The sequence below is a fragment of the Sphingomonas sp. genome (genome assembly GCF_019749955.1).
Taxonomy (GTDB): Bacteria; Pseudomonadota; Alphaproteobacteria; order Sphingomonadales; family Sphingomonadaceae; genus Sphingomonas.
Window position 1 is genome coordinate 1 of sequence record NZ_JAIEPC010000011.1, and the last position, 112,333, is coordinate 112,333.

Annotated in this window: 113 protein-coding genes, 3 tRNA genes and 2 other RNA genes (1 of these 118 cut by a window edge); 49 read left to right on the forward strand and 69 right to left on the reverse strand. The window is 64.7% G+C overall.

The annotated features are described in order from the left end of the window. Positions 1-46 precede the first annotated feature (46 nt). Positions 47-574 carry a 30S ribosomal protein S16 gene (gene rpsP / locus K2W81_RS03230; RefSeq protein ID WP_294101256.1) on the reverse strand — a complete coding sequence of 176 codons (528 nt, stop codon included), beginning with the start codon at positions 572-574 and terminating at the stop codon, positions 47-49. A 43-nt stretch (positions 575-617) separates the two neighbouring features. Then, positions 618-2,093: a signal recognition particle protein gene (gene ffh, locus K2W81_RS03235; protein ID WP_294101259.1), complete on the reverse strand. Its 1,476-nt coding sequence runs from the start codon at positions 2,091-2,093 to the stop codon at positions 618-620. Between the two features lie 229 nt (positions 2,094-2,322). Here ffh and K2W81_RS03240 point away from each other — a divergent pair, with 229 nt between their 5' ends. The 4 genes from K2W81_RS03240 to ispZ are packed head-to-tail and all read left to right on the forward strand — an operon-like array spanning position 2,323 to position 6,849. After that, positions 2,323-3,945, forward strand: coding sequence for an EAL domain-containing protein (locus K2W81_RS03240; protein ID WP_294101265.1), 1,623 nt, complete (start codon positions 2,323-2,325; stop codon positions 3,943-3,945). A gap of 41 nt (positions 3,946-3,986) precedes the next feature. Further along, positions 3,987-5,339 (forward strand): tRNA (N(6)-L-threonylcarbamoyladenosine(37)-C(2))-methylthiotransferase MtaB, encoded by a 1,353-nt coding sequence (gene mtaB / locus K2W81_RS03245; protein WP_294101267.1) that lies wholly within the window; start codon positions 3,987-3,989, stop codon positions 5,337-5,339. After that, positions 5,336-6,262: a signal recognition particle-docking protein FtsY gene (ftsY, locus tag K2W81_RS03250; RefSeq protein ID WP_294101270.1), complete on the forward strand. Its 927-nt coding sequence runs from the start codon at positions 5,336-5,338 to the stop codon at positions 6,260-6,262. Before mtaB ends, ftsY begins: the two co-directional genes overlap by 4 nt. Further along, positions 6,259-6,849 (forward strand): septation protein IspZ, encoded by a 591-nt coding sequence (gene ispZ, locus K2W81_RS03255; RefSeq protein ID WP_294101272.1) that lies wholly within the window; start codon positions 6,259-6,261, stop codon positions 6,847-6,849. The genes ftsY and ispZ overlap by 4 nt, the downstream gene beginning before the upstream one ends. A gap of 32 nt (positions 6,850-6,881) precedes the next feature. On the opposite strand, the gene K2W81_RS03260 is transcribed toward ispZ, so the two are convergent. Beyond that, positions 6,882-7,502 (reverse strand): superoxide dismutase, encoded by a 621-nt coding sequence (locus tag K2W81_RS03260; protein WP_294101274.1) that lies wholly within the window; start codon positions 7,500-7,502, stop codon positions 6,882-6,884. A gap of 86 nt (positions 7,503-7,588) precedes the next feature. Then, complete coding sequence (pspF, locus tag K2W81_RS03265; protein WP_294101277.1) at positions 7,589-8,608, reverse strand: phage shock protein operon transcriptional activator; 1,020 nt, start codon at positions 8,606-8,608, stop codon at positions 7,589-7,591. 169 nt (positions 8,609-8,777) lie between these two features. Between pspF and K2W81_RS03270 the strand changes: the two genes are divergently transcribed. From K2W81_RS03270 to K2W81_RS03310, 9 genes are all read left to right on the forward strand, one after another. Continuing rightward, on the forward strand, positions 8,778-8,924 hold the full coding sequence (locus tag K2W81_RS03270; RefSeq protein ID WP_294101280.1) for a hypothetical protein: 147 nt from the start codon (positions 8,778-8,780) through the stop codon (positions 8,922-8,924). Positions 8,925-9,007: 83 nt separating this feature from the next. Further along, positions 9,008-9,676 carry a phage shock protein PspA gene (gene pspA, locus K2W81_RS03275; protein WP_294101283.1) on the forward strand — a complete coding sequence of 223 codons (669 nt, stop codon included), beginning with the start codon at positions 9,008-9,010 and terminating at the stop codon, positions 9,674-9,676. Between the two features lies 1 nt (position 9,677). Beyond that, a complete protein-coding gene (gene pspB / locus K2W81_RS03280; RefSeq protein WP_294101285.1) occupies positions 9,678-9,950 on the forward strand; it encodes an envelope stress response membrane protein PspB in 273 nt (90 codons plus the stop codon). A 3-nt stretch (positions 9,951-9,953) separates the two neighbouring features. After that, positions 9,954-10,328 (forward strand): envelope stress response membrane protein PspC, encoded by a 375-nt coding sequence (gene pspC, locus K2W81_RS03285; protein WP_294101288.1) that lies wholly within the window; start codon positions 9,954-9,956, stop codon positions 10,326-10,328. Positions 10,329-10,352: 24 nt separating this feature from the next. Next, positions 10,353-10,661, forward strand: a complete 309-nt coding sequence (locus K2W81_RS03290) for a hypothetical protein (RefSeq protein ID WP_294101290.1) — start codon at positions 10,353-10,355, stop codon at positions 10,659-10,661. Positions 10,662-10,686: 25 nt separating this feature from the next. Beyond that, a complete protein-coding gene (locus K2W81_RS03295) occupies positions 10,687-10,953 on the forward strand; it encodes a hypothetical protein (protein WP_294101293.1) in 267 nt (88 codons plus the stop codon). A gap of 40 nt (positions 10,954-10,993) precedes the next feature. Then, the gene (locus K2W81_RS03300) at positions 10,994-11,239 is read left to right on the forward strand and encodes a hypothetical protein (RefSeq protein ID WP_294101296.1); all 246 of its coding nucleotides are present in this window, start codon (positions 10,994-10,996) and stop codon (positions 11,237-11,239) included. Between the two features lie 5 nt (positions 11,240-11,244). Then, complete coding sequence (locus K2W81_RS03305; protein ID WP_294101298.1) at positions 11,245-11,487, forward strand: hypothetical protein; 243 nt, start codon at positions 11,245-11,247, stop codon at positions 11,485-11,487. A 25-nt stretch (positions 11,488-11,512) separates the two neighbouring features. Further along, positions 11,513-11,923 carry a SufE family protein gene (locus tag K2W81_RS03310; protein WP_294101301.1) on the forward strand — a complete coding sequence of 137 codons (411 nt, stop codon included), beginning with the start codon at positions 11,513-11,515 and terminating at the stop codon, positions 11,921-11,923. On the opposite strand, the gene K2W81_RS03315 is transcribed toward K2W81_RS03310, so the two are convergent. The 12 genes from K2W81_RS03315 to K2W81_RS03370 form a co-directional block, all read right to left on the reverse strand. Beyond that, the gene (locus tag K2W81_RS03315; RefSeq protein WP_294101304.1) at positions 11,908-12,222 is read right to left on the reverse strand and encodes a (2Fe-2S) ferredoxin domain-containing protein; all 315 of its coding nucleotides are present in this window, start codon (positions 12,220-12,222) and stop codon (positions 11,908-11,910) included. The two genes, K2W81_RS03310 and K2W81_RS03315, sit on opposite strands and share 16 nt — an antisense overlap. Continuing rightward, complete coding sequence (locus K2W81_RS03320) at positions 12,219-12,755, reverse strand: J domain-containing protein (RefSeq protein WP_294101307.1); 537 nt, start codon at positions 12,753-12,755, stop codon at positions 12,219-12,221. The genes K2W81_RS03315 and K2W81_RS03320 overlap by 4 nt, the downstream gene beginning before the upstream one ends. A 43-nt stretch (positions 12,756-12,798) precedes the next feature. Next, on the reverse strand, positions 12,799-14,772 hold the full coding sequence (locus K2W81_RS03325) for a hypothetical protein (RefSeq protein WP_294101311.1): 1,974 nt from the start codon (positions 14,770-14,772) through the stop codon (positions 12,799-12,801). Between the two features lie 64 nt (positions 14,773-14,836). Continuing rightward, an RNA gene (rnpB, locus tag K2W81_RS03330) (RNase P RNA component class A) lies at positions 14,837-15,217 on the reverse strand. A gap of 10 nt (positions 15,218-15,227) precedes the next feature. After that, the gene (locus K2W81_RS03335; protein ID WP_294101313.1) at positions 15,228-15,938 is read right to left on the reverse strand and encodes an N-acetylmuramoyl-L-alanine amidase; all 711 of its coding nucleotides are present in this window, start codon (positions 15,936-15,938) and stop codon (positions 15,228-15,230) included. Between the two features lie 153 nt (positions 15,939-16,091). After that, complete coding sequence (locus K2W81_RS03340) at positions 16,092-16,955, reverse strand: protein-glutamate O-methyltransferase CheR (protein WP_294101315.1); 864 nt, start codon at positions 16,953-16,955, stop codon at positions 16,092-16,094. After that, positions 16,952-18,022, reverse strand: coding sequence for a chemotaxis-specific protein-glutamate methyltransferase CheB (gene cheB / locus K2W81_RS03345; RefSeq protein ID WP_294101317.1), 1,071 nt, complete (start codon positions 18,020-18,022; stop codon positions 16,952-16,954). Before cheB ends, K2W81_RS03340 begins: the two co-directional genes overlap by 4 nt. A 23-nt stretch (positions 18,023-18,045) precedes the next feature. After that, the gene (locus K2W81_RS03350; RefSeq protein WP_294101323.1) at positions 18,046-18,411 is read right to left on the reverse strand and encodes a response regulator; all 366 of its coding nucleotides are present in this window, start codon (positions 18,409-18,411) and stop codon (positions 18,046-18,048) included. Positions 18,412-18,481: 70 nt separating this feature from the next. Beyond that, positions 18,482-18,910, reverse strand: coding sequence for a chemotaxis protein CheW (locus tag K2W81_RS03355; RefSeq protein WP_294101327.1), 429 nt, complete (start codon positions 18,908-18,910; stop codon positions 18,482-18,484). Then, entirely contained in the window at positions 18,910-21,261 is a 2,352-nt protein-coding gene (locus tag K2W81_RS03360) for a chemotaxis protein CheA (protein ID WP_294101328.1), read from the reverse strand. Before K2W81_RS03360 ends, K2W81_RS03355 begins: the two co-directional genes overlap by 1 nt. A gap of 59 nt (positions 21,262-21,320) precedes the next feature. Next, positions 21,321-21,965 (reverse strand): histidine phosphotransferase family protein, encoded by a 645-nt coding sequence (locus K2W81_RS03365; protein WP_294101329.1) that lies wholly within the window; start codon positions 21,963-21,965, stop codon positions 21,321-21,323. A gap of 23 nt (positions 21,966-21,988) precedes the next feature. Continuing rightward, entirely contained in the window at positions 21,989-22,399 is a 411-nt protein-coding gene (locus tag K2W81_RS03370) for a Mov34/MPN/PAD-1 family protein (protein WP_294101531.1), read from the reverse strand. Positions 22,400-22,456: 57 nt separating this feature from the next. Here K2W81_RS03370 and K2W81_RS03375 point away from each other — a divergent pair, with 57 nt between their 5' ends. The 3 genes from K2W81_RS03375 (at position 22,457) to mtgA (ending at position 25,115) form a co-directional block, all read left to right on the forward strand. Further along, entirely contained in the window at positions 22,457-23,407 is a 951-nt protein-coding gene (locus K2W81_RS03375) for an RluA family pseudouridine synthase (RefSeq protein ID WP_294101330.1), read from the forward strand. 69 nt (positions 23,408-23,476) lie between these two features. After that, the gene (gene rpoH, locus K2W81_RS03380; protein ID WP_294101332.1) at positions 23,477-24,379 is read left to right on the forward strand and encodes an RNA polymerase sigma factor RpoH; all 903 of its coding nucleotides are present in this window, start codon (positions 23,477-23,479) and stop codon (positions 24,377-24,379) included. Positions 24,380-24,440: 61 nt separating this feature from the next. Then, the gene (gene mtgA, locus K2W81_RS03385) at positions 24,441-25,115 is read left to right on the forward strand and encodes a monofunctional biosynthetic peptidoglycan transglycosylase (protein WP_294101533.1); all 675 of its coding nucleotides are present in this window, start codon (positions 24,441-24,443) and stop codon (positions 25,113-25,115) included. Between the two features lie 59 nt (positions 25,116-25,174). On the opposite strand, the gene K2W81_RS03390 is transcribed toward mtgA, so the two are convergent. From K2W81_RS03390 to K2W81_RS03415, 6 genes are all read right to left on the reverse strand, one after another. Beyond that, positions 25,175-25,498, reverse strand: coding sequence for a YbaB/EbfC family nucleoid-associated protein (locus K2W81_RS03390; protein WP_294101334.1), 324 nt, complete (start codon positions 25,496-25,498; stop codon positions 25,175-25,177). After that, on the reverse strand, positions 25,495-27,156 hold the full coding sequence (locus K2W81_RS03395) for a DNA polymerase III subunit gamma/tau (protein WP_294101337.1): 1,662 nt from the start codon (positions 27,154-27,156) through the stop codon (positions 25,495-25,497). The genes K2W81_RS03390 and K2W81_RS03395 overlap by 4 nt, the downstream gene beginning before the upstream one ends. A 156-nt stretch (positions 27,157-27,312) precedes the next feature. Further along, an RNA gene (gene ffs / locus K2W81_RS03400) (signal recognition particle sRNA small type) lies at positions 27,313-27,407 on the reverse strand. 73 nt (positions 27,408-27,480) lie between these two features. Continuing rightward, positions 27,481-27,813: a 2Fe-2S iron-sulfur cluster-binding protein gene (locus tag K2W81_RS03405; protein WP_294101339.1), complete on the reverse strand. Its 333-nt coding sequence runs from the start codon at positions 27,811-27,813 to the stop codon at positions 27,481-27,483. After that, positions 27,810-28,898: a cysteine desulfurase family protein gene (locus K2W81_RS03410; protein ID WP_294101340.1), complete on the reverse strand. Its 1,089-nt coding sequence runs from the start codon at positions 28,896-28,898 to the stop codon at positions 27,810-27,812. The genes K2W81_RS03405 and K2W81_RS03410 overlap by 4 nt, the downstream gene beginning before the upstream one ends. Then, entirely contained in the window at positions 28,895-29,977 is a 1,083-nt protein-coding gene (locus K2W81_RS03415) for an aminotransferase class V-fold PLP-dependent enzyme (protein ID WP_294101342.1), read from the reverse strand. Before K2W81_RS03415 ends, K2W81_RS03410 begins: the two co-directional genes overlap by 4 nt. Before the next feature lie 104 nt (positions 29,978-30,081). Between K2W81_RS03415 and K2W81_RS03420 the strand changes: the two genes are divergently transcribed. Beyond that, positions 30,082-30,738, forward strand: a complete 657-nt coding sequence (locus K2W81_RS03420) for an alpha/beta hydrolase (RefSeq protein ID WP_066652352.1) — start codon at positions 30,082-30,084, stop codon at positions 30,736-30,738. Between the two features lie 679 nt (positions 30,739-31,417). Here K2W81_RS03420 and K2W81_RS03425 read toward each other — a convergent pair. Then, positions 31,418-31,597: a hypothetical protein gene (locus K2W81_RS03425; RefSeq protein WP_294101346.1), complete on the reverse strand. Its 180-nt coding sequence runs from the start codon at positions 31,595-31,597 to the stop codon at positions 31,418-31,420. Next, positions 31,597-32,562: a threonine/serine dehydratase gene (locus tag K2W81_RS03430; protein ID WP_294101348.1), complete on the reverse strand. Its 966-nt coding sequence runs from the start codon at positions 32,560-32,562 to the stop codon at positions 31,597-31,599. The genes K2W81_RS03425 and K2W81_RS03430 overlap by 1 nt, the downstream gene beginning before the upstream one ends. Positions 32,563-32,757: 195 nt before the next feature. On the opposite strand from K2W81_RS03430, the gene K2W81_RS03435 reads away from it, so the two are divergent. From K2W81_RS03435 to K2W81_RS03445, 3 genes are all read left to right on the forward strand, one after another. Next, the gene (locus K2W81_RS03435) at positions 32,758-33,924 is read left to right on the forward strand and encodes a type III PLP-dependent enzyme (RefSeq protein ID WP_294101534.1); all 1,167 of its coding nucleotides are present in this window, start codon (positions 32,758-32,760) and stop codon (positions 33,922-33,924) included. A 146-nt stretch (positions 33,925-34,070) separates the two neighbouring features. Continuing rightward, a complete protein-coding gene (locus tag K2W81_RS03440; RefSeq protein WP_294101351.1) occupies positions 34,071-35,120 on the forward strand; it encodes a deoxyhypusine synthase in 1,050 nt (349 codons plus the stop codon). Beyond that, the gene (locus tag K2W81_RS03445; RefSeq protein ID WP_294101354.1) at positions 35,120-35,308 is read left to right on the forward strand and encodes a hypothetical protein; all 189 of its coding nucleotides are present in this window, start codon (positions 35,120-35,122) and stop codon (positions 35,306-35,308) included. Before K2W81_RS03440 ends, K2W81_RS03445 begins: the two co-directional genes overlap by 1 nt. 5 nt (positions 35,309-35,313) lie before the next feature. On the opposite strand, the gene K2W81_RS03450 is transcribed toward K2W81_RS03445, so the two are convergent. Continuing rightward, positions 35,314-36,555, reverse strand: coding sequence for an aspartyl/asparaginyl beta-hydroxylase domain-containing protein (locus K2W81_RS03450; RefSeq protein WP_294101356.1), 1,242 nt, complete (start codon positions 36,553-36,555; stop codon positions 35,314-35,316). Positions 36,556-36,736: 181 nt separating this feature from the next. On the opposite strand from K2W81_RS03450, the gene K2W81_RS03455 reads away from it, so the two are divergent. Continuing rightward, complete coding sequence (locus tag K2W81_RS03455; RefSeq protein ID WP_294101357.1) at positions 36,737-37,198, forward strand: MAPEG family protein; 462 nt, start codon at positions 36,737-36,739, stop codon at positions 37,196-37,198. Here K2W81_RS03455 and K2W81_RS03460 read toward each other — a convergent pair. The 12 genes from K2W81_RS03460 to K2W81_RS03515 all read right to left on the reverse strand — a co-directional run bounded on the left by K2W81_RS03460 (position 37,195) and on the right by K2W81_RS03515 (position 52,584). Continuing rightward, on the reverse strand, positions 37,195-39,087 hold the full coding sequence (locus K2W81_RS03460) for an XrtA/PEP-CTERM system amidotransferase (protein WP_294101359.1): 1,893 nt from the start codon (positions 39,085-39,087) through the stop codon (positions 37,195-37,197). The genes K2W81_RS03455 and K2W81_RS03460 overlap by 4 nt on opposite strands. After that, complete coding sequence (xrtA, locus tag K2W81_RS03465; protein ID WP_294101361.1) at positions 39,087-40,601, reverse strand: exosortase A; 1,515 nt, start codon at positions 40,599-40,601, stop codon at positions 39,087-39,089. The genes K2W81_RS03460 and xrtA overlap by 1 nt, the downstream gene beginning before the upstream one ends. Beyond that, on the reverse strand, positions 40,598-41,815 hold the full coding sequence (locus K2W81_RS03470) for a TIGR03087 family PEP-CTERM/XrtA system glycosyltransferase (RefSeq protein ID WP_294101362.1): 1,218 nt from the start codon (positions 41,813-41,815) through the stop codon (positions 40,598-40,600). The genes xrtA and K2W81_RS03470 overlap by 4 nt, the downstream gene beginning before the upstream one ends. A gap of 1 nt (position 41,816) precedes the next feature. Continuing rightward, positions 41,817-42,890: a FemAB family XrtA/PEP-CTERM system-associated protein gene (locus K2W81_RS03475; protein WP_294101363.1), complete on the reverse strand. Its 1,074-nt coding sequence runs from the start codon at positions 42,888-42,890 to the stop codon at positions 41,817-41,819. Further along, positions 42,887-43,723, reverse strand: coding sequence for an XrtA system polysaccharide deacetylase (locus K2W81_RS03480; RefSeq protein WP_294101365.1), 837 nt, complete (start codon positions 43,721-43,723; stop codon positions 42,887-42,889). The genes K2W81_RS03475 and K2W81_RS03480 overlap by 4 nt, the downstream gene beginning before the upstream one ends. A gap of 11 nt (positions 43,724-43,734) precedes the next feature. Continuing rightward, positions 43,735-45,009 (reverse strand): AAA family ATPase, encoded by a 1,275-nt coding sequence (locus K2W81_RS03485; RefSeq protein ID WP_294101366.1) that lies wholly within the window; start codon positions 45,007-45,009, stop codon positions 43,735-43,737. Between the two features lie 32 nt (positions 45,010-45,041). Then, complete coding sequence (locus tag K2W81_RS03490) at positions 45,042-46,637, reverse strand: hypothetical protein (RefSeq protein WP_294101368.1); 1,596 nt, start codon at positions 46,635-46,637, stop codon at positions 45,042-45,044. Beyond that, on the reverse strand, positions 46,634-47,578 hold the full coding sequence (locus K2W81_RS03495; RefSeq protein WP_294101371.1) for an AAA family ATPase: 945 nt from the start codon (positions 47,576-47,578) through the stop codon (positions 46,634-46,636). Before K2W81_RS03495 ends, K2W81_RS03490 begins: the two co-directional genes overlap by 4 nt. Further along, complete coding sequence (locus K2W81_RS03500; protein WP_294101373.1) at positions 47,575-49,086, reverse strand: XrtA system polysaccharide chain length determinant; 1,512 nt, start codon at positions 49,084-49,086, stop codon at positions 47,575-47,577. The genes K2W81_RS03495 and K2W81_RS03500 overlap by 4 nt, the downstream gene beginning before the upstream one ends. 15 nt (positions 49,087-49,101) lie before the next feature. Then, positions 49,102-49,695, reverse strand: coding sequence for an XrtA/PEP-CTERM system exopolysaccharide export protein (locus K2W81_RS03505; RefSeq protein WP_294101376.1), 594 nt, complete (start codon positions 49,693-49,695; stop codon positions 49,102-49,104). Positions 49,696-49,825: 130 nt separating this feature from the next. After that, complete coding sequence (locus K2W81_RS03510; protein ID WP_294101379.1) at positions 49,826-51,079, reverse strand: pyridoxal-dependent decarboxylase, exosortase A system-associated; 1,254 nt, start codon at positions 51,077-51,079, stop codon at positions 49,826-49,828. Then, positions 51,076-52,584: an acyl-CoA ligase (AMP-forming), exosortase A system-associated gene (locus K2W81_RS03515; RefSeq protein ID WP_294101381.1), complete on the reverse strand. Its 1,509-nt coding sequence runs from the start codon at positions 52,582-52,584 to the stop codon at positions 51,076-51,078. Before K2W81_RS03515 ends, K2W81_RS03510 begins: the two co-directional genes overlap by 4 nt. 138 nt (positions 52,585-52,722) lie before the next feature. Between K2W81_RS03515 and K2W81_RS03520 the strand changes: the two genes are divergently transcribed. From K2W81_RS03520 to K2W81_RS03530, 3 genes are read left to right on the forward strand one after another with little or no spacing between them, the layout of a single operon-like run. Continuing rightward, the gene (locus K2W81_RS03520) at positions 52,723-52,989 is read left to right on the forward strand and encodes an acyl carrier protein (protein ID WP_294101535.1); all 267 of its coding nucleotides are present in this window, start codon (positions 52,723-52,725) and stop codon (positions 52,987-52,989) included. 35 nt (positions 52,990-53,024) lie between these two features. Then, positions 53,025-53,681 carry a hypothetical protein gene (locus K2W81_RS03525; RefSeq protein ID WP_294101386.1) on the forward strand — a complete coding sequence of 219 codons (657 nt, stop codon included), beginning with the start codon at positions 53,025-53,027 and terminating at the stop codon, positions 53,679-53,681. After that, positions 53,669-54,442, forward strand: a complete 774-nt coding sequence (locus tag K2W81_RS03530) for a hydrolase 1, exosortase A system-associated (protein ID WP_294101389.1) — start codon at positions 53,669-53,671, stop codon at positions 54,440-54,442. Before K2W81_RS03525 ends, K2W81_RS03530 begins: the two co-directional genes overlap by 13 nt. Here K2W81_RS03530 and trxB read toward each other — a convergent pair whose 3' ends face one another. Further along, positions 54,443-55,390 carry a thioredoxin-disulfide reductase gene (trxB, locus tag K2W81_RS03535; RefSeq protein ID WP_294101392.1) on the reverse strand — a complete coding sequence of 316 codons (948 nt, stop codon included), beginning with the start codon at positions 55,388-55,390 and terminating at the stop codon, positions 54,443-54,445. It lies immediately after the preceding gene. Positions 55,391-55,750: 360 nt separating this feature from the next. Between trxB and K2W81_RS03540 the strand changes: the two genes are divergently transcribed. Further along, positions 55,751-55,966: a hypothetical protein gene (locus tag K2W81_RS03540; RefSeq protein ID WP_294101395.1), complete on the forward strand. Its 216-nt coding sequence runs from the start codon at positions 55,751-55,753 to the stop codon at positions 55,964-55,966. A 5-nt stretch (positions 55,967-55,971) separates the two neighbouring features. Here the strand turns inward: K2W81_RS03540 and K2W81_RS03545 are convergent. The 3 genes from K2W81_RS03545 to K2W81_RS03555 form a co-directional block, all read right to left on the reverse strand. Continuing rightward, a tRNA-Met gene (locus K2W81_RS03545) sits at positions 55,972-56,048 on the reverse strand. Positions 56,049-56,103: 55 nt separating this feature from the next. Then, positions 56,104-56,619 carry a 2'-5' RNA ligase family protein gene (locus K2W81_RS03550; RefSeq protein WP_294101397.1) on the reverse strand — a complete coding sequence of 172 codons (516 nt, stop codon included), beginning with the start codon at positions 56,617-56,619 and terminating at the stop codon, positions 56,104-56,106. Between the two features lie 8 nt (positions 56,620-56,627). Then, the gene (locus tag K2W81_RS03555; protein ID WP_294101536.1) at positions 56,628-58,508 is read right to left on the reverse strand and encodes a potassium transporter Kup; all 1,881 of its coding nucleotides are present in this window, start codon (positions 58,506-58,508) and stop codon (positions 56,628-56,630) included. Between the two features lie 197 nt (positions 58,509-58,705). Here K2W81_RS03555 and ald point away from each other — a divergent pair, with 197 nt between their 5' ends. Together ald and aac(3) are read left to right on the forward strand one after the other, a co-directional pair. Further along, on the forward strand, positions 58,706-59,800 hold the full coding sequence (gene ald, locus K2W81_RS03560; protein WP_294101399.1) for an alanine dehydrogenase: 1,095 nt from the start codon (positions 58,706-58,708) through the stop codon (positions 59,798-59,800). A gap of 16 nt (positions 59,801-59,816) precedes the next feature. Further along, positions 59,817-60,638 (forward strand): aminoglycoside 3-N-acetyltransferase, encoded by an 822-nt coding sequence (gene aac(3), locus K2W81_RS03565; RefSeq protein ID WP_294101401.1) that lies wholly within the window; start codon positions 59,817-59,819, stop codon positions 60,636-60,638. A gap of 94 nt (positions 60,639-60,732) precedes the next feature. Here the strand turns inward: aac(3) and K2W81_RS03570 are convergent, their stop codons facing one another. The 15 genes from K2W81_RS03570 to K2W81_RS03640 all read right to left on the reverse strand — a co-directional run bounded on the left by K2W81_RS03570 (position 60,733) and on the right by K2W81_RS03640 (position 73,848). Further along, entirely contained in the window at positions 60,733-61,509 is a 777-nt protein-coding gene (locus K2W81_RS03570) for an APH(3') family aminoglycoside O-phosphotransferase (RefSeq protein ID WP_294101403.1), read from the reverse strand. A gap of 13 nt (positions 61,510-61,522) precedes the next feature. After that, positions 61,523-62,572 (reverse strand): Glu/Leu/Phe/Val dehydrogenase dimerization domain-containing protein, encoded by a 1,050-nt coding sequence (locus tag K2W81_RS03575; protein ID WP_294101405.1) that lies wholly within the window; start codon positions 62,570-62,572, stop codon positions 61,523-61,525. A gap of 26 nt (positions 62,573-62,598) precedes the next feature. Continuing rightward, positions 62,599-62,675 (reverse strand) — tRNA-His (locus tag K2W81_RS03580). A 48-nt stretch (positions 62,676-62,723) separates the two neighbouring features. Next, positions 62,724-63,446 carry a type II secretion system protein N gene (gene gspN, locus K2W81_RS03585; protein ID WP_294101409.1) on the reverse strand — a complete coding sequence of 241 codons (723 nt, stop codon included), beginning with the start codon at positions 63,444-63,446 and terminating at the stop codon, positions 62,724-62,726. Further along, positions 63,446-63,925, reverse strand: a complete 480-nt coding sequence (gspM, locus tag K2W81_RS03590) for a type II secretion system protein GspM (RefSeq protein WP_294101411.1) — start codon at positions 63,923-63,925, stop codon at positions 63,446-63,448. The genes gspN and gspM overlap by 1 nt, the downstream gene beginning before the upstream one ends. Further along, entirely contained in the window at positions 63,922-65,001 is a 1,080-nt protein-coding gene (gene gspL / locus K2W81_RS03595; protein ID WP_294101415.1) for a type II secretion system protein GspL, read from the reverse strand. Before gspL ends, gspM begins: the two co-directional genes overlap by 4 nt. Beyond that, positions 65,001-65,990, reverse strand: coding sequence for a type II secretion system minor pseudopilin GspK (gspK, locus tag K2W81_RS03600; protein WP_294101417.1), 990 nt, complete (start codon positions 65,988-65,990; stop codon positions 65,001-65,003). The genes gspL and gspK overlap by 1 nt, the downstream gene beginning before the upstream one ends. Further along, positions 65,980-66,612, reverse strand: coding sequence for a type II secretion system minor pseudopilin GspJ (gene gspJ, locus K2W81_RS03605; protein WP_294101419.1), 633 nt, complete (start codon positions 66,610-66,612; stop codon positions 65,980-65,982). Before gspJ ends, gspK begins: the two co-directional genes overlap by 11 nt. Before the next feature lie 32 nt (positions 66,613-66,644). Next, positions 66,645-67,073 carry a type II secretion system minor pseudopilin GspI gene (gene gspI, locus K2W81_RS03610; protein WP_294101421.1) on the reverse strand — a complete coding sequence of 143 codons (429 nt, stop codon included), beginning with the start codon at positions 67,071-67,073 and terminating at the stop codon, positions 66,645-66,647. Continuing rightward, positions 67,066-67,608: a GspH/FimT family pseudopilin gene (locus K2W81_RS03615; protein ID WP_366932200.1), complete on the reverse strand. Its 543-nt coding sequence runs from the start codon at positions 67,606-67,608 to the stop codon at positions 67,066-67,068. Before K2W81_RS03615 ends, gspI begins: the two co-directional genes overlap by 8 nt. Next, a complete protein-coding gene (gspG, locus tag K2W81_RS03620; protein ID WP_294101426.1) occupies positions 67,523-67,975 on the reverse strand; it encodes a type II secretion system major pseudopilin GspG in 453 nt (150 codons plus the stop codon). Before gspG ends, K2W81_RS03615 begins: the two co-directional genes overlap by 86 nt. Positions 67,976-67,983: 8 nt before the next feature. Beyond that, positions 67,984-69,213 carry a type II secretion system inner membrane protein GspF gene (gene gspF / locus K2W81_RS03625; RefSeq protein ID WP_294101429.1) on the reverse strand — a complete coding sequence of 410 codons (1,230 nt, stop codon included), beginning with the start codon at positions 69,211-69,213 and terminating at the stop codon, positions 67,984-67,986. Between the two features lie 8 nt (positions 69,214-69,221). Next, the gene (locus tag K2W81_RS03630) at positions 69,222-70,706 is read right to left on the reverse strand and encodes an ATPase, T2SS/T4P/T4SS family (protein WP_366932202.1); all 1,485 of its coding nucleotides are present in this window, start codon (positions 70,704-70,706) and stop codon (positions 69,222-69,224) included. A 65-nt stretch (positions 70,707-70,771) separates the two neighbouring features. Then, positions 70,772-72,988, reverse strand: a complete 2,217-nt coding sequence (gspD, locus tag K2W81_RS03635) for a type II secretion system secretin GspD (protein ID WP_294101433.1) — start codon at positions 72,986-72,988, stop codon at positions 70,772-70,774. Then, a complete protein-coding gene (locus K2W81_RS03640; protein ID WP_294101436.1) occupies positions 72,985-73,848 on the reverse strand; it encodes a type II secretion system protein N in 864 nt (287 codons plus the stop codon). The genes gspD and K2W81_RS03640 overlap by 4 nt, the downstream gene beginning before the upstream one ends. 137 nt (positions 73,849-73,985) lie before the next feature. Here K2W81_RS03640 and K2W81_RS03645 point away from each other — a divergent pair, with 137 nt between their 5' ends. From K2W81_RS03645 to K2W81_RS03655, 3 genes are all read left to right on the forward strand, one after another. After that, positions 73,986-74,660 carry a 2OG-Fe(II) oxygenase gene (locus K2W81_RS03645; protein WP_294101438.1) on the forward strand — a complete coding sequence of 225 codons (675 nt, stop codon included), beginning with the start codon at positions 73,986-73,988 and terminating at the stop codon, positions 74,658-74,660. A gap of 269 nt (positions 74,661-74,929) precedes the next feature. After that, the gene (locus K2W81_RS03650; RefSeq protein ID WP_294101442.1) at positions 74,930-76,648 is read left to right on the forward strand and encodes a hypothetical protein; all 1,719 of its coding nucleotides are present in this window, start codon (positions 74,930-74,932) and stop codon (positions 76,646-76,648) included. Between the two features lie 82 nt (positions 76,649-76,730). Then, positions 76,731-79,466, forward strand: coding sequence for a TonB-dependent receptor (locus K2W81_RS03655; RefSeq protein WP_294101444.1), 2,736 nt, complete (start codon positions 76,731-76,733; stop codon positions 79,464-79,466). 60 nt (positions 79,467-79,526) lie between these two features. Here the strand turns inward: K2W81_RS03655 and K2W81_RS03660 are convergent, their stop codons facing one another. The 5 genes from K2W81_RS03660 to lon all read right to left on the reverse strand — a co-directional run bounded on the left by K2W81_RS03660 (position 79,527) and on the right by lon (position 84,597). After that, complete coding sequence (locus K2W81_RS03660; protein WP_294101537.1) at positions 79,527-80,771, reverse strand: amidohydrolase family protein; 1,245 nt, start codon at positions 80,769-80,771, stop codon at positions 79,527-79,529. A 142-nt stretch (positions 80,772-80,913) separates the two neighbouring features. Continuing rightward, a complete protein-coding gene (locus K2W81_RS03665) occupies positions 80,914-81,432 on the reverse strand; it encodes a hypothetical protein (protein ID WP_294101447.1) in 519 nt (172 codons plus the stop codon). Between the two features lie 140 nt (positions 81,433-81,572). Further along, positions 81,573-81,647: transfer RNA gene (locus tag K2W81_RS03670), tRNA-Val, on the reverse strand. Between the two features lie 103 nt (positions 81,648-81,750). Then, complete coding sequence (locus K2W81_RS03675) at positions 81,751-82,023, reverse strand: HU family DNA-binding protein (RefSeq protein ID WP_294101450.1); 273 nt, start codon at positions 82,021-82,023, stop codon at positions 81,751-81,753. Positions 82,024-82,170: 147 nt separating this feature from the next. Further along, the gene (lon, locus tag K2W81_RS03680) at positions 82,171-84,597 is read right to left on the reverse strand and encodes an endopeptidase La (protein ID WP_294101452.1); all 2,427 of its coding nucleotides are present in this window, start codon (positions 84,595-84,597) and stop codon (positions 82,171-82,173) included. A 130-nt stretch (positions 84,598-84,727) separates the two neighbouring features. Here lon and K2W81_RS03685 point away from each other — a divergent pair, with 130 nt between their 5' ends. The 8 genes from K2W81_RS03685 to K2W81_RS03720 all read left to right on the forward strand — a co-directional run bounded on the left by K2W81_RS03685 (position 84,728) and on the right by K2W81_RS03720 (position 92,468). Then, positions 84,728-86,395, forward strand: a complete 1,668-nt coding sequence (locus tag K2W81_RS03685; protein WP_294101455.1) for a M1 family metallopeptidase — start codon at positions 84,728-84,730, stop codon at positions 86,393-86,395. Between the two features lie 58 nt (positions 86,396-86,453). Next, a complete protein-coding gene (locus tag K2W81_RS03690; protein WP_294101457.1) occupies positions 86,454-87,050 on the forward strand; it encodes an isoprenylcysteine carboxylmethyltransferase family protein in 597 nt (198 codons plus the stop codon). A 38-nt stretch (positions 87,051-87,088) separates the two neighbouring features. Then, complete coding sequence (locus K2W81_RS03695; protein ID WP_294101460.1) at positions 87,089-87,727, forward strand: phosphoribosylanthranilate isomerase; 639 nt, start codon at positions 87,089-87,091, stop codon at positions 87,725-87,727. An 11-nt stretch (positions 87,728-87,738) separates the two neighbouring features. After that, complete coding sequence (gene trpB / locus K2W81_RS03700) at positions 87,739-88,968, forward strand: tryptophan synthase subunit beta (protein WP_294101463.1); 1,230 nt, start codon at positions 87,739-87,741, stop codon at positions 88,966-88,968. After that, positions 88,968-89,255 carry a hypothetical protein gene (locus tag K2W81_RS03705; RefSeq protein WP_294101466.1) on the forward strand — a complete coding sequence of 96 codons (288 nt, stop codon included), beginning with the start codon at positions 88,968-88,970 and terminating at the stop codon, positions 89,253-89,255. The genes trpB and K2W81_RS03705 overlap by 1 nt, the downstream gene beginning before the upstream one ends. A gap of 208 nt (positions 89,256-89,463) precedes the next feature. Next, positions 89,464-90,264: a tryptophan synthase subunit alpha gene (gene trpA / locus K2W81_RS03710; protein ID WP_294101469.1), complete on the forward strand. Its 801-nt coding sequence runs from the start codon at positions 89,464-89,466 to the stop codon at positions 90,262-90,264. Next, entirely contained in the window at positions 90,261-91,118 is an 858-nt protein-coding gene (accD, locus tag K2W81_RS03715) for an acetyl-CoA carboxylase, carboxyltransferase subunit beta (RefSeq protein WP_294101471.1), read from the forward strand. Before trpA ends, accD begins: the two co-directional genes overlap by 4 nt. A gap of 27 nt (positions 91,119-91,145) precedes the next feature. Continuing rightward, positions 91,146-92,468, forward strand: a complete 1,323-nt coding sequence (locus K2W81_RS03720) for a folylpolyglutamate synthase/dihydrofolate synthase family protein (protein WP_294101473.1) — start codon at positions 91,146-91,148, stop codon at positions 92,466-92,468. A gap of 133 nt (positions 92,469-92,601) precedes the next feature. Here K2W81_RS03720 and K2W81_RS03725 read toward each other — a convergent pair whose 3' ends face one another. Further along, entirely contained in the window at positions 92,602-93,354 is a 753-nt protein-coding gene (locus K2W81_RS03725) for a tetratricopeptide repeat protein (RefSeq protein ID WP_294101475.1), read from the reverse strand. Next, the gene (locus K2W81_RS03730; protein ID WP_294101478.1) at positions 93,351-94,667 is read right to left on the reverse strand and encodes an MFS transporter; all 1,317 of its coding nucleotides are present in this window, start codon (positions 94,665-94,667) and stop codon (positions 93,351-93,353) included. The genes K2W81_RS03725 and K2W81_RS03730 overlap by 4 nt, the downstream gene beginning before the upstream one ends. Before the next feature lie 62 nt (positions 94,668-94,729). On the opposite strand from K2W81_RS03730, the gene K2W81_RS03735 reads away from it, so the two are divergent. Continuing rightward, positions 94,730-95,872, forward strand: a complete 1,143-nt coding sequence (locus K2W81_RS03735) for an aromatic ring-hydroxylating dioxygenase subunit alpha (RefSeq protein ID WP_294101480.1) — start codon at positions 94,730-94,732, stop codon at positions 95,870-95,872. Here K2W81_RS03735 and K2W81_RS03740 read toward each other — a convergent pair. Continuing rightward, entirely contained in the window at positions 95,869-96,273 is a 405-nt protein-coding gene (locus tag K2W81_RS03740; RefSeq protein ID WP_366932201.1) for a response regulator, read from the reverse strand. The genes K2W81_RS03735 and K2W81_RS03740 overlap by 4 nt on opposite strands. Before the next feature lie 155 nt (positions 96,274-96,428). Between K2W81_RS03740 and K2W81_RS03745 the strand changes: the two genes are divergently transcribed. Together K2W81_RS03745 and rsmD are read left to right on the forward strand one after the other, a co-directional pair. Then, on the forward strand, positions 96,429-97,484 hold the full coding sequence (locus K2W81_RS03745; protein ID WP_294101484.1) for a pseudouridine synthase: 1,056 nt from the start codon (positions 96,429-96,431) through the stop codon (positions 97,482-97,484). Beyond that, entirely contained in the window at positions 97,484-98,023 is a 540-nt protein-coding gene (gene rsmD / locus K2W81_RS03750) for a 16S rRNA (guanine(966)-N(2))-methyltransferase RsmD (protein WP_294101489.1), read from the forward strand. Before K2W81_RS03745 ends, rsmD begins: the two co-directional genes overlap by 1 nt. 24 nt (positions 98,024-98,047) lie before the next feature. On the opposite strand, the gene K2W81_RS03755 is transcribed toward rsmD, so the two are convergent. The 3 genes from K2W81_RS03755 to K2W81_RS03765 all read right to left on the reverse strand — a co-directional run bounded on the left by K2W81_RS03755 (position 98,048) and on the right by K2W81_RS03765 (position 101,078). Further along, a complete protein-coding gene (locus K2W81_RS03755) occupies positions 98,048-98,860 on the reverse strand; it encodes a flagellin (RefSeq protein ID WP_294101491.1) in 813 nt (270 codons plus the stop codon). Between the two features lie 130 nt (positions 98,861-98,990). Further along, on the reverse strand, positions 98,991-100,640 hold the full coding sequence (locus tag K2W81_RS03760) for an inorganic phosphate transporter (RefSeq protein WP_294101494.1): 1,650 nt from the start codon (positions 100,638-100,640) through the stop codon (positions 98,991-98,993). Positions 100,641-100,691: 51 nt separating this feature from the next. Next, positions 100,692-101,078: a nuclear transport factor 2 family protein gene (locus K2W81_RS03765; RefSeq protein WP_294101497.1), complete on the reverse strand. Its 387-nt coding sequence runs from the start codon at positions 101,076-101,078 to the stop codon at positions 100,692-100,694. Positions 101,079-101,254: 176 nt separating this feature from the next. On the opposite strand from K2W81_RS03765, the gene K2W81_RS03770 reads away from it, so the two are divergent. Genes K2W81_RS03770 through K2W81_RS03785 form a run of 4 tightly spaced genes read left to right on the forward strand, consistent with a single transcriptional unit; the run spans position 101,255 to position 105,515 of the window. Then, entirely contained in the window at positions 101,255-102,499 is a 1,245-nt protein-coding gene (locus tag K2W81_RS03770; protein ID WP_294101500.1) for a glycosyltransferase, read from the forward strand. Between the two features lie 52 nt (positions 102,500-102,551). Beyond that, positions 102,552-104,825 carry an ATP-dependent helicase gene (locus K2W81_RS03775; protein ID WP_294101503.1) on the forward strand — a complete coding sequence of 758 codons (2,274 nt, stop codon included), beginning with the start codon at positions 102,552-102,554 and terminating at the stop codon, positions 104,823-104,825. Between the two features lie 49 nt (positions 104,826-104,874). Beyond that, positions 104,875-105,135: a type II toxin-antitoxin system Phd/YefM family antitoxin gene (locus tag K2W81_RS03780; protein WP_294101505.1), complete on the forward strand. Its 261-nt coding sequence runs from the start codon at positions 104,875-104,877 to the stop codon at positions 105,133-105,135. Continuing rightward, entirely contained in the window at positions 105,132-105,515 is a 384-nt protein-coding gene (locus K2W81_RS03785; protein ID WP_294101507.1) for a type II toxin-antitoxin system VapC family toxin, read from the forward strand. The genes K2W81_RS03780 and K2W81_RS03785 overlap by 4 nt, the downstream gene beginning before the upstream one ends. A gap of 10 nt (positions 105,516-105,525) precedes the next feature. On the opposite strand, the gene K2W81_RS03790 is transcribed toward K2W81_RS03785, so the two are convergent. Beyond that, the gene (locus K2W81_RS03790; protein WP_294101510.1) at positions 105,526-105,861 is read right to left on the reverse strand and encodes a hypothetical protein; all 336 of its coding nucleotides are present in this window, start codon (positions 105,859-105,861) and stop codon (positions 105,526-105,528) included. Positions 105,862-105,953: 92 nt separating this feature from the next. On the opposite strand from K2W81_RS03790, the gene K2W81_RS03795 reads away from it, so the two are divergent. From K2W81_RS03795 to hpnK, 4 genes are all read left to right on the forward strand, one after another. Beyond that, positions 105,954-106,337 carry a hypothetical protein gene (locus K2W81_RS03795; RefSeq protein WP_294101512.1) on the forward strand — a complete coding sequence of 128 codons (384 nt, stop codon included), beginning with the start codon at positions 105,954-105,956 and terminating at the stop codon, positions 106,335-106,337. Positions 106,338-106,443: 106 nt separating this feature from the next. Then, positions 106,444-108,693, forward strand: coding sequence for a TonB-dependent receptor (locus K2W81_RS03800; RefSeq protein WP_294101515.1), 2,250 nt, complete (start codon positions 106,444-106,446; stop codon positions 108,691-108,693). 31 nt (positions 108,694-108,724) lie between these two features. Next, positions 108,725-109,861, forward strand: a complete 1,137-nt coding sequence (gene hpnI, locus K2W81_RS03805) for a bacteriohopanetetrol glucosamine biosynthesis glycosyltransferase HpnI (RefSeq protein WP_294101518.1) — start codon at positions 108,725-108,727, stop codon at positions 109,859-109,861. Beyond that, a complete protein-coding gene (hpnK, locus tag K2W81_RS03810; protein ID WP_294101521.1) occupies positions 109,858-110,697 on the forward strand; it encodes a hopanoid biosynthesis-associated protein HpnK in 840 nt (279 codons plus the stop codon). The genes hpnI and hpnK overlap by 4 nt, the downstream gene beginning before the upstream one ends. Before the next feature lie 11 nt (positions 110,698-110,708). Here hpnK and K2W81_RS03815 read toward each other — a convergent pair whose 3' ends face one another. After that, positions 110,709-112,333, reverse strand: partial view of a DUF885 domain-containing protein gene (locus K2W81_RS03815; RefSeq protein WP_294101538.1) — the 3' portion only. Its footprint extends 34 nt past the window's final position; 1,625 of the gene's 1,659 nt are visible here — the last part of the coding sequence; its start codon lies off the right edge, out of view; it ends in the stop codon at positions 110,709-110,711.

The window sequence follows — 112,333 nt, forward strand, 5'->3', positions numbered from 1 at the left end:
GCGCGCCGACGACGACGGCGAGCGTAACGGGGGTTTGGCCACGCATTTACGCGTCGGCCGCAGGCGTCTCTTCGACCGCAGCTTCGGCTTCAGGAGCGACCGCTTCCGTCGCAGCGACTTCTTCAGCCGGGGCTTCAGCGACTTCCTCGGCGGCAGGCTCTTCGGCCACAACTTCTGGCTCCGGCTCAGGGGCGGCAGCCGCAGCGGCAGCAGCTTCGGCGGCGGCGTCCTCGGCTGCCTTCAGCTTCTCGGCGCGTTCCTCGGCGCGTTCGGTCGCCTTTTCACCGGGCTTGCCCTTGTTCGGGTTGTTGCGGGCGGGACGCTCCTTGACGCCCGTCGCGTCGAGGAAGCGCGCGACGCGATCGGTCGGCTGCGCGCCCATCTTCAGCCAATGCGCGGCGCGCTCGGTGTCGAGCTTGATCCGCTCGGGCGAATCCTTCGCGAGCAGCGGATTATAGGTGCCGATCTTCTCAATGAAGCGGCCATCGCGCGGGCTGCGGGCATCGGCGACGACGACCCGATAATAGGGACGCTTCTTGGAGCCGCCGCGCGACAAACGAATGCTGAGTGACATTAAACTTCCTTCTTTCTGATCATGTTATGAGGGGCCGAAGCCGTTACTTCTTCTTCTTGATGAAATTCTCAAAACCCGGCGGCATCTTCGGGCCGCCGAGGCCCGGCAGGCCGCCGCCCGCCTTGCCCATCATCTCGCCGAGATCGGGGCCGCCGAGCGCATTGCCGATGCCGCCCATGCCACCGCCCTTGCCGAGCATCGCCATCATGCCCTTCATGCCGCCCATTTTTCTGAACTTCTTCATGGCGCCGGCCATTTCCTGGTGCATCTTGAGCAGCTTGTTGACCTCCTGCACGGTGGTCCCGCTGCCCTTGGCAATGCGAATCTTGCGCTTGGCGTTGAGCAGTTCGGGCTTGGCCCGCTCCTTCGGCGTCATCGATCCGATCACGGCGTCCATATGGACGAGCGTCTTGTCATGGCCGCCACCTGCCATCGCCGCTTGCGCCTTCTTCATCCCCGGCATCATGCCGGCGAGCGCGCCGAGCCCGCCCATGCGCTGCATCTGCGCGAGCTGGCTGCGCAGGTCGTTCATGTCGAACTTCCCCTGCTCCAGCCGCTTCGCCATCCGCTCGGCGTCTTCGACCTGGATCGCCTCGGCAGCCTTTTCGACGAGGCTGACGACGTCGCCCATGCCGAGGATACGCCCGGCGACACGACCCGGATGAAACGCCTCGATCGCGTCCATCTTTTCGCCGGTGCCCGCGAACTTGATCGGCTTGCCGGTGACGGCGCGCATCGACAGTGCGGCACCGCCGCGCGCATCGCCGTCCATGCGGGTCAAAACCACACCGGTCAGCGGCACTTGCTCGCTGAAGTTCTGCGCGACGTTCACCGCGTCCTGACCCGTCAGCGAATCGACGACGAGCAGGATCTCGTGTGGGCGCGAAATATCGGCAATCGCCTGCATTTCGTCCATCAACGCCTGATCGACGTGCAGTCGACCGGCGGTGTCGAGCATCAGCACGTCATAGCCCTGAAGCTTGGCCGCCTGCATCGCGCGCTTGGCGATCTCGACCGGGCGTTGCCCTGCGACAATCGGGAGCGTGGCCACCTCGGTCTGCTTGCCGAGCGTGGCGAGCTGTTCCTGTGCAGCGGGGCGGTTGACGTCGAGCGACGCCATCAACACTTTCTTGCCGTCGCGCTTCGCCAGCCGCTTGGCCAGCTTGGCCGTTGTCGTGGTCTTACCCGAGCCCTGGAGGCCGACCATCATGATGACGGCAGGCGGCGTCACGCCGAGTTCGAGCGTCGCCTCGCCGCCGCCCAGCATTTCGGTGAGCGCGTCGTTGACGATTTTGACGACCTGCTGCCCCGGCGTGACCGAGCGCAGCACGCTCTGGCCAACCGCTTGCTCGGTCACCTTGTCGACGAAATCGCGTGCGACCGGCAGCGCGACGTCAGCCTCAAGCAGCGCCACACGCACTTCGCGCATGGCCGCGCGCACGTCGGCCTCGGTCAGCGCACCGCGCCCCCGGAGCCGATCGAACACGCCGCCAAGGCGTTCGCTGAGACTGTCGAACATCAAAAACTCCTCGTCGATCGTCGCCAAGCCGCTAAACGCAAAAACAGCTGGCGGACGAAACCTCGTCGGCCAGCTTTGCCCGTGGGCATGCTCATCGCGCGTTCCGGCAAGGAACGATCTGGGGCGCCTCTAACCCAATCGCCACTCTTTCGCAACCATGCGGCTTAACATCGTCTTGAGGGGTGATCCTGCATGGCTGGCAATGATGACAAGAGAGCGCGGACGGACGATGGCTGATCCAAGGCAGCAGGCACATTCTACGGTCGAAGTCGTGCATGACCGGCTGGGCGGCGCTATCACGGTCGCAGCAATTCTGGTCTTCGTGGCGACCGGTAGCGCGGTGCTGTCGACCAGCCTCGGGCGGCTGGCCGGCGGCGGCTCGCCGATCGACCGCGTGCTGCTGATCGCGCTGCTGCTCAATGTCGCGCTGATCCTGTTTGGCTGGCGCCGCCACGCCGCGTTGCGCGACGCCGCGATGCGCCAGAGCAACGCCAATATGCGCGCGGCCCAACTCGCTTCCACCGACCCGCTGACCGGTTTCCTCAATCGCCGGGCGCTGATCGAGGAAGGCGGCGCAATGATCGCGCAGGCCAATCGCCGCCACAAGGTTGTCGCGCTGATGCTGCTCGACCTCGACCATTTCAAGCGCGTCAATGATATGTACGGCCACGGCATCGGCGATGGGCTGTTGCGGCAGATTGCGGACGAGATTGCGGCGGCAATGCCCTCGGTCGCGCTTGCCGCGCGGCTTGATGGCGACGAATTTGGGTGCGCCTTCCTGTTCGATCCTTCGGTGCCGCAGACCGTCGACCGTGTCGCCGAAAGCCTGATGTCGCGCATGGCACGACCGTTCATCGTCGACGCGCTCGAGCTCCATGTCACCGCCTCGATCGGCATCGCGCGCACCGATGTCGACAGCCCGAGCATCGATGCGCTGATGCGCAGCGCCGACATTGCGATGCACGCCGCCAAGCAGGGCGGGCGGCGCCAATATGTCTGGTTCGACGCTTCGATGGAACGCGAGCTGCGCGAACGCAACCAAGTCGAAGTCGGGCTGCGCACCGCGATTCCGCAGCATCAGATCATTCCCTATTTCGATCAGCAGGTCGAGCTGGCGACCGGCAAGCTGGTCGGGTTCGAAGTGCTCGCGCGTTGGGACCATCCGACGCGCGGCCTGCTCGCGCCCGACGCGTTCCTGGCCATCGCGACCGAGGCCGGGCTGGTCAATGAGCTGTCCTTTTCGGTGATGCGTCAGGCCTTTGCGCAAGCGCTCGACTGGGATCCGTCGCTGTCGCTCTCGGTCAATCTGGCGCCTGCGCAAATGAAAGACGCGTGGCTCGCGCAAAAACTGATCAAGCTGCTGACCGAAACCGGATTTCCAGCCGCGCGGCTTGAGATCGAGATCACCGAAGCCGCGATGTTCGATGACCTGCCCCTCGCCCAGTCGACCGTCGCCAGCCTGAAGAATCAGGGCATCCGCGTGTCGCTCGACGATTTCGGGACGGGCTATTCGTCGCTCGCGCATCTGCGCGCACTGCCGTTCGACCAGCTCAAGATCGACCGCAGCTTCATTGCCTCGATCAACGACAATGCCGAAAGCGCCGCGATTGTCACCGCCATCACGCGGCTCGGCGATAGTTTGAGCCTCGCGATCACGGCTGAAGGGATTGAAGACGCCGCAACCGAGGCCCGCGTGCGGGCGCTCGGCTGCGCACGGGGTCAGGGGTATCTTTACGGTCGGCCGATGACGGCCGCCAAGACGCGCTCGCTGCTCGCCGAGCGCCGCCTGCTGCGTCCCGCGGCTCAAAGCGCAGCGCCCGCACAGGGAGAAGGCGTCCGGCGCGCGGGCTGAGGTGGACTTGGGCTTAGCCCGCGCCTAGATCGTCGCCAATGTTGTCTGAGACACTTGCACCCGAGCCGATCGTCATCAGTCTCGGCTGCCGCCTTAATCTCGCCGAGAGCGAAACGATCCGCGCGATTAACGCCGGACGTGCGCTTGTCGTGGTCAACAGCTGTGCCGTCACCAACACCGCCGTCGCCGAAACCCGCGCGGCAATCCGCAAGGCGCGGCGCGCGCATCCCGGCACCGAGATTGCCGTCACCGGCTGCGCGGCACAGATCGATCCGATCGGCTTTGCCGCGATGCCCGAAGTCGACCGCGTGATCGGTAATGCCGAAAAGCTGCTCCCCGAGGCTTGGGCGTCGACAGCGCCGGTGCAGGTGCAGGACATCATGGCGGTACGCGCCACCGCGCCGCATCTCGCCGCGAGCTTTGCCGATCATGTCCGCGCCTTCGTCGAGGTGCAAAATGGTTGCGACCACCGCTGCACCTTCTGCGCAATCCCCTTCGGGCGCGGCAACAGCCGCTCGGTCCCGGCAGGTGCGGTGATCGACCGGATCGCGGCGCTCGTCGATGCCGGGCACCGCGAAGTCGTGCTAACGGGCGTTGATCTCACCAGCTATGGCCCCGATCTGCCGGGCGCGCCCACCCTCGCCACGTTGATCGAACGCATCCTGCGGCATGTACCGAAGCTCGAACGACTGCGGCTGTCGTCGCTCGATTCGATCGAGATTGACGAACGACTGTTCGAGCTGGTGACCGGTGAGGCGCGGATCATGCCGCACTTGCATCTGTCGCTCCAGGCCGGCGACGACATGATCCTGAAGCGCATGAAGCGTCGCCACGCGCGCGTCGACGCCGTGCGGATCGTCGAGCGGCTGAAGGCGCGGCGCCCCGACATCGCGATCGGTGCCGATCTGATCGCGGGCTTCCCGACCGAGGACGACGCGATGTTCGCGAATACGCGCGCGCTGATCGACGATTGCGACATCGTCCACGCGCATATCTTCCCCTATTCGCCGCGCGCGGGAACGCCTGCTGCCCGGATGCCGCAGGTGGCGGCTGAAGTCCGCAAAGCACGAGCTGCCGAGCTGCGGAGCGCCGCCGCCGATCGTCGCGCAGGCTGGCTCGCCACGCTCGTTGGCACAACGCAGCAAGTGCTCGTCGAGCGCCCCGGCACGCGCGGGCATGCCGGAAACTTTGCCGATGTTGCCCTACCCCCTCATGCCGTTCGTGCTGAGCTTGTCGAAGCACCGTTTTTCTTTTCCAACGCCTCGCAGAAGAAGGACAGTGCTTCGACAAGCTCAGCACAAACGGGTTTGGTGGGTCAGATCGTGGAAGTAAGCATCACTGGCGTCGCCGATGGCCGCCTCCTCGCCGGTCCAGCGCTGGAGCGCGCCGCATGAGCAGTTGGCACGAAAAGCTCCTCGGCGGGTTCAAACGCACCTCGGACCGGCTGATCGGCAGCCTCACGGGCCTCGGCACGGGACCACTCGACACCGCGACGCTCGACGATATCGAGGAAGCGCTGATCGCCTCGGACCTCGGCCCCGGCACGGCGGCGCGCATCCGCAACCGGCTCGCGACCGGTACCTTTGAGCGCAATCTCGAAGAACTCGGCATTCGCCTGATCGTTGCCGAGGAAATCGAAAAGGTGCTCGAACCCGTCGCGCGGCCGATCGAGATCAGCGCCTTCCCGCGCCCGCATGTCATTCTTGTCATCGGCGTCAATGGCTCGGGCAAGACGACGACGATCGCCAAGCTCGCGCATCTGTTCACCGAACAGGACTATGGCGTCATGCTCGCGGCGGGCGACACCTTTCGCGCCGCCGCGATCGGCCAGCTCGCGACCTGGGCCGAGCGCGTCGGCGTGCCGATCGTGCGCGGTCCCGAAGGCGGTGACGCGGCCGGCATCGTTTTCGATGCGGTCAAGCAGGCGACCGCACAAGGGATCGACGCACTGATCGTCGACACCGCCGGGCGCCTCCAGAACAAGCGCGAGCTGATGGACGAGCTGGCCAAGATCAAGCGCATGCTCGGCAAGATCGACCCCGCCTCGCCCCATGACGTCATCCTCGTGCTTGATGCCACGACCGGGCAAAACGCCCTCACCCAGATCGAGGTCTTCAAGGAAGTCGCTGGCGTCACCGGCCTCGTCATGACCAAGCTCGATGGCACCGCGCGCGGCGGGGTGCTCGTCGCGGCGGCGGAGAAATTCGGGCTGCCGATCCACGCCATCGGTATCGGCGAAGGCGTCGGCGATCTGCGCCCCTTCGACGCGCGCGAAGTCGCGCGGATCATCGCCGGCATCGACAGGCCCAGCAAATGACCGACACCAAGCTCCGCCCCCAGCCCGGTCTCACCATGGCGCTCGACTACGGACCGCTGGTCGTGTTCTTTCTCGCCTACAAGTTTACCGATGTTTTTGTGGGCACGCTGATCTTCATGGCTGCGGTGACCGCCGCCGTGATCATCTCGAAGCTGCTCCTCGGCCGGGTGTCGCCGATGCTGTGGCTGTCAGCAATTCTCGTCGTCGGCTTTGGCGGGCTGACCCTTTACCTGCACGACGAACGCTTCATCCAGATCAAGCCGACGGTGATTTATGGCCTGCTCTCGGCGCTTCTGTTCGCCGGCGTGCTGACCGGTCGGCCGCTGCTCAAATATCTGCTCGAAGCGGCCTATGAGGGCCTGAGCGAACGCGGCTGGATGCTGCTGAGCCGCAACTGGGCCTTCTGGTTCGCGGCGATGGCGGTGGCCAATGAAGTGCTGCGCGCGACGCTCAGCTTCGATGCGTGGCTAACCGCCAAGGTATGGGGCGTGACGATCGCGACCTTGGTGTTCGGCGCGGCCAATGTGCCGATGCTGATGAAGCACGGGCTCGGCGACGATCCGGCCCCCATCCCGCCCGAAGGGTAAGGGCCCCGCCAAACCGGCGAGGCCCCCCATATTCAACCCTGATCGGCGCGCGCGATACCTTCGCCGTCGAGGTTTTGCGCGGCAAATTCCCAGTTCAGGATCTTGCCGGTCACCGCTTCGAGATAGCCCGGACGCGCATTGCGGTAATCAATGTAATAGGCGTGCTCCCACACATCGATCGTCAGCAGTGGCGTCATGCCGTCATAGGCGACCGGCGTGTCGGCATCGTGCAGCGACGTGACCTTCAGCTTGCCGCCGTCGAGCACGAGCCAGCCCCAGCCGCTGGCGAAATGGTTGGTCGATTCGGCGACGAGTGCCTTCACCAGCTCCTCGGTCGAGCCGAATTCGTCGGTGATCATCTCGGCGAGCTTGCCGCTCGGCGCTGCATAATTCGGCGTCAGCGAATGCCAGAAGAAGGTGTGGTTCCAGATCTGCGCCGAATTGTTGAACAGGCCCTTTTCGCCCTTTTTCTTGGCATGGCGGATTACGTCGGTCAGCTTGGCGCCTTCCAAGCCGTGCGCCGCGAGCATGCCGTTGGTCTTGTCGACATAGGCCTTGTGATGCTTGCCATGATGGAAATCGAAGGTCTCTGCCGACATCGTCGGCGCAAGCGCGTCCTTGGCATAGGGCAGCGGGGGCAGTTCAAAGGCCATGCGGTTTCTCCTGTGGTGGATGCGGGTGAAATGGCTGAACGAATGACGCGCCCCAATTGGTCCCGCCGCTCGTCTTGCGCAAGCCGTTAGCTGCCGCCGGCCAGCAAAGCGTGGCGGCGCAGTGCATGCCGGAGCTGGTCATAGGACAGCCCGAGCGCCTCGGCGGTCGAGCGCTGATTGAAACGATGTTCGGCGAGCGCGCTGGCGAGCAGCCGTCGCTCATAGCGCGCGACTGAGGTCTTGAAGTCGGCAGGGCCTTCCTCGGCCGACGCAGCCAGGGGTGATGGCGCCGCTTCTGGCGAGGCGGTGGCAGCGGCCTCTGACGCCTGCGGGCGATAGGGCGAATCGAACGGATCGAACTGAATCGCGTCGATCGGGCCGACTTGTTCCCAGCGGTACACCGCGCGTTCGACGACGTTGCGCAATTCGCGCACATTACCCGGCCAGCGATAGTCGATCAGCGTGTCGACCGCCGCTGGTGTGAACCCCGGCCAGTCCTCCCACCCCATTTCCGATGCCATTCGGCGACCGAAGTGCTCGGCGAGCACCATGATATCGGCGGTCCGTGCGCGCAGTGGCGGTAACGTCACGACTTCAAACGACAGCCGGTCGAGCAAGTCAGCGCGAAATTCGTGGCGCTCAACCTTGGCGGGCAGATGCTCGTTGGTGGCGGCGACAATGCGCACATTCACACGCACGGGCCGCGACGCGCCGATCCGCGTGACTTCGCCATATTCGACCGCGCGCAGCAACCGCTCCTGCGCAGCCATCGACAGCGTCCCAAGCTCGTCGAGGAACAACGTGCCTTGGTGCGCTTCCTCAAACCTTCCCTGCCGCGCCTTGGTGGCGCCGGTGAAGGCGCCCGCTTCATGCCCGAACAGCTCGGCTTCGATCAGCGTTTCGGGCAGTGCTGCACAGTTCATGATGATGAGCGGTTGGTCCCAGCGCGGCGACAGGCGGTGGAGGCGCTCGGCGACCAGTTCCTTGCCCGTCCCACGCTCGCCGATCACCAGCACCGGGCGGTCGAGCGCAGCGGCCCGGCTCGCACGTTCGAGCGCGTCGAGAAACACGCTCGATTGACCGATGACCTGAGTCTGGCGTTCCATGCCGACTGATTGGTGCAAAGTACCAAGTGTTGGCAAGGGTAATCTCGCTCGACCAACCGCTCGCACGCCGGGAGGGCTGGAAATCAGCCATTTTCGAAACTGGCACGGTAGCTGCAAAGCTTGAGACAACTGCCCAACCGCAGATCAACCAATCTCAGGGAGACCCGATATGAACACCTACCAGAACAACAACCCAGCCCGCACGCTGACCGCCCTCGCTTTCACGCTGATCGCCGGTTCGGTCCTGATGTTCGGGGCACTCAGCCCCGCGCATGTGCAGGCCGCACAAGCCCCCACCACCGTTTCCGCCGCCTGACCCCCAAAGGGCGGCAGAACGCCGGGGCAGCACGCCCCTAGCTGCCCCGGCCCCAGATTTTCAGTTTAACCAGGAGTATTGAGATGGGCATCTTCTCACGAACCCGCGACATCATCGCCGCCAATGTTACCGATCTGCTCGACAAGGCCGAGGACCCCGCGAAGATGATCCGCATGATCATCCTCGAGATGGAGGAAACTTTGGTCGAAGTCCGCGCCTCTGCCGCGCGCACGATCGCCGACCAGAAGGAAATGCGCCGTCACATCACCAAGCTCGACTCGCTCCACGAAAGCTGGACCGAAAAGGCCGAGTTGGCGCTGTCGAAGGATCGTGAGGATCTCGCCAAGGCGGCTTTGGTCGAACGCCAGAAAGCTTCGGACATGTCCGAACAGCTGAAGGCCGAGATTGCGGTGCTCGACGATGCGCTGCGCGCTTCGGAAGAAGATATCACCAAGCTGCAGAACAAGCTGCGCGAAGCGCGCACGCGGCAGAACTCGATCTTCACTCGGCTCGAAACCGCCAACAATCGCGTCAAGATGCGCGAAGTCTATGCCGGCTCCAAGATGCAGGATGCCTTTTCGCGCTTCGACGTGATGGAGCGCCGCGCTGATCTCGCCGAGGGCCGCGCCGATGCGATGGGTCTGGGTGGCGTGCCCAAGACGCTTGAGGAGGAAATTGCCGAGCTGAAGGCCAGCGAGAAGGTCGACGCCGATCTCGCCGCGCTGAAGGCCCGCATCGGCAAGGACAGCTGAGATGGCTGGCGAATTTCTTGTCCCGATCGTCGTCGTCGGCATGCTCTTCATCGGGCTGCCCTGGATCGTCCTGCACTATGTCACCAAGTGGCGGCAGGCGCCCAAGATCACCGACGAAGACGAAAAGCTGCTCGACGAACTTTATCTGCTCGCCCGGCGTCTCGACGACCGGCTGGGCACGATCGAACGGATCGTCGCTGCCGACCACCCCGACTGGCGCCCGAGCACACCGCTTTCGGAAATGCCGGCCTATGACGTCACACGGAGGAACTGAGCCATGAGCGCCAGCCGCACCAAATTCTATCTCGACAAGCAGAATGGCAAGGTCTTCGGCGTCTGCGCCGGGATCGCCGACTATACCGGCATCGATGTGCTGCTGGTCCGCATCGGCACCGTCATCCTCACCTTCGCCACCGGATGGGCGCTGCTCGTGTATCTCGTCATTGCCTGGGCCGCCAACAACAAGCCCTATGGTCTGTACGAGGACGCCGCCGACGCCAAATTCTGGCAGGGCGTGCGCACCAATCCGAAGCGCTCGACTGCCGAAGTGCGCTCGAAGTTCCGCGATATCGATCGTCGCCTGGCCGACATCGAAATGGTCTACACCAGCCGCAACCAGCGCCTGGCCGACGAAATCGACCGGCTGCGCTAGGGCGCAGCCGAGAGGGAGGGTAAAATGAGCAACGGACAATTCTTCGTCCTGGCGATCATCGGTATGTCGACGCTGGGCTGGATGTTCACGAGCTGGGTCCGCGCCAAGCACGGCTATCCGGTCGAGAATGAATGGGGCGGCAGCACCGCCAAGGGCTATGATGGCCTCGACGAGGACTATCCCAATGCCGTCCGCAAGATCCAGCTGCTGACGACCGAAAACGAGACGCTGATCGGCCGCATCAGCCGGCTGGAAGAGCGGATCGCCGTGCTCGAACGGATCGCCACCGATCCCGCCGAGCGCACCGCCCGCGAAATCGACGCTCTGCGCTGACCAGAACCAGAATAGGAAAATTGCGATGATCAGCCCCATTCTCATTCCGATCCTCGGCATTTGCTGCGGTCTGCTGGCGATTTTCGGCGGTGTGGTGGTTCGACCCTGGCTGCGCTTTCAGGAGCGCAAAATGGAGCTCGACGCCGATCTCTTCCGAAGCCGTGCAGCGATCGACGCGGCCCGCCACGAACGGCTTGAACAGCGGGTGGCCGTCCTCGAACGGATCATCACCGATCGTGGCATGGGCGTCGCCGAAGAAATCGAACGGCTGCGCGACAAGCCGCTCAACTAAACCCTGCGGGCCGAGCGTCCGCATTTAAGGAGCCTGTGACATGCAATGGGCAGAAATGGTCGTGGCGATCGTGCTGATCGTCACCATCGGGAAGGTGTTGCGCTCACGCTATCGGCAAATGCCCGACCGCGTCGAGCCGACCGAAACGCTGGAGGCCGCCCGCCTCCGCGACGAAGTACGGACCTTGAAAGAACGTATCGCCGTCCTCGAACGTCTCGCCACCGACGACAACAGCAACAGTGTCCGTCTCGACCGTGAGATCGAGCGGCTACGCGACCGGAGTTGATCGCCATGACCGATCCAACGATGTACGTAACGCTTTCCGCCGCCGCGCTCGCCGGGCTCGGCATGGTCACCTTCGCGGGACTGGCCGGCTGGCGCGGCTGGCTCGCACTCAAGCAGCAGGAACTGGTGCAGATCGGCGATGCCGATCGTGCCCCTACCCTGCCCAATGCCAGCGCCCGGATCGAGATCGCGGACCTGAAGGAACGCATCCGCAAGCTCGAAGCAATCGCCGCCGGGGTGGACCTTTGAGGGCCACCCGGCTAGCGGGCCAGCCATGGCCAAGCTTGACGATCTGTTTGACGAATACTCCTTTCTCGACCCCGACGACCGTTATCGGTTGCTGATCGATCTCGGTCGCGGGCTTGAGGAGATGCCCGACGCTCTCAAGACCGATGCGACATTGGTGCGCGGATGTTCGGCATCGGTGTGGGTCTATCCGATGCGGCGCGATGACGGGACGCTGCATTTCCTCGCCGACAGCAATGCCGCGATCACCAAGGGCATCATCGCGCTGGTATTGATGACGGTGCAGGACGATAGCCCGGATGCGATCACGGCGACCGATATCGAGGCAGCGCTCGCACCCTTCGATCTGAAGGCCCAGCTCAGCTCGAACCGGACGCAGGGTATTCCGAACATGATCGCGCTGATCCGCGAAACCGCCGCGCGTTACTCGACCGCCTGAGGCCCGACGCCGAGGTCCGCCGTCACAGTTGCGAGATCAGCGCCCTTGGCCACAAGCCGCCAGCGCGACGGATGGGCAGCATTGACCACCGTCACGGCACCGCGCGGGCAGACGCCGAGGCATTTGACTTCGACCACGCCGATGCGCGCCTTGCGAAACCGCTTGACACCGAGATAGGCCTTCAGTGCCTTGGCCAGCCGCTGCTTGCCCTTTTTGCCGAAGCCGCCTTCAAGCCGCTTCGAACATTTCGCGCAAACCAGGATCGCCGTTTCCCAGTCGGCTTTGACCAATTTGGTCAATCGGGCTTCCACTGCCGATTTTCTTCGGCCACGCGCAGCACGTCATAGGCGGCCTGAATCGCCTGAAAGCGCGTTGCGGCGTCGGCATCGCCGGGGCGGACATCGGGGTGATTGGCCTTGGCGAGCCGCCGCCACGCCGCGCGTACCGCCTCAAAATCGCTGTCGGGCTCGAGTTCGAGCACATCGAGCGCACGCATCTCGTCGCGTGACCGGCTGCCGTCGCCGGGGCCTGCCCAGCCATAATGCTTGGCCTCGGCAAAGCCATCGGCAGCACGCGTTTCTTCGGCTTCGCGCGCGGCGGCTTCCTCGGCGCTCAACCCTTCGAAATAATTCCACCCCGAGTTATATTCGGCGGCGTGTGGCTCGCAAAAATACCAGCGTTCGGGGCTGTTGGGCGATTTGGGCGCCGGGCAGCGCCCGGGCTCCTTGCAGCCATGCCGGTCGCACAGCCGCACCTCGACGGCCTCGCGCGACGATCCATAGCCGCGCCAGCGGGGAAATCCCCAATCAACCGATCGTCCATTGCGTGCCATACCCGACGACATAGGCCCCGGAACGCCCAGCGCAACCCGTAGGCTAGCGCCCGAGGCTAAACTTTATCGACACCGGTCGCGCCCGACACCCGACGCCCCCTGACGGTCGATAGCTTTTGGTATAATGTGCGCCCTTGACTGTCGCGACGCCGGCTTTGGTGAAGACAAAGGGCGGATAGCTGACGATCGGCCGTGCCAGTGGGACCGAACCATCGGCACCGACATCGACTTCGCTAGTAGTCCAGCCTTCGAAGCCCCAGCGCTTGGCTTCCTCCGGGAATTCGCCACCAATCGACACCAACTTGGGCGCCGCGTCAGCCAGCGCACATTGTTCGCCATCGAGGCCGCTCTGTTCGAAGGCCAGCCGCGCTTCCTCGGTCTTGCCCTGCCGCGCATTAAGCGATGCGAGGCGGATCAGCGCGCCAATCTTGAACGCGTCGGTTGCCGGCAATTGCGGATCTTTCGCGACCGGTTCGACCAGCGCCTTCGCTTGGGTGATTTGCCCGCGCCCTAAACCATCAGCAAGCAATAGCCCGATGGCCGCCCTAGCGCGCGGATCGTCCTTATAAGGCGGTTTGGCCAGCAATGCCTTGAGGCCTGCCCAGTAAACGACCGCACGACGCCGCTCGGTGCCCGAGGTATCGAGCACACGAAGCTCCAGGCTCAACCGCGCCAGCGGTGGCGCCCGATCATCAAGCAATGCCAAGGCGCGCGTTGCATAGAGGTTGGCATCCTCGCGCGGCGCCATCGGGTTGGCGGCGAGCGATTTGAGCACGGCGATGAGCGGTGCGCCCCTAGCCTCACCCTTTTGTTCGAGTTGACCAAGTCGGGCCAGATCACGGCGCCACGCCATCGCCGCTACCACTTTGTCCGGCGCCGGGCTTCCCTGCTCGTCGAGCCATCGAACCAGCGCTGTTTCGACAAGCCCCCTAAGCGATGGGCGCGGAAAGGCTGTCGAACACCTCAGCTCGACGCGGGCCTTGTTACGGAAGAAGGCCGGGAGCGATTTCAGCATGTTGCGGTTGAACGACCAGTCGCGCGCCGCCCGTGCAAACGCCAAACCGGCGGCGCCGCCCCCAACCGCATAAATCGGACGACTTGACGAGATCGTGCCATCTTCGTTGATGTTAAACTCGACGACTGCCACATCGTCGGGATTCAACCCATCTTCAGCGCCACAAAAAGGCACCGGCATCTCTAACCCGCGCGCGAATTCCGTCGTGGATTGCCCGGCGCCGCTATAGGCAAGGAATTCACGCGCATCCTCGTCTTGGCCCGCGAGCAACATCGCGATGGCGGTGTCGGAGCGCGCAACCGCGTCATCAAGCCGGATCTTGCTGGTCGACAAACCGCCAAACGCCTTGACCGCAGCGCGTCCCGTTTTCGCCGCGTCGCGAAAGCGCCCCTGATTCAGAAGCAACTCGGTTTCAGTCACGAGGATATTGCCCTGGTCGCTGGGCGTCAGCGTCATCGTCGCGGCGAGTGCCTTCAGCTTGGCAAGCGACACTTCGGCCGCCGCAGGGTCGAGAAAAGTTTGTACCGTCGTCAATGACGTGAGCGCGGTCAGACGATCACCGTTGTCGGTGGCGCTTTCTCCGGCCTTGGTCAGGGCATCAGCGGCGGTCGCATAATCCAGCGCGCGATAGGCGATCAGCCCTCGCTCACGCTCGCCGAGGAAGCGGTCATCCGCAAGCGTCGCATCACTGGCGGGCAAGGCCGCTAGGCCAAGCCTAAGGACCTCGGCCGCCGCGTCATCTTGACCGAGACGACTAAGGACATAGCCCTTTCGAACGCGAATGATGGCAACGGCCCGCGCTGTCATGCGCGGACGGCGCTCGAGCGCTTCCCAAGCCGCCAAAGCTTCCGCCCATTCGCCTTTGGTCGTGAGTTCAGTCGCCGCCTCGAACGTCTGTTGGGTGGTCATCGCCGTTTTGGCGACAACCGGCGGTGGAACAACTTGCGCCATCGCCATTGATCCGCCCGTCGCCAGCGCGACGCCCGCCCACACTGTTCGCATCTCGCGATTCTCCTGCGTTGATTGGTGTTTTATGGTTCATTTACAGGAAATAAACAGCAAAAAAGGCGCCAGAGGATCTGTAAGCCGGGTTCTGTCCACCCCTTGCGGGGATAGGCGACCATTCCTCTAGGCCGATCCTTGCGGAACGGCTCAAGCAACCAACCCGGGCGACGGGCCGAAACGCGCCCTGAGCGCCGAAGCACTCGTGCCACCCCTATTCGGTCTTGCTCCCGGTGGGGTTTGCCATGCCGCGCCTGTTACCAGCCGCGCGGTGCGCTCTTACCGCACCCTTTCACCCTTACCCGCGGCTTGCGCCGGGGCGGTCTGCTCTCTGTGGCACTTTCCCTGGGGTCACCCCCGCCGGGCATTATCCGGCACCGTTGTCTCGTGGAGCCCGGACTTTCCTCGCGTGCGAAAACGCACCCGCGGCCGCCCGATCCTCTGGCCCGCCTGCCTTAGTCGTCCCCTTGAGGCTTTGGCAACAGCAGCGCGAGCAGGATCATCCGGCACTCGGCATCGATTTCGCCATCGATCAGCTCGGGGCGGAAGCGCCGCTGGAACGCCATGATCGCGGCCATCGGCTCAGTGACATCGTAACCGAAGCGTTCAAGCGCGAGCAGAAAGCCGGCTTCGCTCCACATCGGGTCCATCAAATTCTTGGTCGGGCGCGGCAGCGCGAGCCGCAGCCGGGCAAGCGAATGCCAGGGGAACAACTCGCCCGGATCGCGCTTGCGCGCGGGGGCGACATCCGAATGGCCGACGATATTGCCGCGCGTGATCGTGTAGCGCTCCTTGATCGACGCGACCAATGCGATCACCGACGCAATCTGTTCGTCGGGAAAAGGCCGATAGCCGAATTCATGGCCCGGGTTGACGATCTCGATGCCGATCGAGACGTCGTTGACGAGGTCCCAGTCGCGCCAATGCGATTTGCCCGCGTGCCATGCGCGCTTGTCCTCATCGACCAGCCGCAGCGTCACGCCGTCCTCGGCGACGACATAATGCGCCGACACCCTGGCCTCTGGGTCGCGCAGCCGGGCGATCGCCGATGGCGCGTCCTGCATGCCGGTATAATGCAGCACGATCATCGATATCGGTTGGAAACGATCGTCGAAATTGGGCGATGGCGCCGCGATGATGTCGAGCCCGGGGATGAGGATGGTCATGCCACCGCGCCGGCCTTTGCCGCCCAGATTGTTACGATCGCCCCCGCTTGCATCGCCATCGCTTCTCCGACAGGCAATAGTGCCAATGCTGGGGTGCCCAAATTAAGGACGCGGGTAAAGGCCGAAATATTTCACGCGGCGCGCGGGATGGCATTAGCCCGCAGCGCGGGCGCGCTTTGAGGCGGTCGGGGCAGGTTCGTAAAACCCCTTGGCGCGCATCGATGGAACGAAGAGGTCGCTCTGGCCGATGACGGTCTCGCCCGCGCCAAGCACCAGCAGCCCGTCCGGCCGGATCGCGCGCAAGAGCTGCTCGAACACCTGCTGTCGGACCATTGGCGACAAATAGAGCAGGATATTGCGGCACAGGATCAGATCGAATGGGCCAGGCGGCGGCGATTCGCCGACCAGATTATGCCGCCGATAGGTTACCCGCCGTACGAGGTCGGGCTTGGCGACCCATTCGGCCCCCACCGCATCGAACCAGGTAATCATGCGCCGCACGGGCAGGCCGCGCTGGATTTCGAATTGCGAATAACGCCCGGCGCGGGCACGCAGTATCGCGGCCTCCGAAACATCGGTTGCCAGAATTTCGGGCTCAAGGCCCCCGTGATTCAGCGTGCGCTCGGCGAACAGCATCGCCAGCGACAGGGGCTCCTGCCCCACCGAGCACGCTGCCGACCAGATGCGCGGACGCCGCCCGGGAGCCGCCGCGCCAATCGCATCAACGGCGACGCCCACCGCTTCAAGCACACCGGCATCGCGAAAGAAGGACGTTTCCTGATTGAGCAACGCATCAATCACGGCATCGCTGATCGATCCAGTTTGGTCCTTCAGCAATTCCGCCACCAAATCATCAAGTGTTTCCAGACCTCGCGCGCGCAACACCGGCTTGAGCGCGGTTTCGATCCGCCAGGTCCGGTTGGCGGCGATGCGCTGGCCGGTGCGCGCTTCGAGCAGTCCGGCGAGCACCGCCATCGCGGCGGTCTGTTTGGGTTGCAGGCGATCGGCGCCGATCATGATGGCCGCCGCTGGAGCGCGATCATCCGCCCGATTTCATAAGGCGGCAGTACTGCGTTGACCACGCCGGCGTTGATTACGGCACCGGGCATGCCCCACACGACCGAGCTTGCCTTGTCTTGCGCGACAAGCGCGGCGCCGCACAGCGCCAACCGGTTGGCACCGACCGCGCCATCGCGACCCATGCCGCTCAGGATCACGCCGAGCGCGCGCGCGCCATAGGTCGTCGCGACGCTTTCGAACATCGGATCGACCGAGGGCATGCAGCCGCTAGCGACCTTGGCAGTCGACAGCCGGATCGTCACCTGATCGGCGACGCGCGCGCAGCACAGATGGGCTTCACCCGGCGCAACGATGATCCGCCCCGGCTGCACCTTCATATGCTCGACCGCCACGTCGCAGGGTCGGCCCGCGAGCACCGCAATCTGGGCGGCGAAATAGGGCATGAAAGTTGGCGGCAGATGCTGGGTGATCAGGATCGGCAGTTGAAAGCTCGCCGGAATAGCCCGCAGCAACTGGCTGAGTGCGTGGATCCCGCCCGTCGAGGCACCAATTGCCACCACGTCGAAATCATTGGCGACGCTGGACGGGGCGACCGGCTTGGCAGCGGGCGCGCCGAAGCGCTCGTCGCCATCGATCAACCGGATCAGCTTTTCTTCGAGCAGATCGCCGAACTTGCCGACCAGATTGCCAATGCTGGGCTTTACCAAAGTGTCGGCAGCGCCAAGCGTCAGCGCCTGGATTGTTGCTGCAGCCCCTTCGGCGCAGGATGAGGAGACGATGATGACGCGGGCACCCTGCCCCGCCAGCAACAGATCAGGCAGCGCCGTCAACCCGTCAATGCCCGGCATTTCGATATCGAGCAGAATGATGTCGACGCGATTGGCCTGCAAAAAGGCCAGCGCGGCCTGCGCATCGGAGACGGCACCGGCGACGGCAAAGGCGCGATTGGCCTCGATCATTTTGCCGATGACAGCGCGCGCGACCACCGAATCGTCGACGATCAGGATGCGCGCTGGCGGTCGCGGCAACTGGGCGACGCTATGGGGTTGGGGCTTGGGGGCCATGATGCGGCTCCTGCTGCGCGCGATCAGGCCATACCGACGATTTGGAGCTTGCTCGCAAGGGTCTCGCGGTCGAACGGCTTCATGACATATTCGTCCGCACCAGCTTCGATCGCCGCGCGGATATAGGCCATGCCGTTTTCAGTGGTGCAGAATACCACCTTGGGGCGCTGGCTCACCTTGCTGTCACGCAGCGCGCGCAGGAAATCCATCCCGCTCATTACCGGCATGTTCCAGTCGAGCAGGATGACATCGGGGGCCGACGCAAGACAGGAGTCGAGCGCTTCCTGGCCATCGCCAGCCTCAGTCACGCGAAAATCGAGCGTCTCCAGGATATGCCGCGCAACCTTGCGGATAACCTTCGAATCGTCGACCACAAGGCAGGTTTTCATGAAATTTAACCCCGTTGAAATCCAGCATAACCGTGCCGCAAAAGCATGAGTATTGCGTTAATCTTGCCCATTACTCCGCGAGAACAGTGCCCGGAATGAGCAGGCGCAAGTCAATCGCCAGCACCGCATCACCATCGCGCTCGACCACGCCGCAAGCGACTCGCGCCCAGCCGCCGTCAAGCGCTACTCCGGCGGCGAATGGCAGGGTGGCGAAGGGCGCAACATCCTCGAGCGAATCGACCAGAACCGCGTAATGATGCCCATCGACCAGCGTGATCACTGCCCGTGCGGTCGGCTGACCCGATGGCGGCAATCCCAGCGCGGCACAGGTGTCGATCACCGTGACCACGCGGCTGCGCAACGCGGCGAGGCCGCGCACTTCCTGTCCGGCCCGCGGCACGGGGATGATCTCCCCGATGTCGACCACCGAATCGACCTGGTTCGAATCGATCGCGACCGTGCGTCCGGCGATCCGGGCAATCAGGAACAGATCGGCCATCATCCCACCCTTTTCGCGCAACGCGCGTCAAGCGCTTCGAGCACGGCAGCCCGATCGTAGCGATAAATGCTGTCGTTGCCGCCGGCGACATCGCGCCGCAACTTGAGGAGCGGTGCCTCCGGCAGCTGCGGCGGTGCTTCATCGGCCATGGCGAGGACCACGGCGGGCCGTTCATCCTTCGCCAGTGCCGTCGCGACGCGATAGCCCGAGGCTTCGAGGACCGGGCGCAGGAAGGTGTTCATCCAACCAAGTTCTGCCCCCGCGAGCAGGCACAGCGGCGGCTCTTTCGACGACGTGGCGGCATCGCCACAGGCAGCGAAAAGCCAGTGAATGTCGAGCACCTCGACCTGCTCGCCGTCGATCGACGTCACGCCGGCGATAAGTCCCGGTGTACTTGCGGCCAAAATGCCCTGATCGAGCGTCACAATGTCGAGCGCCTCGGCGATCACATAGCCAATTTCACTACACCCGTCGGCCATCCGGAGGACGCTGACTTCCTCATGGTCGAAGATCGATTGCATCGCATCGGGCGCGAGCGAGGTTGCCAGCGGTACGATCGCATCACCGACCGACAGCCGCAGCTTGCCCGCCGAGAAGCGTATGTCGACCGTGCGGGCCGGTTCGACGCGGTCGATCACCGCCAGCCGCGCCACGCGGCGCACGCCATCAAGATCGATGAACAGCAACGCAGTATCGGCGGGTGGCGCGAGTGCCGCGTCCTCGATCGTGTCATCGACCACCGCCGCCCGCCCGAACCTAAGGCCGGCCGCTGTGGCGATGCCCGCGCAATCGAGGAGCAGCATCGGACGGCCGCTGTCGGGAAGCGTCTGCCCGGCATAGAGCCCGGTTGACATCACCGCCGGCGGTGCAGGCTTGATGACCAATTCTTCGGTGTCGAGCACTTCCTCGACCGCCAGCGCATAGCTGCCACCAGCGACGCTGACGATCGCCAGCAGTCGCGGCTCCGGTGCCACTTCGGCCATGCCCAGCGTGGCACATAAATACACCAACGGCAGTCGACGATCACGGACATTGGCAATCGGCGTGTCACCGAGCATGTCAACGCGCACCGCATCGCCGCGCACCGTCACGATTTCCTCGATCGACTGACGCGAGATGGCAAAGCGCTGGCCATGCGCGCCGACCACGATCGTCGAGATGATCGACAGCGTCAGCGGGACATGGATCGCGATCACCAGTCCCTTGCCGGGGCTATTGCTCAGGTCGATTCGGCCGCCGATCTGTTCGATGTTCGCGCGGACCACATCCATGCCGACGCCGCGCCCGGAAATCGCGGTGACTTCGTTCTTGGTCGTGACGCCCGGTTCGAAGATCAGATCGAGCTTGGCGCAATCGGAAAGCGCGCGCAGTTGCGCTTCGCTGCGGTCGCCGCTCGACGCGAGCTTGCGGATCAGCCGCTCGACATCGATGCCGCGGCCATCGTCGGCGATCTCGATGATGATCTGATTGCCCGATTGGCGTGCCGATACCAGCAGCCGTCCGGTCTCGCGCTTGCCAGCAGCAACGCGCTCGGCGGCGGATTCAATGCCGTGGTCGACAGCGTTGCGGATGATGTGGACGAGCGGGTCGCGCATCATCTCGATCATTTCGCGGTCAAGCTCGACATCGGCGCCTTCGATCGTCAGCGACACCGTCTTGCCCAGCTCGGCAGCGGTATCGCGGACCATGCGCGGCAGCGCGGAAAACAGCGCATCGATCTTCTGCATGCGCGTCCGGGTGACCGTGTCGCGCATCTCGGCCACGGTGAGCGACAGCCGTTCGAGCGCCGATTCAATCGAAGGATCAATCGCTTCGTCGCGCAGTCGCCGTGCCAGCTCGTTGCGGGCGAGCACCATGTCGGACATGCCGCTCATCATCCGGTCGAGCAGATCGACGTTGAGCCGGACCGATCGAGTCGTCCCGCGCGACGCCTGATTGGCGGGTGTCGTCGATCCTTCGACCGCCGTAACGGCTGACCGCTCGGCCCCTTCGGCGAGCGCGGCGATCAGCAGATCCTCACCCGTATCGTCGAGCGCAGTGCCGACATCGATTGCTTCGATAATCTCACCGATTCGATCGACCACCGCCAGCACGGCATTCACCAGCGCAGTATCGGGCGTCCGGTCGCCGCTCCGCACCGCTGCCAGCACGTCTTCGGCGGCATGGCTCAATCGGCTGAGGCGCGGCAGATCGAGAAAGCCGCAGCTACCTTTCACCGTGTGGACGAAACGGAAAATCGCATCGAGGCGCTGGCGATCCGAAGGATCGGCTTCCCACATCACAATCTCGCCCGAGAGCGCTTCGAGCGTCTCGCGGGTTTCGGCGATGAATTCCTGAAGCAAATCGTCCATGGGCCCCCGGCCAACAATGCGGCGGGTCCACTAATGACGATCAGCGGTTAATTAGGAGTTTACCGGAGCCGGAAAGCGACCCCGAACAGCAGCACATCGGCATCGGGCGCCGAGACCTGCAGCGTGCCGCCGTTTTCGCCGACCAATGCGTGCACCAGATAGGCGGCCGCCGCGCGCGGTGTGATCACGGCATCGGCGCTCGTGCCTTCGAGTGCCTGGCGCAGTTCGGAGTCGAGCACGATGCGTGGCCCGTCGCCGCGCACCACAATCTCAACAGTATTGCCGCGCGTCTCAGCCCCGATATCGAGCTGCCCGCCACGCACGAGCGCATCGCCCGCGATCAGCGAGAGATTGAGCAGCACCTTGATCGCGGGCTTGGGGAGCACCGCGTCTTCGACCAGCCAGCCGAGCTTGACGCGGTGGTTGTCGCCGAACAGACCCTCAATCGCCGCCCGCGCCTCACGCGAGTCGACCGTCTCGCCAAAGCCGCCCGCCGCGCCGAAGGCGAGCCGGAAGAATTTCAGCTTGTTGGCCGATGCCTTCGCGCTCTCGCTCAACAATTCGAGGCAGCGCGCGCGCATTTCGGGGTCGGTCTCATCGGCGAGCAGCTCGAGCCCGTTGTTGAGCGCGCCAACCGGGCTCAGCAAATCGTGGCACAGGCGCGAGCACAACAGGCTGGCAAAATCGACCGGACTAATCGTCAATCATCATCTCCATCGTCATTTCTTTACCGACGTCTGACGCCGCCTACCCGTTCGGGTGCCTGCTTGCCAACCACCAAGTCAAATTGGAGCTGATCGAACCGCCCGTGGATCGCCCCCGAAGGCACAGCCCGAAACAACAAAGCTTCGCGCTGCGCCGCGATCAGCCATAATTTGCCGTCTGGTGCCGCGCAGGCGGCGTCGGTTTCTGACGGCATGGCGTCGCCACTTGGGTGGGTGTGATAATAGCCGAGCAGTTCGAGCCCCCCGCGCCTGCGCGCGGCGCGGTGCGCGGCGATTAGTGCGGCAGGGTCAATTTCGAAGGTCGTCGCGGGTGCGGCGGCGACATTGCGGGCGGGATCAGCGCGCAGCACCCTGTGCCCGCGCCCGCGCAACAGGCCGCATTGCTCGTCCGCACCGACGGTGACCAAGCGCATCAGTCCGGCGACCAGCGCGCTTGATATCTCGGGAACCGTTTCCATATCGGCGAAACAATGGACCGTGGGGGCGAAATCATTCAAGTGCAGATCGGCGGCGGTGCAGCAGGCCTGCGGCTCGATCGTGCACTGGCGGAGATGGTACCGCAGCTCTCACGCGAGCGCGTCAAGGCGCTGATCGCCAGCGGCCAGGTCGCCGATGCGCAGGGTAAGCCGTCGGTCGACCCCGCGCGCAAGGCGCTAGACGGTCAGGCATTTAGCGTAGCGCTGCCCGCACCCACCCCGCTCGGCAATGAAGCACAAGCGATCGCGCTCAGCATCGCCTATGAAGACGCGCATCTGATCGTCATCGACAAACCCGCAGGACTCGTCGTGCATCCGGCGGCGGGGCATTTCGACGGCACGCTGGTCAATGCGCTGCTCCACCACTGCGCCGGGCAGCTATCGGGCATCGGCGGTGTCGCGCGTCCCGGGATCGTCCACCGCATCGACAAGGATACGTCGGGGCTGCTGGTCGCGGCGAAATCCGATGTCGCGCACGAAGGCCTCGCGCGCCAGTTCGCCGCGCACTCGATCGACCGGCGTTACAAGGCGATCGTCGTTGGTCGTCCCAATCCACCGGAAGGCAAGGTCGACGCGCCGGTTGGCCGTTCGCCCGCCAATCGCAAGAAGATGGCGCTTGTCCCGGGCGGCAAACGCGCTGTTACCCATTATCGTCAGCTCCGGGCGCTACGCGACGCCGCACTGGTCGAGTGTCGACTCGAAACCGGTCGCACGCATCAGGTGCGCGTCCACATGGCGTCGATTGGCCACGGGCTGCTCGGCGACGGCGTCTATTCAAAGCCGATTCGTGCCCATCGTGCGCTACTGGAAACGCTCAATTTCAGGCGGCAAGCCTTGCACGCCGCCCGTTTGGGGTTCATTCATCCCGTAACAAGTATCGCTTTGTCGTTCGAAAGCGAAATGCCTGCGGATATGCAGGAACTTTTAGATACACTCAGTGACTAAGCCGACGAGTATCCAGCACGGCCATCTGTCGTGCCCACAGCCTCGTCCGAGACGAAAGGGATTCTGATCATGGCAGGCGGCAGCAACGTCCCGGCAACGATTCCGGCACTTGGCGGAGAGGCGAGCCTCAACCGCTATCTTTCGGAGATCAAGAAATTCCCGATCCTGTCGGCCGAGCAGGAATATATGCTTGCCAAGCGCTTCGAGGAGCATGGCGATACCGAAGCGGCGGCGCAGCTCGTCACCTCGCACCTGCGCTTGGTCGCCAAGATCGCGATGGGCTATCGCGGCTATGGGCTGCCGGTCAGCGAGCTGATTTCGGAAGGCAATATCGGCCTGATGCAGGGCGTGAAGAAGTTCGAGGCCGATCGCGGCTTCCGGCTCGCCACCTATGCAATGTGGTGGATCCGCGCGTCGATCCAGGAATTCATCCTGCGCAGCTGGTCGCTGGTGAAGATGGGCACGACGGCGGCACAGAAGAAGCTGTTCTTCAACCTGCGCCGGATGAAGGCCAAGCTCGACGCGTTCGACGATGGCGATCTGCGGCCCGAGGATCTCGCGAAGATCGCCAAGGACCTTGGCGTGACCGAGGCCGAAGTCACCAGCATGAACCGGCGCATGGCGCTCGGTGGCGACACCAGCCTCAACGTGCCAATGCGCGAGGATGGCGAAGGCCAGTGGCAGGATTGGCTCGCAGACGACTCACCGCTGCAGGACGCGGTGGTGGCCGAAGCGCAAGAAGCCGATGTCCGGCACACGATGCTCGTGTCGGCGATGGAAAGCCTCAACGAGCGCGAGAAGCACATCCTGACCGAGCGCCGCCTGACCGATGATCCGAAGACGCTCGAGGAATTGAGCCAAGTTTACGGCGTCAGCCGCGAACGCGTCCGCCAGATCGAAGTGCGCGCGTTCGAAAAGCTGCAAAAGGCCATGATGCGACTGGCCGGTGACGGCCGGTTGCTCGCGGCCTGAACGAAGCATAACGGCAGGGGCTTGCACTTCGCCCCCGCTTTGTGCGAGCCGATCCAACATGATCGGTCGCATCCTTCGCTGGAGCCTTCGCTTACTCCTCGGCTTTGTGGTGATTTCGGTCCTCTGGGTCGGGCTCTACCGCTTTGTCGCCCCGCCGATCACCTTCACGATGATCGGTGATGCGCTTGGCGGGCACAGCATCGACAAGCGCTGGCGGCCTTTGTCGCAAATCGACCCCAATATGGCGCGCGCGGTGATTGCGGGCGAGGATGCCCGCTTTTGCCAGCATAGCGGCTTCGACTATGAAGCGATCGTCAAGGCCTATGCCCGCACGCAGCGCGACGGGCGCGTGCGCGGTGGGTCGACGATCAGCCAGCAGACCGCGAAAAACGCCTTTCTGATCCAGGGCGGCGGCTTTGTGCGCAAGGGCTTCGAAGCCTGGTTCACGTTCCTGATCGAGATTTTGTGGGGCAAGCGCCGGATCATGGAAGTTTATCTCAACATCGCCGAAACGGGCATCGGCACCTATGGCGTCGACGCTGCCGCTGAGCGCTATTTCGGCCATGATGCGTCGCATCTCAGCCCCAGCGAAGCCGGGCGCATTGCCGCGGTACTCCCGCTGCCGAAAAAGCGCGCGGCTGTCGCGCCGCACGGCTTCACGCGGCGCCACGGCAACGCGATCACGCGCCGCGCCAGCGTGGTGCGGAACGACGGGCTCGACGCCTGCCTGCGCTAGGAAACCCGCTGCGGCAAGCCACGGCGACGGTCGGGCGATGCCCGCCGACCGCGCTGCGCTCAGAACGGCAGCTTGAAGCCCGGGGGCAGCGGCAGGCCGCTCGTCATTTTCGACATTTCAGCACTCGATGCCGCATCCGCTTTCGCGCGCGCGTCGTTGATCGCTGCCGCAATCAAGTCCTCGACAATCTGCTTTTCGTCGGGCGCGAGCAGCGAGGGATCGATGTCGACCGCAATGATCCGCCCCTTGGCCGAGGCGCGCACCTTGACCAGCCCACCGCCAGCAACCCCTTCGACCTCGATCGTATCGAGATTGGCTTGCGCCTTGGCCAGCTCGGACTGGACGTTTTGCGCCATCGCCAGCATATCTTCGATGCCCTTCATGCTTCACTCCGTTTGTTGAGGTCCCACCCGGTGATTTCGGCGTCGGGGAATGCCTGGAGCGCCGCCGCGACAACGGGCGTGCGCTTGACCCCGTCGAGCTCGTTCGCGCGCGCCGCCGCTTCGGCTTCGCGCACCGTCGGCGCACCCGGCACGTCTTCCAGCGCAACGCGCCACACCGTGCCGGTCAGCTCGCGCAAGGCATCGCCCAGATCGCGGACGAGTTCGGAAGGCACGGGCTTTGCTGAGCTCAGCACAATGTTGCCCGGTTCGAAGCGCACGAGCCGCGCCGTGAACCGCAGCTTTTCGGCCAGCCCAACGCGTTGCGCGCGGTCGATCAGCGCGAGCACCGCATCAAAGCTGTCGAGTGTTGCTGGAGCAGCTTGCGTCGCGGCGGGCGCGGCCGATGCTGGTGTGGGCGCGGGTGGCGCAGCATTCGCGGTGTGGTCGCCGCTAGAAAGCTGCCGAACCAGCTGGCCCGGGTCGGGCAGGCTCGCGGCATAGATCACCCGCAACAGCGCCATTTCGGTCGCCTCGATCGGCAGCGCCGCGCGCGCGACTTCGTCATGCCCCTTCAGCAGCAATTGCCACAGCCGGTGGAGCGCCGCGAAGGAAAGCGTCTCCGCCCAATCCGCGATCGCCGCGCGCTCTTCTGCCGATTGCGCCGCGTCAGTCGGCGTGCCGAGCTTGGCCAGCGTCACACCGTGCGTCGCCTCCAGCAGCGCGCGCAGCACCGCGAGCGGATCAACACCCAAATCATATTGCCGCCGCAGCGCCCCTAGCGCGCCGCGCCCGTCGCCCGCCAGCAACAGCCCGAACAGCGCGCGCGTCGCGCCGCGATCAGACAGGCCAAGCATGTCGCGCACGGTGTCCGCGCGAACGCCGCCGCCTTCGATCCCGGCATGCGCAATCGCCTGGTCGAGGATCGACAGCCCGTCACGCGCGCTGCCTTCCGCTGCGCGGGCAATCAGTGCCAGCGCTTCGGGCTCGGCCTCGACGCCTTCGAGCCGGCACACCTCCGCGAAATGCGCCGCGAGCTTGTCGGCGCCGATGCGCCGCAGGTCGAAACGCTGGCAGCGCGACAGCACTGTCACTGGCACCTTGTCGACTTCGGTGGTCGCGAGCAGGAATTTGACGTGCGCCGGCGGCTCTTCGAGCGTCTTGAGCAGCGCATTGAACGCGGGCTTCGACATCATATGGACTTCGTCGATGATGTACATTTTGTACCGCGCCGACACCGCCGCATAGCGCACCGCCTCGGTCATTTCACGGACATTGTCGACGCCATTGTTCGATGCGGCGTCGATTTCGATCACATCGATGTGGCGCCCTTCGGCGATGGCGCGGCAAGGCTCGCACACCCCGCACGGATCGATCGTCGGGCCGCCCTGCCCGTCCGGCCCGACGCAGTTGAGCGCCTTGGCGATTAGGCGCGCGGTCGATGTCTTGCCGACGCCGCGCACGCCGGTCAGCAGGAACGCATGCGCGAGCCGCCCGCGCTTGATCGCATTGCCCAGCGTCGTGACCATCGCGTCCTGCCCGATCAGCTGCGCGAAATTCTGCGGGCGGTATTTGCGCGCGAGGACGCGGTACGCCTCCGGCTTGGCGGGTTGCGGCGGCTCGCCGAGATCGAAGGAGGGCAGATCGAAGGAGTCGGACATTGCCGCCTATCTAGGCACGGATGCGGCGGATGTCGAAGGGGGTGTTGGTGGGCGGTGGAAGGGCGCCGCGGCAAAGCCGCGTCGTCGGACGGTGCTTTGCACCGCCGACCGCGCTTGCGCGTGTGCGCGGCGATGCGCCGCGTCTCGCGCGCTGCGCGGTGGGAGCCGGGACGACCCGTGGCGAAAATCGTTGTGGCTGCTTCCTTCCGGACCTGACCAGGTTGGCGACGGCTACGTCCGCCCGACTCCCGCGCGCCATATGGGGGAGTTGGGCGTTACGATCAAGTTACGTGCGTGCGGTAGCCGTCCTCAAGGCGCAAACGCTCAGCGGCCCTGCATATTTCTCGTCTCGGCCGGGATGCGCACTGTCAGTCCGTCGAGCGTTTCGTCCAGCCAGATCTGACACGCGAGCCGACTGTTGCGTGTGGCGCCGACCGCGAGGTCGAGCATATCCTCTTCTTCCTCGCGCGCGGGCTTGAGGCGAGCGAAGTCATTCGCTTCGACGATAACGTGGCAGGTCGAGCACGCCATCTGGCCCTCGCACGTGCCTTCGAGTGGCTGCCCATCGGCCTGCGCCACGTCCAGCAAACGGTCGCCGGGTTGCGCGGCGACCTCGCGCACCGTTCCGTCGGTGCCGATGAAGCGCACACAGATCATGCGAATGCCCTTTGCGCTTCGGCCGCAGCCTTGATCCGGTCAATCGCGGTCAACAATTCCTCCTCGGTGGTATAGCGGCCAAAGCCGATGCGGATGCTCGACCGCGCCTGCGCGTCGGTCAAGCCCAAGGCACGCAGAACATGGCTTGATCGCCCCGAGCCGCTGGCACAGGCGGAGCCCGCAGAAAAGGCGATATCGCGCAGATCGGACATCAGGCGCGCGACGTCGAGCCCCTCGCGGCGGATGTTGAGATTGCCGTGGTAGCGGTGGGTGGTTGAGCCGTTGATCGTCCAGCCGGCCCCCAAGCGTTCCACGGCAACGGCCCAGAGCTGCTCCACATGCGGCGCGTCGACCGCTTGTCGTTCCGCCATCAGGGCGGCCGCACGGCCAAAACCGGCGCAGAGCGCGGGCGACAGCGTCCCCGATCGTCCGCCCTCCTGATTGCCGCCATGCAGCAGCGGGACGAGTTCGACGCCGTTCCTAATCCAAAGCGCGCCGATGCCCTTCGGCCCATGAATCTTGTGCGCCGAAATCGCGATCAGATCGCATTGTTCGGGGATGGGGACACGGCCAAAGCCTTGTACGGCGTCGCACAGGAACAGCGCGCCTGCATTGTGCGCACGCCTGGCGACATCCGCAACGGGCTGGATGACCCCGATTTCGTTGTTAACGAGCATGGCGGCGACGAGCCCGACACCCGGCCGGATCACGGCATCGGCGGCGGTCAAGTCGACCACCCCGCTGGCGCCTACTGACAGCAAGGTACCGCCTCGCCCCGTCCGCGCTATCGCCTCGACGGTATCGAGCACAGCAGCATGTTCCGTCGCGATCGTGACGACTTCACCCGCAGTGCCCTTGATCGCCCAGTTGAGCGCCTCAGTCGCACCGGAGGTGAATACCACGCGCCCGCTGGGCGGTAACAGCGCGGCGACCTGATCACGCGCGACTTCGACCGCTGCCTTGGCCGCTCTGCCCGACGCATGCGACGAATGCGGATTGGCGTGGCTGTCGCGCAGCCAGGGCAGCATCGCCTCGAGCGCCTCGGGCGCGAGCGGTGTCGTCGCCTGATAATCGAGATAGATCATGCCGCCCGCCGCGCCGCGTCTTGCGCGACTTCGAGCCAAGCCTCGCGGAAGGCGTCGATTTCGGCAGGTGTCGTGTTCCAGCCGAAGCTGACGCGGATCGTGCGCGAGGCGGTGTCTTCGTCCACGCCGAACGCTTCAAGCGCGCGGCTGCGCTTGAGCGTGCCCGAGGAGCAGGCACTGCCCGCCGATACGGCAAAGCCCATTGCATCGAACCGGATCAACTGCGCGGCGGCGGAAAGATGCGGCATCGCGTACGCAGCGATGAACACACTTGTATTCGCGCCGCCGTTGATCAGCGCGCCACCACTATCCAGCACCGCGTCGGGTAGGGTGTAAATTGCGTCGCTTGTCGCATCGTCGAAACCATAGGGGCCGCTCTGGTCGATCGGTTCGATAGCCGCCGCAAAGCCGAGCGCGCCCGGTAAATTCTCGGTTCCCTGACGATAGCCGAATTCGTGTCCGCCAGTGGGTTCCACTGTCGAAAGGTCGCGGACCAGCAGCGCGCCGACTCCCGGCGGACCGCCCAGCTTGTGCGCGGATACGACGATCAAGTCGGCGTCGGGCAACGTGAACTTGCCCGCCGACTGAGCGCAATCGCTCAGCAACAAGCCGCCTTCCCCGCGCACCTGAGAGGCAAATTGATTGATGGACTGAATAGTACCTGTTTCGGAATTGACCTGCTGGACGGCGACAATTGTGCGGCCGCCACGCTTCAGCATCTGCGCCAGCGCATGACCGTCGACCAGTCCCTCTTTGACCGGCAACACCTCCGCCCCCGGCGCCGCCCGAAAAACCGCATCATGCTCCACCGCGCTCACGATCCGCCGCTCGACCTTCGCCCGATTGAGCGCAATCCACAAAGCTTCGCTCGCCCCGCTGGTGAAGATCAGCTCTCCCGTCCACCCCAGCGCTGCCTTTATCCGCGCCCGCGCTTCCTCCAGCGCCGCCAGTGCCGCGCGCCCCTCGGCATGCGGCGAACTCGGGTTCGCCCAGCGCGCCATGCCCTCCGCCACCGCCGCGATCGCTTCGGGGCGCATCGGCGTGGTCGCGGCGTGGTCGAGATAGATGCGCGGCTTCATGAAATTCCCGTACCGTGGCAGAATGATTGCGCCAAGGCGCGGCTTGCCTATATAGCGCGCCATCTTGCGCCGCGCGCGCTCCCGCTCTTTCCCAGGCAGGTACCATGCCCGAAGTCATTTTTCCCGGCCCCGATGGCCGTCTCGAAGGCCGTTTTGCGCCGCCGCCGCGCCCGCGCGCACCGGTCGCGATGATCCTGCATCCGCACCCCAGCTCGGGCGGCACGATGAACAACCGGATCGTGCAGGAGTTGTATCGCACCTTCCAGCGGCGCGGTTTCGCCACGCTGCGCTTCAATTTTCGCGGCGTCGGCAAGAGCCAGGGCACGTTCGACAATGGAGTCGGCGAGCTATCGGACGCGGCGAGCGCGCTCGATTGGGTGCAGAGCATTCACCCCGAAGCCTCGACCACCTGGATTGCGGGCGTCAGCTTTGGTGCGTGGATCGGCATGCAGCTGTTGATGCGCCGTCCGGAGATTCGCGGCTTCATCTCGATCGCGCCGCCGGCGAACATGTACGACTTCACCTTCCTCGCGCCTTGCCCGTCGTCTGGCATCATCATCCAGGGCGATGGCGACGAAGTCGTGACGCCGAGCGCGGTCCAGAAGCTCGTCGACAAGCTGCGCACGCAGCGTCACATCACGATCCACCACGACGTCATCCCGCGTGCGAACCATTTCTTCCAGGAAGAAATGCCCGAACTGATGCGCAGCGTGGATAACTACCTCGACATGCGGCTCGATCCGAATTCGCCGATCAAGTGAGGCGCGCGCAGATTTAGCGAAGCTAAATCTCGCACCTTTGCGCCTCACTCGGCCGGCGGCGCACTTCGCGCCGACCGACGGCATGGGCTCTGCCCATGCCCTGTGTAGATCGACGAACGGCATTTGTTGGAGAAACGGTCGGTCATACTACGCGCGCTGGCGTCAGCGGTCACGATAAGCCGAAGCAGACATATCCTGGCCTGACATCAGGGAACGCCACCCCCGACCGGCCTCGAGTGCGGCATCGTACGACCCGACCATCGGAGATTAGATTGTTTAAAACCAATCGAAAGCTTCCGTCGGTGTTAGCGTAATATACTTCGGTTGAGCATCCACGCGATCCACAGTCTGGTGAAGACATATAACGGACCACAACGTCTTCTAACCCATCAAAATTAAGATCACCGAATGCGACTTGCAGGCTATATTTTCGCCTGTACCGAGTCGGAGCGCACACTCGCCTTAATTTTGGTAATCCTCTGCGACATCCGCCGGGCACTGACATATAGGTGAAATCAATCGGGCGCCCTTGCATCGTGAAATGACCAGGCTTCCCGATGATGTGAGAGACGGCGAGCTCGAGCAGCGGCATGCCTTAAAGGTCGCATAGATGCATGCCGATTGCCATGGGCCGACTGAACACGGATTGTCCACAACCGGGGCTGCAGCTTCCTAATCTTCACACCGACCACACCAGCACATTCCCCACCAGCACCGCCGCCATCACCAGCAGCAGCGCGCCCTTCTTCCGGTCGCCGCCCTTGGCGATCATCCAGCCGCCGCCCAGCGCGCAGGCAAAGGCGCCGAGCATCGCGATCCCCAGCAACGCCGCCGCCGTCCCCTCGATCGGGCCCGGCATCACGTGCCCGCCAGCGCGGCGGCATAGGCGGCAAGATCGACATTGCCGCCCGACAGGATAACGAGCATCCCGTCGGCTGCCGCGACCTGACCCGTCAGCAGCGCGGCGAGCGCCACCGCCCCGCCGGGCTCGACCACCAGTCGCAAGGTGCTGGCCGCCCAACGTTGCGCGGTGCGAATTGCTTCCTCGCTCACAGCGACGCCGCGCACCCCACGCTGCGACAGCACTTCGAATGTCAGCGGCGAAACTTCGGGGGTTTGCAGCGAATCGCACGCCGTGCGCGGCGGATTGGGGCCGACCGGCTCGATTCGCCCGGCCGCGAGCGATCGCGCCATGTCGTCCCACCCTTCGGGCTCGGCCACCGTGATCGTGGCGCCGGGCAGCGCCAGGGCGATGCCGGCCGCCAGGCCGCCCCCACCACAGGGCACCACGACCGCCTGCGGCCTGCCAAGGCCGAGCGCTTCCATCTGCGCGCTCGCCTCGATCGCGCAGCTCCCCTGCCCTTCGATGATCCACGGATCGTCGAAGCTCGGCACCAGCACCGCGCCGCGCGCTGCCGCCAACGACGCCGCGATCTTCTCGCGCGATTCGGTCGCGCGGTCGTAGCTCACGATTTCGGCGCCCAGCGCGAGCGTGCCTTCGCGCTTGGCCGCCGGCGCGTCGCTCGGCATCACGATGAGCGCGGGCATCCCCAGCTTTTTCGCGGCCCAGGCGATGCCTTGCGCATGATTGCCCGACGAGAAGGCCACCACCCCGCGCGCGCGCATTTCTGGCGCAATTGCGGTGAGCCTATGCCACGCCCCACGCAGTTTGAAGGCCCCGATCGGGTGCAGGCATTCGGCCTTGAAAGCGACCTCTATCCCGTTGATCGGATGCGTGAACATGGGTGAGAAAGGCACTGCCTTGGCGACCTTGGCAGCGGCATCGCGCACCCCCGCGCGGGTCGGTTGTCGCAAAATTGTCATATAAACTTCGCCGACCCTCCAAAAACTTATTTACACTTTAATGCTTCAACCCTACATGCGCCTTCCGCTGCCCCATGGGACTTCCAACCGCAAGGCAGCTTTTTTCAACGTTTGCCTAACGGCATTTGGAGGTCCCTTGAGTTGCACAAGCATCATAGCGCGCTGGGGTTAGCTGACACCCCGTTCGATTCCGCCATCGGAATTGCTCTCGCTCGGCGTCCGGTTCAGCCGGTAACGCTCGTTCGTCCCCACGCCGCTGCGCGTGCCGCCCGATTCTTCGTTGAGAAGTTTCCGGGCCGCTCGATGTATGCGGTGAAGGCGAATCCCTCGCCGGATCTGCTGAAGGTCCTGTGGGAGAGCGGCATCACCCATTACGACGTCGCCTCGATCGGCGAGGTCCGGCTGGTTGCGGAAACGCTGCCGGATGCGACCCTGTGCTTCATGCACCCGGTCAAGGCGCCCGAAGCGATTGCCGAGGCGTATCACACGCACGGCGTGCGGGTGTTCTCGCTCGACAGCCTCGAAGAGCTGACGAAGATCATGGACGCGACCGATGACGCGACTGATCTTACGCTCTGCGTCCGGCTGCGCGTGTCGTCGGAGCATTCGAAGCTGAGCCTTGCGTCGAAGTTCGGGGCTGCACCAGGTGAGACCAAGGAATTGCTGTTCGCTGCCCGTCAGGCAGCCGATGCGCTCGGTATCTGCTTCCATGTCGGTTCGCAGGCAATGACGCCTGAGGCCTATGCCAACGCAATCGAGCGCGTCCGCGCGGCGATCGTCGAGGCTGGTGTCACCGTCGACGTCGTCGATGTCGGCGGGGGCTTCCCTTCGTCCTACCCCGGCATGGAGCCGCCGCCGCTCGAGCGCTACTTTGCGACGATCCACCGCGCGTTCGAAAGCCTGCCGATTTCCTATTCGGCCGAGCTTTGGGCAGAGCCGGGTCGGGCGTTGTGCGCCGAGTACAGCTCGCTGATCGTGCGGGTGGAGCGTCGCCGTGGCGATGAGCTCTACATCAACGACGGTGCTTACGGCGCGTTGTTCGATGCCGCACATCTCGGCTGGCAATTTCCGGTGCGGTTGCTCCGGGAGCCCGATTCGAACGCACGCGACATGGACTTCAGCTTCTACGGGCCAACCTGTGACGATATGGATCACATGGCTGGGCCGTTCCCGCTGCCGGCCGACACGCGCGCGGGTGATTACATCGAGATCGGGATGCTCGGCGCGTACGGCGCTGCGATGCGGACCGGTTTCAACGGCTTCACCAATGGCGAGACGGTGATCGTCGACGATGAGCCTATGGTGTCGCTCTATGCGGCACCGGCCCGCCGGGTCGCGAGCGGCAACGTCGTCACGCTGTAACACAAGCGTAGCAATGCAACACTCTCACCCCTCCCGCTCGCGGGAGGGGCCGGGGGTGGGCATTGCCATTTTGATGCCTCGCCGCTGGCAAATGACATTCCACCCCTAACCCCTCTCCCACGCAGGAGGGGGATATGGAGACCAAAATGACCGACACTGCCCTTTCGAACCGCAAGGCCGAGCTGCTTTCGACCAAGGTCGAGCATATCGACATCACCAGCTTTGATGCGCGCCCGATCATCGAGTCGATGGGCAAGATGAGCTTCACCAGCCGCGATCTCGCGCGCGCGACCGGTATCTACAACCAGATGCTCGCCGATCCCGATTGCACGATCTGCCTGGTGATCGCCGGGTCGACCTCGGCGGGCGGGTGCATGGACCTTTATGCCGAGCTGGTGCGCTCGAACATGGTCGATTGCGTGATCGCCACGGGCGCGACGATCGTCGACATGGATTTCTTCGAAGGGCTCGGCCACAAACATTATCAGGCATTGGAAGTGCCCGACGACGATACGCTGCGCTCGCTCTACATTGATCGCATCTACGACACTTATATCGACGAAGAGCAGTTGCAGGATTGCGACCACACGATCCTTGAGATCGCGAATTCGCTCGAGCCGCGCCCTTATTCGAGCCGGGCGTTCATCCGTGAGATGGGCAAATACCTCGTCGAGCATGGCAAGAAGGACAACAGCCTCGTCAAGCTCGCGTACGAGCATGACGTGCCGATCTTCTGCCCGGCATTCGTCGACAGCTCGGCGGGCTTTGGCCTCGTCAAGCATCAGGTCGACCGCGCCAAGGACGGCAAGCCGTACATGGTGCTCGACGCCATCGCCGATTTCCGCGAGCTGACCGACATCAAGATCAAGGCGGGCACCACCGGCCTGCTGATGATCGGCGGCGGCGTGCCCAAGAACTTCATTCAGGACACCGTCGTCTGCGCCGAAATTCTTGGCCACGAAGACGTCGAGGTCCACAAATATGCGGTGCAAATCACCGTCGCCGATGTCCGCGACGGCGCGTGTTCGTCGTCGACGCTGCAGGAAGCGGCGAGCTGGGGCAAGGTCAACACCGGCATCGAGCAGATGGTCTTCGCCGAGGCCGGTTCGGTGATGCCGCTGCTCGCCAGCGACGCCTATCACCGTGGCCATTGGAAAACCCGCACCAAGCGCGCCTGGGGCAAGCTCTTCGCCTGATGGCGAAGGACAACGAACGCTTCGAGCGCCATCGCCAGCCTTGGACCACCGACGAGGTGCAGAAACTGCACCAATTCGCCAAGAAGGAGATGGCGCTGAAAGCCATCGCCAAGGCGCTCAAGCGCAGCGAGGAATCGGTGCGTGATCGCGCCAAGGCCGACGGGCTGACGATCGCCAAGCTGCGCTGAAGTGCTCAGACCGCGCGCATGGCATGGGCATCAAGCGCGGCCGTCAAGGCCGCGATCAACGCGCGCTCGGTATCGCTCAGATACGGGTTCCAGATATCCAGGATCAGGATGGCGCGATCTCGGTCGCTCCGGTTCCACGCCTCATGGTCGATGGTATCGTCGAAGGCGAAGGCCTTCCCGGGTCGCCATTGCACCGTCGAGGCGCCGACCCGGAAGCCGCAATCTGGCGGCACGATCAGCGGAAGGTGGACTACTGCGCGTACATTGCTAACGCCCGTATGCGGCGGGATGTGGGCGCCAGCTCTCAGAATCGAGAAGAACGCCGCTGGCCCGCGGCCCGGCAGATCAAGCATCGGCAGCGCATCAAGCACTGCGGCAGTCGCCGGACAGCGCGCGCAAGCACCGGCTTGTCGCTCGCCATCTTTCCACAGGAAGAACGCGCTCCATTCGGGCGATCTGTTAAGATCTTCCCACTGGTTGGTCGGAATCCCGGGCGCGATGTCGACATAGGGGACGAAGTCGGCAGCGCCTTGATCAATCAGCGCACGAAATTCGTCGATTATCATCGCTGTAGCGGCTTCGAGGCGATCGAGCCAAGGCACCATGTCACGCGCGAAAAATTCGGCCACCGGCAATCCTGGATACAGAAGTCCGGTAGGCTGGGGATAGAAAACCCGTCGCCTGCCCAGCACCACATCGACGCAATGGTCAAAGCGGCTTGCCGCCGCATCGGCGACCTGGCCACGCAGATCGCGGAGCGAAATCGACAAGCTTTGCGCGAGTCTGGCTTGATCGGCGGCGATATACCGGCGTGCGTGCCGCAGCACGTCCGCCAAGCCGGGGGGTATTTGGGTATTGTCACCGACGATGTTGAGCACGGCACCATAGGTCGCAAGCGCTCGACGATCACCTGACTGCTCGAGCAATTGGGCCTTCTGAACGAGTGCCGGAAGCAGATAGGGATCGATGACAAGTGATCGCTCTAAACTCTCTAGCTGGCCCTCGGCGTCGCCTAGCAAGCGTTGTGCGGTCGCCAAATTGAGCCACAGCGGCGCCGCCGCAGGGTCGAGCGCGACGGCTTGACGAAATGTCGCTGCCGCTGCCGACGGATCGCGCGCTGCGAGCCGGTTGAGACCGATCGCGTTCAGCAATTTGGGTTGCCCGGGCGACCTTCCCAGCGCACCTTCCAGCACCTGAAGCGCCGATCCAAGACGACCCGCCGTTTCCTCGGCCGCTGCCGCTGCCAATATGCTCTCGACAGGGTTGTCCGGGACGCTGATGATCGGCCTCCATGTTCCGGCGTGTGGTCAACGATGACGACGGAGGCGTAATGTTCTGCCCGCGATCGTGCAAGCGGTCGTGGTTGTCGCGGGACCAGTCGGCTGCTACCAGCGCGCTACTTAAGGAACAAGCTAGGGCAATCGCATTGTGCCGACCAACAGTCCGATCATCGCGCCCGTCATCGCGCTCATCGCCTGGACGCTTGTCGTCTGGATCTGGATGTATGCGACGCGGCTCCCGGCAATGTCGCGCGCCGGGATCGACGGCACTAAGATCGTCGGCACGACCGGGCCAGCACTCCGCGCCGATCTCGTCGCGGGTGGCGAACTCAAAGCGTCATGGGTGGCGGACAATTACAACCACCTGCTCGAACAGCCGACGATTTTCTATGCGATCTGTTTCGTCCATGCGTTGATTGGCACCGGCGACGGATTCAATGCGCAGATCGCCTGGGCCTATGTCGCGCTGCGGATCGTCCACAGCATCGTCCAGAACACCTTCAACCGCGTGCTCGTGCGCTTTTCCGTGTTCGTGCTGGCCAGCCTATGCCTGTTCGCGCTGACCCTGCACGCGGCAATGGCCTATTTCGGCTGGCACATGCACGGCTAACAAAACAGCCGCGCCATCGATCGTTCGAGCATGACGAGTTGCCACAGCGTGCGGCCATGATCGGCGCGTCCGGCGCGGTGATCGGCGGCCAGCCGCTCGATCGCGGGCATAGCGAACCAACCGGTGCCGCCGAGAATCGGGGACCGTGCGAGCGCGGCAGCTTCGTCGGCCAACGGCCCGCGAAACCAGGCGCTGATCGGCGTCACGAACCCCATTTTGGGGCGGTAGAGGATGTCCTCGGGCAGATAGCGTTCGAGCGCGTGCTTCATCACCCATTTGCCCTGCCCGCGCCGGATGCGCAGCGACACGGGGAGCGTCGCGGCAAATTCGATCAGCTTGTAATCGAGCAACGGCTCGCGCGCTTCGAGGCTGACCGCCATGCTGGTGCGATCGACCTTGGTAAGGATATCGCCGGGCAGCCAATGCTTGAAATCGGCATATTGCGCAGCATCGAGCGGCTCGCGGCCCGGGGCATTCTGCATCGTCGTGAGATAGCGATCCTCGGCACGGTGCCCGCCCAGCGCCGCGCGCGCGGCATCAGTGAACAGCAGATTGCGCAGCACCGGCGGCGTGACACCCACTGCGCGCGCATAAGCCGTCGCGCCATCATCGGCGAGGCCGAGAAAAGTGGTCTTGGCGCGAAACCGCTGCGGCGCCCAATCGGCCTTGGGATAATAGCGGCCAAGCGCGCCGAACAGCCGCGTGCGCAGGCTCGCGGGGATCAGGCCGCGCAGCCGCTCTTCGGCCGCCTGAAAACGATAGCGGCGATAGCCAGCAAAGGCTTCGTCGGCGCCGTCGCCCGATAGCGCCACGGTCACGGTTTCACGCGCGAGTTCGCACACCCGGTAGGTCGCGAGCGCCGAGGCATCGGCAAAGGGCTCGTCGAAGGCGGCGACCAACGTGTCGATCAACGCGAAATCATCCGCCGCGACGATCCGCTCGCGATGTTCGGTCGAAAAGCGCGTCGCGATCTGGTTGGCATAGGCGCGTTCGTCATGATCAGCGGCGTCGAACCCGATCGTGCAGGTCTTCACCGCCCGCCGCGAGCCCTCCGCCATCAGGGCAACGACTGCTGAACTATCGACCCCGCCCGACAGGAACGCACCAAGCGGCACATCGGCGATCATCCGCAGGCGCACGGCGGCGCGCATCCGATCGACCAGTTCTTCCTCGATCGCGCTCGCCGAGGCCCGCGTGCGGTTGCTGAAGTCGAGGTCCCACCATTGCTGCGGCGCAGGTACCGGCTTGCCGCGTTCGATCAGCAGGAAGTGCCCGGCCGCAAGCTTTTGTACGCCAGCGACGAGGCAGGCGTCGTCGGGCACATAGCCGAACGCCATAAAATCCTCGACCGCGCGGATATCAGGCGTGCGGCGGACGAGCGGGTGCGCGAGCAGCCCCTTGAGTTCCGAAGCGAATGCCACCGCGCCGTCCGACAGCACCACATAATGGAGCGGCTTCACCCCCATCCGGTCGCGCGCCAGAAACAGCGCTTTGCGGCGATCATCATAGAGCGCGAGCGCGAACATGCCGTTGAGCCGGTCGAGCATCGCCGGCCCCCACGTGGCCCAGCCGTAGAGCAAAACTTCGGTATCGCTATCGGTGCGGAAATGCGCGCCCTTGGCTTCAAGTTCGGCGCGAACCTCGGCAAAGTTATAAATCTCACCGTTATAGCTGACCGAGATCGTCCCATCGGCGCTGTGCATCGGCTGCGCGCCGCCGCCGAGATCGATGATCGCGAGGCGCCGGTGGCCAAGGCCGATGCCAGGTGCGGTCCACACCCCTGCCCCGTCTGGCCCGCGATGCGCCTGCGCATCGGTCATCGCGACGATGCGCGCAGGGTCGATCGGCTTGGGGGTGCCGGGGTAGAACAGCCCCGCAATGCCGCACATCAGCGAATGCCCGCGCTATGATCGGCGATGCGGTCGACCGGGCCGAGCGCGGCGAGGAAACGCGCAATTGCGGCCTCTCCACGCGGCTCCTCCGCCGACACATGCACGGCAACCGCAGCCTGACGCCCGCCGAGCAGCCGCGCACGCAGCGTCGCAAGCTTCACCGCGACCGGACTTGCCGTCCGCGTCTCACCGATCCGGTACCAGCTCACCACGATCCGCTCGACCGGCCCCGGCGCGGTGATCCGCATCGCCGCGCCGTCCGCGACCGGCGGCAGGCCGCTGACGCGCACCCAGCGATCATCCTCACGCAACGGCCCGACACCAAAGGCAACCACTTCGTGCCCCTCGCGCTGGCTGGCATAGACCGCGATTGCGAGATCGACTTGATGGCCTTGCGCGTCGGCATAGCGCCCGATCAGGAAATGATCCGCGCCGGGATAGTTGGGCGACCATGCCGCGCGCGTGCTTGTCGGCACCTGATGCCAGCCTGGCACTTCCGGCAAGGCGATACGCGATGGCAGCGCATCCGCGCGTGCCGCCGAGACGCTGCTCCAAGCGGGGAAGGCAGCGGCGGTGGTCAGGACCAACGCCGCCGCAAGCCACGCGTCGATCGTCTGACGCGGCATCGGCAAGCGCGTGACGTCGATCCAGGCCGCATCGGGATCGCGATCGAACCAGCGCCAGCCAATCGCCAGCACCGCCGCCATCACCACCCCGAAAAACACCCAGCCATAAACGATATGGTCGAACCCCGTCGCCGCCTCGACCGAGGTCAGATGCGCGGCATAGATCGTGCCGAACGCCCGCAGGCCATTGGCGATCACCGGCACCACCAGTGCCATCGCCAGAAACGCCGCGCGCCGTGCCCAGGTTACGTAGCAGACGTTCGCCACCAGCACGCCGTAAGCGAACATCGCGATCACGAATTTCGCGCCCGAGCAGGCTTCGGCAACCTCGAAATAGCCGTTGGGGATGGTGATCAGCACCCCGTCGACCTGCGCGGGGACGCCCGCCAGATGCAGCAGCGGGATTGTCATCGCAACCGTCACTTGCTGGAGCGGCGCTTCGAGCCCTTCACCGAACGGCACCAGAAAATAGGCGTAGAGCAACGGAAACAGCAGTCCGCGCGCCACCTGTGGCCCGAGCAACGTCACCACCGCGCCCTGGACCATAGTTACTAGCCCCAGATGCCGCGCCAGCGCGACCCCGGCAGCATCGCCGACCAGCCAACTCAGCCCGCCGAGCGCAACGAGCGCCAGCCCCGGAGCCCAGCCGACCGGCGTCAGCGCGGCGAGCTCATGCCGACGTTGCCACACCAGCCAACCCACCACCGGGCCAATGAACAGGCAATGTCCAAAGGTCGTGCTGGTCCACCATATCCGCGCGAGATCAGCGGCGTCATGCCCGAACAGGACGAGCAGCAGGACGGTCACACCCGGCAGGATGCCGCCCTGCCGACGCCATGCCAGCGGCGTGGGCGCAAATTCCTGCGCAGCGATGGCAATCGTCATGTCGCCGTCGATACGCTTCGGGCCGATCCAAACGAACGCCCCAGAACGGGATCGAGCGCCGACAGCCGGGCCGACCAGCCATAGCGCTTGAGCACTTGCGCGCGGGCGGCCAGCCCCAGCGCATGCGCCGCTGCCGGATCCTCGATCAGCGCGGTGATGTGGTCGGCAATCTCACCCACGGTCGTGCCGACGCGGATCGTGTCGCCGTGGTCAATCCCCTCGGCCGCTGCTGCCGACGCCACCAGCGGCCGCGCCATCGCCATCGCCTCGAGCACCTTGTTCTGCACCCCGCGCGCGAGTTGTAGCGGCGCCACCACGACCTGCGCGGCGGCGAGCCAACCGCGCACATCGGGCACTTCGCCCGTCACGATGACGCCCGGGATCTTGGTCAGCGCGCGAACGGCATCGCTGGGGTTGCGCCCGACGATGGCGAAGCGCGCGGCCGGGTGTTTGACGCGGATGTGCGGAAACACTGTTTCAGCAAACCAGCGCACCGCTTCGATATTGGGGCGATAATCCATCTGGCCGGTAAAAACGATCAGCGATCCCGCAATCGATTCGATCCGCTTGAACTGCGCACCGGGATCGAAAAACGCGGTATCGATGCCATTTTCGACGACATGGACGCGCTCGGCGCGGGCGCGGTTGCGGAACAGGTCGGCTTCGGCTTCGCTGACGAAAAGGCTGGCGGCGGCGCGCGCGGCGATGCCACGATCATGCTGGAGCAGCAGATTGGCTTCGCGCTGCATCATCCAGCGCATCGGACCCCGCGCGCTTTGGGCATAAGCGGCGAACTTCGCCGAATCCATGTCGCAAAAGTCCATGATCACCCGAAATCGACCCGCAGGCGGCAGATATTGTGCCATCTGGCTCGAAAACACGAAGACGGTATCGATCGCTTGGCGCGACATCACGCTTTGCACGGCTTCGGCAAAGGCGCGGCTTTCGAACGCGGTCAGCGACACCGGGCGCCGCCACAACAAGGCTTGCAACGCGGCGAGCCACTGCGGCTTCGACCGGAAAATGATCGACCGGCTGGCGGTAAAGGGCACCAGCCCGCTCTTGCGCTTCAAATCGTTCGAATCATCGGCAAAGGCGACGATATGGACGCGACTGCCCCGCGCGAGGTGCTTGAGCATGTGAAAGCCACGGATCTTGTCGCCACGATCGGGCGGAAAAGGCATGCGGTGGGCCAGGAACAGGATGTCGCCCATGTCAGCCGAGGCCGCGTGCGATCAGCGGCCCTGCGCGGTTTGCAACCCAGAGCGGCAGCTTCTTCCAGCGCTCGATCTTGGCCTGATAACGCGGGTTGAGCGGATTGACGTCACGCACCGTCTGACCGTCGGCGCTGCGTTTGAAATAGCGCAGCGGCAAGCCCTCAAAACCCCAGTGATGCTTATAGGCAGCAGGTCCTGTGCCGACCTTCGACCGGCCAAAATCGAACCGCGTGCAGCCGCGCGCGCGGGCATGGCTCATCAGCGCGAAATACAGCCGCTCATTCGCGCGCAGGCTGCGCGCGGCAAATGTCCCGCCGCCCCAATAGGGAAAGGCGGTCCCCCCGAAATAGAGCGTCAACACGCTGGCCACTGGCACCCCCTGCTGCAGCACAATCGTTATATCAGAATCTTCACCAAAGTGGGCGATAACTTCGCGAAACAATCGCGGGGGAAAAACGGGGGTGCCGAGGTTGCGCACAGACTCGGCGTAAACCGCGAAATGCTGCCGTCGTGCGACCGCGTCGCGCGCGAAGACGACCTCAAGATCGGCGGCAAGGCCCTTGCGCACCTCGGCGCGGTGCTTGCGCGGGATCGCGGCAAGCTCGGCCTCGTCATCGGCCGCCAGCGGGCGCGCGAAGTTAAGATAGCTCGTGTCGTCGACTTGCCAGTCGGCGCCGGGCAGCGGCCCACCGCGCACTTCCATCGTCGGGCAGCCGAGCCGACCGGCGAGTGCCCAGCCAGCGTCAGCCAGTGCCGTGACGGCCTCGGGGAGTTCAGCCAAGATGCCGCCGCCCACGCCGAAGCCCGATGATACCAACGCACGCCCAAACAGGATCGAGCGAATCTCGGTGAGCGGGAGGATCCCCGCGATCAGGCCGCTCCCCCGTTCAGCGATCAGGCAGTGCGCGCGCTGGCCGCAGCCAAGCGCGACGGCGCGCTGCCATGCCGTCAGATGGAAGGGTGTCGCTTCGGGATGCGCACGCACGAAATCGTCGATCCGCGCGCGCTCGCGGGCATCGCCGAGATCGGCCGTGCGCAGGCCGAGCGGCATCGCGAGCAGCGGTAAGGTCACGCGCGCGCCGCTTCGACCGCGACAACCTGATCGACACGGCCCCAGTCATGCCGCTTGATCAGCGTGCGCAGCTTGCCGGCCATCGCGCCCAGTCGGCTGTAATGGCGCAGCTTCGATTTGAGCGGCGCATTGGCGACGCGCGGCTGGCCGGGGTCGATTTCCCACGGATGAAAGTAGAACACTGCGGGGCGCGCGGCGGCATTGACCTGACGCACTGCCCAGCTCGAAAATGCCCCCGGAAAAAGCCGGAAAAAGCCACCACCTGTCGCCAGTCGCTTGTTGCCAACTTCGGCAACGGTCACTGGCAGTTCGATCAGGTCGCTGTCATCGAGCGGGCGAAAAGCGAAGCGCGGGGCGTCGCGCCAGCCATAATGGTCGTGCACCAGCGGCGCGACGCTCGACGAATAGCGATAGCCCGCCTCGGCCAGGATCGCATGCGCCCACGGCGTGCGCTGGTCGATCGAAAAGCTCGGCGCGCGATAGCCGGTGACGGCGGTCCCGGCGGCATCCTCAATCGTCGCCCGCGCGCGCGCCAAATCGGCGCGGAACTGCTCGGGGGTCATCGTGAAGACGCGGTCGTGGTCCCAGCCGTGGCTTGCAATTTCATGCCCGCCGTCGACGATGCGACGGATGAGCGCGGGATAACGTTCAGCAACCCAACCAAGGGTGAAAAAGGTCGCCCGGACGCCGCTTTCGGCAAAGAGCGCCAACACGGCATCGGTATTGCGCTCGACGCGCGGCGTCAGCGATTCCCAGTCGCGCTTGTCGATCACCTTTTCAAAGGCGCCGACCTGAAACCAGTCCTCGACATCGACCGACAGCCCGTTGCGCATGGTCTGTCCCCTTAGCCAGCCAGGCCGCGATAGGCAGCGAGATCAGGACGGTGGCTGTCGCTTTCGATCCAGTCGATCAGCAAGGTCAGGATGCGCCGCAGCGCGGCTTCCTGCTCCTCGATCCGCGCTTCAAGGGCCGCGATCCGGGCATCGGTTGCGGCATGAGTCGCTCGGTCATCGCGCCCGTCCTCGGCAACTGCGCTGATGCGGTGGCCCTGTAGCGCGACCATTTCATCGAGGTTCGCGACTTGGTCGGCTAGCCGCGCGAAGTCGCTCTCTGCGATCGTCGGCACCGCGACAGGCATCTCGACCGCGGCAACTTCGGTGACGAAGGTGGATTCGCTCGCGGCGAGGCCGACGATGGGCAGAGGCGCTGGAGATTCCGGAACCTCGGGCACATGAAGGACTTCAGTCTCAGCTACCGGCGTGGAAATCATCTCCGCCAACACCGCAGGTTCTGACGCCTTGATCGCCGCATCGCCGTTCATGTCGGCGATCACGGTGGCGACCGTGGCCCCATCGATCAGATCGAGCTGCTCGATCGCGCCAAAGAGCATCACGCGCCCCGCAAGCTGGTTCAACCGACGCGGCACGCCGTCCGATCCGGCATAAAGCGCGGCAAAGGCGTCGTCGGTAAAGCCCGGACGCCCCTGCCACCCGACGATGTTCAACCGGTGGTGGATATAGGCCGCGACTTCGCCCGGCCCCATCGGGTCGAGATGATGCGTTGCAATCACCCGCTGGCGAAGCTGTTCGAGCCGCTCCGACCCTTGCAGCCGCTCGCGGAACTCGGGCTGGCCGAGCAGGAAAATCTGGAGCAGCGCGTGCCCGCCCGCCTGAAAGTTCGACAGCATCCGCAACTCTTCGAGCGCGCTCGTGTGCAGCGCCTGCGCTTCGTCGACGATCAGCAGCGTGCGCCGACCGCTGCGCGCCACCGCATGCAGCCCGCGCTCGATCGCGCTCAGCAGCTGCGCCTTGACCATCGCGGTCGGATCAATGTCGAGCCCAGTAGCGACCATGCGGAGCAGGTCGTCAGCTTCGATCTGCGTCGACACGATCTTGATCGCGTGCAGCCGCTCGCGGTCGATCGTCGCCATCAGATGGCCGACGAGCGTCGTCTTGCCCGCGCCAATGTCACCGGTCACGACGATGAAACCTTCGCCCTGGCTCAGCCCATAGCCAAGATAGGCCATCGCCTTCTTGTGCGTGGCCGATTCGAACCAGAATTTGGGATCGGGGGTCAGCTGGAACGGCCGACCGCTCAATCCATAATGCTCATCGTACATCGTTACCGTCCTGTCCGGTTGACGCCGGATCGTCAGAAAGAATAGCGGCCACCGACCAGCGCCTGAAGTGAGGTGATTGACGGCGCCCGATCCTGCCCGAAGTTATAGATGCCAATCGAGCCAAAGGCATTGAACCGCCCGAAACGCCGATTGATCGATCCGATCGCGCCGACATTATACACGCCAATCTGCGTGCCGATGCCACTCTTGTAATAATTGGCAAAGACATTGGCGTCGATCGACGTGCGCCTATCGAGCTGATGGTTGATATAGGCCTGAACGTAGTAGCTTTCGTCTTCGAAACCGTTGATCGTGAAGCCCGGCCCGCCGTTGGACGCCAGATAATCGCGGTTCGCATAGCCCGCACCAACCCCGAAATTGGTACGCCCGCGGGTGACCGCGATCACCGCATCGACACCGCGCGAGCGGAACGCCGATGTCGACACCGATTGCAGCGCGCTGTTCAGGCAATTGCCCGCCGCCCCGCCCTGCGCGCCGAACACGCAGCCGTTAAAGCCTTGGCCGAGCGTGTTGCTGCCCGGATTGAAGCTCGTCGGGATCTCGTTGAGATTGTTCTGGAGCTGACGACCAAAGGTCTGGATGCCGTCATAGCCTGACACGCGCACCGCGACCGTCTTCGACGCCTGATAAGTCAAGCTACCGACGGCACTGAAGCTGCCATAGCGCTCGCCCGCATGGACTTCGAGCTGGGTGCGCTGATTGGGCCGCCACACGACACCGGCATCATAGTAAAGGCCGTCGAAGTCGTAATCGATCCGGCGCTGGCCATTGGGATCGATCTGAAAGCGTCCGCGATTATTGACGACGGGCTGGCCGGCCGCGTCGAACAGCGCATCGCGGTGGCTGATCTGGATATTCTCGTAACCGACCCCGGCGGTCAGCGCGAGCGTCGGACTGACGGGATAAAGCACGTCGAGGCGGCCATATTTGCCCTCATAGACCTGGTCGAGCTGGCTCGCGTCGTCGCGCGACCACGCCCCGCTGAGCGTGATCCCGACCGGCAGCACGCTGCCCGACTTCAGATTGAGGCTCGCCTGCGCCTGCTGGCTGCGCGAATCATCGAACACGTCGAGCCGCTGGCCATTGACCGGGCTGACGATGCTCGGGGCCTGCACCTTGGTATAGCCAAAGCGATAGCCGCCGCTGATGCCCAGATCACCGATATGCGAGCCGAATGTTGGCCCCGCATAAACCGCGTAAAGCTGGCTGATGTTGGCGACATTGCCTTGCAGGATGCCCGGCGCCGCACCGCGGATGTCGGAGCGGGTGCGCGTGGCCAGCCCGCCAGCCTCGATCGTCAGCGGGTTGGCAACGCGCACGGCAGCGCGGACGAGGCCGCTATGGATGTCGGTATCGGCGAGCCGATTGTCATAGGCAAAGCGGTGTTCGTAGCGGTAGCTCGCCTGCACCTGCACGCGCCGACTCTGCACCGTCGCGTCGATGCCCGCCGCAATCGTGGTGTAGGTGAGCACGTCGTCGTTGGTCAGATCGGCCGTCACAATTTGTGCTGCCTCGATGTACGGCGTGATCTGCTTTTCGCGCGCCGACGCAGGCGCGGCGAGAATTGCCGCCCCGACTGCGGCCCCGATCATGAGCTTGCGCATCATGCGTCCTCCATCCCGTAATAGCTGCCGAAGCGGCGCCCGTTCGGCGCATGAGCAACGGCGTTGAGCACCAGTTGAATCTGTTCGCACCCGTCGAGCAGCGCGACGGCTTCGCGCAGGTCGCTCTCGCTGGTGCGGTCGGCGCGGACGACGAGCATGATCTGGCCGACATGCAGCGCGAGCGTCGCGGCGGGCGACGCAGCCAGTGCGGGTGGCGAATCGAAGACGATGATGCGGCGCGGATCGGCGGCGAGCAGCGCGTCGAGCAATTCGGGCGTGCGTGCGCTCGCGAGCAGCTCGGTATCCTGATTCGACCGTGTGCCCGCTGGCAGCAGGCTCAGCTGCGGCACGTTGGTGCGCACAATATAGTCCTCGATCTGTGCGCTGGGATCGGCGAGCACGTCGAGCAGGCCAGGCCGGTCCTCGAGCCCGAGCCGCACCAGCACATCGGGCTTGGCGACATCGGCATCGACGAGCACGACTTCGATTTCGCGCTCGGCGGCAAGGCTCAGCGCGAGGTTGATCGCGCAGTAGGTCTTACCCTCATGCGCGTTGGCCGACCCGACCAGGATCGCGCGGGCACGCGGGCCGTGTGACGCGGCGACGGTCCGCGCAGTCAGCAGCAACTGCCGTTTGATCAGCCGGAATTCCTCGGCAAGCGCGTTGACCGGGGCACCGGGGGTCAACAGCCCCTGATCGGCGAAGCGCGCGGGGTCGATCGTGACAACGTTCTGCAAATCAGGCCGCGCGCAGAGCTTGGGCACCACCTCAGCGACCGGAGCAACAACGTCAGGCGCGGTCGTCGGCGGGAACGGCTCCGTCACCGCATCGGCGGGAATCGGTCGCGCATCAGCGCCGCGCGCCCGGAACGCCGCGTCAAAATCATAGACAGTCGCGGCGCGTTCGAGCAGCGACGGGCGCCGCAGCGGGGTGGGATCAATCATGCCGTCAATCCCCGCTGAATAAACTCGACGCCGATCAGCGCGACAAAGGCGACTACCAGCGCCGCCGTACCACCTGCGAAATACATCAGCCGCTGGCGCCGCAACGTGCGCTCGGCCGTGGTCACCAGCTCGCCGATCGCGCCGATCACCGGCAGCCCGGTGGCACGCTCAAGTCGTGTCGCGGTGGCGAAAGTCGTCTTGAGCTGACCCAGCGCGAACGCCGCGCCAATGCCAGCACCAATGCCGGCGATCAGCACGCCGCTGAGCAGCAGCGGGCGATTTGGCGCAGAGGGCGCACGCGGTGCGGCTGGCGGATCGATGACGCTGAACTTCACCGAATTGGTCTGGTTCTGGACCTGCCCGCGCAGTTTGATTTCCTCGCGGTCGGCGAGCAGCTTGTCATATTGATCCTTGAGCACTTGATAGTCGCGCTCGAGCTGCGCCTGTTCGGCGGCGACCGCCGGATTGTCGGTCAGCCGCGCCTGAAGCTGGTTGAGGTCGTTCTGGATCTGCGCCTTGCGCGCGCTGAGCGCCGCGACCTGCGCCTGCTTGTCGGCCTGAAGCGACCGCAGCGACGCATAGATCGGATTGGGCGTCCCTGCCCCGCCCGCGCTGAGCGGTTCGTTGCGCGCGGCGGCCTGGGCAGCGGCGAGCTGGCTCTTGAGGGCGACGACATCAGGATGCGAATCGGTCCAACCGCGCCCGCGCGCTTCGGCAATCTGGCCAAGGATCGCATTGACCCGTGCCCGTGCTGGTCCGGCAGCACCGCCGCCGGTGCCCGGCGTGCTCGCCGGTTGCCCCGCCATCTGGCTGTTGAGCGCGGCAAGGCTCCCCTGCGCCGAAGCGAGATCGGTCTCGACCTGCGCCATCTGGCTGCGCGCGGCGCCGATGCGGTCGTTGAGCGACCCCGTGCCCGGCAGCGAGCCCATATAGCGATTCTGGAAATCGGCGCGCTTGGCTTCCGAATCCTGCAATTGCTTCTGGCGCTGCGCCAGTTGACCGTCGAGGAACTGAAGCGTCGAGCTGGTCTCGTCGCGGTCGCCGGTCAGATTCTCCTCGACGAAAATGTCGATCAGCTTCTGGACGATCTGCTTGGCCAGCTTCGGGCCGGGCGCAGTCGCCGAAATTTCGATGAGATTGTCCTGCTGCGCGACGACCTTGATCGCGGATTGCAGCGTCGCCACGCGGTCGGCGACGTCGCGATCGGTGGCGATGCTGTTGGCCATGTCAGTACCCCGCACGACCTTGGCGAGGTTGATCGTCGAGGTCAGCGTCTGGCGCACCCGGTCGAGGTCCTTCGCCTGCTCGTCGGGCGAAATGCCGATCTTGCCGGGTAGCAGCGACTGGACCTGGATCGAGACGCGCGCCTTGGCAGTATAGGTCGCGGGAATTTGCGCGACCGCGAACCAGCCGAGCACGCAGACGAACCACGCAACCGCGAGCGCCAGCCAGCGCCGCAGCCAGATGCCGTGGAGGACGATGCGAATCTCGTCGTAAAGGCCATTCATCTCATCAGGCCTCGCTCAGAACATGCTTTCCGGGATGATGATCACGTCCCCGGGTTGCAGCTTCACATTGGCGCGCGAATCGCCGTTCTTGAGCAGGCTCGACAGCCGCAGTGCATATTCCTTCTGCTTGCCGGTCGTCCGGTCATAGCGGATCAGCTTGGCGCGGTTGCCCGCGGCGAATTCACTCAGGCCGCCCACCGCGATCATCGCGTCGAGCAGGGTCATGTTGGCGCGATACGGGATCGACGCCGGCTTGCCGGTCGCGCCGACAATGCGGACCTGCTGGCTGAACGTGCCCGAAAAATTCTCGACGATCACCGAGACGATCGGGTCCTTGATGTATTCGCCGAGTGCGATCTTCAGATCATCGGCGAGCATTGCCGGCGTCTTGCCGACGGCGGGCATGTCGTTGATCAGTGGGGTGGTGATGCGGCCATCGGGGCGCACCTGCACCTTGGCCGACAGTTCAGGATTGCGCCACACGAAGATGTTGAGCTGGTCGAGCGGCCCGATGATATATTCCTCACCCGGCGCTTCCTGTGTCGCGACATAGGATGCCGGCGGCAATTCCGGGCGCCCGCCACCGCCGACGCAGCTCGAAAGCAGCATCAGGGAAAGCGCCGGACCAGCACCGTATCTGGCAAGCAAACGCATGTGCATCACTGCAAAACCTCCTGTCTGCGCGCGCGACCGGTGACGTCATCCGATCGGGCGTGCAGCTACAGGCTCGGCTATGCGATCAAGAGGTGAAGATAGCGTTAGGATTGTCTGAAGAACCGGCCACGATCTCGCGCGGCGCGGGGTGGCCGAGGAACGCCGTCGGGCTGGCGGAACGTCCATAGGCGCCGGCCATGAAGATCGCGATAACGTCGCCAATCGCCGCCTCCGGCAGCGCAATCTGGTCGCCCAGACGGTCGAGCGGCGTGCACAGACAACCGACGACGGTGACCGTCCCGGTGGGCGCTTCACCCATTCGATGCACCAGCGCGATCGGATAGTTTCGGCGCACCACGGTGCCGAAATTGCCGCTCGCCGCGAGTTGGTGGTGGAGGCCGCCGTCGACGATCAGGAACGTTTCGCCACGGCTGGTTTTGCGGTCGACGATCCGCGTCAGATAGACCCCGGACTCGGCAACGAGCCAGCGGCCAAGCTCGATCGCGAAGCGCGCGCCGGTCAGGCTGGGCGGCAATGACGTCATGGCATCGGCGATTGCGGCACCGATTGCTTCGACATCGACCGGGCGGTCGCCGGGGAAATAGGGGACGCCAAAGCCGCCGCCGATGTTCACGAGTGGGGGCACGTGACCGATCGCCTCGGCCAGCCGAGCGGCGAGTGCGAGCGTCGCGGCCTGAGCGTCGATCAGCGCTTGTGTTTCGAGCGCCTGCGAACCGGCGAAGATGTGGAACCCGCGCCACTCCGCGCCGCCGTCGATAATCGAGCGGACGACATCGGGAACGGCTTCGACCTCGACCCCGAACGGCGAAGCGCGCCCGCCCATTTTCATGCCCGACCCGCGCAGTTCGAGATCGGGGTTTACCCGCACGGCAAGGTGAGGCCGGATGCAAAGCCGCTCGCCGATCGCCAGCGCACGGGCGGCCTCGCCCGCGGATTCGAGATTGATCGTGACGCCAGCCTTGATCGCCGCGCTCAGTTCGTCGTCGCGCTTGCCGGGGCCGGCAAAGCTGACCGGGGTGTCGGGTGCAGCCGCCTGCACCATCGCGAGTTCACCCGCCGAAGCAATATCGAGCCCGTCGACCAGCGGCGCCACAGCCGCAATCAACGCAGGGTTGGCCTTGACCGCATAATGGATCGCCACCGCTATCGGCAGCGCCGCCCGCAGCCGCTTGACGCGATTGGCGACGATGTCGGTATCGTAAACGAACAGCGGGGTATCGCCAGCAATTTCAATCCATTCTGCCGCTGTCTTTCCAGCAATAATCAGGTTATCGCTTTGTACGGCGAATTCGGACGGGATTGGCCCCATCGGTTTCATGCCGCCATCTCCTGCCGGATCGCCGCGCGGTCGAGCTTGCCATTGGCGTTATGCGGCAAGCCATCACGCCACTCATAGCGGCCTGGCTGCATGAAGCTTGGCAATTCGGTGCGCAGCCGCGCGCGGATCGCAGCTTCGGCTGCCGCCGCATCGCCGTTCGCCCGCGCGACGACGATGATCGATTGCCCCAGCCGCGCATCGGGAACACCGATCGCGACCGCCTCGGCTGCTTCGCCGCCGCGCAGCACGGCTTCTTCGATCTCGGTCGGGCTGATGCGATTGCCCGCGCTTTTGATCATCTCGTCATCGCGCCCGACGAAGCGGAACAGCCCGTCGGCGTCGGCGACCACCGTATCGCCCGACCACACCGCCATGCCGCCCGACGCGCCCCAGCTCGGCGCGGGCCGAAAGCGATCGGCGCTGCGCACCGGGTCACGCCAATAGCCCTGCGCCACCAGTGGTCCGGCATGCACGAGCTCGCCCGGCTCACCCGGCGCCGCCTTCGACCCGTCAGCGCGCACCGCCATGACTTCGGCGAAGGGAATCGCGCGCCCCATCGATTCGGGATGCGCATCGACCAATGTCGGCGGCAGATAGGTCGAGCGAAACGCTTCGGTCAGGCCGTACATCGGATAAAGATCAGCCGCCGCAAAGCGCTGGCGCAAGCCCTTGATCAAGCTTGGCGTCAGTGCGCCCCCCGAATTGGTCAGCCGCTTCAGCCGCGCGGCGACGTCATCGGGCCAAGCCGCTTCGAGCAACTGCACCCAGAGCGGCGGCACCCCCGCCAATGTCGTGACGTCATGTCGCGCGACCGCCTTGATGACGTCACGCGCGGTCAGATAGTCGAGCGGCACGACCCGGCCGCCCGCTGCCCAGGTCGAAAAAAGCTGGTTTTGCCCATAGTCGAAGCTCAGCGGCAGCACGCACAGCGTCCGATCCTCTGGCGTCAGCGCGAGATAATGCGCCACGCTGATCGCGCCGAGCCAGAGATTGGCGTGGCTGAGCATCACCCCCTTGGGCCGCCCCGTCGATCCCGAAGTGTAAAGGATCGCCGCAAGTGTATCGGGATCGGCTTGCGATGGCGGCATGACGTCATGCGCGCGGACATCGTCTTCCGTCACCATGCGACAATCGGGCGGCAAATCCCCAGGCTCCAGCGTCGCGGCGCGCGCCGCCTGCGTGATCAGGAGCGACGCCCCGCTGTCGCCAAGGATATGCGCCACCTGCGCCCGCTTGAGCAGCGGATTGATCGGGACATGCACCAGCCCGGCGCGCGGCACCGCGAGCGGCAGGATGCAGGCCGTGCGCGTCTTGGGGAGCCAGCTCGCGACCCGGCTTCCTGCCGGCAAGCCCGCCGCCGCGAGCCATGATGCCGATGCACCTACCACAGCTTCCAGCCCGGTGTAATCGAGCGTGCCGTCGCGGTCCTCCAGCGCAATCGCATCAGGCGCACCGCACTCCGTCAGCGTATCGATCGGGCGCGGCACGGGATCAAGCAAAACCATGACGCCTTGATAGCCGCCTTGCCCCTCAAAGAAAGGGGCTTGGCACAAGCCGCGCCGCCCGGCGCACGCACGGCGGCTTGGCAGCGGGGCAACGAGGTATTAGGTCACGCACCCGTCATCAGGGTGCGAGGACAGGTTTTGGTCACAGTTGTCGAAGTGGAAACGGTGCTGCGCAGCGTGCTGAGCGACGTGCTGGGCATCAGCGCGGCGCGCGCGGCCGCCTTTGATCCCGACACCGGCCTGTTCGGTGCGCTCCCCGAATTTGATTCGATGGCGGTCATGACGGTACTCACCGAACTCGAAGACCGGCTCGGCATCCTGATTGAGGAGGACGAGGTCGACGGCGACGTGCTCGGGACTTTCGGCGCGCTCACTGCCTTCGCCGCTGCCAAGCAGCGCCGTTGATCGACCATTACGACTGGAGCGGCGGACGCGAGGCGATGCATCGCTTCGGTTCCGATGCCGGCCCGGTCGTGATCATGCTGCTGCCGCTGTTCGACGAATATAATCGCACGCGCACCTTTGGCATGGCGATCGCGCGCGCGCTTGCCGATTTGGGCGTCGCCAGCGTGCTGCCCGACCTGCCCGGCCAGGGCGAAAGCGAGGTGCCAACCGAGCGCGCCACAGTCGAAGCTTGGCAACAGGCGCTGGGGGCGGTCATAGCAGGCCACGCTGCTGTCCGTCCGCCGCATCTGGCAGTGATGCGCGGCGCGGCAGTGCTGGACAGCGCCACGGGCGTTAAAAGCGTCTGGCGGCTGGCACCGATCCCCGGCCGCGCGGTGCTGAACGACCTGCGCCGCGCCGAGGCGGTGAGCGGGCGCAAGGATTGGGCGGCGTTCGGCCTCGACAGCCCGCCTGCCAATCTGGTCGGCAACGAACTCGGGTGGCCGCTGTACGCCGCGCTTGAGGCGCAGACGGCGCTTGAGGCTCGCGAGGTGCCGCTGCGCACGGTGAGGCTCGACAGCGATCCCGCCGTCGCCGATCTCAAGCTGCCGGGGCCACCGCTATGGCGGCGCGCCGAGCCAGGTCATGACGCCGCGCTCGCGCTTCGGCTCGCGCATGATCTCGCCGATTGGGTGCGCCAATGCGACGGCTGATCACCTTTCCTTGTGCGGGCGAGACACTCGTCGGATCGCTCGACGCGGCGGCTGGCACGACGGGATTGCTGATCGTGTCGGGCGGCAACGAAATCCGCTGCGGCGCGCATCGCGGCATGGCGGCACTGGCGAGCCGCCTTGCAGTTGACGGGGTGCCCGTCTTTCGCTTCGACCGGCGCGGCATCGGCGACTCGACGGGCGAGAACGGCGGGTTCGAGACTTCGGCCGACGACATCAAGGCGGCAGCAGCTACCTTCCGCGCGCAATGCCCTCAGATCACCCGACTGGTCGGCTTCGGCAATTGCGATGCTGCGAGTGCGCTGGCGCTGTTCGGGCGCGATGCCAACATCGACGCGCTGATCCTCGCCAATCCGTGGGTGATCGAAGCGACCGACGACTTGCCCCCCGCCGCCGCGATCCGCGCGCGCTACGCCGAGCGGCTGCGCGATCCCCGAGCCTGGCTGCGCCTCGCGCGTGGGGGCGTCGATTTTTCCAAACTCGCAAGTGGCTTGGGCAAGATTTTTGAATCTCCGTCTAAAGACAGCAACACGCTCGAGCAGTCGGTCTTCACGGCGCTAGCGACACAAGACGCGACGATCATCCTCGCCGAGCGTGACGCAACCGCTATCGCGTTTCGCGCGGCGGCGCGGCGACGACGCTACGCTGGCCCCGTCGTCACGATCGATACAGCGTCCCACAGCTTTGCCCGGACTGACGACAAGACCGCGCTCTTTGAGGCCATTCGCGCCGCGTTGCGCTAGTTATTCGGCAGCGGCTGCCAGCTCCTCAAACGCCGCTTCGGCGAGGAAGCGTTCGGCATCGAGCGCCGCCATGCACCCGGTGCCCGCAGCCGTAATCGCTTGGCGGTAGATTTTGTCCATCACATCACCGCAGGCAAAGACGCCGGGCACGCTGGTCCGCGTCGTGCCCTTCTCGACCTCGATATAGCCGTCATCGTCGAGCCGGACGTGCCCGCGAAACAACTCGGTCGCCGGATGATGGCCGATCGCAACGAAACCGCCCTCGACGTCGAGCCGTGTAGCCTCGCCCGACACGCGGTCGAGCAGATCAATCCCGACCAGTCCCTCTGGCGTCCCGCCGCCGACGAAGCTGCGCACTTCCTTGTTCCACAACACGCTGATCTTCGGATTGGCGAACAACCGGTCCTGCAGGATTTTCTCGGCCCGCAGCGAATCGCGCCGGTGGATCAACGTCACGTCATCGCTGTGGTTGGTCAGGTACAGCGCTTCCTCGACCGCGGTATTGCCGCCGCCGATCACCGCGACCTTCTTGCCGCGATAGAAGAAGCCGTCGCAGGTTGCGCAGGCGCTGACGCCCTTGCCCTTCATCAGCTCTTCGCTGTCGAGCCCCAGCCATTTGGCCTGCGCACCCGTCGCGATAATCAGCACATCGCCTTCATAGACATCGCCGCCGTCGCCGATCAGCCGGAACGGGCGGCGCGACAGGTCAACTTCGACGATCGTATCGTACATCAGCCGCGTGCCGACATGTTCGGCCTGCGCCGACATTTCGTCCATCAACCACGGCCCCTGAATGACTTCGCGGAAACCGGGGTAGTTCTCAACATCGGTCGTGGTCATCAGCTGGCCGCCTGGCTGGATACCCTGCACGAGGATCGGCTTCATCCCCGCGCGCGCGCCGTAAATGGCGGCGGAGAGTCCCGCCGGGCCGGAACCGATAATGAGCATGCGGGTGTGATGAGTCGTCGGCATTGTCGTGATCCTGTCTGTGGCGCGGCTCTGCTGTAGGGAAAGCAATCGCGCGCTGGCAACATGGTGATCGTTCGGCAGCACGCAATTGTTACACTTTGGTCGTTTTGCTTCGCGTCGGAAAATGACCGCTGCCCCGCGCGAAAATTGCAGCGCGGCATTTGCTCTCCAGCCGGTGGAACCTGCGCGAGGGAACATTCCCCCAGGGTGGGGATTGGACATGCGTCGCATTATGGCGCATCCGGCCACCGAGCGAGCCTCAACGGGCTTAAACGGGACTTTACCGCAGCGCACAACAGCCTAATCGTCGCAGCGCCGTTTCAGAGGATAGAGCAGCATATGACCGCGATGCCCCTCCAACATATCGCGTGCCTTTTTGGCCGCCATCATCGCAGCCATAAGCGCGCCCGGGCGCTCGCAGGCCCGGGTCCGAACAGCCATATCGCGCCGTGCCAAGGCTGTGGCACCCCGATGATCAAGCGCAGCGATTCATGGCATGCCATGTCGCGCGCTGAACGGCGGGAATTCGCCGCTGACATCGCCCGGCTCGCCTGAGAATTTGGTAGCGAAGGAGGGACTTGAACCCCCGACCCCAGGATTATGATTCCCGTGCTCTAACCAGCTGAGCTACTTCGCCCCAATAGGCTCGCCGCGATGGCGAGCGGGCCGCATAAGGGCTGGCGCGCGGCGGGTCAAGCGGCGAACATGTGGCGCGACAGCGGCTCCCACGGGCCGCCGCGATACCACCAGGTCGCCAATCCTGCGATCGAGATGAGGCGCGGCGTGAACCCCGCCGACATCGCGGCGAGCAATGCTTTGGCTTCGGCGGGCAACACCTTGTTCTGGATGGTCACATGCGGACGCCAGCCAGCGCGGTCCTGCGGGGTCAGCATCGGCCCGAATGCCTCGGCGAGCCGCGCGCGAATATCCTCCAGCTCGGGCGATTCGATGCGGAAGGCAACGCCCTGCCCCAAATTGATCAGCCCGCCGATCCGCGCGCGCGGCGGTGCGATCCCGCGTGTTTCGGCGACCAGCCGCTGCTTCAATTCCGCCGCGAGATCGGGCGCGAGGTGATGGAACATCGTCAGATGCGCGGCGATCACATTGCGGTCAGGCGGGAAATGCTGGCGCCGCAGCCCGTCGAAAAAGGCGAAGTCGCTCGCCCCGAACAGCGCCGAAACGATAATCGGCGCGCGCGGCCCGTTCACATCTGGACTCAAATTTCGACCTGGCTGCCGAGTTCGATCACGCGATTGGTCGGCAGGCGGAAGAATTCCATCGCGCTTTCGGCATTGCGCAGCATCCACGCAAACAGCTTCTCGCGCCAGATGCTCATGCCGGGCTTGGCCGAGGGCAGCAAAGTCTGGCGCGCGAGAAAGAAGCTGGTGTCCATCATCCGGAAATCGGCGCCACAGCGGTGAACATTGGCGAGTGCTGCCGGAACATCGGGCTCTTCGACAAAGCCATATTGCAGGATCATCCGGTGGAAGCCGTGCCCGAGGTCCTCAAGGCTGCACCGCTCATCGTCGGGCACCGTTGGCACATCGGCGATCTTGACCGTCAGCAGGATGATGCGGTCGTGCAATACGCGGTTATGCTTCAGATTGTGGAGCAGCGCGTGCGGCACCCCCACCGCGCTTGACGTCATGAACACGGCGGTGCCGGGCACGCGCGTCGCGGCGGTGGCCGCTGACCGGATGAACACGCTCATCGGCATCGCGGTTTCGCGCATGCGATCGACCATCAGCTTGCGCCCCTTCGACCAGGTCGTCAGCACGACGAATATCGCGAGGCTGACCGCCAGCGGAAACCAGCCCCCCGCCGGAATTTTGGTGAGATTGGCCGCGAAATAGGCGCCGTCGACGATGAAGAACAGGCCGAGCAGCGGCACCGCGCGCACCAGCGACCAGCCCCATAGCCGGATGATCACCACGGCGAGCAAGCAGGTGTCGATCAGCATCGCGCCGGTCACCGCGACGCCATAAGCCGAGGTGAGCTGGGACACGCTGCGGAACAGCAACACGAGGACGATCACCATCGTCAGCATCGCCCAATTGATCAGGGGCACATAGATTTGGCCAAAGGTCTCGGCATTGGTGTGATCGATCCGCAGCCGCGGCATGAAGCCGAGCTGGATCGCCTGCTGGGTGACCGAGAAAGTGCCGGAAATCACCGCCTGGCTCGCGATCGTCGCCGCCATCACGGCGAGCACGACGAGCGGCAACTGAAGCCAGTCAGGCGCGAGCAGAAAGAACGGATTATGCAGCGCGGGTACGCCCTCGCGCATCAGCAGCGCGCCCTGCCCCATATAGTTGAGCAACAGCGCCGGCAGCACGAAGAACAGCCACGACACCTTGATCGGATTGCGCCCGAAATGCCCCATATCGGCATAGAGCGCCTCAGCCCCCGTCACCGCGAGCACCACCGACCCCAGCGCAAGGAACGCCCGCAGCGGCTCACTCGCGAAGAAAACCAGCGCATAATGTGGTGACAGCGCCCACAGCATATACGGCGTCTGGACAATGCTCATCACGCCGAGCGCGGCGATCACGACGAAGTAGACGAGCATCACCGGGCCGAAGAACATGCCGACCCGCGCGCTGCCGCCGCGCTGGATCGAGAACAGCAGCACAAGGATTGCGACAGCCAGCGGCAGAATCCAGCCCGAAAACCCCGGCGCGGCCACGGTGATGCCCTCAACCGCGCTCAACACCGAGACGGCGGGCGTGATCATCGCATCGCCATAGAAAAGTGCGGTGGCCAGCACGCCGAGCAGCACGATGCCGGTCGACCAGCGCTGGGTCTTGGTCCGCCCCGACACGAGCGCGAGCAGCGCGAGACTGCCGCCTGCCCCGCGATTGTCGACCCGCATGATCACGCTGATATATTTGAACGTCACCACGATCATCATCGACCAGAAGATCAGGCTGACGACGCCCATGATATGGAACACATCGGGGGTCAGCGGGTGATGCCCGGCAAAGGTTTCGCGCAGCGCGTAAAGCGGGCTGGTGCCGATGTCGCCGAACACCACGCCCATCGCGCTGATCGCAAGCCCAGCCGCACCGCGTTTGCCGCCGGCCTTGGGCGGGGCCACCGTCGCGCTATCGGGGGTGGTGGTCACCAGCGGATCGTTCCGGCTGGTGCGAGATCAAAATCGGTCATTGACGGTGCGATGAGAGCCCCAGGATCACTGGCGGCGCGCCTAGCACTTGCGCTTGCCCCCCGCAACGGGACATTGGGGCCAGGCGCGGCGCTGGACCGTGCGCGAGTCTGAACGCGGAGTGGATGACAATGCGAGTCGGTGTCCCCAAGGAAATCAAGAATCACGAATATCGCGTCGGGCTTACCCCGCCCTCGGTTGCCGAGCTGGTGCAAGCCGGGCACGAGGTGGTGGTCGAAACGCAGGCCGGTATGGGCATCGATTTCGAGGATGCCGACTATGTCGAGGCGGGCGCGCGGATCGTCGCGACGGCAGCGCAGGTGTTCGCCGAATCGGACATGATCGTGAAGGTCAAGGAACCGCAGCCGGTCGAGATCGCGATGCTCGAAGCGCGCCACACCTTGTTCACCTATCTCCATCTCGCGGCCGACAAGCCGCAGGCGCTGGGGCTGATGAAGTCGGGCGCGACGTGCATTGCTTATGAAACCGTGACGGCGCCCGATCGCTCGCTGCCCCTGCTCAAGCCGATGAGCGAAGTGGCGGGCCGCATGTCGGTGCAGGTCGGCGCGCATTATCTGGAGAAGGAGCAAGGCGGCCGTGGCGTCCTGCTCGGCGGTGTGCCCGGTGTGGCACCGGCGCGGGTGGCGATCCTCGGCGGGGGCGTCTCGGGGGTCAACGCCGCGCAAATGGCGGTCGGCATGCGCGCGGATGTGACGATCTACGACATCAACAACGCACGGCTTGCCGAGCTCGACATGTTCTTCTCGAGCCAGATCAAGACCGCTTATGCCTCATCGGCGGCGATCGCGGCGGCGGTCAAGAATGCACATCTGGTCATCGGCGCGGTGCTGGTGCCGGGTGCCGCTGCGCCCAAATTGGTGACGCGCGAGATGATCAAGACAATGAAGCGCGGATCGGTGCTGGTCGATATCGCGATCGATCAGGGCGGCTGCTTCGAAACCTCGCACCCGACAACGCATGAGGACCCGGTGTTCGAAGTCGACGGCGTGATCCACTACTGCGTCGCCAATATGCCGGGCGCGGTCGCGCGGACGTCAGCCTTTGCGCTCAACAATGCGACACTGCCCTTTGCGCTGAAGCTCGCCAATCTGGGCGCCGAAGCGGCGATGGCGGCTGATCCGCATCTGGCGAACGGGTTGAATGTGTCGGGCGGCAAGATCCGGCATCAGGCCGTGGCGGATGCGCTCGATCTGCCGATGAACTGACCCGGGCTAAATTGCTGTGGAAAAGCCTCTCGATTTTCGCACACGGGCGTCGCTGCGCGAGGATTTGCGCCGCATCGGCCTGCGCGGGGGCGATACCGTGCTGGTCCATGCGGCGATGCGCCGGGTGGGGCCGATCTTGAACGGGCCGGATGCGCTGATCGGCGCGCTGCTCGATGTGGTCGGGCCGCAAGGGACCATCATGGTCTACACCAGTTGGGAGACCCGTCATGAGGCGTTGCTCGACGAGCAGGGGCGGGTGCTGGCCGATTGGCGTGACCATGTACCACCCTTTGTTCCGTCGACCGCGCGGGCAATCCGCATCAACGGCGCCATCGCCGAGTGTGTCAGGACGACTGCCGGTGCCCGACGCAGTGCGAACCCGAGCGCGTCGATGGCGGCAATCGGCGCGCTCGCCGACTGGCTGACCGCAGATCACCCGATGAACTATGGCTATGGCCCCGGCTCGCCACTTGCCAAGCTGGTTGAGGCCGGCGGACGCATCCTGATGGTCGGCGCACCGTGGAACAAATGCACGGCGATTCACTATGCTGAACACATCGCCCGCCTGCCCGACAAAATAGTGGTGCGTTTTGAAGTCCCGCTCGCCACACCTGCTGGAACGCAGTGGCGCTTCATCGAGGAGTTTGAGACCGATGACCCGGTGAGCGATGCATTGCCAGTCAATCACATTCACGCGATTGTCTCGGCCTTTGTCGAGCGCGGTAACGGCTCACGCGGGACCATTGGCGCGGCGCCGTCGCTGTTGATGGAGGCGCCGCTGCTGGTTCGCTTTGCGGTCGATTGGATGGAGGCCGCGACCGGCTCCGCCTCGGCCTAGCTGCGGCCGATCCGGATCTGGCGAGCGGGTTGAATGTGTCGGACCGCAAGATCCGGCCCCATTGCGTCGCGGAAGCGCTTGATTTGCCGATGAACTAGAAGAATTCATCGAACAGCAGGTGGAGCTCGATCTTCGCGCGATCGGGCGCCACGCCGTAAGCGTCGAACATTGCCTCGGCGAGGCCGAGGTCGAACTCGCGCAGACTATTCCACAGGATCGCGAGGTCCTGATAGCGGTCGGCGACCCCAACGCGACCGACATCGAGGCATCCGGTGACGGCGCCGTCATCGTCGAGGAAGATATTGTCGAGCGAGAAATCGCCGTGGGTGACGACGCGATCAGCTTCGATCGGCAACAGGCGCTGAAAATGGGCCCATAGCTGCTCGGCGGACCAGCCTTCGCGCTCGGGATCGAGCTCATCGAGATCGACAAGGCCCGCTGCCACATTCGCCGTCGCATCGGCGCTGCGCAGACCAAGGCCCGCGTCGAACGGGCAGGTCGCGATCGGCTCGGCGTGCATCTGGCGGAGAAATTTCGCGATTGAGCGCATCGCGGCATCGCGCCGCTCGGGACGGTCTTCGAGCCAGCCATAAGCCGCGCGGCCCGCCAGCGCGGTCGTCAGCAGCCAGGCGCCCGCGTCGGTCTCGGCATAGCTGACGACTTTCGGCACCTGCCAGCGGCCCTGCAGCCAGCGCAGCCGGGCATATTCGTCGGCGATGTCGGTGGCGACACCGTCCCTGCCCTGTTTCAGGAAGAGCGCCGGACGTCCGACAGCGTCGAGCTGGTGGATCGCGCCGCCCGATTCGCCGACCACATTGGGAGTCGCACGATAGCCCGCAACGATTTCCGCCAGCGACGATGGCAGTTCCACGCCGCGCGCAGGCTCAACCGCGCCCGATCAGCCGCTTGGCGATCATGTCCGCCACGGCCGCCGCAGGTTCGCCGCTGCGCTCGCTTTCGTCCCACACTTCGTTGAGCCGGTCGGGGATTTTGTGGATGCGCGCTTCGACTTCGGCGCGGTCGCCGTGCCCCATATACTCAAGGCAAACGTTGATGATACCGCCCGCGTTGATGACATAATCGGGGGCATAGGTAATGTCGCGCGCGTGCAGCCGCCAGCCGTCCTCGCGCGTCGCGAGCTGGTTGTTGGCGCCCCCCGCGATCACCTTGGTCTGGAGCGCGGTGATCGATGTTTCGGTCAGAATCGCGCCGAGCGCATTGGGGCTGACGATATCGGCCTCAATCCCCAAAATCTCCTCAGCGGGCACCACGGCGGCACCCAGTCGCGCCGCCAGCGCCTGCGCGCGATCGGCATCGACATCGGCCAGCGTCAACCGTGCGCCATCCTTGGCCAACAGCTCGGCAAGCCCGCCACCGACCGAGCCGACCCCTTGAATCGCGACATGCACGTCCTTCATGCGATCAGCCCCGAGGCCACGCTGCGCTGCTGCCCTGACGCCGAGATAGACGCCGAGTGCCGTCGACGGCCCCGGATTGCCGCCTGCCCGCCCCGACGCGACCGGCAGGCCGGTGACGTACTTGGTCTCGCTCGAAATCGTGACCATGTCCTTGTCGGACATGCCGACGTCTTCGGCGGTCACGTAACGCCCGCCGAGCGAATCGATCGCGCGGCCAAAGGCTTTCAGCAGTGCGTCGGTTTTGGTGCGATTGGCGTCGGCGAGCACCACGGCTTTGCCGCCCCCCATTGGCAGCCCCGCCATCGCATTTTTGAAGCTCATGCCGCGCGACAACCGCAGCGCATCGGTGATCGCATCGTCGCTGTCGGCATAGTGCCAGAAGCGCACGCCACCGCCGGCTGGGCCGAGCTTCGTCGAATGAATCGCGATCACCGCCTGCAAACCCGACGCCGGATCGGTAAACAGATGCACGCCTTCATGCGCGTCAAAATCGGGGAAACCCCAGCGGTTAGGCACGCGTGATCCCCCGAGGGTGCAGAAAATGGGGCGACCGACGGGACTTGAACCCGCAACTTCCGGCATCACAAGCCGGCGCTCTAACCAATTGAACTACGGTCGCCATGAAGGCCGCGCCACTAGCGGGGCCGACGGGGCGGCGTCAACCCTATCAAAAGCGCCCTTCGACCGAAAGCCGGTAGCCGTCATTGTCCGACTGAAACCCGTTCGCGACGAGTAGCTGCGTCATCGCGGCATCGGTCGGCGCGACGAGCAGTTCGGCGCGGTAGCGGCCGTCGCCGCGCACCAGCAGCCGGATGCGCTCATTGCCCGACGCGCTCGCCAGCGGGATCAGCAGCGCCCCGCCCTCGCACCGGGCATTGCCAGTCATGCCTTGCGCGAGCGCGAGCCCGGCCACCCCGCCGCCGAGTTCGGCCTTCACCCGGCCATCGGCCTGCTGACAGCTACCATTTTCGAACCGCACGCTTAGGCCGGCAAGGTCGAGCTTGGTCACCGGCAACGGCGCGAACACATCGCCGGGGGCGACATTGGCGGTGACATCATCGACGCCCATAGTGTGGCGTGAGACGCTGATGCCACCGCGCAACGCTTCCCCCGTCACGACAGGTGGCCCGGCCAGGTCGACCCGCGCTCGGCCGACCAGCAACTGCCAGGGCGACAGGAAAGCATGGACATCGCCCAGCTCGACATCGCCGAAATGGACTTCACGCAGCGTCGCGAACCACACTGGCCCGACCGACGACCTTGCCGACAGCCCCGCCTCGCCCAGACCGGTCAGCGCCAAGGCCAGCCGCATCGGAAAAGTCGCGATCAGCGCGATGACCAACATCGCGCCGAACAGCACCAAGGGCCGCGTGGTCAGGCGAATGCGCATCAAATGCCCCGCAGCTTCCAGGTGATCTGGGCAGAGATCGTCTTGTCGCCATTATCGGTCGTCGACAGCGAGTCGACCAGAAAGCCATCGCGCTCCATATCGGCGATCCAGCCAAACAACGCGATTGGCTTGGCCGAGGCGATGCCGATCAGCAGCGCGTTGTTCGTCTGTGGCGAGACCGTCGTCAGCACAAAGCCTGCCTGGGTGGCGCGGTCACGCACCGAAGTTTCGAGCGTCCCCGTCATCGCGGGTGCCCCGGCCTTGAGCAAAGGTTGGAGCGCCGCCATCTGGCTTTCGGTCGCCGCCAGCCGCAGCACGGCGGTGGTATGACGCGACCTGGCATCGGCGAGTCCATCGTTCACGGGTCGGATCACCGCGAACCAGACGAAGGTGACGACCGCCAACAACGCTGCTGTCAGCACGGCCCATTGCTCGCGCGGGCTGAGCGCCGCGAACCATTGACGCAGACTGGCGGTCATCGCGGCGTCACCGTCAGGTCGCCCGACACGCGCCCGCTGCCGCCCGAAAAAGTACTCGGCGTCGCGACCAGCCCGCGCGCGCGGATACGGTTGATCAGATCGGTCACTTGCCCCTCATTCTGCGTCACCAGCGACGCGCGCAGCTTGCCCGTCGCGTCGAACGACAGCGCGCGCAGTTCGCTGCCCGGGACGGCGCGGATCGCATCGAACAAAACTGCGGCGGTCGCGCTGAAGCCAATCCCCGCCCCGCGCAGCCGCACCAGCCGCGCGTCGAGCTGGCGTCCGGCATCATTGACGGTCTCGCCGCGCGGCAAGCCACCGCGCGCGATCAGGTCGCTCTTGCGCGTCATTGCATCGGCGGCAAAGCTGTAGCGCGCGATCTCGACGAGCGCGATCGCCAGCACCACCAGCAGGATCGCCGCGACCAGCCAGCCCGCGCGCCGCGCCACGCCCCAATCAAATGCAATCGCGTCGCGGCGGGCAAAGGCCCCCTGCCGCAGATCGAGCGCCGGACGCGCTATTGCGGCAACAACCGCGGCTTCAAGGGCGTCGCGGTCGATAACCGTCGGCGCGACACCGCCCGTAACGAGGTTGGTGAGCCCCGGTTCGTCGGCAAAGCCGCTCGCGGTGCCGCGTATCACGCTGTCGCCCCCGAAATCGGCGCGGACGAAGCCCTCAACCGGCCGGGGCAGCAGCATCGGCGCGGGGATCATCGCCTGCGGGTCGAGCCCTTGCTCGGCGAGTGCCGCCAGCCAGCCGCGCATCCGCGCCATTGCCACGACCCCGATCGGCCGATCTGCTTCCCCTTCGTCGCCGACCGCGACATGCAGGTCGGTGATGGGCGCAGCGCTGGCGTCGGTCACGAGCAGCCGCGCGGCGGCCACCGCTTGAGCTGTCGACCGCGCGGGCACGTCGGCCCAATGCAGCGTTACATCCTCGGCCGGGACGATGACCGTGAGCGGTACATCATCAGCGTCGGGCATACCTTCGCCGCGCGCAACGATGGCGTCGCCGTCGATCGCGATCCAGCGGTGTGACGCTTCAGCCGAGCTGGGCAGGAACAGCGCGCGCGCCATCACGACGGATCGCTCCAGGCGCGCGAGACCAGCCGCACGGGCGGCTCGGTCGCGTCGATGAGCGCGGTTTGCGTCAACTGCGTGCCCCCCAAAGCTACGTCGATCTTCAGGCCGAACCACTGGGTGGTCACTGCCGTCTGCTGCTGCACCTCGGGGCCTGCCGTAACCCCCTTCAGTGCCGCCCCCTGCCAGAAGGCAACGGTGCTGGTAAAGCCCTGCGCGGGCCGTTCAAGCAAAACCGCGCGCGCCCGGCTGACGTCGAGCGTATCGGGCAGCAGCATCGCGAGCAACGGCGCTTGTTCGGGGAGCAAGGTGTTGATGTTGATCCGCGTCGGTTTGGCGACCGGCAGCGTGCAAATCCAGGGGCGCAGCTTGGCATAAATCGCGGGCGTGACCCCCGAAACCGCGCGCAGCTCGCTCGGATCGGTCATCATGTTATTGGCGGGCAGATAGCGCGGGCTGATGCTCGCATAGTCCGAATCCTCGGCGCCATCGGGCTGGGGGACATTATCGGTGTCGATCCAGTCGGCGCTCGCGGCGGCGATACTGCGTGCCTGCTGTTCAGGTATGCCGATCACGCGCATCAACTGCGCGAACTGATCGATCGAAGCGGTCCGAACGACCAACGTCTCGACATCGCGCTGCTGCACCAGTCCATTGAGATTGAAGCAATTGCCGCCATCGGTAACGGTCGCGGTGGCGATGCCGCCCGGGACGGGTAGCGGATAGGGCTTGCCGGCCCAATCGCCTTGCAACGTTACCCGCGCCGCATCGCGCGCGAGCACCGTGTTGATGCGGACCATCGCCGCCGTCTCGGCGGCCATCGCAAAGGCGCGGGCCTGATCGATTGCAATGGCGTTGGCGCCCAGCCGCGTCGCGAGGCGCATCCGCTCAAGCGCATGCCCCGCCAGCACCGCGATCACCGCGACGAGCAGCAATACGGTGAGCAGCGCTGCCCCACGCTCGTTATCGCGCCCCTTATTGGCCAAGGCCCTGCCCTTCCGGCGGCGGCGGCACATAACCGGTGCCGACCAGCAGCACGAGCCGATAGCGGCGCCCGTCGCGGCGCGCGATTTGCATTTCGAGCGCTTCGGGCAGCGGCGCTTCGGGCGTCGATTGCCAGAGATCGCTCCACGCCCCGTTGATACGGTATCGCAGCGCAACCTGGTCCACACCGCTCAGCATCACCGCGGGCGGGAGCGGATCGGTCCCGTCCAGCAGCGGATAGGCGACGCGCTCAATCGCGCCATTGCGCAGCCGATATTCGACCTTCTGGGCATCGGGTCGCGGCGCTTCGTCGAGATTGGTCCAGCCACCCCGCACCAGCGCGAGCATTGGGTCACCCGAACCGCCAGAGCCGCCCTCAAACGCCAACTGCGGCGCGCCCTGCGCATTGCGAGTCGCGCGCGGCACCGCTTGCGCCAGATCGGCGCTGAGGATCGCGTTGAGGCGGCTGAGCGCGGCGATGTCGTCGAACTTGGCCTGGGTGACGCCCTGCGCGCGCACGCTGAACGACAGCACCGCGACTCCCGCAGCGGCAAGCAGCCCGAAGATCAGCAGCGAGATCATCACTTCTATGAGCGTGAAACCGTTTTCGGCGGAACGTCTCAAAGGTTTGAAACCGCTCTCTGACGCGCGGCGGGTCATGTCCGGCCTCCGGGTGGCGGCTGCTGGCCGGGAGGCACGCGCGGCTTGCGCGGGGCGGTCGCGGGCGGGCGAATGACCGTCAGGCGCCCAATCGACGTCCCGTCGGGGTCGGTGACGGTCACGTCGATCCGCATCGCGCCCTGATCGCCGATCGGCGCCGCCAGCCGCTGCCAGCGCCAGTTGCGGCCGCCATTGGCTTCGCTGCCACCGATCGCGCCTGCCGTCGGCGGGCGCGGGTCGGTGAGCGCCTCGACGGCGACATTGCGTGCGACGATCTGCGCCATCAGCGTGTTGTCGAGAATCCCGGCGCTGCGGATCGTCGCGCCTTCCAGCCGGATCAAGGCGAGGCCCGCGAGGCTGAACACCGCCAGCGCGACCATCATTTCGATGAGCGTAAAGCCGAATGCGGCGCGGCGGTCAGCCATCGATCGCCACCGCGCCGTCGATCCCGATCTTGACCGTCGTGGTCGCGTCGCCGCCGCGCTGCAGGCGGATCGTCATCGGCGTGCTGCCAAGCCCGGTCGAATCGAAGATCACACGGTCGCGGCCCGAGGGGCTGGAAATCTGCGGGCGGACATCAGTGCCCCAGCGCGTGACCAGCAGCGGCTTCTCGCTCACCGGCGCCCAGGCGCCGGCTTCTCGCTTGTCAAAGCCATAGCCGCCGTCGCTCACCCAGATGCTGACCGATCGCCCTTCGATGATTGCCATGTCGTGCGCGGCCCGCACGCGCGCGGCAAAGCGCTCGGCATCGTCGCGCAGTCGCCCGCGCGGATCAGGCAGCGACAGCACCACCACCGCCGACGCGAGCCCGATCAGCGTGATCACGATCATCAGCTCGACGAGTGTAAAACCCTCGCTGTGATGTCGGCTCGGGTTATTGCCAGCTGCCGATATCGGCATCGACTCCCTCGCCCCCTTCGCGGCCATCGGCGCCATAACTCCAGATATCGATCTGGCCATGCGTGCCCGGCGAGGAATAGAGATAGTCGCGGCCCCAGGGATCCTTGGGCAGCTTCTTGATATAGCCACCCTTCTGGTAGCGCGACGGATCGGTGAGCGACGCGGGCGGCGCGACCAGTGCCTGTAAGCCGTCCGCCGTGGTCGGATAGGTGAATTGCTGGAGCTTGTAGACTTCGAGCGCCTGCTCGATCGTGGCGATATCCGACTTCGCCTTCTGGACCTTGCCCTGATCGCCCAGCGGGATGACGTTGAGCGCGACGATGGTCGCCAGCAGGCCAAGAATGACGATCACGACCATCAATTCAACGAGCGTGAAGCCTGACTCCTCGTTTCGACGGCGGCGGTTGGGATGGGGGCGCTGTACCATGATACTCCTCATTGCCCTGCGAGTGTGTTGAGCTGCAAAATCGGCAGCAGGATCGATAGCACAATCGTCGCGACGATGCCGCCCATGATCACGATGATCGCGGGTTCGAGCAGCGACAAAGCGGTTGCGGTGAAGCGATCGAATTCGCGCTCGAGATAATCGGCCGCGCGTTCGAGCATTTCGTCGAGCCGCCCCGCCGCCTCGCCCGATGCGGCGAGATAGGTCAGCAGCGGCGGGAACACCCCGGCCCGCCGCATCGCCGCCGACAGCGATCCGCCCTGACGGATCGAATCGGTGATCTCGTCCGACGCCTGTTTCAACCTTGCATTGTGGATTGTGCCCGACGTCAGGGCGAGCCCTTCAAGCAGCGGCAAACGGCTCGCGACCATCGTCGACAGCGTGCGCGCCATCCGCGCCGCGTGAAGATCGCGCAGCAGGCGCCCGATCAGCGGCACCCGCAGCAGCCAGCTATCGAACGCGAGCTTGATCGGCGGTTCGCGCAGCGCAAGGCGAAAACCGGCGCCCAACAACAGTGCGCCCAGGATCACTGCCCACCAATAGCCCGCCAGAAACGCCGACAGCGCAATCACGACGCGCGTGAGAAGCGGCAGTTGCTGGCCGACGGTATCGAATTGCTCGACGACTTGCGGCACCACGAAAATCATCAACGCGGCGACCACCGCCATCGCCACCACCGCGAGTACGGCGGGATAGGCGAGTGTCGTGATCATCTTGCCGCGAATCTCGGCCTGACGTTCGAGCAGGACCGACAGCCGCTCAAGGATCGTTGGCAGCGCCCCCGAACTCTCGCCGGCGGAGACCATTGCGCAATAGAGCGCGGGAAAGCTTTTTGGCTCGCGCGCCATCGATTCGGCCAGTCGCCGCCCCTCGACTACGCCCAAATGCACCCGGCTCACAATCTCGCGGACATGCGGCTGCTCGGTCTGGCGCACGATCGTGCGCAGCGATTCTTCGAGCGGGCTGACGCGGTTGAGCGTCGCGAGTTGGCGCGTGAACAGCGTCAGATGCTTGGTCGACATGCGCGGCACGCGACCGAGCTGCGCCATGATCGACGGCGCCGCCGCCGGCTTGTCCGCCGTGCTCGCCGGATCGATGCGCACGACATAGAGCTTGCGCGCGTCGAGCGCGGCCTGCGCGCGTTCGATTGTCTCGGCCTTCACCGCACCACGCTTTTCGCGCCCGCCGGTATCGATCGCAATATAATCGAAATCGGCCATGGCGCGGCTCAGACCTCGGCCATGTCGCTGCGCGAAACGCGCACGGCTTCCTCAGGCGTCGTCAGCCCGTCGCGCACCATCTGGCGCGCGGCCGAGCCGAGATTGGGCGCGTTGATGAAGGCATGGCGCGCAATGATCGCTTCGTCGCCGCCGTCGTTGATCAGGCGGCGGATCGTCTCGTCAATGCGGATCGCCTCGAACACGCCGATCCGGCCCTTGAAGCCGGTACCGCCGCAGTCGTCGCAGCCGACGGGTTCATACACGATGGCGCCCGGATCAAAGCCGAGCAGCGCTGATACCGATCCTTGTGCTTGCACCGGGCGACGGCAGGTTTGGCACAACCGCCGCACCAGCCGCTGCGCGATCACCCCGCGCAAGGTGGAGGCAAGCAGGAACGGCTCGACCTTCATGTCGCGCATGCGCGTAATCGCGCCGATCGCGTCATTGGTGTGGACCGTCGACAGCACGAGATGGCCCGTCAGCGACGCTTGCACCGCGATCTCCGCCGTCTCGCGGTCGCGAATTTCGCCGACCATCACCACATCGGGATCCTGCCGCAGGATCGCGCGCAATCCCGCCGCAAAGGTCAGCCCGACCTTGGGATTGACCTGCGTCTGGCCGACACCGTCGACCGCATATTCGACCGGGTCCTCTACGGTGAGGATATTGCGCGTGCCGTCGTTGAGCAGCCGGAGCGCCGCGTAAAGCGTTGTCGTCTTGCCGCTGCCGGTCGGGCCGGTGACCAGCACAATACCATTGGGCTCCGAAATCGCCGACCGCAGCATGGTGTTGATCGCCGGGCTCATCCCGAGCACGTCAAGATTGATGCCGGCATTCTCCTTGTCGAGAATACGCAGCACCACCCGCTCGCCCGCGCGGCTCGGCAGGGTCGAGACACGCACGTCGAGCAGCTTGCCGCCGAGCGACAGCCCCATGCGCCCGTCCTGCGGCACGCGGCGTTCTGCAATGTCGAGCCGCGCCATCACCTTGATGCGGCTGACGACCACGGGCGCGACGTGCGGCGGCATCCGCAAAGTTTCGCGCAGCACGCCGTCGATGCGCATGCGCACGACAAGGCCGGTCTCATAGGGTTCGATATGGATGTCCGACACGCCGTTGCGCGCCGCGTCGGCGATGATGCCGTTGATCAGGCGAATCGCCGGGGCATCGTCGGCGGTGTCGAGCAAATCCTCCGCCGTCGGCAGATTGCCCGCGAGCAGATCGAGTTCATCGCCCAGCCCGAGCGAGCCCGCCGCTGCGGCTGCCGCCTGGCCGTCCATCGCATAGCGATCCGACAGCATCCGGTCGAAATCTTCGGGCTTGGCGAAGGTCACGTCGAACGGGCGCGCGAGATGGCGACGCAGTTCGAGCAGCACTTTCGGATCGGCGCCCTCGCGCAGCGCGACCGAGAAATGCCCCGCCGCGCCGGGTTCGAGCACTACCCCGAATTTGCGCGCAAAAGCATAAGGAATGCCGACCATCGGCTCAGTCATCGCGGCAGCATCCGCCAGCGCAATCGTGGGGCTATGGTCGTCGGTCGGTGTTCCGGGGCGGAGCGTCATTTCGGCGCTCCAGCCTTGCGCCCCAGCGGATCGGTCGCGCTCGGCATGACCGGCACCGCGATGCGCGGGTCCTCGATGCTGCCGGGTTTTGGGGCGGCGGGCAGCGGCGGTTCGGCGCCGAGATAATCGCGCACCAACTGGTCGATGCTCGGTTCGGCGTTGGGATTCTGCAAGCCCTGCTGCAGCCGCAGATAGCCGTAACGCTGCTCGGTCACCCGCCGCGAATCCTCGGCACTGCGCAGGATCGTCGGGCGGATGAAGATCATGAGATTGGTCTTGGTCCGCTGCTTCGCCTTCGAGCGGAACAACTGGCCGAGCGCGGGGATATCGCCGAGCAACGGGATTTTCTCGATCGTGTTGCGCTCTTCGTCCGACAGCAGCCCACCGATCACCGCGATCTGGCCGTCATCGACCGTCATCGTCGTTTCGACTTCGCGCTTGTTGAGGATCAGGTCGCTGTTGTCGTTCGATACCGGCCCTGAGATCGAGCTGACCTGCTGGCGCAGGAACAGCTTGATCGTGCCGCTCGAATTCACCTGTGGCCGCACTTCAAGCTGGATGCCGACATTCTCGCGCTGAACGGTGCGGAAGGCATTGTCGAAATTCTGGCTGAGTGCCTGCCCCGTGGTTACCGGAATTTCCTGGCCGACGAGGATGCGGGCGGGCTGGTTGTCGAGCGTCGTGACGTTCGGTGCCTGCAGCAGGTTCGACGTCGAATCGCTCTTAACCGCGTTGATGATCCCGCCGAACACGCCGTCCCTGCCGATCGTCGTACCGAATCCGCCGAGTCCGCCAGTTGCCCCCAAGATCGAGCTGATCGCCGACTGGGCGAGCTGGTCGCTGACCGCGCTGTTGGTCGTGGTTGTGGTCGTGTTGCCGTTGATCGTCGTTGTCGCCGTGTTCAGGCGCCGCGCCGCGACCGCCCCTGCGACGGTCAGCAAATTAGGCGCCGTGTTCGAAAAGCTCGACGAGACGATCGGCAAATTGCCGCTCAGGCTGCCGAGCAACAACTGGACGCCGAGCCGGTTCGCCGTCGCGTCGGATACTTCGGCGACAATCGCTTCGACCAGCACCTGCTCGCGCCTTGTGTCGAGCTGGCGAATCACATCGGCGAGCTGCCGCTGCACTTCGGTCGGCCCGGCGATGACGATCGCGTTGGCGCCCGAAAAACGCGTGACGACAGCGGCCGTCCGTCCGCCCTCGGCGACGATCGCGGGCTGGGCATTGGGGTTGACGCCGCTGCCCGAACTGCTCGGCGCCTGCGCATTCTGCGGCGGCACGATGTTGCGCGCATTGGCGCCACCCTGATTGCCGCCGCCAAAGGCCGATGTCTGCTGCGACAACTGCGTCTGCTGCGGCGCCTGAGTCGGCTGTTGGCCGACCAGTTCCTGCAGCACCGGCAGCAATTGTTCGGCATCGGCGTTTTGCAGGAACACGACCTTGATTTCTGTCCCCGCCGACGCACGCCGATCGAGATCGGCAGCGACCTCAGCCAGCCGCGCCACCGTCGAGGCATCGCCGCGCAGCGCGACCGCATTCGAGCTCGTGACGGCAACGATCGACACGCCCTGCGCGCCACCCGGAGCCTGCCCGCTGCCCGCCAGCGCCGTCAGCGCCGTCGCGATTTCGCGCGCGCCAGCGTTCTTGAGCGCGACGATGCGCGTCGCGGCACTATCGGTGTCGATCCGCGACAGCACTTCGCGGATCCGCCGCACATTGTCGGCAAAATCGACGATGACGATCGAATTGCCGCCGCGATTGGCGCTGACCGATCCTTGCGGGCTGATCAGCGGGCGAATCGTGTCGAGCGCACTCGCGGCATCAATCGCCCGCAGTCGGATGATTTCGGTAACATAGGCATTGCGATTGGCGGTCGCACTGCCGCCAACGCGGTTGGGCTGCGCGGCAGCACCGTCGATCGGCTGGATGCGGAATGCGCCATTGGCCGTCGGCACCGCGATCAGACCATTGGCGCGCAAGGTCGACAGGAAAATCTCAAAGTATTCGGACCGCGACAGCGCGCGATCGGTGACGACGGTCACCTTACCCTGCACCCGGCTGTCGATGATGAAGGTGCGGCCGGTCACCTTGGCAGCATCACCAATGAAAGCGCGGATATCCGCGTCGCGCACGTTGAGCGTGGTCTGCGCGACCAGCGGCGAGGCGAGCGCAAGCGCGACCAGCGCCGCGAACCGGGGGGGAAACGGCTTCACTGGCCGCTGACCGTGATCACGAGCGGCAGCACTTCGGCGCCACGCTCGACCGTGATCGAGATATTGCCGCCCTTGGCGAACTGGCCAGACAGCGCCTCGATGTCGCCCGGTCCGGTCACCGGACGCCCCCCGATCTGAGTCACGATATCCCCCTCTTTCAAGCCTATTTTTCTGAATGTTGCGCCCGATCCCTGCGGTCGGACGACCAGCCCGGTCACCTTGCCGCCGTCGATGCGCGGAATGAAGCCAACGTCTGATCGCACCTGCCCAAGCGTTATCCCGGCGGCGCCCGCATCGTTGGGTGGTGTGCCGCCCGGGCGCGCTACCCCCGGCGGCGGCGCTGTGCCCGGTGCGGCAACTCCCGCGTCAGCGGGCCGCGCCGACTGATCGAGGTAGAGCGTCTCCTCGCTCCCATTCCGCGCCAGCGTGACATGGTCGAACGAAACCTGTTTCAGCGTGACACCGGGCTGGACTTCCTCGCCCACCGCATAGCTCTTCTGCTCACCGTCAGGCCCCGCGATGATGGCGCCGCCGCGCCCGGTTGCTTCGTCGAGCCGCGTGCCGAACAGCGTGAGTTGCAAAGCCGTGACGACATCGGCTTGCGCCTGCGTGGGCGCGGCCGCGTCGAGCCGGAAGAAGGGATCGAAGCCGTGCAGCATCTCGCCAGCGCCCGTCCCGGCGCCGGGCGCTGGCAAGCGCCACGCCCCGACCGGATCGACCGGCGTCACCAGCGTCCACACCAGCCGCGCGCCTTGCCAGGCCAGCAACGCCAGCAGCAAAAGCTCGACCACACTGTAGACGCGCGTCAGCGGCACCAGCCGCAGCAGGCGGCGCGCACGCGCATCAATCTCTAGCTGCATCCCGAAAAACTCCCGCCGAGCGCACTGCTAGGGACGCTGTGTTACGTATAGATGTCGTTTATGTGAACGATTAAAGTCGCGACATCCTCATTCGACAGGGCTGGAGATTGCAGCGCGGCTTTGGCACGATGGCGCGCATGGCCAGCATTGTGTCACCGCCACCCTTATCGGCGCCGGGTTCGGGATTCCCCGCCGACCCGGTCATCGCTCATATATCGTCGCAGCCTGGGGTGCAGAAGGTTCCGAGCCCGAAGCTGACATTGTTTCTGAAGCGCGACTTCGTCGATGCGGCGCTCTGCGCCGAACTGATCGCGCGGATCGATGCCGAACGCCGCCCCTCGACGGTCTCCGATTTCAACGGTGATGCAGCCTTTCGGACCAGCGAAACCTGCGACCTCCGCTTCGAAGAGCCGCTGTCGCAGTTGGTCAACGACCGCATCGCCAAGTTTATGCACCTCGATCCAGGGCACGGCGAACCACTGCAGGGACAGCGTTACGCGGTTGGCCAGGAATTCAAGGCACATACCGATTATTTCGACCCGCAAGGCGTCGACTATGAGCGATTCTGCAGCGTCGCGGGGCAGCGCACCTGGACCGCGATGATCTATCTGAACGAGCCCGGTGCGGGCGGCGCGACTCGATTCAAGGTGATCGACAAGCTCGTTCCCCCCGAAACGGGCAAGCTGCTGATGTGGAACAATCTGCGGCCCGATGGCAGCGGCAATCCATCAACCCTGCACCACGGGATGAAGGTGCGTGCTGGCACCAAATATGTGCTGACAAAATGGTTCCGCATGCGCCCTTGGGGGTAGGCAGGTGGCACCGCGACGACATCTGAATGGCCAAACCGCCCGGTTGCGGCGTAGCGTGGCTTGCCGTCGGCGCTGGCACCGGCACTCAATGGCAACGACTTAAATTCGTCACGCATAGGTCCCTAAACCGTCATCAAATCCCAATCTGCGTGTAACCTAGCGTTTCTACAGCGGCGTCGGACGAAGGCGCGAGGGGGCGATCCGACTCGCGGCGGCATCGTCGTGGCAACGACCATAAGTCGGTCAGAAAACACGCTGGAGACAGGGAAATGATGAATTCCAATTTGCGTCGCATGCTCATTGCGACCACCTCGATCGTTGCGCTGAGCGGCTGTGGCGCCAACGACATTGCGTCGCCGGGCACCGGTGGCAACGTGACGATCAACAACAACACGACCAACGTAACCCCTGCACCGACGCCAACCCCGACGCCGACGCCGACCCCGACGGTCGCGCTGGTCACGCCTGCCGCCGGCTGCCCGACGATTTCGAACAATGCCGGCTCAACGCTCACCGACAGCGGCACGATCAATGGCCCGACCGGCACCTATCGTGTCTGCACGTTGCCAGCACGCCTCAACGCCAGCGCCCTTCTGCCGCGTCTGGCCGGCGTGCTTTACCAGATGAACGGTCGCGTCGATGTTGGAACCGATCAGGGTGCGACCACCACCGGCACCACCAACGTCGTGCTCACCATCGAACCCGGCGTCATTATTTATGCTGGCACGGGCACGTCGTGGCTCGCCGTCAATCGCGGAAACTCGATTCAGGCCGTCGGCACCGCGACTCAGCCGATCATCTTCACCAGCCGTGACAACGTCCAGGGCCTGAACACCGACACCTCGTCGGGTCAGTGGGGCGGCGTCGTGTTGATGGGTCGTGGGCAGATCACCGACTGCGCCGCTTCGTTAGCAACGCCCGGCACCACGGCGTGCGAACGCCAGACCGAAGGCGCGATCGACCCGGCCGTCTACGGCGGCGCGAACAACGCCGAAAGCAGCGGCCGGATGAGCTTCGTGCAGATCCGCTACTCGGGCTTCATCCTCTCGGCCAACAGCGAGCTTCAAGCGCTGACGACCGAGGGCACCGGCAGCGGTACCGTCCTCAACAACATCATGTCGTTCAACAGTTCGGACGACGCCGCCGAGTTCTTCGGCGGTCGCGTTAACATGCGATTCTATGTGGCCGTTGGTGCCGAAGACGACAACCTCGACACCGACACCGGTGTAAAGGCGAACTTCCAATATGTCCTGGTCGCACAGCGTGCAGGCAGCGACTCCCGCGGTACAGACGCGATTATCGAAGCCGATTCGGACAACGCCGTTGACTCCGATCTGCCGCGTCAAAATGTCATCGTGTCGAACTTCACCTTCTTCCACCGCGTCAACAACGCGTCCGACCTGTCAGCTATCCTGCTGCGCGGCGGCACGGACTATACGCTGCTCAACGGTTTCGTGGTTGCTCCGACACCCTCGCCGTCGTGCCTGCGCATCAGCCGTGCCGCGACGGCCGACACGGTCGCCAGCCCCGGTGTCAACGCCACCAACCGTGCCGTGGCCGGTGCCACGACGGGCAACGACGAACTCGGCGCGCCAGTCTTCCGCTCGGTGCAAATGCAGTGCGGCGCTACCCCGTTCCTGGGTGCAAACGGTGTGACCAACCAACAGGTTATGGACATTTTTGGTGCCAGCACCGCTGCCAACAATAACAGCGCAGCTTATACGCCGAGCTTCACCGGCACCTTCATCAACGGCGCCACGGAAACCGCCGTTCCGGCGTTCAACCCTAGCGCCTTGCACGCCGCTTCGGGCATCCCGTCGGCGACCGGTGGTCTCGGTGGCCAGCCGGCATTCTTCGATGCCGTGACTTACGCTGGTGCGGTCCGCAATGCGACCGATACCTGGTACACCCAGTGGACCTGCAACAGCTCGACGCTGAACCTCGGCACCGGCAATACCGGCCTCTGCACCTCGCTCCCGACGTTCTGATCGCGGGACTGAAGACTTGGGGGCGGGGCGTCGCCTAAGGGCAGCGCCCCGCCCCATCCGGATTTGAACAAGGGGGTAGACGATGTCGAGGCCGTTCGAGCTTGCGAGCCTGTTGCTAATTTCAACCGCACTGGTGGCCCCTTCGGTTGCCCGCGCCCAGACGGCGCCGCCCCCGGCTCCGTCGACACCTGTCCCCGCCCCGACACCCGTGGATCAGGCAGCGCCATCCGATCCGGCCGCGCAAGCCGATCCAGCGGCGACCGAGGCACCCCAAGAGGCACAGCCAGAGGTCTCGATCCCCGGCGGCGCTGAAGTCGTCGTCACTGCTCGTCGCGGATCGTCGAACATCGCCAAGACCAGCACGCAGTCACTCTCGCTCCTGTCGAGTGCCGATATCGCGCGCACTGGCGAAGGCGACATCGCAGGCGCGCTCGCCCGCGTCACGGGCCTCAGCGTTGTCGGCAACGGGTTCGTCTATGTCCGCGGCCTTGGCGACCGTTATTCGCTGGCGCTGCTCAACGGCTCGCCACTCCCCAGTCCCGAACCGCTGCGCCGCGTGGTCCCGCTCGATATTTTCCCGACCAGCATTATCGGGTCGACGCTCGTCCAGAAAAGCTATTCTGTGAACTTCCCCGGCGAATATGGCGGCGGTGTGATCAACTTGACCACCAAGACTGCACCGAAAGAAGCATTCTTGAAGATCAATAGCAGTATCGGGGCCGACAGCGTTACCACCGGCCAGCTTGGCTATACCTATTTCGGCAGCTCAAGCGACTGGACCGGTTTTGACAATGGCGCGCGTGATGTCCCCCCTGCACTCGCCAACTTCCTCGCGAGCGGCCAGCGGATCAGCCAGGGCACCGTCAACACGCAGGCGATCGCATCGCAGCTGGTGACGGGCAGCAACGCCATCGTGCAACGCAATCAGGCCTTGCCGCCGAACTGGTCGCTGTCGCTCGAAGCGGGCAAATCATGGGATATCGGCGACAATACACTCGGCATCATCGCCACTTTCGGCTATAGCAATAAGTGGCGCACGCGCAGCACCACGCAGCAGACTGCTGCGTCACTCGACCTTTCGCTGCGCGAACTCGATTTCCAGCGCGTCATTACCGACAATCGGCTGGTCGTCGACGGCCTGATCGGCGCGACTTATGATTTTGGCCCAAACAAGATCCGCTGGAACACTCTCTACATCCGCGACACGATCAAACAGGCTCGGCTCGGTGTCGGTACGCGAACCACGACATCGCAAACAGCGACGTTGCAGCAGCAAGATACCGCTTGGTATGAACGCCAGCTTATCGACACGCAGCTGGTCGGCGAGTTCCGCCTGACCGACCAACTCCGGCTCGACGCCCGCGCGGCCTATGCAAATTCACGGCGGGAAGCGCCGAACGAGCTGAGCTTCGAATATTTTCGCAGCAATTCAGCAGCCGATCCCTTCGGCGCGGTGTTCGTGAACCAGCTCAACAATGGTTTGCGTGGCACGGCGTCGACAAGCTTTTCGAACCTGCGCGAAACGCTCTATTCGGGTGGTTTCGACCTTTCGTACAAATTCACGCCGGAAATCACCGCAACCTTGGGCTATGCCTATCAGGACACGTTCCGCCGCACCGAGCGTCGCGAATTTCTGTTCACTGCGGGCGGTAACTTCCCGACTGGTGTGGGTGTTTTCCGGCCTGACCTGCTGCTCCAACCGGCCGTCATTCGCGCCTTTGGCGTCAACCTGATCGATACCAACGAAGGCAACCCTGTGTTCGGCGCCAGCCTTGTCGTTCACGCTGGCTATGCGCGGCTTCAGTGGGACATCAACGATCGGCTGAGCCTCGATACCGGTGTCCGGTTCGAATCAGCGCAGCAACGCGTGAACGCCATTCAGGTGTTCACCACGCCGTCGGTGTCGCTCGCGCGGACCGGCCTCAGCCGCGATTATTTCCTGCCGGCTGTCACCTTGACCTTCAAGCTCAACCCGGAGATGCAGTTCCGCATCAGCGGCGCGCAGACCATCGCTCGTCCACAGTTCCGCGAATTGATATTCCAGAACTATTTCGACCCGGATGACAACCGCCAATATCGTGGCAACCCGTTCTTGGTCGACACCCAGCTGTATAACGCCGAGGCGCGCTGGGAATGGTATTTTGCGCGCGATCAGCGGTTGACGGTGGCGGGTTTTTACAAGCGGATCGACAATCCGATCGAAACCTTCGCCAGCTTCAGCGACAACACGGTGACGACGAGCTTCGCCAACGCGCCGACAGCGACGTTGTACGGTGCGGAAATCGAAACGCAGAAATACTTCCGGCTTGCCAATATCTTTGGGGGCGGCAAGTTCTGGGCGTCGCGTCGCGCGGTCGTGATTGCCAACTACACCTTCTCGCAATCCTCGATCGTGGTCGGACCAAATGATCCGGCAAGCGTGTTCGGCCTTTCGGGCATTACGCGCGCCAACCAGCTGTTTCGCAATGGTGTGCCGCTTACGGGGCAGTCAGACCATCTCGCCAATCTCGAGCTCGGCTTTGAGGATCAGGACCGGCTGTCGCAACAGACGTTTCTGCTCAACTATGCCAGTCGCCGGGCGACCATCCGTGGCGGATCGGGCCAGCCCGACATTTACGAATATCCCGGCTTCCGCCTCGATTTCGTGGCGCGCCAGGGCGTGAAGCTCGGCGGGATCAACACCGAGATGAAGTTCGAAGTGCGCAACATCACCGGCACGCGTTTCCAGGAATTCCAGGAAAACGGACCGAACCGCATCTTCTACAACCGCTATGATCTCGGCACGACGGCGACGTTCGGACTGAGCGTCAACTTCTGATCATCGACCTTCGCCGGGCGCGTGTTACCGCGCGCTCGGCGACAAGCCTGACGCCGTAGCTCAGCGGGGCAGTGCCACCGCCCCGCCCTTCATCACCATCGCCGGTGATCGCAACGCCCCAATGTCGCGCAGCGGATCACCGCGCACCGCAACCAGATCGGCAAGCAGGCCCGGCGTAATCGCGCCGACCCGCTCACCTATCCCCAACACCGCCGCATTGCCCCGCGTCGCCGCGATCAGCACATCGGTCGGCGACATGCCCCAAGCGACCATCAGCTCGATTTCGCGCGCATTCGCGCCGTGCGCGAAGACGCCGGTATCGCCGCCAACGCACAGCGTGACCCCGGCTGTGCGTGCCGCGGCAAAACTCGCGCGTTTGGCGATGATCGACGTCGGCTCGGGCGCAAGACCGTTCCAGCCTCGATAACGCTCGATCGCGTCGCCCGCCGCCAGCGTCGGGCATAGCGCGACGCCGCGACTTTTCATCAGCGCGAAGATTTCCGGGGTTCCGCCATCGCCATGCTCGATTGTGTCGACCCCCGCGATGATGGCTCTGCGCATGCCTTCGACACTGCTCGCGTGCGCGGCGACCTTGCGTCCGGCGGCATGCGCCGCGTCGACGACCGCGCGCAGTTCTTCGACCGCAAAGATCGGGCGGCTGGGTTCGCCGGGCCCCCAGCGATAGTCGGCGTAAAGCTTGACGACATCGGCGCCGCGACCGATCTGGCGACGGGCTGCGGCAACCAGCGCGGGACCATCAGCCTCTTCGGCGCCCTGCGGCACATCAAAGCCGGGATCGAATCCCTTGGGTCCATAGCTGCCGGTTGCCACCAGCGCGCGGGTGGCCACCAGCATGCGCGGACCGGGCACGATACCCTGGGCAATCGCCGCCTTCAGCCCGACATCGGCATAGCCTGCGCCTTCGGTGCCGAGATCACGCACCGTGGTGAAGCCAGCCGTCAGGGTCGCGCGGGCATTGGCCGCGGCGCGTACCGTGCGCAGCGCGAGCGGTTCCTTCAGCACCTGGTCGTTCCAAGGCGCTTCGTTATACGGATGCAGGAACAGATGGACATGCGCGTCGATCAGCCCGGGCAACAATGTCGTGCCGGGCAGCGCGATCATGTCGGCATCAGGAGGAACAGCGATATCGGGGCCGACCGCGACGATCATCTCGCCTCGCACCAGCACGCGCCATCCGGCGTGGCGCTCGCCGTCGCGGCCGTCGAACACGGCTTCAGGGATGAGCAAGATCGGTCGCGGCAGGGTTTGACTGCGCGCAGCCACCGGGATCGCCACCGCCGCCATGCCGAACGGCGCCAGCGCCAGGAAATCGCGTCGGTTCATGGCCCTGCTCTCCGTCTTGGCGCCGCCTCAACACGCAGCGGCGGTTCCACGAGTAGCATGAAGCCAGGCCGCACGGTCAATCGACGGCCGCGTCGGTTGCGGATCAGCTCCGGACGCGTAAATCCACGCCCCAGATGCGCCACTCGCGCTTCTCTACCACGGGGTCATTGGGGTTGCTCGATCGCCGCAGCATCACCGTTCCTTCGCGGTCAGCAGTCTTGCGCGTTTTCTTGTTCTCGACATGCGCTTTCGCCGTGACCAGCACATATTGCATGCCGTCGCGGGCATGGACTTCCGACGCGGTCCCGGCTCGTGGCTCATATTTCGAATAGATTGCGAAGCTTTCGGCAAATTGTTCGGGCGTGCCGCCGGCGTCCTTGCCGCCATTGCCCCAAAACCGATACGCGCCGGCATAGTCGCGTTTGTCGATCATCGCGAAATAGTGCTCGACCAAATCGCGTGCAGCCTTCGCGCTTGCCGAATCGGCGGGCTCGTCGCCGCGCATGCCCGGCTGGACCGCGGGCATAGTGGCATTGGCCGCGCCGGTCGCAGCATTGCCGGTTTCGCCCTGCGGCGCACAAGCGGCCAGCGACATCAGCACGAGGGGGATCATCAATCGCACGCGGCACCTCACTCGCTGTTGCTAGTTCCCGCCCCTTGCCCGAGCCAACGCGCGCGATCAACCACACAGCCACGTGCGGGTGCAGGTGAGGAAGACTCAATAAAAAAGGCCCCGGCGCGCGACGCCCGGGGCCTGTTTAATGGTGGGCGCGGCAAGGATTGAACTTGCGACCCCTGCGGTGTGAACACAGTGCTCTACCACTGAGCTACGCGCCCGAAATTTGTTTCGGGAAACAAATCGGGCGACGGTTACCCGCCGCCCGATTGCGATTCCTTTAACAGCCGCGCTTGGCTTGTCCAGCCCCGCGCAGCCCGAACCTTAGTTGACCGAATCCTTCAGCACCTTGCCCGCCTTGAACTTGGGCTGCGACGATGCCTTGATGGTCATCGGTTCGCCAGTGCGCGGGTTGCGGCCCGTCGATGCCTTGCGCTTGCTCACCGAAAAGGTGCCAAAGCCCACCAGACGCACTTCGTCGCCCTTGGTGAGCGCTGTCGAGATCGCGCCGAAGACCGCCTCAACGGCCTTGCTTGCGTCACCCTTGCTGAGGCCAGACGCGTCCGCGACCTCTCCAATCAATTCCTGCTTATTCATCCCTGGGGACCCCCTTAACATTTCTTTCGACCAATGTTCGCATGAGTCGCGTCCAAAGCCGGAGGCGTAGTAACGCGATTCCGGCTTGGGCTGTCAAAACAAATTCGTCACATTTCTCCCTGAACCGACGAAAAATGCGCCAAAAACCTAGTGATGGACCTCGGCGCTCACCGGCGGCACCCCCGTCGGGGGCAGTGCGGCAAGTTCATCGGCTTCGCTCCAGTCGATCGCGGTGAGCGGTTCGGTCAGCGCGAGCCGCAATGCTTCATCGACGTGGCGGATCGGAATGATCTCGAGTCCCTCACGGATATTGGCCGGAATTTCGGCGAGATCCTTGCGGTTGTCCTCGGGGATGAGCACCGTCGTGATGCCGCCACGCAGCGCCGCGAGCAGCTTTTCCTTCAAGCCACCAATCGGCAGCACCCGGCCGCGCAGCGTCACTTCGCCGGTCATCGCAACATCCCGGCGGACGGGCACGCCCGTCAGTGTCGAGACGATCGAGGTGACCAGACCGATGCCTGCCGACGGTCCATCCTTGGGCACCGCGCCTTCGGGTAAGTGGATGTGGATGTCCTTGCGCGCGAACAGGCTCGGCTTGATCCCATAGGAGGGCGCACGCGCCTTGACGAAGCTCATCGCCGCTTCGATCGATTCCTTCATCACATCGCCGAGCGTGCCGGTCGTCTTGACGCCGCCCTTGCCCGACACCGTCACCGACTCGATCGTCAGCAGCTCACCGCCGACTTCGGTCCAGGCAAGGCCCGTTACCGCGCCGATCTGATGCTCTTCCTCGCTCATGCCGAAGCGATATTTCTGCACGCCCGAGAATTCGGCGAGATTGTCGGGCGCGACCACGACGCGCGTGTCCTTGCCCTCCAGGATCCGCCGCAGCGCCTTGCGCGCAACCTTGGCGATCTCGCGTTCGAGCGTGCGCACCCCGGCTTCGCGCGTGTAATAGCGGATCAGGTCGCGCAGCGCCTCATCGGTGAAAACGAATTCCTCGTCCTTCAGGCCATGTGCTTCGATCTGCTTGGGCAGCAGATGCTTCTTGGCGATCTCGACTTTCTCATCCTCGGTATAGCCTTCGAGGCGGATGATCTCCATCCGGTCGAGCAACGGCTGCGGCAGGTTGAGCGTGTTCGCGGTCGTCACGAACATCACGTCCGACAGATCGATGTCGATTTCGAGATAATGGTCCTGGAACTTGTTATTCTGTTCGGGGTCCAACACTTCGAGCAGCGCCGACGCCGGATCGCCGCGGAAATCCTGGCCGAGCTTGTCGATTTCGTCGAGCAGGAACAGCGGGTTGCTGGTCCCTGCTTTCCGCAAATTGGTGACGATCTTGCCCGGCAGCGAACCGATATAGGTCCGGCGGTGGCCGCGAATTTCGGCCTCGTCGCGCACGCCGCCGAGCGACTGGCGCACGAATTCGCGCCCGCATGCCTTGGCGATGCTCTTGCCCAGCGAGGTCTTGCCGACACCGGGCGGGCCGACGAGGCACAGGATCGGCCCCTTCAGCTTGTTGGTGCGCGCTTGCACCGCGAGGTATTCGACGATCCGGTCCTTGACCTTTTCGAGCGCATAATGGTCCTCGTCGAGCACGGCTTGCGCGGCGGCAATGTCCTTCTTGAGCTTCGACTTCTTGCCCCAGGGCAAGCCGAGCAGCACGTCGAGGTAGTTGCGCACGACGGTGGCCTCAGCCGACATCGGCGCCATTGTCTTCAGCTTCTTGAGTTCGGCGGTCGCCTTGCTGCGTGCTTCCTTCGACAGCTTGAGCGTCGCAATTTTCTGCGTCAGCTCGGCGATTTCGTCGCCCTCGCCCTCCTCGCCCTCATTGCCGAGTTCGCGCTGAATCGCCTTCAATTGCTCGTTGAGATAATATTCGCGCTGGGTCTTCTCCATCTGGCGCTTCACGCGGCTGCGGATCTTCTTTTCGACCTGCAGCACGCCGAGTTCGCCTTCCATGAAAGCCAGCACCATCTCGAGCCGCTTGCGCGGGTCTTGCTCCATCAACAGCGCCTGCTTGTCGGCAACCTTGACCTGGATGTTGGCGGCGACCGAGTCGGCGAGCCGCGACGGGTCTTCGATCTCGCTGAGCTGCACCGCCGTTTCAGCAGGCAGCTTGCGGTTGAGCTTGGCATAGCTTTCGAACTGGTCGATCACCGATCGGACGAGCGCGGTGACTTCGCGATTGACGTGCTCGCCCTGCGCGGTCAGCTCGTCGCCGCCGGCATCGCCCTCAAGCAACTCGATGTCGGCGACGAGATGGCCGTCGCTCGATTGCAGATCGGTCAGCCGCGCGCGCTGCTTGCCTTCGACGAGCACGCGGACCGTGCCGTCGGGCAGCTTCAGCAGTTGCAGCACGGTGGCAGTGACACCAATATCGTACAAATCGTCGCGATCGGGGTCATCCTCGCCCGGATCGAGCTGGGCGACGAGAAAAATCTCCTTGGTTTCGCCCATCGCCGCTTCCAGAGCGGCAACCGACTTGTCGCGCCCGACGAACAGCGGCACGATCATATGCGGGAAAACAACGATGTCGCGCAGCGGCAATACTGGGAAAGTGGTGGTCATGCGATCTCCGACGGCGCCCGATCGGGACGCCAATTCATCATTATATGGGAAGGCTGGTCGCGCCATCAATTGCTGTTTCGTTGTTGATCGCTTTTCTGCCGCCCGATGGATCGGCTTAGCGGCGATCCCGATGCTGCTCGCCGCCGCCCCCGCGCCCGAAAAGGGGCAACCGCCACTGACGGCGCAAACCCAGCGCTCAGGTGGGCCGATCGATCCCGAGCAAGCCGCGCTCGGCTTCGACAGCGCCGATCTGGCGATTGAAGTGCTTCCCGAGCGCCAGAATATCGTCGGTACGGCGACGCTCGTATTCACCGCGCGCGCGCCGCTGACGCGATTGGTGGTCGATCTCGACCGTAACCTGCCCGTCAGCCGCATTCGCATCGACGGCGCGACTTTGGCGCCAAGCGCGTGGCGCAATCCCGAAGGCAAGCTGGCGATCACCCTCCCTCGCGCTGTCGCCACCGGGGATCGCGTCACCGCCGAAATCCGCTACGCCGGCACCCCGCATGTCGCGGTCAATGCGCCGTGGGACGACGGGTTCGTCTGGGCCAAGACCAAGGACGGCAAGCCATGGATCGCCTCGACCGCCGAAGGCTATGGCTGCGACCTGTTCTGGCCGTGCCTCGACTTCCCGACCGGTGAGCCGGGTCGCGTTGACCTGCACATCACCGTGCCCAAGGGGCTGTCGGCGCCGTCGAACGGCGTGTTGCTCGGCACCGATCGGCTGTCGGGCGGGCGATCAACCTGGCATTGGCGGATCAAGCACCCCAATACCTACGCCATCGCGCTGAATATCGGCCCCTATCAGGTGATTTCGGGCAATTACAAAAGCCGCTTCGGCAACACGATCCCGATGTATTATTGGTATTTGCCGGGTGAAAAGGCGCAGGCGGAGGGGCTGTTCGCCGAATTCGCGCCGACGCTCGACTTCTTCGAAAGCGTGATCGGTCCCTACCCCTTTGGCGACGAGAAAGTCGGCGTGGTCGAAACGCCGCACCTCGGCATGGAGCATCAGACGATCAACGCCTATGGCAATCACTATGCCAAGGCCGCCGAGGGGTTCGACTGGCTGTTCCAGCATGAATTCGCGCATGAATGGTTCGGCAACCAGCTGACGGTCGCGAACTGGGATGATTATTGGCTCCACGAAGGCTTTGGCCAATATATGCAGCCGCTCTATGGCCGCTGGCGCGAGGGCGAGGCACGCTATGCCACAATGCTCGATGGCCAGCGCAACCGGATCGAGAATCGCGCGCCGCTCGTGTCAGGCAAGGTGCTGACCGAAGAAGAGGTCTATGAGACGGCCAAGGGCGGGCCTGCGAGCGACATTTATTACAAGGGCGCGTGGACGCTCCACACTTTGCGCTGGCTGATCGGCGACCAGGCGTTTTTCGACAGCGTGCGGCGGATGGTTTATGGTCGGCCCGATCCCAAGCCGGGCAATTTCACGCCGCGCTTCGGCTCGACCACCGAATTCGAGCGGATTGTGGCTGAGGAAAGCGGGCGCGACCTGCGCTGGTTCTTCGACACCTATCTGCGGCAGGCAGCATTGCCTGAGCTGGTTGCGGTCCAGCGCGAGGGCAAGCTTGCGTTGACGTGGAAGAACGCTGCCGCCTTCCCGATGCCGGTCGAAGTCCAGATCGACGATCGAATCGTACGGGTGGAAATGACCGGTGGGATCGGTGACGTGCCGGTCCCCGACGGCGCGCATATCGTGGTCGATCCGTTCGCGCGCGTCCTGAAGCGGTCGCTCGCGGTCGAGGCGCTGCAAGCGTGGCAGCGCCAAGCATCGCGATGATGATTGCCGCGACCGCCACTTGTGTATTATATAGCCAATACACACTGAGGTGATTGCTATGTTCGCGCACTATCCCGTCGGCCTACCCGGCCTGATTGCCTTCGGGGTCGGCGGCGTGCTCTTCGTTGGCGCGCTGTTCGCGGCGTGGCTGCGCGGTCGGCAAGCACCCAAGGCGGCCGATGGGCAACGTGATCGGCGATCGATCCTCTGGATTGCACTGCAAGGCGTCGGGATCGGCATCGCCGGCGCCGGTCGCGTGAAGGTCGACATCGCGCCCGACGCATACTTCGCGCTGACGCAGGCCGCGATCGTGTTTATCCTGATGCTGAGCGCCGCCGTGCTGTTCGACAGGTCATCACGGGCGATGGGCAAGAACTGGGCGCTGGTCGCGCGCACCCGCGACGACGCGACGCTGGTCACCGGCGGGCCGTTCGCGTTCGTGCGCAACCCGATTTATGTCGCGCTGGCTTTGTTCATGATCGCGATGGCGATTGCCTATGGCCGCGCGGCCAATCTGCTGATCGCCTTCCCGGTCTATGCCTTCGCGACCTGGATGCGCGTCGCGAGCGAGGAAAAGGTGCTGCGGGCAGAATTCGGCGCGGCCTATGATGCCTATGCCGCCCGCGTCGCGCGCTTCATTCCCGGGATCATCTAGCAGGTGACGGAACCGACCGCCGGGACTACATCGCGCAGATGCCCGTTCGTGCGAAAATCTGTGGTCTGTCCACACCCGAAACGACCGACGCTGCCGTCAAGGGCGGCGCGAGCCATATCGCCTTCATGTTCTTCGCGCCTTCGCCGCGCCACCTGAGTTTCGCGCGCGCGGCGGCGTTGGCGGCGCGCGTGCCCGATCACGTCGGGCGAGTCGGGGTATTCGTCGATCCCGACGACGACTTGATCGACCAGGCGATAGCAGCGGGTGCCCTCACAACGCTGCAACTTCACAAGACCGCGCCTGATCGCACCGCGCGGCTGAAGCTGCGGACCGGGCTCGACATCTGGAGTGCTGTCGCGGTCCGCGAGCGGGCAGACTTGAAAACCGCGCAAGCCTTCGCGGGCGCTGCCGATCGCATCCTCTACGACGCCAAGACGCCCGAGGGTGCGCTGCTGCCCGGCGGCATGGGTGTGCGGTTCGACTGGTCGCTGCTGCGCGACCACCGCCATCCGCTGCCTTGGGCCCTCTCGGGCGGGCTGACCGCCGAGAATGTGGCGGAGGCAGTGCGCATCACCGGCGCCGAGTTGGTCGATGCGTCGTCAGGTCTCGAAACCGCGCCGGGCATCAAGAATGTGGACAAGATCGCCGCGTTCCTTAAAGCCTTATCGTACTTATGAACGTCGTAGCTATGAACGCACCAAACTCCTTCCGGGCCCAGCCTGATGACCGTGGCCATTTCGGCCAGTTCGGTGGCCGCTATGTCGCCGAGACGCTGATGCCGCTCGTGCTCGAACTTGAGGCCGAATATAAACGCGCCAAGGCCGACCCCGCCTTTCACGCCCAGTTCGACGATTTGCTCGAACATTATGTCGGTCGCCCCAGCCCACTCTACTACGCCGAGCGGCTGACCGAGGAGCTGCGCAAGGGCGCGCCCGAGGGGATGGGTGCGCAGGTCTGGTTCAAGCGCGATGAGCTCAACCACACCGGCGCGCACAAGATCAACAATTGCATCGGCCAGATCCTGCTCGCGATCCGCATGGGCAAGACGCGGATCATCGCCGAGACGGGCGCGGGCCAGCATGGCGTTGCCACCGCCACCGTCTGCGCGCGCTTCGGCCTGCCGTGCGTCATCTACATGGGCGCACGCGATATCGAGCGGCAGCAGCCCAATGTGTTCCGCATGAAGCTGCTCGGCGCCGAAGTCCGCCCGGTGACGAGCGGGGCGGCGACGCTGAAGGACGCGATGAATGAGGGGCTGCGCGACTGGGTCGCGAATGTCCACGACACCTTCTACATCATCGGCACCGCCGCCGGCCCGCACCCCTATCCCGAGCTCGTGCGCGATTTCCAGAGCGTGATCGGCAAGGAAGCCCGCGCGCAGATGCTGAGCCGCATCGACCGCCTGCCCGACCTGCTGGTCGCGGCGATTGGCGGCGGATCGAACGCTATAGGGCTGTTCCACCCCTTCCTCGATGACGCCGACGTCAAGATGCTCGGCGTCGAGGCGGCCGGGCATGGCCTCGACAAGGAACATGCGGCGTCGCTCGCGGGCGGATCGCCGGGCGTGCTTCACGGCAATAAAACCTATCTGCTGCAGGACGAAGACGGCCAGATCACCGAGGCCCATTCGATCTCGGCCGGGCTCGACTATCCCGGCATCGGGCCGGAGCATGCGTGGCTGCGCGACATCGGTCGGGTCGATTATGCGAGCGCCACCGACACCGAAGCGCTCGATGCGTTCCAGCTGCTCTGCCGCACCGAAGGCATCATCCCCGCGCTTGAGCCGAGCCACGCGATTGCAGCGGTGACGAAAATCGCCCCGACGATGCGCACCGACCAGATCATTCTGGCCAATTTGTGCGGGCGCGGCGACAAGGACATTTTTACTGTAGCTGAAGCACTGGGGAGGACACTGTGATGGACAATACAACAACATTCTTATTGGCATTATTGTGCGTGGTTGTGGCTCTCCCGGTATCGGTTTGGCTTTTGACAACCCATGAAGCCCCAACTTCATACGCCGGGAACGCGAAAAGAAGTGTCGAATATCTGGTCGCATTGATCACCGTTTTGTTGGTTTTGGAAACCGGTAGCGACCTTCCGTTGCGTCCGGATTTCCTGGCGCTGAGCGTGGGCGGTACGTTCCTGTTAATCGCGCTCGATTGGTTGATGTTGGTCCCGGATGGGCGTCGAGCATCCTTGTGAGTCGACTCGCCGATAGTGTTGGCGCGGTCGCCAAGATCGCGCCGACGATGCGCGCCGACCAGATCATCCTGGCCAATTTGTGCGGGCGCGGTGGCAAGACCCTCTTCGCCGGGGCGCGGGGGACGGCGCTGTGCAATTCAACGATGAGAAAGAGCGGCCAAACCGATTCGCGAGGATCATTGTTCACTCTTTGTTCCTACATGTCAAGATGACTCGCCTCTCCACCGCCTTCTCCGCCAACCGAGCGGCACTCGTCACCTTCGTAACGGCGGGTGATGGCCCTACGCCCGCCATCCTCGACGCGCTCGTCGAGGGCGGCGCGGATGTGATCGAACTCGGCATGCCCTTCACCGATCCGATGGCCGATGGCCCGGCGATCCAGGCGGCGAACCTGCGCAGCCTGGCGGCGGGCACCACCACCCACGACATCCTGCGGATCGCGACCGATTTTCGCGCGCGCCACCCGAGCGTGCCGCTGGTGCTGATGGGCTATGCCAACCCCATGCTGCGGCGCGGACCTGCGTGGTTCGCGCGCGCCTGCGCGAAGGCAGGCGTCGACGGCGTAATCTGCGTCGACCTCCCGCCCGAGGAAGACGAACTCGCCGCCGCGCTCCGTGCCGCCGACATCGCACCGATCCGACTCGCCACGCCCACCACCGACACCGCGCGCCTGCCCGCCGTGCTCGATGGCGCGAGCGGGTTTCTCTATTATGTCTCGGTCGCCGGGATCACGGGCTTGCAGCAAGCCGCGCAAGCCAGCATCGAAGACGCCGTCGCGCGCCTGAAAGCCGCGACCGACTTGCCAATCGCAGTCGGTTTCGGCGTGCGCACCCCCGAGCAAGCCGGCGCGATTGCGCGCGTTGCTGACGGAGTCGTGGTCGGATCGGCGATCGTCGAGATCGTTGCCCAGCACGGCGCCGATGCGCCCGAGCCGGTGCGCGCCTATATCGCCACGTTGAAGGCCGCGATCGTCGCGGCTGCCAAGGAAATTGCCAAGGAAACCATATGACCTGGCTCTCGAGCGTCCGCAACGCTTTGTCGTTCGTCGTCCCGACCAAGAAGGACACACCCGACAATTTGTGGCACAAGTGCAAGGGCTGCGGGCAGCTCGTCTTCACCAAGGAACTCGCCGACAATCTCCACGTCTGCCCGCACTGCGAGCACCACGAGCGGATCGGCCCGAAGGAGCGTTTCGCCTATACCTTCGACGACGGCATCCACACCGTGCTGCCACCGCCGCGCGTCACCGAAGACCCGCTCAAGTTCCGCGACACCAAACGCTATGTCGACCGGATCAAGGCGGCGCGCGCTGCTACCGGCGAGCCCGACGCCCTGCTCAACGCGCGCGGGCTGATCGGCGGGCGCAAGGCGGTGGTCGGCGTGCAGGATTTCGCTTTCATGGGCGGATCGATGGGGCTCGCGGTCGGCGAAGCGATCGTCGCGGGCGTGCAGGCGGCGATTGCCGACAAATGCCCCTATATCATCTTCACCGCATCGGGCGGCGCGCGCATGCAGGAAGGCATTCTTTCGCTGATGCAGATGCCGCGCAGCACCGTGGCGATCCAGATGCTCCACGACGCGGGCCTGCCCTATATCGTCGTGCTGACCGATCCGACCTCGGGCGGGGTGATGGCGGCCTATGCGATGCTGGGCGACGTCCAGATTGCCGAACCCAAGGCAACGCTCGCCTTCACCGGCCGCCGCGTGATCGAAAACACGATCCGCGAAAAGCTGCCCGATGATTTCCAGACATCGGAATATCTGCTCGCGCACGGGATGATCGACATGGTCAAGGCGCGCAGGGAATTGCCCGAAACGCTTGGCAAGCTGATCGATTATCTGTGCGTGAAGCAGGCGGCGTAACGCCGGTTTCGCCTTCGGACACCCGTCATGGCTGATCATGCGCGCTCGACATCGCCCGCGGTACAGGCCCAGCTCGACCGGTTATGGGCACTCTCGCCCGGCGCGGACATCTTGGGGCTGGAGCGGATCACTGCGTTGCTCGATCGGCTCGGCAATCCGCAGCGCGCGCTGCCGCCCGTGCTGCATGTCGCGGGGACCAATGGCAAGGGATCGACCTGCGCCTTCCTGCGCGCCGCGATCGAAGCGGCGGGGCTGACGGCGCATGTTTATACCAGCCCGCATCTGGTGCGCTTCAACGAACGCATTCGCGTGGCCGGTCGGCTGATCGAGGACGACGCCCTCGCGCCGCTGCTCGCCGAAGTGCTCGACGCCGGCGGTGATATCGGCGCGAGCTTCTTCGAAGTGACGACGGCGGCCGCGTTCCTCGCGTTCAGTCGCACACCCGCCGATGCCTGTATCATCGAAGTCGGGCTGGGCGGGCGGCTCGACGCAACCAATGTGATCGAGCGCCCGATCGCCACCGGAATCGCGCAGCTCGGCCTCGACCATCAGGCCTTTCTCGGCGACACGATCGAGCAAATCGCGGGCGAGAAAGCGGGTATCGCCAAACCCGGCGTGCCGCTGGTGACGATGCGTTATGGCCCCAGCGTCACCCAGCGCGTCACCGATGTCGCGACACGCGCGGGCGCGCCCGTCAGTGCCTGCGGAACGGGATGGCAGCTCAAGGTCGGCGGATCGGTCCGCTACGAGGATCGCGACGGCGTCGTCGAAACCGGCCTGCCCCGCCTCGCTGGCCCGCATCAGCCCGAGAACCTGGGACTCGCCATCGCCATGCTACGGCATCAGCGCGCTCTCAGGATTCCAGCGTCGGCCTATCGCGCGGCGGCTGAATGGGCCGAATGGCCCGCGCGGATGCAATTGCTCAGCGCCGGACCGCTCACCGATCTGCTGCCGCCGGGCAGCGTGCTGTGGCTCGACGGTGGACATAATCCTGCCGCGGCGACCTCGGTCAGTACGGCGCTGCGGCTGCGCGCTGGCGGGCATCCGGTGCATCTGATTGTCGGCATGCTGGTCAACAAGGATGCGCGCGGCCTGCTTGCCCCCTTCGCGGCTTTCACCCGCACACTTCAGGCCGTGCCGGTGCCCGACCATGCGCATCATGCCCCCGAAGGGCTCGCCGCGATTGCCAGCGATTTCGGGATCAACGCCAGCACCGCGACCAATGTCGAAGACGCGCTGAACGTCATCGCCGACCGCGCCGATCCGGCCAATCCACCCGTCGTGCTGATCGTTGGGACACTGTATCTGGCGGGCAGCGTGCTCGCCGCCAATGGCCAGACGCCGACCTAGAGAATGATGACTTTACCTTCCCCCGTTCGTTTCGAGCGAAGTCGAGAAACAGGCCAAAGGCGGCGCGCAAGCGTTTCTCGACTTCGCTCGAAACGAGCGGATGGGTGGTGATTCAGTCCAAAGTCATCCCGACCTAACCCGCCGCTCGCAGCGCGCGCAGCTTGTCGCTCGCCCATTTGTACATCTCGGCGTCGGCGGCGCGTTGGGTGCGATCGAGCCGCTGCATCCGCGATTCGACTTCCTCCAGCACGGCGCGCGCGCGGGGCTCATAGCCTTGATCGAGCAGCAGCGCGGCATAGCGGCAGCGCGCTTCCTCGCCGGGCATGCGCGTGACGATATCGGCGTAGAGCGCCAGCGCCGCATCGGCTTCGCCCAGCTCGGTCAGCACACGAGCGCGCAGGAGTGTCAGCCGGTCGCGGTCGCTCTGCGTCGACGGCGGCGTGATCGCGTCGAGCAATTCGCGCGCCGCGCCACTTTCGCCGGTCTCGAACAACGCGGCGGCGAGCTTTGCCTCGGTCCGCGCATCGGCATCGGGCGTACGGTCGAGCGCCTCGCGATAAAGCGGCACGGCTTCGTCATGGCGACCAAGTCCGACCAAAGCATCGGCTAGCCGGATCCGATTGGCGATCGTATCAGCCAGCCCCAGCGCATCACGTGCTGCGCGCAAATCGCGCTCGGGGTCGAGCTTGGCCTCCACCTGCGCGCGCACCGTGCGGACATGGCGATTGCCCTGAATGCGCGGCAGCACCTCGATCAGCACATAAGCAATGGTGCTCGCGCCCGGCAGGAAGACGAGCGCCATGATCCACAGCTGATTGCGCCCGTTGCGGATCACATCCACCACGCAAGCGACCTGAATCGCGAGGACGAGGAGGTAGAGGATCATGCCTCGCCCTCGACCGGTTCCTCGCCCGCAGTACCGATCGACTGGTCGACAAGGCCGGTCCGGATCATCCACCAGAACAGCAACACGCCGGGGAAAGCGACCACCGTGGTCATCCAGTAAAAGGCGACATAGCCAAATTGTTCGACCAGTGCGCCCGCCGTAGTCGCGGTGAGCAACCGACCGACGATGCTCGATGCTGCTGAAATTAAAGCATATTGCGACGCGGTGAAGCGCAAATCACAAAGCGCTGCAAAATAAGCGATCACGGTCACGCCGCCGATGCCGCTCGCGATATTCTCAAAGCCGATCGCGCCAGCGAGTCCCCAGACGCTGTGCCCCGCGCCCGCGAGCAACGCGAAGCTCGCATTCGATACCGCCATCAGGATCAGGCTGAGCAGCACCGACCGCTTCATCCCGAGCGAGGCATAAAGCGCGCCGCCGATAAAGATGCCGATCAGATACGCCCAGAACCCAACGCCGATATCGTAGATGGCGATCTCGTCATTGCTGAACCCGGTATCGTTCAGCAGCAACCGCAACACGATTTGCCCCAGCGTGTCGCCAATTTTGTGAATCAGGATGAAAATCAGGACGATGAACGCGCCCTGTCGCTGGAAGAATTCGGTGAACGGGCCGATGATCGACGCAGCGATGTCGCCGACGCCGCGCCGCGTCACGGGCTCACGATGCCGCTCGGGCTCGCCCATGATCAAGCCGGTCAGCATCGCCGGCAGGGCAAACGCGGCGCAGGCCAGATAGGCACCGCTCCAGCCGATCCGCGCCGCGAGCACCAGTGCAAGCGCGCCCGCCGCGACCGATCCGATCCGCCAGCCATATTGCGTCATCCCCGACCCAACACCGAGCTGATAGGGTTTGAGCGTCTCGATCCGATAGGCGTCGATAACGATATCAAAGGTCGCCCCGGCAAAGCCGACCAGAATGGCCGCCATCACCGTCGCGCCGATGTCCGCCTTGGGATCGACCAGCGCGAGATTGACGACGGCCGCAATCACCAGCAGCCCCGCGAAGATCAGCCACGACACCCGCTGGCCCAGCCCCCCAATCAGCGGAATCCGCACGCCATCGACCATCCACGCCCATAGCGGCTTGAGGTTATAGATCAGGAAGCCGAGCGTGAACGCGGTCACCGTTTTCTTGTCGATGCCATCCTGCGCCAGACGGCTCGTCAGCGTCGCGCCGATCATCGCATAGGGAAAACCCGACGACACGCCGAGGAAGAAGGCGGCAAGCGGTGCCTTTTCGACATAGGGCCGCACGCCCGCCAACCAGTCACTCTCGCGCGCCACGTTCATCCGCCACTTGCTCCCGCCCCGATTCAGGCCGACACTAGCCGCAAAACAGGAGAAGGACAGCCATGAACGCGCCCGTTCTCGAAGGCTTGCGACCAACGCCGGGGCAACTGGCGCTCGCTGAACGCTTGGCAAGCGGCGGCACGCGCTCGGCGGCAGGCATCACCAATGTCGATGCCGCAGCCTATACCAGCGCCGAGCGTCACGCTGCGGAGCAGGAGCGCATCTTCACCAAGGTCCCGCTGGTGATCGCGCCCTCCGCGCTGCTGCCTGAGCCAAACATGGCCGTCCCGCACGACGGTTTCGGCAAGCCGCTGCTGGTCACGCGGGACAAGAGTGGCACCGCGCATGTCTTCCTGAACGTCTGCCAGCACCGCGGCACGCGGCTGGTTGAGGGCGAGGCGCCGGTTTGCGCGCCGCGCCTCATCTGCCCTTATCACGCCTGGAGCTATGCGCTTGACGGCGCGCTGGTGAGCATGCCGCGCGCCGACAGCTTCCCGGGGCTCGACAAGGCCGACTTCGGGCTCAAGCGCTTGCCGACGGTCGAGGCAGGCGGGTTGATCTGGTTCGCGTTCGACGACGCCGCCGATTTCACCGAAGCCCGCGCGCTCGGCGATGATTTCGACGCTTTCGGGCTTGCCCAACAGCATCTCTTTCGCCGCCGCACCCACCGCGTCGCGGCAAACTGGAAGCTGATCATGGATGCTTTCCTGGAAAGCTATCATGTCCAGCGGCTGCATGCCGCGACGATCGGCAAATTCTTCAAGGACGGGGTTACCACCGGCGACGCCATCGGCCCGCACCAGCGATCGGCGGTCGGGCGCGAAGCCGATCTGATCGCGGCGGCGCGCGGCGATTGGGGCCAACTCCGCGCCGCGATTACCTATACCTATCAGATGTTTCCCGGCACCGTGCTGATCGTCAGCCCCGATTACATCAACCTGATGGTGATGATGCCGCAATCGGCGGGCGAAGTGCTGGTCGAGGATTTCATGCTGATCCCCGCCCCTCCCGCGACCGACAAAGCGCGCGATCATTGGGAGCGGAGCTGGGCGCTGCTCGACGGCGGTGTGTTTGCAGGCGAAGATTTCCGCGCCGCCGCGCTCGGGCAGCAAGGGCTCGCCTCGGGCGCCATTCAGCGCATCACGCTCGGCACGCTGGAGACGGGCATTCGCCATTTCCACAATGGCGTCGAAGCGCGGCTTTAGGCCTCGCGTTTGAACAAGGTCAGCCCCTCGGGCAATCGCTTGGGCGTCTCGCCCTGCACCAACTGATCGATGATCGTTATCGCTTGGGTCAGGTTGCGCAGCGCATAGGGTTTGGCGAGCCAGCCGAGGCCCAGCCCGTGCGCCGCCGCCGGGCAATCGCCCGTCACGAACAACACGTGCAGCCCTGCCGCGCTAGCGGCGCGTGCGACATCGAGCCCGCTGCCATCGGCGAGGCTAATGTCCGACAATACCAGATCGATCGACGCGCCGCTCGCAATCAGCGCAACGGCATCGGCGACACAGTCGAAAGTGCCAACGACGACATAGCCTTCGTCGCCCAGAAATCTCTCGTTATCAAAGGCAATCAGCGGCTCATCCTCAACGATCAGCAACCGTTCCACGACACGCTTTTTCCGCCCGAACAACATTGCGATCCGCCACCCTTGCGCCCCTGTGGTTCCCCTGCCGCTGCGAACCTACACAACCGTAACGCTCGGACGCCAGCCAAGCCGCAAATATTTTGAGCAATTGCGGCAATTGATTGTATCAGCACCCGGTGACTGTCCCGACATCCCCTTCGTCGTCCTCGTCCGCCCCCCGCGCCGGACACCGCATTGCCAAATTGCTCGCGCGCGCGGGCATCGCCTCGCGTCGCGAGATTGAACGCATGATTACCGACGGGCGCGTTGCGCTCGACGGCAAGCCGGTCGAAACGCCGGCGACGATCCTGACCTCGCTGCGCGGCGTCACCGTCGATGGCGCACCGGTCGAGGCCCCTGCCCCGGCGCGGCTGTTCCTCTACCACAAGCCGAGCGGCCTGCTCGTCACCGAGCGCGATCCGGCGGGGCGGCGAACGATCTATGACCAATTGCCGAAGGATTTGCCGCGCCTCGTGCCCGTCGGGCGCCTCGACCTCAATACCGAAGGGTTGCTGCTGCTCACCACTGACGGCGAGTTGAAGCGCCAGCTCGAACTCCCCTCAACCGGCGTCGAACGTGCCTATCGCGCGCGTGCCTATGGCCAGGTCAGCCAGGCGCAGCTCGAGGAATTGATCGAGGGCGTTGAGATCGAAGGCGTGCGCTACGGCTCGATCAATGCCAATCTCGAACGGCGCACCGGCGCCAATGTCTGGGTCGAAATGATCCTGACCGAAGGCAAGAACCGCGAAGTGCGTCGGGTGCTTGAGTTTCTGGGGCTGAAGGTCTCACGCCTCATCCGCACCCGCTACGGGCCCTTCCTGCTCGGCGATCTGAAACCCGGGGAGATTGGCGAAGTGCGGCAGCATGACGTCATCGGCTTCCGTCGCGATCCCACCAAAGGCCCCTCGCCCGAACGTGTCGATGCGACGCGCAAAGCACCGGCGCCACGCGCAGCACCCGCACCGGTCGCCGCGCCCGCCCGACGCGGTCGGCCTGCTGCTGCGCCGGCCGTAGCCACCGAGCGCCCCAAGCGCCCGCCGCGCAAACAGCCGAGCCGCCCCGGCGATGCTGAAGCGCCACGCGCCACCAGCAAGCGCACCGAGCGGCCAACCGGGACGATCACCGCGCGCCCTGCCCGGCCCAAACGCTCACGCCGCCCCGGCGATGCGCGCCCGTCGCGGCCGAAATCCTGATGCGCGTCATTGCCGGGCAATGGCGCGGGCGACAGCTTGTGGCGCCCAAGGGCGACACGACGCGCCCCACGGCGGATCGCACGCGCGAGGCGCTGTTCTCGATGCTGACGAGTCGGTTGGGCAGTTTCGAGGGCCTCGCCGCCGCCGATCTCTTTGCGGGATCGGGCGCGCTGGGGATTGAGGCGCTGTCGCGCGGTGCCGCGAGCTGCCTGTTCGTCGAACAGGATCGCGCCGCGATCGACGCACTCCGCACAAATCTGGCGAAGCTCGGCGCGACCGGCGATGTCCGCGCGATGTCGGTACTGGGGCTCGGGCTCGCGACGGCGCCGCTCGATGTGGTGATGATGGACCCGCCATATGGTTCGGGCGCGGGCGCGGTGGCGCTCGACAAGCTCACCCGGCTCGGCTGGATCGGCGCGGGGACTTGGGTCAGCGTCGAAACCGCGTTCAACGAAGAACTCGATATCGACGGCTTCGACATCGACGCAAGCCGCACCCACGGCAAGGCGAGAATTACCTTGCTGCGGCGTGCGGCCTGATCGTCGGCTGGTCTTTGGGTCGGATTACTGCTGCAGGAGACGGAGCACGCCCTGCTGACTCTGGTTCGCCTGCGCCAGAAGCGCATTCGAAGCCTGCGACAGGATTTGCGACTTCGCCAGTTCGGTCGTTTCGGTCGAGAAGTCGACGTCTTCGATCCGGCTGCGTGCGTCGGTCAGATTGGCGACATTGTTGGTCAGGTTGTTGACCACCGACTGGAGGCGGCTCTGGCCGGCACCCAAGGTAGCACGCGTCGTGTTGACCGCCGAGATCGCCGTGTCGAGCACGCCGAGCGCCGTATTGGCACCCGCAGCGGTCGACAAGTTCGAGGCAACTGCCGCCGCCAGATCAAGCCCACCAAAGTTCAGCGTCACGATGTCACCCGCCGACGACGACGTCTGAATGTCGATCGTCGAAGCAGCGGTGTTCAGCAGCAGCACGCCGTTGAAGTTCGTCTTCGTCTGAATGTCGGATATCTGCGCCGTCAGCTGGGTCACTTCGGCCTGCAGGTTGGTGCGATCACCATTGCTGTAGGTGCCCGAAGCCGACTGAACCGCGAGTTCGCGCAGCCGCTGCAAAATGTTGGACACTTCGCCGAGCGCACCGTCAGCCGTCTGCGACAGCGCGATGCCGTCATTGGCATTGCGGATCGACTGAGTCTGGCCGCGGATCTGCGCGGTGAAGTTTGACGAAATGGCGAGGCCGGCGGCGTCGTCCTTCGCGGAGTTGATGCGCTTGCCGGTTGACAGGCGTTCGATGCTCGTCTGCGTGGCAGCAGTCGCGCGGTTGTTTGCATTGGTCGCCTTGAGCGCGGCGACGTTAGTTCCGATGACCGTCATAAAATGACACCCCCAAGTGACCAGACGACCCGCAAGGCCGCCTTTCGTGGTAGATGGAATATCACCTGAGTTGGTAAAGATGCCGTTAACGCAGCTTTACGGAATCAAAATGCTTGAATTTCAATGATTCTTAGGCCGTACCGGCAGCCCGGGCGATGCTGAGGAACAGCCAATAAAGCCCACCCGCCAATGCCATAACCGCAGGCAAGGTCAGCACCCAGGCCAGCGCCATGTTGCGAATCGTCGACGCTTGCAGCCCGGCGCCGCTCGCCACCGTTGCCCCGGCGACGCCTGATGACAGGATATGAGTCGTGGAAACCGGCATCGCGAACACTTCCGCGAGCAGGATGGTCGTTGCTCCCATCATCTCGGCTGATGCACCCATGCCATAGGTCATGTGCGTCTTGCCGATCTTCTCACCCACGGTGACGACAATCCGCTTCCAGCCGACCATCGTGCCGAGGCCCAGCGAAATCGCGACCGCAATCTTCACCCAGTTCGGGATGAAGCGCGTGCTCTTCTCCAAGCCTTTTTGATAGCCCTCGACAGCCTTGCGATCGGCGTCGTTGAAGATCGCATGATCCTTGTCGCTCTTCAGCGCGAGCTTGCTGGCGTCGAGCGTCAGATACATGTCGGTGCGCAGCTTGGCAGTCTCCGCGGCAGGCACATCGGCGAGCGAGCCATGCTGCGCGAGCCGGGCGCCGATATCGCGCGCGACGGTGCCGAGCGCGGCATAGACGACCGGATCACTCGCTGACTTGGTCTTCAATGCGCTCGCCAGCACCTCGCGTGCTGCGCCCGGGGTGACACTCGCCGTCCCTGCGCGGCCATTGAATGAATCAGCGGCGGCATTGGCCTGCACGACGATGGCTGCGGTATCGCGCGCGCTAAGGGTCCGGTCGAGCGCGTAGGCAGTTGGCGCGCAGCCGATCAGGATCAGCATGATCAGCCCCATGCCCTTTTGCCCGTCGTTGCCGCCATGGGCGAAACTGACGGCAGTGCAAGTGAAGATCAGCACCGCCCGAATACCGGTCGGCGGCGGCTCATTGGCGGCAGGACGCTCGTAAAGCTTCGGATTGCGCAGGATTGCCTTCATCACGAACAGCAACACCATCGCGCCGACAAAGCCGACCACCGGCGCGATGAGCAGGCCCGTCAGCACCTTCTGCGCTTGCCCCCATTCGACGCCCGAGGTGCCGCCGGTGCCGGCCGACAGGAGCTGATTGGCAAAACCGACCCCCAGGATCGAGCCGATCAACGCATGGCTCGATGAATTGGGCAGGCCGACATACCAGGTCGCGAGATTCCACAGGATCGCCGCCAGCAGCAGCGCAAAAATCATCGCAAAACCGGCATTGCTGCCAACATTCAGGATCAGCTCGACCGGCAGCAGCGTCACCACCGAATAGGCGACGGCCCCGCTCGACAACAGCACCCCAAGCAGATTGAACAGCCCTGACCAGACGACCGCGACCGGCGCTGGCATCGAATTGGTATAGATAACCGTCGCGACCGCATTGGCGGTATCGTGAAACCCGTTCACGAATTCGAAACCGAGCGCGATCAGCAGCGCCAGCGCGAGGAATACCAGCACGCCAGCGCCAAGCTGTTCGCCGACCTGCGCCGTATCGGTCATCACGCTGAACCCGGCATAGATCGCCCCGCCCACCAGCGTGGCGAGAAACAGCCAGCGACCGGCGGATGGCAACCCGCGATCGAGCTCGGGCCGCTCGGGTGGAACGGCGGCGCCGCCGGTTGCGCTAATCGGGGAAGATGCCATGGCTAATGCCGTTGCCTGCCTAGTGTGTCAAAGCGATGACGGTTGCTCGCGTCATCCCTGCGCCGCGAGCACAGCGGCCATCGCCGGCATCACCGCCTGCAGCGCCTTGACGGGGCGGATCATCACGCGGAAATTGGTGATCTTGTCGTAAGCGTTCCAATGGATGATGTCGACGCCGTTGACGTGGATACCGTCCAGATCGAGCGTGAATTCGAGCACGGCGGAATGCTCACCAATCCATTCCTCGACATAACGAAAGCTCGGCGTGCCGAGCACTTGCTGCGCGGCGCTCAGATATTTGACCGTCAGCGCCTTGCCGATTTGCGGGCTGTGGACGGCGGGTGACTGAAAGACGCAGTCATCGGCAATCAGATCATTGAGCCCCGCTGCATCGCGCGCGTCCATCAGCCGGTGCCAGTGATCAATTGCGGCTGCCATATCGCCTTACTCCCCCCAAACTCGGCCCAGCCCGTCGACTGATCCGCCGCAGCTAACCCGTTTGCGTGCCCGCGACGTTATCAAGGCTGTGGTCGGGCTTGTCTATGGTGCGCCGTGGCGCGTAATCCGATTCTCCTAATTCTCAACCGGTCCGAACATCCTAAGGCGCTGCGCCAATGTCGTTGAATAATTTGTCGAGCGTGTCGGCGCCCCCGCCAAACGCCCTGTCGGCGTGGACGGACGATGCTGACCGGCAAGATCAGGACTCAACACCGGCACGGCAGCTCAAAATCCTGACGTTCCTGCACAGTTTCGATCCCGGCGGCGTCGAACGCGTTGCGATGCGGCTCAACAACGCGTGGCATGAATTGGGCGCCGATGTCCGGCTGGTTATTGGCCGCAACAGCGATACCGCGCACGCCGGGATCAAGGGACTGGCCCGCGACCTGCCGTACGAAATCATACCGGGTGGCGAGCACATCAATCGCCGCACGCAACTCGCCTGGATGCTGCGCCACTTGCCTGCGATCATTCGGCGCGAGCGACCCGACGTCCTGTTCTGCGCAGGCAATACTTATAGCTCGGTCTCGGTCGGCATGAAGCTGATCCTCGGGCGCGCCTGCCCGCCGATTGTCGCCAAGGTGAGTAACGACCTTGATCGGCGCGACATGGGGCCGGTGCTGCGCTTCTGCTATCATCGCTGGCTGCGGGCGCAGGCGGGTTTCATCGATTGCTATGTCGGCATGGCCCCGGCAATGACCGACGAAATTGCGCGCGCCACCGGCCTTGATCGCGATCGGATCGCCATCGTCAACGATCCCATTTTACGCCGCAGCGAGTTGGCGCGCTTTGCCGGCATTCATGTCGCACGCGATAACGCGAGCGCGGGGCGGCATTTTGTCGCGATCGGGCGGATGAAGCCGCAGAAGAATTTCGCGCTGCTGTTGCGGGCTTTTGGCCGCATGGCAACGCCCGCCGACCGGCTGACCATCCTGGGCGAAGGTCCCGAGCGACCGATCTTGGAAACCCTCGCGACGACGCTGGGGATCGCCAATCGCGTTGCGATGCCGGGCCATGTCAGCGATCTGACGACTTGGCTGGTTGATGCCGATGTCTTCGTCATGTCGTCGGATTATGAAGGCGTCCCCGCCGTTCTGATCGAGGCAATCGCGGCCAATCTTGCCGTCGTCGCGACCGACTGCAGCGTGAGCATGCGCGATCTGGTGAGGGGCGGCGTCTTCGGGCAGCTTGTGCCCGTCGGCGACGAGGTGGCGCTGGCGGCGGCGATGGCGGAAGCGCCACGCAACCAACGTGATCATCAAGCGGCACTGGAACACGCTCGCCACTTCACGCTTGAGCAAGGCGCGGCCGATTATCTCGCGCTGATGCGCAAACTGGTCGCGCAAACGGCGCGGCGCTGACCGCCATATTCGACGGTTGCCCCGGGCGCGCACGTTCCCTAATCGTTCGCGAATGACTCTGCCTGCGCCTTCACCCGACGATCCCCCCTATTTGCGCGGGCTCAACCCGCCGCAACGCGAAGCGGTGCTCACCAGCGACGGCCCGGTGCTCGTGCTCGCGGGGGCAGGCACCGGCAAAACGGCGGCGCTGACGGCGCGGCTCGCGCATCTGCTCTACACGCGCAAAGCCTATCCCAGCGAAATCCTGTCGGTGACGTTCACCAACAAGGCCGCGCGCGAAATGCGCGAGCGCGTCGGGCGGCTGGTCGGTGACGCAGTCGAAGGGATGCCGTGGCTCGGCACATTCCACGCCATCGGCGCGAAGATGCTGCGGCGGCATGCCGAACTGGTCGGATTGCAAGCCAATTTCTCGATTCTCGATACCGATGATCAATTGCGCGTGCTCAAGCAGCTCATCATCGCCGCCGATCTCGACGAGAAGCGCTGGCCCGCGCGCCAGCTCGCCGGGATGATCGACGGGTGGAAGAACCGCGGAATGGTCCCCACCGATCTCGACGCAGGTGACCGCGAAGGCTTTGCCAACGGGCGCGGGCAGGAATTTTACGCGGCCTATCAGGCGCGGCTGGCGGCGCTGAACGCGTGCGATTTCGGCGATCTGCTGCTGCACGTGCTGACGATCCTGAAGCGCGAGCCCGCCGTGCTGGAGCAATATCAGCAGCGCTTTCGCTACATCATGGTCGACGAGTATCAGGACACCAACACCGTCCAATATCTCTGGCTGAGGCTGCTCGCGCAGGCGCGCAAGAACATCTGCTGCGTCGGCGATGACGACCAGTCGATCTATTCGTGGCGCGGTGCGCAGGTCGAAAATATCCTGAAGTTCGAGCGCGATTTTCCCGGCGCCAAGATAATCCGGCTCGAACAAAATTACCGGTCGACGCCGCATATTCTCGCCGCCGCCTCGGGCGTGATCGCCAATAACAGCGGGCGGCTCGGCAAGACATTGTGGACCGCCGAGGAATCGGGCGAAAAAGTCCGTGTCATCGGCGTGTGGGACGGCCCCGAAGAAGCGCGCCGCGTCGGCGAGGAGATTGAGAGCGCGCAGCGGCAAGGGACCAGCCTCGACAAGATCGCGATTCTCGTGCGCGCGCAGCACCAGACACGCGAGTTCGAAGACCGCTTTATCGCGATCGGCATGCCGTATCGGATTGTCGGCGGCGTGCGCTTTTACGAGCGGATGGAGATCAGGGACGCGCTCGCCTATCTGCGCATCGTCCACCAATCGGCCGATGATCTGGCGTTTGAGCGGATCGTCAATGTCCCCAAGCGCGGGCTCGGCGACAAGGCGGTTGCCAAGCTCCACATGCTCGCGCGCGCGACCGGCGTGCCGCTGACGACAGCGGCCGCCCGCATTCTCGACAGCGACGAGCTCACCCCGCAAGCCCGCCGCAGTCTCGGCAATTTCGTGCTCGATCTCGCGCGCTGGCGGCAAATGGCGAACGACCTGCCCCACCCCGATCTCGCGCGGCAGATCCTCGACGAAAGCGGCTACACCGGCACACTTCAGGCCGAGAAATCGGTGGAGGCATCAGGCCGACTCGAAAACCTCACCGAACTCGTCCGCGCGATGGAGGAGTATGAAACGCTCGGCGCGTTCCTCGAGCACGTCAGCCTTGTGATGGATGACGAGGCCAATGCCGGTGAGGCCAAGGTGACGATCATGACGATCCACGCCGCCAAGGGCCTCGAATATGACAATGTCTTCCTCGTCGGCTGGGAGGAAGGCCTGTTCCCGTCACAGCGCGCGCTCGACGAAGGCGGCACCGCCAGCCTCGAAGAGGAACGCCGCCTCGCCTATGTCGCGATTACGCGCGCGCGCCGGAAGGCCGTAATCCTGCATGCCGCCAATCGCCGCATCTACGGCCAGTGGACATCGAGCATCCCGAGCCGTTTCGTCGGCGAATTGCCGCCTGCGCACATCGAGTCCGAAAGCAGCATGGCCGGCGGCGAAAGCCTGTGGCGCGCCAACTGGTCCGAACGCGCCGACCCCTTCGCCGATGTCGCCCGCGGCACGGGACGCGGCCCTGGCTGGCAACGCGCGGCGGGCGGCAGCTTCGTGCGCGAACCCGCGCGCGTGGTCGAAGCGCGCGCCTCCGCCGTTAGCCTGGGAAACAAGGGCCGCGCCGACCTCAGCGTCGGCATGCGCGTGTTCCACCAGAAGTTCGGCTATGGGGCGATTGCCGAAATCGAAGGCAACAAGCTCGAGATCGACTTCGAGGATGCGGGCCGCAAGCGGGTGATCGACAGTTTTGTGACGATCGGCTAATTGCGTTTTGCGCCGAGTTGGACTATGTCTTTGGTCTAAAGGATGACTCATGCACATTTCGGTTTCGGATGCCAAGGCACAGCTCACCGATCTCGTCCGTCGCGCCGAGGCGGGTGATGAAGTCATTCTGACCCGGCGCGGCGCGCCTGCGGCCAAGCTCGTCCCGATCGTTGCCGACGATGTTCGACCCCAGCGACGTCAGGCACTCGACAGCTTTTTTGGTGCGCTCAAAGCCCACCCCGGACTTGAAGACATGACCGGCGCCAACATGGCCGATTTTCTGTATGACGAAAGCGGTCTGCCCGCGTGATCGCGCTCGATGGGTCGGCGATCTTTGCCGTCTTGCTGGGCGAGGCGGCGGGAACGGCCTGCCGAAACGCGATGGACAGCGACGAGGAGCTGGTGCTGTCGGCGGGTTCGCTGACCGAGCTGCTCATCGTTGCGACCGGCAAAGGCGTGCTGGGCGTGACACAGGGATTTCTCGCGGCGCTGCGACCGACGATCGTGCCGCTTACCGAAGCGCGGGCACGAGCGGCCGCCGATGCCTATCGCCGTTGGGGCAAAGGATTTCACCCGGCGGCGCTCAATTTTGGCGACAGCTTTGCCTATGCGATTGCGAAGGAATTCGACTGCCCGTTGCTTTTTGCCGGCGGCGACTTCGCGCAGACCGACATTACTGCGGCGATCTAACGCTGACGCCTTACGCCCGATCGACCGCCAGTAGCGTTTCGCCCTGATAGAGCGCCCCCGCCGGATCAAACCCCTCGATCGCGAAGAATGCGCGGTCGGTGATTTCGATGTCGTTGAGGCCCGTCAGGCGATAGGTGCCGATCTTGGCTTCGCGGGGCGGTTTGCCGTCGCGCTCGACGGCGACCGCGTCGATGTGCAGCTCGCCGTGGCGGGTGTAGAGGATGTGCGGCGCCAGAACGACGCGCTGGCGGTTATAGGTCACGACGATGCACAGTCGGCGCACGATCGCTTCCAATATCGTCGGCACGGGTCCGGTCGGCGTCGCGGTGTCGGGGCTGCTGCTCATGCGCGCACAATAAAGTATTTCGCCGCGACGCAGCAAGCATGATCACCGCGCCGCTTGCGATTTGGCGGACGCTCGCGTAGCCCGCGCGCTCCATGCGCTTCGGCCTCCCCACCGGGCACCAGCTTGCGGTGCTGTTCGCCACGCTTGCGTTGGTGTGCCGCGTGGCCGTGCCGACGGGATTCATGGTCGACGAAGGCTCGGCCGGGCCAACGATCGTGATTTGTTCGGGCAGCGGCCCGATGACGATGCCGCTACCGGGTGTTCCCGCCAAGCCTGACGGCAAAGCCGACAAGGCCGGCCACCCTTGCGTCTTCGCCGCCGCGCATGTCGCCGCACCGGCGCCCGTCCCGAGCGGCGATGCGCTCGTGCTGCGCGCCGCCCCCGCTGCGCCGATGGCCCCCAGCGGCGATCTGCGCCCAGGGCTAGGCCTCGCCGCACCGCCACCGCCCAAGACCGGACCCCCTACCCTTCGCTGACTTGCCGTCGCTGTCCTCGCGCTGAGGACGGCTCTGCTGACCGTCAAGCGAACGGAAATTCCCCATGTCTATTCATCATGCGGGCGCGTCGCGCCTTGCGCTTGCGTTGCTGCTTCTCCCTACCGCCGCCCTTGCCGAAGACGGCGAAGGCCATGACGCCAAGCGCCACGACGATGTGCTGGTTGTCGCGCAGCGCGAAGCCGCCGCGATCGAGCAGGCGCCCAACACGCGCGCGAGCGTCACTGCCGAGCAAATCCAGACCACGATCAACGCGGTCAATGTCGAGGATACGCTCAAATATCTGCCTAGCTTGGTCGTGCGCAAACGCCATATCGGCGACACCCAGTCACCGCTCGCGACGCGCACCTCGGGCGTCGGCGCCAGCGCACGCAGCCTGATCTATGCCGATGGCGCGCTGCTCTCGGCGCTGATCGGCAACAACAACACCAGCGCCAGCCCGCGCTGGCAGCTCGTCAGCCCGCAGGAAATCAGCCGGATCGATGTGCTCTACGGCCCATTCTCGGCGGCCTATCCGGGCAATTCGATCGGCGCGGTGGTCAACATCACCACGCGATTGCCCGACAAGCTCGAAGCAAGCGTCGACGGTGGCGTGAGCGTCCAGAATTTCGACCAATATGCCACGTCACAAGTGCTGCCGAGCTATTCGATCGGCGGCACGATTGGTGACCGGTTCGACCCGCTCGCGATCTTCGCCAGCGCTAGCCATGTGTCGAGCCGCGCGCAGCCGCTGGCCTATGCCACCGCACTCCGTCCCGCGAACACCAGCACCACCGGTACGCCGACCACGGGCGGTTTCGACGATCTCAACCGCGCGGGCCAGCCGATCCGCGTGCTCGGCGCCACTGGGATCGAATCGCAGCAGCAGAGCTTCTTCAAGTTCAAGGCGGCGCTCAACCTGCCGCTCGACATGCACCTCGTTTATGTCGGCGGGCTGTTCGTCAACGATACCCAGGCCACGGCCGAACCCTATGCCTTCACTGCCAGCGGGACGCCGGCCTATGCGGGCAACTTCAACATCGGCGGCTTTGCCTATTCGGTGCCAGCCAGCACCTTTTCAAACAACGTCTATACCGTTGCCCAGCGTCATTGGTCGCAATCGCTGTCGCTGACGGGTGATGGCGAGCGTTTCGACTGGCAGATCATCGCGACGTTGTTCGATTTCGCCAAGGACGTGCAACGCGTGCCGACTGCCGCGCTGCCGGCTGGCTTTACGGGCGGCGCAGGCAACATCATACGGCTCGACGGCACCGGCTGGTCGACAATCGACGCCAAGGCGGCGTGGCGACCCGGCAATCACGTGATCAGCTTCGGCTATCACCGCGACCGCTTCACGCTGGCCAGCAATCGCTACACGACATCCGACTGGCGGATCGGCAGCGAGGGCGCGCTCAACCAGGCCTCCCGCGGCCGCACCCAGACCGATGCGCTGTGGCTGCAGGATGCCTGGGCGATCGTGCCGACACTGACGCTGACGGTCGGCGGGCGCTATGAGTGGTGGCGCGCGAGCGACGGCTTCAACTTTGCAGCAACGCCCGCCTTTGCGGTCAACCAGCCGCAACTTTCGGCCAATCGCTTCTCGCCCAAAGCATCGCTGCACTGGCAGGCGACGCCCGACTGGCGGCTGAGCGCTTCCTTCGGTCAGGCCTATCGCTTCCCGACGGTGAGCGAGCTCTATCAGGCAGTGACCACGGGGCCGACGATCACGTCACCCAACCCCAATTTGCGCCCCGAAAATGCGCTCTCCGAAGAAATCAGCGTGCAGTATGGCCCCGACGGGCGCTACGTCCGGCTGTCGCTGTTCAATGAAGAGATCAAGGACGCGCTGCTGTCGCAAAGCGCGCCGCTGGTGCCGGGGTCGACGACCTTGTTCAATTATGTCCAGAATGTCGATCGGGTGCTGACGCGCGGGCTCGAACTGGCGTTTCAGCAATCCGATCTGCTGCCGCGCTTCGACGTCTCGGGCAGCCTGACGCTGATCGATCCGCGCATCCGCGCCAACACTGCCTTCCCGGCGGCAATCGGCAAGCGCCCGCCGCAATTGCCGACGCGCAAGGCGACGCTGGTCGCGACCTGGCGTCCCGACGATGCCACAGCGCTGACGGCGGCGCTGCGCCACGCCAGCCGATCCTTCGGGACGATCGACAACAGTGATCCTGTGGCCAATACCTTCCAGTGCTTCGACGGTTACACCGTGGTCGATCTGCGCGCGAGCTTCCGCGTGGCGAAGCAGTGGCGGCTCGCCTTTGGTGTCGACAATGTCACAGGCGCCAAATATTTCATCTTTCACCCCTTCCCCCAACGCAGCTTCGTCGCGGAGTTGCACTGGCAACTTTGACAAGTCGGGCTACTGCTCCGATATCCACGCCATGGGATCCGGGGCAGGATGGATAGCCGCGATTGCGAGCGCGCTGGCGGTCGTCGGGATCGGCTGGGTGCTCGCGGCGGCTATCGTCGCGGCCCGCTTCGGGCGTCGGCTGCGCGCGCCAACCGCACCAGCTGCGCCCGAACCGGCAACGATCCTGAAGCCACTCTACGGCGCCGAGCCGCGGCTAGGCGATAACCTTCGCAGTTTCTGCGACCAGCACTGGTCAGCGCCGTTGCAGATTGTCGCGGGAGTACAATCGGGCGAAGACGGCGCGCTGGCCGCGCTGCGCCCGTTCGGCGCGGCGATCGATATCGTCATCGAGCCTCACCGCCACGGCGCCAATGCCAAGATCAGCAATTTGATCAACATGACGCCCGCGATCCGCCACGACCTGATCGTGCTGAGCGACAGCGACATCGCTGCGCCCGCCGATTATCTCGCGCGCGTCGCCGCGACGCTTGCCGAGCCGGGCGTTGGCGCGGCAACCTGCGCATATGCCGGACGAGGAGATTGCGGTGTCTGGTCGGTGCTCGGCGCGGCCGGCATCAGCTATCATTTCCTCCCCAGCGTGCTGCTGAGCGTTGCGCTGCGCACGGGCGACGTGTGCATGGGATCGACGATCGCAATGCGGCGCGACACGCTCGACCGGATCGGTGGGTTCGCGCGCTTTGCTGATATTCTCGCCGATGATCATGCGATCGGCGCGGCGGTGCGAGAACTGGGGCTGAGCGTGGCGATCGCGCCGGTGATCGTCACGCATGCCTCGGCCGAGCGCAGCTTTGCCGAGCTGGCGCGGCACGAACTGCGCTGGGCAGCGACGGTGCGCGATCTCAACTTCGGCGGCTATATCGGGCTGGTCCTCACCCACCCCCTGCCGTTCGCGCTGATCGCGGCGAGTGTTGCGCCCGGTTGGGGCACGCTTGCGCTGGTCGCAGCGGCGATGGCGGCGCGCATCGGGGCTGCCGCGGTGATCGACCGCATGGTGGGCCGGACCACGGCGCCCCGCTGGCTGCTCCCGGCACGCGACTTGCTGAGCTTTGGCATCTTCGTCGCGAGCTTCTTCGTGCGCCAGGTCCGTTGGCGCGACACCGAGCTGGCGATGCGCAAAGCCGGCCGGATCGAGATCAAGCGCGCGTGAAGACGTTGATCGTGACCGCCGATGATTTCGGCGCTGCGGCCGAAGTGAATGAGGCGGTCGAACGCGCCCATCGCGACGGCGTGCTGACCTGCGCGAGCCTGATGGTCACCGGCGCCGCCGCTGCGGACGCGGTGGCGCGCGCGCGCCGATTGCCCACGCTCGGCGTTGGGCTACATCTCGTTCTGGTCGAAGGTACGCCCGCCCTGCCGCCCGAGCAATTGCCCGATCTGGTCGGCGCCGACGGTCGTTTCCGCACCGATATGGCGCGCTTTGGCGCAACGCTGTTCTTCAAACCCGCTGCCCGCGCCCAACTCCGGGCCGAGATCGAGGCGCAATTCGCTGCCTTTGCCGTAACCGGACTCCCGCTCGACCATGTAAACGCGCACAAGCATTTCCACTTGCACCCGACGATTGCCGGACTCGTGATCGAGGTTGGCCGCCGCCACGGCATGAAGGCGGTGCGCGCACCGGTGGAGCCGTTCGCCATTGTGTCGCAGGTCGAACATTCCCAGCCGAATTTCACGAACCGCGTCGCCGACCTCTGGGCCAAGCGCCTGCGCACCCGATTGCGTGGCGAGGGGCTGCGGTTGCCCGATCAGGTCTTCGGCCTCGCCTGGAGCGGCGCGGTGACGGCGGATCGCCTGGCTGCGCTGATCCCGCTGCTGCCGCCGGGGGTGACCGAAATTTACAGCCATCCGGCGACCCGCGACGACTACCCCGGCCACTATCCCGGCTACCGTTATGCCGATGAATTCGCCGCCCTCGTCGATCCGCGCGTGATTGGCGTGGTCGACGAGTCGGGCGCCCGCCGCGCCCGCTTCGCCGACCTCGACTGACCCCCGCTCGCCTAGTTCAGGCCAAAAGCGCTCGGCCGCGCCTCCTTGAGCATCGCCTGGCGGACCAGCGGGACCGGCGGGCCACCATAGCTCAGAAAAGCGTCGTGGAACGCCTTCGGATCATCCTTGCCGCCATGCGCCCCGGCATAGTCGCGACGCAGCGCGCGGATCATCAGCTTGCCGAGTGTATAGTTGAGATAGGCCGGGTCATAGGTGCCGCGTGCCGCCTGCTGCTTCGCCGTGCCTTCGTCCTGATAGCATTGGTTGCGGAACATCGCCTCCATTGACGCCTGGCTTTCGCCGCCCGCGTGCAGCTTGATCGCCGCGAGGAAACGGCAATTACGCAGCAATGCATTGGCAAGCTGCCCGATGTGCGTTTCGGGATCATCCTTGTTCAGGCCCGCATCCCACATCATCTGCTCGGCATAATGCGCCCAGCCTTCGGCAAAGGCATAGCCCACGAACAGCCGCCCGAAGATCGAAGGCGAGCGATTGGCGTGGAGGAACTGGACAAAATGGCCCGGCATCACTTCGTGGACTGAGGTGAACAGCAAGTCCTGCTTGCCGGGGACAAACCCGTCCTGCACCGCCTTGGTCCAGCTCGGATCGGGCGGCGAGATATAATAGACCGACGGAATGCCCTTATCGAACGGCCCCGGTGGATCGATATACGCCGAATTCTGCCGGTTATAGGGCGGGCTTTCCTCAACCAGCGCTTGCTCGGTGCCGGGGATCGAGACCAATCCAGCCTTTTCGACGAACGCCCGCAGCATCGGAATTTGGCGGCGCGCTTCGGCGACGGGACCGCCGACAGGCTTGTTGGCGTTCATCTTGGCGATGCAGGCCGTGATTGATTGCCCCGGCAAGAAGAGCGTGCAGGCATCGGCTAGCGCATCCTGATTGGCCTTCAGATCGGCCTCCCCGATGCGTTCGAGCGCGGCGAGCGGCACATCGACCATCTCGGTCGCCCATAGCATCCGCTGAAACCGCTCGGCGCCGAGCGCGAAGTCAGTGGTCGCCTTGGGCCGCTCGCTCTCAAGCCAGTCGGCTATGCCCTTCATCGCCGCGGCTGCCTTGGCGGAGCTTGCTGCAAAGCGCTGCTGGAGATCAGCGTCCTGCACATCAGCGAAGGCCTTGCGGGCATCGCCGGCGTAGAAATCGGCAAAGCCCTTGAACGCGTTGACTCCGTAATTGACGAAGCTGGTCGGCATCGGCGCCTTCAGGTTGGCGCGGATATTGGCCGTGGCGGTCGGAATATTGTCGAAGAACGCGATCATCGCCTTCATCCGCACGGCTTTGTCGGCATAGGGCCGCGCGATATAGACATTGGGGTCGAGCCCGCCGCCGACATAAAAGGCCGGATTGGTGTGCGGCTGATCCGCATCGTCGAGCCAGAACAACTTCCCCTCGGCAACCTTGATCAGATATTGGCGCTCGAAGCGATCGGCTTCCGAAAGTTTCGCTGCATCAAAGCGCTTTGCCTCGCCAATCGCGCCGCGCAGGAAATCGCTTTGCGCCTTCAGCCCCGCCGCGCTCCAATCGGGCAGCTTGCCGTCGAAGTCATGCTTGCCCTGATAGACCGCATTGGCCGGATCGAGCGTGAACCAGTCGGCGATGAACTTGTCGCGAAACCCCG

Excerpts from the sequence above, each read along its gene's own strand:
- K2W81_RS03660 (WP_294101537.1), bottom strand. The coding sequence starts at position 80,771 with ATGGCGGCGGTGGCGATCCCGGTGGCTGCGCGCAGTCAAACCCTGCCG.
- K2W81_RS03500 (WP_294101373.1), bottom strand. The coding sequence starts at position 49,086 with ATGAATGGCCTTTACGACGAGATTCGCATCGTCCTCCACGGCATCTGG.
- K2W81_RS03685 (WP_294101455.1), top strand. The coding sequence starts at position 84,728 with ATGCTGCTCGCCGCCGCCCCCGCGCCCGAAAAGGGGCAACCGCCACTG.
- K2W81_RS03790 (WP_294101510.1), bottom strand. The coding sequence starts at position 105,861 with ATGAGCAGCAGCCCCGACACCGCGACGCCGACCGGACCCGTGCCGACG.
- K2W81_RS03295 (WP_294101293.1), top strand. The coding sequence starts at position 10,687 with ATGATCAGCCCCATTCTCATTCCGATCCTCGGCATTTGCTGCGGTCTG.
- K2W81_RS03540 (WP_294101395.1), top strand. The coding sequence starts at position 55,751 with ATGACCGCGATGCCCCTCCAACATATCGCGTGCCTTTTTGGCCGCCAT.
- K2W81_RS03390 (WP_294101334.1), bottom strand. The coding sequence starts at position 25,498 with ATGAAGGGCATCGAAGATATGCTGGCGATGGCGCAAAACGTCCAGTCC.
- xrtA (WP_294101361.1), bottom strand. The coding sequence starts at position 40,601 with ATGACGATTGCCATCGCTGCGCAGGAATTTGCGCCCACGCCGCTGGCA.
- ispZ (WP_294101272.1), top strand. The coding sequence starts at position 6,259 with ATGACCGACACCAAGCTCCGCCCCCAGCCCGGTCTCACCATGGCGCTC.
- ffh (WP_294101259.1), bottom strand. The coding sequence starts at position 2,093 with ATGTTCGACAGTCTCAGCGAACGCCTTGGCGGCGTGTTCGATCGGCTC.
- K2W81_RS03755 (WP_294101491.1), bottom strand. The coding sequence starts at position 98,860 with ATGACGGTCATCGGAACTAACGTCGCCGCGCTCAAGGCGACCAATGCA.
- K2W81_RS03675 (WP_294101450.1), bottom strand. The coding sequence starts at position 82,023 with ATGAATAAGCAGGAATTGATTGGAGAGGTCGCGGACGCGTCTGGCCTC.
- K2W81_RS03460 (WP_294101359.1), bottom strand. The coding sequence starts at position 39,087 with ATGTGCGGCATTGCGGGGCTGTTCTACCCCGGCACCCCCAAGCCGATC.
- trpB (WP_294101463.1), top strand. The coding sequence starts at position 87,739 with ATGAACGCACCAAACTCCTTCCGGGCCCAGCCTGATGACCGTGGCCAT.
- K2W81_RS03515 (WP_294101381.1), bottom strand. The coding sequence starts at position 52,584 with ATGGTTTTGCTTGATCCCGTGCCGCGCCCGATCGATACGCTGACGGAG.
- K2W81_RS03530 (WP_294101389.1), top strand. The coding sequence starts at position 53,669 with ATGCGACGGCTGATCACCTTTCCTTGTGCGGGCGAGACACTCGTCGGA.
- K2W81_RS03420 (WP_066652352.1), top strand. The coding sequence starts at position 30,082 with ATGCCCGAAGTCATTTTTCCCGGCCCCGATGGCCGTCTCGAAGGCCGT.
- K2W81_RS03720 (WP_294101473.1), top strand. The coding sequence starts at position 91,146 with ATGGCTGATCATGCGCGCTCGACATCGCCCGCGGTACAGGCCCAGCTC.
- gspI (WP_294101421.1), bottom strand. The coding sequence starts at position 67,073 with ATGGCTGACCGCCGCGCCGCATTCGGCTTTACGCTCATCGAAATGATG.
- K2W81_RS03440 (WP_294101351.1), top strand. The coding sequence starts at position 34,071 with ATGACCGACACTGCCCTTTCGAACCGCAAGGCCGAGCTGCTTTCGACC.
- K2W81_RS03490 (WP_294101368.1), bottom strand. The coding sequence starts at position 46,637 with ATGATGCGCAAGCTCATGATCGGGGCCGCAGTCGGGGCGGCAATTCTC.
- K2W81_RS03760 (WP_294101494.1), bottom strand. The coding sequence starts at position 100,640 with ATGGCATCTTCCCCGATTAGCGCAACCGGCGGCGCCGCCGTTCCACCC.
- K2W81_RS03795 (WP_294101512.1), top strand. The coding sequence starts at position 105,954 with ATGCGCTTCGGCCTCCCCACCGGGCACCAGCTTGCGGTGCTGTTCGCC.
- K2W81_RS03445 (WP_294101354.1), top strand. The coding sequence starts at position 35,120 with ATGGCGAAGGACAACGAACGCTTCGAGCGCCATCGCCAGCCTTGGACC.
- K2W81_RS03300 (WP_294101296.1), top strand. The coding sequence starts at position 10,994 with ATGCAATGGGCAGAAATGGTCGTGGCGATCGTGCTGATCGTCACCATC.
- pspB (WP_294101285.1), top strand. The coding sequence starts at position 9,678 with ATGGCTGGCGAATTTCTTGTCCCGATCGTCGTCGTCGGCATGCTCTTC.
- K2W81_RS03485 (WP_294101366.1), bottom strand. The coding sequence starts at position 45,009 with ATGTACGATGAGCATTATGGATTGAGCGGTCGGCCGTTCCAGCTGACC.
- pspA (WP_294101283.1), top strand. The coding sequence starts at position 9,008 with ATGGGCATCTTCTCACGAACCCGCGACATCATCGCCGCCAATGTTACC.
- K2W81_RS03430 (WP_294101348.1), bottom strand. The coding sequence starts at position 32,562 with ATGACAATTTTGCGACAACCGACCCGCGCGGGGGTGCGCGATGCCGCT.
- K2W81_RS03360 (WP_294101328.1), bottom strand. The coding sequence starts at position 21,261 with ATGGACGATTTGCTTCAGGAATTCATCGCCGAAACCCGCGAGACGCTC.
- K2W81_RS03775 (WP_294101503.1), top strand. The coding sequence starts at position 102,552 with ATGACTCTGCCTGCGCCTTCACCCGACGATCCCCCCTATTTGCGCGGG.
- K2W81_RS03730 (WP_294101478.1), bottom strand. The coding sequence starts at position 94,667 with ATGAACGTGGCGCGCGAGAGTGACTGGTTGGCGGGCGTGCGGCCCTAT.
- K2W81_RS03355 (WP_294101327.1), bottom strand. The coding sequence starts at position 18,910 with ATGGCCGATCTGTTCCTGATTGCCCGGATCGCCGGACGCACGGTCGCG.
- gspG (WP_294101426.1), bottom strand. The coding sequence starts at position 67,975 with ATGGTACAGCGCCCCCATCCCAACCGCCGCCGTCGAAACGAGGAGTCA.
- pspC (WP_294101288.1), top strand. The coding sequence starts at position 9,954 with ATGAGCGCCAGCCGCACCAAATTCTATCTCGACAAGCAGAATGGCAAG.
- K2W81_RS03765 (WP_294101497.1), bottom strand. The coding sequence starts at position 101,078 with ATGGCAGCCGCAATTGATCACTGGCACCGGCTGATGGACGCGCGCGAT.
- K2W81_RS03725 (WP_294101475.1), bottom strand. The coding sequence starts at position 93,354 with ATGATCCTCTACCTCCTCGTCCTCGCGATTCAGGTCGCTTGCGTGGTG.
- K2W81_RS03645 (WP_294101438.1), top strand. The coding sequence starts at position 73,986 with ATGGCCAGCATTGTGTCACCGCCACCCTTATCGGCGCCGGGTTCGGGA.
- gspM (WP_294101411.1), bottom strand. The coding sequence starts at position 63,925 with ATGACCGCCAGTCTGCGTCAATGGTTCGCGGCGCTCAGCCCGCGCGAG.
- trxB (WP_294101392.1), bottom strand. The coding sequence starts at position 55,390 with ATGCTCATTATCGGTTCCGGCCCGGCGGGACTCTCCGCCGCCATTTAC.
- K2W81_RS03470 (WP_294101362.1), bottom strand. The coding sequence starts at position 41,815 with ATGGGCGACATCCTGTTCCTGGCCCACCGCATGCCTTTTCCGCCCGAT.
- K2W81_RS03410 (WP_294101340.1), bottom strand. The coding sequence starts at position 28,898 with ATGATCTATCTCGATTATCAGGCGACGACACCGCTCGCGCCCGAGGCG.
- K2W81_RS03655 (WP_294101444.1), top strand. The coding sequence starts at position 76,731 with ATGTCGAGGCCGTTCGAGCTTGCGAGCCTGTTGCTAATTTCAACCGCA.
- K2W81_RS03695 (WP_294101460.1), top strand. The coding sequence starts at position 87,089 with ATGCCCGTTCGTGCGAAAATCTGTGGTCTGTCCACACCCGAAACGACC.
- pspF (WP_294101277.1), bottom strand. The coding sequence starts at position 8,608 with ATGGAACGCCAGACTCAGGTCATCGGTCAATCGAGCGTGTTTCTCGAC.
- K2W81_RS03415 (WP_294101342.1), bottom strand. The coding sequence starts at position 29,977 with ATGAAGCCGCGCATCTATCTCGACCACGCCGCGACCACGCCGATGCGC.
- K2W81_RS03270 (WP_294101280.1), top strand. The coding sequence starts at position 8,778 with ATGAACACCTACCAGAACAACAACCCAGCCCGCACGCTGACCGCCCTC.
- rpsP (WP_294101256.1), bottom strand. The coding sequence starts at position 574 with ATGTCACTCAGCATTCGTTTGTCGCGCGGCGGCTCCAAGAAGCGTCCC.
- gspL (WP_294101415.1), bottom strand. The coding sequence starts at position 65,001 with ATGGCGCGCGCGCTGTTCCTGCCCAGCTCGGCTGAAGCGTCACACCGC.
- K2W81_RS03690 (WP_294101457.1), top strand. The coding sequence starts at position 86,454 with ATGTTCGCGCACTATCCCGTCGGCCTACCCGGCCTGATTGCCTTCGGG.
- K2W81_RS03395 (WP_294101337.1), bottom strand. The coding sequence starts at position 27,156 with ATGTCCGACTCCTTCGATCTGCCCTCCTTCGATCTCGGCGAGCCGCCG.
- K2W81_RS03640 (WP_294101436.1), bottom strand. The coding sequence starts at position 73,848 with ATGCAGCTAGAGATTGATGCGCGTGCGCGCCGCCTGCTGCGGCTGGTG.
- rsmD (WP_294101489.1), top strand. The coding sequence starts at position 97,484 with ATGCGCGTCATTGCCGGGCAATGGCGCGGGCGACAGCTTGTGGCGCCC.
- K2W81_RS03335 (WP_294101313.1), bottom strand. The coding sequence starts at position 15,938 with ATGACCATCCTCATCCCCGGGCTCGACATCATCGCGGCGCCATCGCCC.
- K2W81_RS03505 (WP_294101376.1), bottom strand. The coding sequence starts at position 49,695 with ATGCTGCTTTCGAGCTGCGTCGGCGGTGGCGGGCGCCCGGAATTGCCG.
- K2W81_RS03375 (WP_294101330.1), top strand. The coding sequence starts at position 22,457 with ATGGACCGTGGGGGCGAAATCATTCAAGTGCAGATCGGCGGCGGTGCA.
- K2W81_RS03630 (WP_366932202.1), bottom strand. The coding sequence starts at position 70,706 with ATGACTGAGCCGATGGTCGGCATTCCTTATGCTTTTGCGCGCAAATTC.
- K2W81_RS03705 (WP_294101466.1), top strand. The coding sequence starts at position 88,968 with ATGGACAATACAACAACATTCTTATTGGCATTATTGTGCGTGGTTGTG.
- K2W81_RS03305 (WP_294101298.1), top strand. The coding sequence starts at position 11,245 with ATGACCGATCCAACGATGTACGTAACGCTTTCCGCCGCCGCGCTCGCC.
- ald (WP_294101399.1), top strand. The coding sequence starts at position 58,706 with ATGCGAGTCGGTGTCCCCAAGGAAATCAAGAATCACGAATATCGCGTC.
- K2W81_RS03510 (WP_294101379.1), bottom strand. The coding sequence starts at position 51,079 with ATGAAACCGATGGGGCCAATCCCGTCCGAATTCGCCGTACAAAGCGAT.
- K2W81_RS03325 (WP_294101311.1), bottom strand. The coding sequence starts at position 14,772 with ATGCGAACAGTGTGGGCGGGCGTCGCGCTGGCGACGGGCGGATCAATG.
- lon (WP_294101452.1), bottom strand. The coding sequence starts at position 84,597 with ATGACCACCACTTTCCCAGTATTGCCGCTGCGCGACATCGTTGTTTTC.
- K2W81_RS03350 (WP_294101323.1), bottom strand. The coding sequence starts at position 18,411 with ATGAAAACCTGCCTTGTGGTCGACGATTCGAAGGTTATCCGCAAGGTT.
- gspN (WP_294101409.1), bottom strand. The coding sequence starts at position 63,446 with ATGCGCATTCGCCTGACCACGCGGCCCTTGGTGCTGTTCGGCGCGATG.
- K2W81_RS03495 (WP_294101371.1), bottom strand. The coding sequence starts at position 47,578 with ATGATTGATCCCACCCCGCTGCGGCGCCCGTCGCTGCTCGAACGCGCC.
- K2W81_RS03480 (WP_294101365.1), bottom strand. The coding sequence starts at position 43,723 with ATGCGCAACGGGCTGTCGGTCGATGTCGAGGACTGGTTTCAGGTCGGC.
- rpoH (WP_294101332.1), top strand. The coding sequence starts at position 23,477 with ATGGCAGGCGGCAGCAACGTCCCGGCAACGATTCCGGCACTTGGCGGA.
- K2W81_RS03525 (WP_294101386.1), top strand. The coding sequence starts at position 53,025 with ATGCATCGCTTCGGTTCCGATGCCGGCCCGGTCGTGATCATGCTGCTG.
- K2W81_RS03425 (WP_294101346.1), bottom strand. The coding sequence starts at position 31,597 with ATGCCGGGCCCGATCGAGGGGACGGCGGCGGCGTTGCTGGGGATCGCG.
- K2W81_RS03320 (WP_294101307.1), bottom strand. The coding sequence starts at position 12,755 with ATGGCACGCAATGGACGATCGGTTGATTGGGGATTTCCCCGCTGGCGC.
- K2W81_RS03615 (WP_366932200.1), bottom strand. The coding sequence starts at position 67,608 with ATGGCCAGATCGATATCTGGAGTTATGGCGCCGATGGCCGCGAAGGGG.
- cheB (WP_294101317.1), bottom strand. The coding sequence starts at position 18,022 with ATGGCCCCCAAGCCCCAACCCCATAGCGTCGCCCAGTTGCCGCGACCG.
- K2W81_RS03340 (WP_294101315.1), bottom strand. The coding sequence starts at position 16,955 with ATGATCGGCGCCGATCGCCTGCAACCCAAACAGACCGCCGCGATGGCG.
- K2W81_RS03735 (WP_294101480.1), top strand. The coding sequence starts at position 94,730 with ATGAACGCGCCCGTTCTCGAAGGCTTGCGACCAACGCCGGGGCAACTG.
- hpnI (WP_294101518.1), top strand. The coding sequence starts at position 108,725 with ATGGGATCCGGGGCAGGATGGATAGCCGCGATTGCGAGCGCGCTGGCG.
- K2W81_RS03240 (WP_294101265.1), top strand. The coding sequence starts at position 2,323 with ATGGCTGATCCAAGGCAGCAGGCACATTCTACGGTCGAAGTCGTGCAT.
- trpA (WP_294101469.1), top strand. The coding sequence starts at position 89,464 with ATGACTCGCCTCTCCACCGCCTTCTCCGCCAACCGAGCGGCACTCGTC.
- K2W81_RS03405 (WP_294101339.1), bottom strand. The coding sequence starts at position 27,813 with ATGATCTGTGTGCGCTTCATCGGCACCGACGGAACGGTGCGCGAGGTC.
- ftsY (WP_294101270.1), top strand. The coding sequence starts at position 5,336 with ATGAGCAGTTGGCACGAAAAGCTCCTCGGCGGGTTCAAACGCACCTCG.
- K2W81_RS03770 (WP_294101500.1), top strand. The coding sequence starts at position 101,255 with ATGTCGTTGAATAATTTGTCGAGCGTGTCGGCGCCCCCGCCAAACGCC.
- accD (WP_294101471.1), top strand. The coding sequence starts at position 90,261 with ATGACCTGGCTCTCGAGCGTCCGCAACGCTTTGTCGTTCGTCGTCCCG.
- K2W81_RS03260 (WP_294101274.1), bottom strand. The coding sequence starts at position 7,502 with ATGGCCTTTGAACTGCCCCCGCTGCCCTATGCCAAGGACGCGCTTGCG.
- K2W81_RS03290 (WP_294101290.1), top strand. The coding sequence starts at position 10,353 with ATGAGCAACGGACAATTCTTCGTCCTGGCGATCATCGGTATGTCGACG.
- K2W81_RS03650 (WP_294101442.1), top strand. The coding sequence starts at position 74,930 with ATGATGAATTCCAATTTGCGTCGCATGCTCATTGCGACCACCTCGATC.
- K2W81_RS03370 (WP_294101531.1), bottom strand. The coding sequence starts at position 22,399 with ATGCGCTTGGTCACCGTCGGTGCGGACGAGCAATGCGGCCTGTTGCGC.
- gspF (WP_294101429.1), bottom strand. The coding sequence starts at position 69,213 with ATGGCCGATTTCGATTATATTGCGATCGATACCGGCGGGCGCGAAAAG.
- K2W81_RS03310 (WP_294101301.1), top strand. The coding sequence starts at position 11,513 with ATGGCCAAGCTTGACGATCTGTTTGACGAATACTCCTTTCTCGACCCC.
- K2W81_RS03780 (WP_294101505.1), top strand. The coding sequence starts at position 104,875 with ATGCACATTTCGGTTTCGGATGCCAAGGCACAGCTCACCGATCTCGTC.